At 43.0% G+C, this 115,343-nt stretch carries 105 protein-coding genes, 1 pseudogene and 1 other annotated feature (2 of these 107 cut by a window edge); of the genes and pseudogenes, 28 read left to right on the top strand and 78 right to left on the bottom strand.

What is annotated here, in order from left to right; genetic code table 11:
• Nucleotides 1–138: the beginning of a magnesium transporter CorA family protein gene (locus IQ19_RS09465; RefSeq protein WP_144542184.1), read on the bottom strand. Its footprint begins 801 nt before the window's first position; 138 of the gene's 939 nt are visible here — the first part of the coding sequence; its start codon is at nucleotides 136–138; its stop codon lies beyond the left edge, outside the window.
• A gap of 203 nt (nucleotides 139–341) precedes the next feature.
• Here IQ19_RS09465 and IQ19_RS09460 point away from each other — a divergent pair, with 203 nt between their 5' ends.
• Both IQ19_RS09460 and IQ19_RS09455 read left to right on the top strand, forming a co-directional pair.
• Nucleotides 342–605: a hypothetical protein gene (locus IQ19_RS09460; protein WP_144542183.1), complete on the top strand. Its 264-nt coding sequence runs from the start codon at nucleotides 342–344 to the stop codon at nucleotides 603–605.
• A 58-nt stretch (nucleotides 606–663) separates the two neighbouring features.
• Entirely contained in the window at nucleotides 664–1,338 is a 675-nt protein-coding gene (locus tag IQ19_RS09455; protein ID WP_144542182.1) for a TrkA C-terminal domain-containing protein, read from the top strand.
• A gap of 196 nt (nucleotides 1,339–1,534) precedes the next feature.
• Here the strand turns inward: IQ19_RS09455 and IQ19_RS09450 are convergent.
• The 7 genes and pseudogenes from IQ19_RS09450 to IQ19_RS28075 all read right to left on the bottom strand — a co-directional run.
• Nucleotides 1,535–1,816 (bottom strand): annotated as a pseudogene (locus IQ19_RS09450) (DUF1284 domain-containing protein); the annotation flags it as partial.
• Between the two features lie 50 nt (nucleotides 1,817–1,866).
• Nucleotides 1,867–3,192, bottom strand: a complete 1,326-nt coding sequence (locus IQ19_RS09445; protein ID WP_144542181.1) for a polysaccharide biosynthesis protein — start codon at nucleotides 3,190–3,192, stop codon at nucleotides 1,867–1,869.
• Nucleotides 3,193–3,328: 136 nt separating this feature from the next.
• The gene (locus IQ19_RS09440) at nucleotides 3,329–4,696 is read right to left on the bottom strand and encodes a YjiH family protein (protein ID WP_144542180.1); all 1,368 of its coding nucleotides are present in this window, start codon (nucleotides 4,694–4,696) and stop codon (nucleotides 3,329–3,331) included.
• Between the two features lie 16 nt (nucleotides 4,697–4,712).
• A complete protein-coding gene (locus IQ19_RS09435) occupies nucleotides 4,713–6,029 on the bottom strand; it encodes an aspartate aminotransferase family protein (protein WP_144542179.1) in 1,317 nt (438 codons plus the stop codon).
• Nucleotides 6,030–6,117: 88 nt separating this feature from the next.
• Nucleotides 6,118–7,494 carry a sigma-54 interaction domain-containing protein gene (locus tag IQ19_RS09430; protein ID WP_144542178.1) on the bottom strand — a complete coding sequence of 459 codons (1,377 nt, stop codon included), beginning with the start codon at nucleotides 7,492–7,494 and terminating at the stop codon, nucleotides 6,118–6,120.
• Nucleotides 7,495–7,726: 232 nt separating this feature from the next.
• Complete coding sequence (gene abc-f, locus IQ19_RS09425; protein WP_144542177.1) at nucleotides 7,727–9,607, bottom strand: ribosomal protection-like ABC-F family protein; 1,881 nt, start codon at nucleotides 9,605–9,607, stop codon at nucleotides 7,727–7,729.
• A 250-nt stretch (nucleotides 9,608–9,857) separates the two neighbouring features.
• Entirely contained in the window at nucleotides 9,858–10,007 is a 150-nt protein-coding gene (locus IQ19_RS28075) for an RAxF-45 family protein (protein ID WP_199749437.1), read from the bottom strand.
• Nucleotides 10,008–10,195: 188 nt separating this feature from the next.
• Here IQ19_RS28075 and IQ19_RS09420 point away from each other — a divergent pair, with 188 nt between their 5' ends.
• The gene (locus tag IQ19_RS09420; RefSeq protein WP_415801811.1) at nucleotides 10,196–10,894 is read left to right on the top strand and encodes a TspO/MBR family protein; all 699 of its coding nucleotides are present in this window, start codon (nucleotides 10,196–10,198) and stop codon (nucleotides 10,892–10,894) included.
• A 55-nt stretch (nucleotides 10,895–10,949) separates the two neighbouring features.
• On the opposite strand, the gene IQ19_RS09415 is transcribed toward IQ19_RS09420, so the two are convergent.
• The 6 genes from IQ19_RS09415 to IQ19_RS09390 all read right to left on the bottom strand — a co-directional run bounded on the left by IQ19_RS09415 (nucleotide 10,950) and on the right by IQ19_RS09390 (nucleotide 16,277).
• On the bottom strand, nucleotides 10,950–11,903 hold the full coding sequence (locus IQ19_RS09415; RefSeq protein WP_144542176.1) for a cation diffusion facilitator family transporter: 954 nt from the start codon (nucleotides 11,901–11,903) through the stop codon (nucleotides 10,950–10,952).
• Nucleotides 11,904–12,029: 126 nt separating this feature from the next.
• Nucleotides 12,030–12,662, bottom strand: a complete 633-nt coding sequence (locus IQ19_RS09410) for a response regulator transcription factor (RefSeq protein WP_144542175.1) — start codon at nucleotides 12,660–12,662, stop codon at nucleotides 12,030–12,032.
• 45 nt (nucleotides 12,663–12,707) lie between these two features.
• Nucleotides 12,708–13,730, bottom strand: a complete 1,023-nt coding sequence (locus IQ19_RS09405; RefSeq protein ID WP_144542174.1) for a sensor histidine kinase — start codon at nucleotides 13,728–13,730, stop codon at nucleotides 12,708–12,710.
• On the bottom strand, nucleotides 13,727–14,461 hold the full coding sequence (gene liaF, locus IQ19_RS09400) for a cell wall-active antibiotics response protein LiaF (RefSeq protein ID WP_144542173.1): 735 nt from the start codon (nucleotides 14,459–14,461) through the stop codon (nucleotides 13,727–13,729). Before liaF ends, IQ19_RS09405 begins: the two co-directional genes overlap by 4 nt.
• Nucleotides 14,462–15,259: 798 nt before the next feature.
• The gene (locus tag IQ19_RS09395) at nucleotides 15,260–15,898 is read right to left on the bottom strand and encodes a PspA/IM30 family protein (protein WP_144542172.1); all 639 of its coding nucleotides are present in this window, start codon (nucleotides 15,896–15,898) and stop codon (nucleotides 15,260–15,262) included.
• 31 nt (nucleotides 15,899–15,929) lie between these two features.
• Entirely contained in the window at nucleotides 15,930–16,277 is a 348-nt protein-coding gene (locus IQ19_RS09390; protein ID WP_144542171.1) for a lmo0954 family membrane protein, read from the bottom strand.
• A gap of 245 nt (nucleotides 16,278–16,522) precedes the next feature.
• Here IQ19_RS09390 and IQ19_RS09385 point away from each other — a divergent pair, with 245 nt between their 5' ends.
• From IQ19_RS09385 to IQ19_RS09380, 3 genes are all read left to right on the top strand, one after another.
• Nucleotides 16,523–17,026 (top strand): hypothetical protein, encoded by a 504-nt coding sequence (locus tag IQ19_RS09385; protein WP_144542170.1) that lies wholly within the window; start codon nucleotides 16,523–16,525, stop codon nucleotides 17,024–17,026.
• Between the two features lie 53 nt (nucleotides 17,027–17,079).
• A complete protein-coding gene (locus IQ19_RS28950) occupies nucleotides 17,080–17,232 on the top strand; it encodes a glycerophosphodiester phosphodiesterase family protein (RefSeq protein WP_338422646.1) in 153 nt (50 codons plus the stop codon).
• A gap of 77 nt (nucleotides 17,233–17,309) precedes the next feature.
• Nucleotides 17,310–18,245 (top strand): VanW family protein, encoded by a 936-nt coding sequence (locus IQ19_RS09380; RefSeq protein ID WP_144542169.1) that lies wholly within the window; start codon nucleotides 17,310–17,312, stop codon nucleotides 18,243–18,245.
• A 1-nt stretch (nucleotide 18,246) separates the two neighbouring features.
• On the opposite strand, the gene IQ19_RS09375 is transcribed toward IQ19_RS09380, so the two are convergent.
• Together IQ19_RS09375 and rraA are read right to left on the bottom strand one after the other, a co-directional pair.
• Nucleotides 18,247–18,504, bottom strand: a complete 258-nt coding sequence (locus tag IQ19_RS09375; RefSeq protein ID WP_144542168.1) for a hypothetical protein — start codon at nucleotides 18,502–18,504, stop codon at nucleotides 18,247–18,249.
• Nucleotides 18,505–18,598: 94 nt separating this feature from the next.
• Nucleotides 18,599–19,078 (bottom strand): ribonuclease E activity regulator RraA, encoded by a 480-nt coding sequence (rraA, locus tag IQ19_RS09370; protein ID WP_144542167.1) that lies wholly within the window; start codon nucleotides 19,076–19,078, stop codon nucleotides 18,599–18,601.
• 241 nt (nucleotides 19,079–19,319) lie between these two features.
• On the opposite strand from rraA, the gene IQ19_RS28070 reads away from it, so the two are divergent.
• A complete protein-coding gene (locus IQ19_RS28070; protein WP_199749436.1) occupies nucleotides 19,320–19,463 on the top strand; it encodes a hypothetical protein in 144 nt (47 codons plus the stop codon).
• A gap of 78 nt (nucleotides 19,464–19,541) precedes the next feature.
• Here the strand turns inward: IQ19_RS28070 and IQ19_RS09365 are convergent, their stop codons facing one another.
• The 7 genes from IQ19_RS09365 to desB all read right to left on the bottom strand — a co-directional run bounded on the left by IQ19_RS09365 (nucleotide 19,542) and on the right by desB (nucleotide 27,732).
• Complete coding sequence (locus tag IQ19_RS09365) at nucleotides 19,542–20,351, bottom strand: Fpg/Nei family DNA glycosylase (protein ID WP_144542166.1); 810 nt, start codon at nucleotides 20,349–20,351, stop codon at nucleotides 19,542–19,544.
• 207 nt (nucleotides 20,352–20,558) lie between these two features.
• Nucleotides 20,559–21,695: a trans-sulfuration enzyme family protein gene (locus IQ19_RS09360; RefSeq protein WP_144542165.1), complete on the bottom strand. Its 1,137-nt coding sequence runs from the start codon at nucleotides 21,693–21,695 to the stop codon at nucleotides 20,559–20,561.
• 164 nt (nucleotides 21,696–21,859) lie between these two features.
• On the bottom strand, nucleotides 21,860–23,053 hold the full coding sequence (locus IQ19_RS09355) for a Ger(x)C family spore germination protein (RefSeq protein ID WP_242020947.1): 1,194 nt from the start codon (nucleotides 23,051–23,053) through the stop codon (nucleotides 21,860–21,862).
• Nucleotides 23,050–24,645, bottom strand: coding sequence for a spore germination protein (locus tag IQ19_RS09350; RefSeq protein ID WP_144542164.1), 1,596 nt, complete (start codon nucleotides 24,643–24,645; stop codon nucleotides 23,050–23,052). The genes IQ19_RS09355 and IQ19_RS09350 overlap by 4 nt, the downstream gene beginning before the upstream one ends.
• Entirely contained in the window at nucleotides 24,642–25,763 is a 1,122-nt protein-coding gene (locus IQ19_RS09345; protein WP_144542163.1) for a GerAB/ArcD/ProY family transporter, read from the bottom strand. The genes IQ19_RS09350 and IQ19_RS09345 overlap by 4 nt, the downstream gene beginning before the upstream one ends.
• Nucleotides 25,764–26,323: 560 nt before the next feature.
• Entirely contained in the window at nucleotides 26,324–26,560 is a 237-nt protein-coding gene (locus tag IQ19_RS09340) for a hypothetical protein (RefSeq protein ID WP_144542162.1), read from the bottom strand.
• A gap of 107 nt (nucleotides 26,561–26,667) precedes the next feature.
• Entirely contained in the window at nucleotides 26,668–27,732 is a 1,065-nt protein-coding gene (desB, locus tag IQ19_RS09335) for a Delta(10) desaturase DesB (protein WP_144542161.1), read from the bottom strand.
• A 430-nt stretch (nucleotides 27,733–28,162) separates the two neighbouring features.
• Here desB and IQ19_RS09330 point away from each other — a divergent pair, with 430 nt between their 5' ends.
• Nucleotides 28,163–29,692, top strand: a complete 1,530-nt coding sequence (locus IQ19_RS09330; RefSeq protein ID WP_144542160.1) for an FAD-dependent oxidoreductase — start codon at nucleotides 28,163–28,165, stop codon at nucleotides 29,690–29,692.
• Between the two features lie 106 nt (nucleotides 29,693–29,798).
• Here IQ19_RS09330 and IQ19_RS28945 read toward each other — a convergent pair whose 3' ends face one another.
• The 6 genes from IQ19_RS28945 to IQ19_RS09305 all read right to left on the bottom strand — a co-directional run bounded on the left by IQ19_RS28945 (nucleotide 29,799) and on the right by IQ19_RS09305 (nucleotide 39,583).
• The gene (locus tag IQ19_RS28945; RefSeq protein WP_258309396.1) at nucleotides 29,799–29,933 is read right to left on the bottom strand and encodes a hypothetical protein; all 135 of its coding nucleotides are present in this window, start codon (nucleotides 29,931–29,933) and stop codon (nucleotides 29,799–29,801) included.
• Nucleotides 29,934–30,304: 371 nt separating this feature from the next.
• Nucleotides 30,305–31,789, bottom strand: a complete 1,485-nt coding sequence (locus tag IQ19_RS09325; protein WP_144542159.1) for an amidase — start codon at nucleotides 31,787–31,789, stop codon at nucleotides 30,305–30,307.
• 210 nt (nucleotides 31,790–31,999) lie between these two features.
• Nucleotides 32,000–33,124, bottom strand: coding sequence for a DEAD/DEAH box helicase (locus IQ19_RS09320; protein ID WP_144542158.1), 1,125 nt, complete (start codon nucleotides 33,122–33,124; stop codon nucleotides 32,000–32,002).
• Nucleotides 33,125–33,242: 118 nt separating this feature from the next.
• Complete coding sequence (locus tag IQ19_RS09315) at nucleotides 33,243–36,773, bottom strand: bifunctional 2',3'-cyclic-nucleotide 2'-phosphodiesterase/3'-nucleotidase (RefSeq protein WP_144542157.1); 3,531 nt, start codon at nucleotides 36,771–36,773, stop codon at nucleotides 33,243–33,245.
• Between the two features lie 212 nt (nucleotides 36,774–36,985).
• Complete coding sequence (locus IQ19_RS09310) at nucleotides 36,986–38,221, bottom strand: ATP-binding protein (RefSeq protein ID WP_144542156.1); 1,236 nt, start codon at nucleotides 38,219–38,221, stop codon at nucleotides 36,986–36,988.
• A gap of 228 nt (nucleotides 38,222–38,449) precedes the next feature.
• The gene (locus tag IQ19_RS09305) at nucleotides 38,450–39,583 is read right to left on the bottom strand and encodes a zinc-dependent alcohol dehydrogenase (protein ID WP_144542155.1); all 1,134 of its coding nucleotides are present in this window, start codon (nucleotides 39,581–39,583) and stop codon (nucleotides 38,450–38,452) included.
• A 271-nt stretch (nucleotides 39,584–39,854) separates the two neighbouring features.
• Between IQ19_RS09305 and IQ19_RS09300 the strand changes: the two genes are divergently transcribed.
• Nucleotides 39,855–41,120 carry a S8 family peptidase gene (locus IQ19_RS09300; RefSeq protein ID WP_144542154.1) on the top strand — a complete coding sequence of 422 codons (1,266 nt, stop codon included), beginning with the start codon at nucleotides 39,855–39,857 and terminating at the stop codon, nucleotides 41,118–41,120.
• 264 nt (nucleotides 41,121–41,384) lie between these two features.
• On the opposite strand, the gene tatC is transcribed toward IQ19_RS09300, so the two are convergent.
• From tatC to IQ19_RS09280, 4 genes are all read right to left on the bottom strand, one after another.
• Complete coding sequence (tatC, locus tag IQ19_RS09295) at nucleotides 41,385–42,110, bottom strand: twin-arginine translocase subunit TatC (protein WP_144542153.1); 726 nt, start codon at nucleotides 42,108–42,110, stop codon at nucleotides 41,385–41,387.
• Between the two features lie 56 nt (nucleotides 42,111–42,166).
• Entirely contained in the window at nucleotides 42,167–42,358 is a 192-nt protein-coding gene (locus tag IQ19_RS09290) for a twin-arginine translocase TatA/TatE family subunit (protein ID WP_144542152.1), read from the bottom strand.
• 9 nt (nucleotides 42,359–42,367) lie between these two features.
• Complete coding sequence (locus IQ19_RS09285; protein WP_144542151.1) at nucleotides 42,368–44,008, bottom strand: PhoX family protein; 1,641 nt, start codon at nucleotides 44,006–44,008, stop codon at nucleotides 42,368–42,370.
• 645 nt (nucleotides 44,009–44,653) lie between these two features.
• Nucleotides 44,654–46,111 (bottom strand): alanine/glycine:cation symporter family protein, encoded by a 1,458-nt coding sequence (locus IQ19_RS09280; protein ID WP_144542150.1) that lies wholly within the window; start codon nucleotides 46,109–46,111, stop codon nucleotides 44,654–44,656.
• 275 nt (nucleotides 46,112–46,386) lie between these two features.
• Here IQ19_RS09280 and IQ19_RS09275 point away from each other — a divergent pair, with 275 nt between their 5' ends.
• Entirely contained in the window at nucleotides 46,387–47,595 is a 1,209-nt protein-coding gene (locus IQ19_RS09275; RefSeq protein ID WP_144542149.1) for an MFS transporter, read from the top strand.
• Nucleotides 47,596–47,772: 177 nt separating this feature from the next.
• Here the strand turns inward: IQ19_RS09275 and IQ19_RS09270 are convergent, their stop codons facing one another.
• The 7 genes from IQ19_RS09270 to IQ19_RS09240 all read right to left on the bottom strand — a co-directional run bounded on the left by IQ19_RS09270 (nucleotide 47,773) and on the right by IQ19_RS09240 (nucleotide 56,370).
• Nucleotides 47,773–48,138, bottom strand: coding sequence for a VOC family protein (locus IQ19_RS09270; RefSeq protein ID WP_144542148.1), 366 nt, complete (start codon nucleotides 48,136–48,138; stop codon nucleotides 47,773–47,775).
• Between the two features lie 350 nt (nucleotides 48,139–48,488).
• On the bottom strand, nucleotides 48,489–49,820 hold the full coding sequence (locus tag IQ19_RS09265; RefSeq protein WP_144542147.1) for a CoA-disulfide reductase: 1,332 nt from the start codon (nucleotides 49,818–49,820) through the stop codon (nucleotides 48,489–48,491).
• A gap of 118 nt (nucleotides 49,821–49,938) precedes the next feature.
• Nucleotides 49,939–50,736, bottom strand: coding sequence for a class II aldolase/adducin family protein (locus tag IQ19_RS09260; RefSeq protein WP_144542146.1), 798 nt, complete (start codon nucleotides 50,734–50,736; stop codon nucleotides 49,939–49,941).
• 448 nt (nucleotides 50,737–51,184) lie between these two features.
• Nucleotides 51,185–52,462, bottom strand: coding sequence for a S8 family peptidase (locus IQ19_RS09255; RefSeq protein WP_144542145.1), 1,278 nt, complete (start codon nucleotides 52,460–52,462; stop codon nucleotides 51,185–51,187).
• 385 nt (nucleotides 52,463–52,847) lie between these two features.
• Nucleotides 52,848–53,912: an S-methyl-5-thioribose-1-phosphate isomerase gene (gene mtnA, locus IQ19_RS09250; protein WP_199749441.1), complete on the bottom strand. Its 1,065-nt coding sequence runs from the start codon at nucleotides 53,910–53,912 to the stop codon at nucleotides 52,848–52,850.
• Nucleotides 53,913–53,925: 13 nt separating this feature from the next.
• Nucleotides 53,926–55,149 carry an S-methyl-5-thioribose kinase gene (gene mtnK / locus IQ19_RS09245; protein ID WP_144542143.1) on the bottom strand — a complete coding sequence of 408 codons (1,224 nt, stop codon included), beginning with the start codon at nucleotides 55,147–55,149 and terminating at the stop codon, nucleotides 53,926–53,928.
• Nucleotides 55,150–55,554: 405 nt separating this feature from the next.
• Complete coding sequence (locus IQ19_RS09240) at nucleotides 55,555–56,370, bottom strand: STAS domain-containing protein (RefSeq protein WP_144542142.1); 816 nt, start codon at nucleotides 56,368–56,370, stop codon at nucleotides 55,555–55,557.
• A gap of 150 nt (nucleotides 56,371–56,520) precedes the next feature.
• Between IQ19_RS09240 and IQ19_RS09235 the strand changes: the two genes are divergently transcribed.
• Nucleotides 56,521–56,928 (top strand): GNAT family N-acetyltransferase, encoded by a 408-nt coding sequence (locus tag IQ19_RS09235; RefSeq protein ID WP_144542141.1) that lies wholly within the window; start codon nucleotides 56,521–56,523, stop codon nucleotides 56,926–56,928.
• Here the strand turns inward: IQ19_RS09235 and IQ19_RS09230 are convergent.
• Complete coding sequence (locus IQ19_RS09230; RefSeq protein WP_144542140.1) at nucleotides 56,925–57,692, bottom strand: hypothetical protein; 768 nt, start codon at nucleotides 57,690–57,692, stop codon at nucleotides 56,925–56,927. The two genes, IQ19_RS09235 and IQ19_RS09230, sit on opposite strands and share 4 nt — an antisense overlap.
• Nucleotides 57,693–57,826: 134 nt before the next feature.
• Between IQ19_RS09230 and IQ19_RS09225 the strand changes: the two genes are divergently transcribed.
• Nucleotides 57,827–58,873, top strand: a complete 1,047-nt coding sequence (locus IQ19_RS09225) for a lactonase family protein (protein WP_144542139.1) — start codon at nucleotides 57,827–57,829, stop codon at nucleotides 58,871–58,873.
• Nucleotides 58,874–58,913: 40 nt separating this feature from the next.
• On the opposite strand, the gene IQ19_RS09220 is transcribed toward IQ19_RS09225, so the two are convergent.
• The 6 genes from IQ19_RS09220 to IQ19_RS09195 form a co-directional block, all read right to left on the bottom strand.
• Nucleotides 58,914–59,909 carry a zinc-binding dehydrogenase gene (locus tag IQ19_RS09220; protein WP_144542138.1) on the bottom strand — a complete coding sequence of 332 codons (996 nt, stop codon included), beginning with the start codon at nucleotides 59,907–59,909 and terminating at the stop codon, nucleotides 58,914–58,916.
• 295 nt (nucleotides 59,910–60,204) lie between these two features.
• Nucleotides 60,205–61,461 carry a tyrosine--tRNA ligase gene (gene tyrS / locus IQ19_RS09215; RefSeq protein ID WP_144542137.1) on the bottom strand — a complete coding sequence of 419 codons (1,257 nt, stop codon included), beginning with the start codon at nucleotides 61,459–61,461 and terminating at the stop codon, nucleotides 60,205–60,207.
• A gap of 49 nt (nucleotides 61,462–61,510) precedes the next feature.
• Nucleotides 61,511–61,720, bottom strand: a binding site (T-box leader).
• A gap of 96 nt (nucleotides 61,721–61,816) precedes the next feature.
• Entirely contained in the window at nucleotides 61,817–62,557 is a 741-nt protein-coding gene (map, locus tag IQ19_RS09210) for a type I methionyl aminopeptidase (RefSeq protein ID WP_144542136.1), read from the bottom strand.
• Between the two features lie 110 nt (nucleotides 62,558–62,667).
• Entirely contained in the window at nucleotides 62,668–63,243 is a 576-nt protein-coding gene (locus IQ19_RS09205; protein WP_144542135.1) for a nucleotidyltransferase family protein, read from the bottom strand.
• Nucleotides 63,237–63,866 (bottom strand): NUDIX hydrolase, encoded by a 630-nt coding sequence (locus IQ19_RS09200; protein WP_144542134.1) that lies wholly within the window; start codon nucleotides 63,864–63,866, stop codon nucleotides 63,237–63,239. The genes IQ19_RS09205 and IQ19_RS09200 overlap by 7 nt, the downstream gene beginning before the upstream one ends.
• Nucleotides 63,867–63,884: 18 nt before the next feature.
• Complete coding sequence (locus IQ19_RS09195) at nucleotides 63,885–64,697, bottom strand: DUF2268 domain-containing putative Zn-dependent protease (RefSeq protein WP_144542133.1); 813 nt, start codon at nucleotides 64,695–64,697, stop codon at nucleotides 63,885–63,887.
• An 82-nt stretch (nucleotides 64,698–64,779) separates the two neighbouring features.
• Between IQ19_RS09195 and IQ19_RS09190 the strand changes: the two genes are divergently transcribed.
• The 6 genes from IQ19_RS09190 to IQ19_RS09170 all read left to right on the top strand — a co-directional run bounded on the left by IQ19_RS09190 (nucleotide 64,780) and on the right by IQ19_RS09170 (nucleotide 71,238).
• Nucleotides 64,780–65,394: a hypothetical protein gene (locus IQ19_RS09190; protein ID WP_144542132.1), complete on the top strand. Its 615-nt coding sequence runs from the start codon at nucleotides 64,780–64,782 to the stop codon at nucleotides 65,392–65,394.
• A 264-nt stretch (nucleotides 65,395–65,658) separates the two neighbouring features.
• Nucleotides 65,659–67,428, top strand: coding sequence for a sensor histidine kinase (locus IQ19_RS09185; RefSeq protein WP_144542131.1), 1,770 nt, complete (start codon nucleotides 65,659–65,661; stop codon nucleotides 67,426–67,428).
• Complete coding sequence (locus IQ19_RS09180; RefSeq protein WP_144542341.1) at nucleotides 67,397–68,128, top strand: LytR/AlgR family response regulator transcription factor; 732 nt, start codon at nucleotides 67,397–67,399, stop codon at nucleotides 68,126–68,128. The genes IQ19_RS09185 and IQ19_RS09180 overlap by 32 nt, the downstream gene beginning before the upstream one ends.
• Nucleotides 68,129–68,642: 514 nt before the next feature.
• Entirely contained in the window at nucleotides 68,643–70,094 is a 1,452-nt protein-coding gene (locus IQ19_RS09175; protein WP_144542130.1) for a carbon starvation CstA family protein, read from the top strand.
• Complete coding sequence (locus IQ19_RS28065) at nucleotides 70,094–70,243, top strand: hypothetical protein (RefSeq protein ID WP_199749435.1); 150 nt, start codon at nucleotides 70,094–70,096, stop codon at nucleotides 70,241–70,243. The genes IQ19_RS09175 and IQ19_RS28065 overlap by 1 nt, the downstream gene beginning before the upstream one ends.
• Before the next feature lie 74 nt (nucleotides 70,244–70,317).
• Complete coding sequence (locus IQ19_RS09170) at nucleotides 70,318–71,238, top strand: ketopantoate reductase family protein (RefSeq protein WP_144542129.1); 921 nt, start codon at nucleotides 70,318–70,320, stop codon at nucleotides 71,236–71,238.
• A 302-nt stretch (nucleotides 71,239–71,540) separates the two neighbouring features.
• On the opposite strand, the gene IQ19_RS09165 is transcribed toward IQ19_RS09170, so the two are convergent.
• Nucleotides 71,541–73,376, bottom strand: coding sequence for a M6 family metalloprotease domain-containing protein (locus tag IQ19_RS09165; RefSeq protein WP_242020946.1), 1,836 nt, complete (start codon nucleotides 73,374–73,376; stop codon nucleotides 71,541–71,543).
• Between the two features lie 214 nt (nucleotides 73,377–73,590).
• On the opposite strand from IQ19_RS09165, the gene IQ19_RS09160 reads away from it, so the two are divergent.
• The 3 genes from IQ19_RS09160 (at nucleotide 73,591) to IQ19_RS09150 (ending at nucleotide 75,294) form a co-directional block, all read left to right on the top strand.
• Nucleotides 73,591–73,779 carry a hypothetical protein gene (locus tag IQ19_RS09160; protein ID WP_144542127.1) on the top strand — a complete coding sequence of 63 codons (189 nt, stop codon included), beginning with the start codon at nucleotides 73,591–73,593 and terminating at the stop codon, nucleotides 73,777–73,779.
• Nucleotides 73,779–73,976: a YwbE family protein gene (locus IQ19_RS09155; RefSeq protein ID WP_144542126.1), complete on the top strand. Its 198-nt coding sequence runs from the start codon at nucleotides 73,779–73,781 to the stop codon at nucleotides 73,974–73,976. Before IQ19_RS09160 ends, IQ19_RS09155 begins: the two co-directional genes overlap by 1 nt.
• A 64-nt stretch (nucleotides 73,977–74,040) precedes the next feature.
• Nucleotides 74,041–75,294: an ATP-binding protein gene (locus IQ19_RS09150; RefSeq protein WP_144542125.1), complete on the top strand. Its 1,254-nt coding sequence runs from the start codon at nucleotides 74,041–74,043 to the stop codon at nucleotides 75,292–75,294.
• A 95-nt stretch (nucleotides 75,295–75,389) separates the two neighbouring features.
• On the opposite strand, the gene IQ19_RS09145 is transcribed toward IQ19_RS09150, so the two are convergent.
• Both IQ19_RS09145 and IQ19_RS09140 read right to left on the bottom strand, forming a co-directional pair.
• Complete coding sequence (locus IQ19_RS09145; RefSeq protein WP_144542124.1) at nucleotides 75,390–75,998, bottom strand: exonuclease domain-containing protein; 609 nt, start codon at nucleotides 75,996–75,998, stop codon at nucleotides 75,390–75,392.
• A gap of 71 nt (nucleotides 75,999–76,069) precedes the next feature.
• Nucleotides 76,070–76,294, bottom strand: a complete 225-nt coding sequence (locus IQ19_RS09140; RefSeq protein ID WP_144542123.1) for a hypothetical protein — start codon at nucleotides 76,292–76,294, stop codon at nucleotides 76,070–76,072.
• A gap of 288 nt (nucleotides 76,295–76,582) precedes the next feature.
• Here IQ19_RS09140 and IQ19_RS09135 point away from each other — a divergent pair, with 288 nt between their 5' ends.
• Both IQ19_RS09135 and IQ19_RS09130 read left to right on the top strand, forming a co-directional pair.
• A complete protein-coding gene (locus tag IQ19_RS09135; RefSeq protein WP_144542122.1) occupies nucleotides 76,583–76,840 on the top strand; it encodes a hypothetical protein in 258 nt (85 codons plus the stop codon).
• Nucleotides 76,841–76,910: 70 nt separating this feature from the next.
• Nucleotides 76,911–77,867: a calcium/sodium antiporter gene (locus tag IQ19_RS09130; RefSeq protein WP_144542121.1), complete on the top strand. Its 957-nt coding sequence runs from the start codon at nucleotides 76,911–76,913 to the stop codon at nucleotides 77,865–77,867.
• 90 nt (nucleotides 77,868–77,957) lie between these two features.
• Here IQ19_RS09130 and IQ19_RS09125 read toward each other — a convergent pair whose 3' ends face one another.
• From IQ19_RS09125 to IQ19_RS09110, 4 genes are all read right to left on the bottom strand, one after another.
• Nucleotides 77,958–79,424 (bottom strand): cbb3-type cytochrome c oxidase subunit I, encoded by a 1,467-nt coding sequence (locus IQ19_RS09125; protein WP_144542120.1) that lies wholly within the window; start codon nucleotides 79,422–79,424, stop codon nucleotides 77,958–77,960.
• Nucleotides 79,424–79,969: a cupredoxin domain-containing protein gene (locus IQ19_RS09120; protein ID WP_144542119.1), complete on the bottom strand. Its 546-nt coding sequence runs from the start codon at nucleotides 79,967–79,969 to the stop codon at nucleotides 79,424–79,426. Before IQ19_RS09120 ends, IQ19_RS09125 begins: the two co-directional genes overlap by 1 nt.
• Before the next feature lie 164 nt (nucleotides 79,970–80,133).
• Nucleotides 80,134–80,952: a GNAT family N-acetyltransferase gene (locus tag IQ19_RS09115; RefSeq protein ID WP_144542118.1), complete on the bottom strand. Its 819-nt coding sequence runs from the start codon at nucleotides 80,950–80,952 to the stop codon at nucleotides 80,134–80,136.
• Between the two features lie 17 nt (nucleotides 80,953–80,969).
• Entirely contained in the window at nucleotides 80,970–81,431 is a 462-nt protein-coding gene (locus IQ19_RS09110) for a DinB family protein (protein ID WP_144542117.1), read from the bottom strand.
• A 153-nt stretch (nucleotides 81,432–81,584) separates the two neighbouring features.
• Between IQ19_RS09110 and IQ19_RS09105 the strand changes: the two genes are divergently transcribed.
• Nucleotides 81,585–83,099, top strand: a complete 1,515-nt coding sequence (locus tag IQ19_RS09105; RefSeq protein ID WP_144542116.1) for a glycine betaine uptake BCCT transporter — start codon at nucleotides 81,585–81,587, stop codon at nucleotides 83,097–83,099.
• A 47-nt stretch (nucleotides 83,100–83,146) separates the two neighbouring features.
• On the opposite strand, the gene IQ19_RS09100 is transcribed toward IQ19_RS09105, so the two are convergent.
• The 4 genes from IQ19_RS09100 to IQ19_RS09085 form a co-directional block, all read right to left on the bottom strand.
• A complete protein-coding gene (locus IQ19_RS09100; protein WP_144542115.1) occupies nucleotides 83,147–83,557 on the bottom strand; it encodes a VOC family protein in 411 nt (136 codons plus the stop codon).
• Nucleotides 83,558–83,669: 112 nt separating this feature from the next.
• Nucleotides 83,670–84,533, bottom strand: a complete 864-nt coding sequence (locus IQ19_RS09095; RefSeq protein ID WP_144542114.1) for an AraC family transcriptional regulator — start codon at nucleotides 84,531–84,533, stop codon at nucleotides 83,670–83,672.
• Between the two features lie 475 nt (nucleotides 84,534–85,008).
• On the bottom strand, nucleotides 85,009–87,114 hold the full coding sequence (locus IQ19_RS09090) for a catalase (RefSeq protein ID WP_144542113.1): 2,106 nt from the start codon (nucleotides 87,112–87,114) through the stop codon (nucleotides 85,009–85,011).
• A gap of 186 nt (nucleotides 87,115–87,300) precedes the next feature.
• Nucleotides 87,301–87,501: a hypothetical protein gene (locus IQ19_RS09085; protein WP_144542112.1), complete on the bottom strand. Its 201-nt coding sequence runs from the start codon at nucleotides 87,499–87,501 to the stop codon at nucleotides 87,301–87,303.
• Between the two features lie 264 nt (nucleotides 87,502–87,765).
• On the opposite strand from IQ19_RS09085, the gene IQ19_RS09080 reads away from it, so the two are divergent.
• Nucleotides 87,766–89,013 carry a sensor histidine kinase gene (locus tag IQ19_RS09080; RefSeq protein WP_144542111.1) on the top strand — a complete coding sequence of 416 codons (1,248 nt, stop codon included), beginning with the start codon at nucleotides 87,766–87,768 and terminating at the stop codon, nucleotides 89,011–89,013.
• Between the two features lie 136 nt (nucleotides 89,014–89,149).
• Here the strand turns inward: IQ19_RS09080 and IQ19_RS09075 are convergent, their stop codons facing one another.
• The 4 genes from IQ19_RS09075 to IQ19_RS09060 all read right to left on the bottom strand — a co-directional run bounded on the left by IQ19_RS09075 (nucleotide 89,150) and on the right by IQ19_RS09060 (nucleotide 92,107).
• Nucleotides 89,150–89,740 carry a histidine phosphatase family protein gene (locus IQ19_RS09075; RefSeq protein WP_144542110.1) on the bottom strand — a complete coding sequence of 197 codons (591 nt, stop codon included), beginning with the start codon at nucleotides 89,738–89,740 and terminating at the stop codon, nucleotides 89,150–89,152.
• A gap of 194 nt (nucleotides 89,741–89,934) precedes the next feature.
• Entirely contained in the window at nucleotides 89,935–90,480 is a 546-nt protein-coding gene (locus tag IQ19_RS09070) for a DinB family protein (RefSeq protein WP_144542109.1), read from the bottom strand.
• A gap of 300 nt (nucleotides 90,481–90,780) precedes the next feature.
• Nucleotides 90,781–91,605 carry an MBL fold metallo-hydrolase gene (locus tag IQ19_RS09065; RefSeq protein WP_144542108.1) on the bottom strand — a complete coding sequence of 275 codons (825 nt, stop codon included), beginning with the start codon at nucleotides 91,603–91,605 and terminating at the stop codon, nucleotides 90,781–90,783.
• 109 nt (nucleotides 91,606–91,714) lie between these two features.
• Nucleotides 91,715–92,107, bottom strand: coding sequence for a GNAT family N-acetyltransferase (locus IQ19_RS09060; protein ID WP_144542107.1), 393 nt, complete (start codon nucleotides 92,105–92,107; stop codon nucleotides 91,715–91,717).
• A 399-nt stretch (nucleotides 92,108–92,506) separates the two neighbouring features.
• Between IQ19_RS09060 and IQ19_RS09055 the strand changes: the two genes are divergently transcribed.
• A complete protein-coding gene (locus IQ19_RS09055; protein ID WP_144542106.1) occupies nucleotides 92,507–94,186 on the top strand; it encodes a hypothetical protein in 1,680 nt (559 codons plus the stop codon).
• 75 nt (nucleotides 94,187–94,261) lie between these two features.
• Here the strand turns inward: IQ19_RS09055 and IQ19_RS09050 are convergent, their stop codons facing one another.
• The 6 genes from IQ19_RS09050 to IQ19_RS09025 all read right to left on the bottom strand — a co-directional run bounded on the left by IQ19_RS09050 (nucleotide 94,262) and on the right by IQ19_RS09025 (nucleotide 101,875).
• Nucleotides 94,262–95,107 carry an STAS domain-containing protein gene (locus IQ19_RS09050; RefSeq protein ID WP_144542105.1) on the bottom strand — a complete coding sequence of 282 codons (846 nt, stop codon included), beginning with the start codon at nucleotides 95,105–95,107 and terminating at the stop codon, nucleotides 94,262–94,264.
• An 80-nt stretch (nucleotides 95,108–95,187) separates the two neighbouring features.
• A complete protein-coding gene (locus IQ19_RS09045; RefSeq protein WP_242020945.1) occupies nucleotides 95,188–96,498 on the bottom strand; it encodes an MFS transporter in 1,311 nt (436 codons plus the stop codon).
• A 187-nt stretch (nucleotides 96,499–96,685) separates the two neighbouring features.
• The gene (locus tag IQ19_RS09040) at nucleotides 96,686–97,879 is read right to left on the bottom strand and encodes a class I SAM-dependent rRNA methyltransferase (RefSeq protein WP_144542104.1); all 1,194 of its coding nucleotides are present in this window, start codon (nucleotides 97,877–97,879) and stop codon (nucleotides 96,686–96,688) included.
• Nucleotides 97,880–98,182: 303 nt separating this feature from the next.
• The gene (gene dctP / locus IQ19_RS09035) at nucleotides 98,183–99,481 is read right to left on the bottom strand and encodes a C4-dicarboxylate transporter DctP (protein ID WP_144542103.1); all 1,299 of its coding nucleotides are present in this window, start codon (nucleotides 99,479–99,481) and stop codon (nucleotides 98,183–98,185) included.
• Nucleotides 99,482–99,593: 112 nt separating this feature from the next.
• Nucleotides 99,594–100,283 (bottom strand): response regulator, encoded by a 690-nt coding sequence (locus tag IQ19_RS09030; protein WP_144542102.1) that lies wholly within the window; start codon nucleotides 100,281–100,283, stop codon nucleotides 99,594–99,596.
• Between the two features lie 5 nt (nucleotides 100,284–100,288).
• A complete protein-coding gene (locus IQ19_RS09025; protein ID WP_144542101.1) occupies nucleotides 100,289–101,875 on the bottom strand; it encodes an ATP-binding protein in 1,587 nt (528 codons plus the stop codon).
• 224 nt (nucleotides 101,876–102,099) lie between these two features.
• Here IQ19_RS09025 and IQ19_RS09020 point away from each other — a divergent pair, with 224 nt between their 5' ends.
• Entirely contained in the window at nucleotides 102,100–103,155 is a 1,056-nt protein-coding gene (locus tag IQ19_RS09020; RefSeq protein ID WP_144542100.1) for a TRAP transporter substrate-binding protein, read from the top strand.
• 93 nt (nucleotides 103,156–103,248) lie between these two features.
• On the opposite strand, the gene IQ19_RS09015 is transcribed toward IQ19_RS09020, so the two are convergent.
• Together IQ19_RS09015 and IQ19_RS09010 are read right to left on the bottom strand one after the other, a co-directional pair.
• A complete protein-coding gene (locus tag IQ19_RS09015) occupies nucleotides 103,249–104,781 on the bottom strand; it encodes an acetyl-CoA hydrolase/transferase family protein (protein ID WP_144542099.1) in 1,533 nt (510 codons plus the stop codon).
• 133 nt (nucleotides 104,782–104,914) lie between these two features.
• Entirely contained in the window at nucleotides 104,915–105,559 is a 645-nt protein-coding gene (locus tag IQ19_RS09010) for a LytTR family DNA-binding domain-containing protein (RefSeq protein ID WP_144542098.1), read from the bottom strand.
• 178 nt (nucleotides 105,560–105,737) lie between these two features.
• On the opposite strand from IQ19_RS09010, the gene cbpA reads away from it, so the two are divergent.
• Complete coding sequence (cbpA, locus tag IQ19_RS09005) at nucleotides 105,738–106,382, top strand: cyclic di-AMP binding protein CbpA (protein ID WP_144542097.1); 645 nt, start codon at nucleotides 105,738–105,740, stop codon at nucleotides 106,380–106,382.
• Between the two features lie 42 nt (nucleotides 106,383–106,424).
• On the opposite strand, the gene IQ19_RS09000 is transcribed toward cbpA, so the two are convergent.
• The 8 genes from IQ19_RS09000 to IQ19_RS08965 form a co-directional block, all read right to left on the bottom strand.
• On the bottom strand, nucleotides 106,425–106,880 hold the full coding sequence (locus tag IQ19_RS09000; protein WP_144542096.1) for a hypothetical protein: 456 nt from the start codon (nucleotides 106,878–106,880) through the stop codon (nucleotides 106,425–106,427).
• Nucleotides 106,881–106,962: 82 nt separating this feature from the next.
• Nucleotides 106,963–108,171 carry an L-2-hydroxyglutarate oxidase gene (lhgO, locus tag IQ19_RS08995; protein ID WP_144542095.1) on the bottom strand — a complete coding sequence of 403 codons (1,209 nt, stop codon included), beginning with the start codon at nucleotides 108,169–108,171 and terminating at the stop codon, nucleotides 106,963–106,965.
• A gap of 250 nt (nucleotides 108,172–108,421) precedes the next feature.
• The gene (locus IQ19_RS08990; RefSeq protein ID WP_144542094.1) at nucleotides 108,422–109,687 is read right to left on the bottom strand and encodes a (Fe-S)-binding protein; all 1,266 of its coding nucleotides are present in this window, start codon (nucleotides 109,685–109,687) and stop codon (nucleotides 108,422–108,424) included.
• Entirely contained in the window at nucleotides 109,680–111,095 is a 1,416-nt protein-coding gene (locus tag IQ19_RS08985) for an FAD-binding oxidoreductase (protein ID WP_144542093.1), read from the bottom strand. The genes IQ19_RS08990 and IQ19_RS08985 overlap by 8 nt, the downstream gene beginning before the upstream one ends.
• Nucleotides 111,092–111,811, bottom strand: coding sequence for a FadR/GntR family transcriptional regulator (locus IQ19_RS08980; protein ID WP_144542092.1), 720 nt, complete (start codon nucleotides 111,809–111,811; stop codon nucleotides 111,092–111,094). Before IQ19_RS08980 ends, IQ19_RS08985 begins: the two co-directional genes overlap by 4 nt.
• A gap of 15 nt (nucleotides 111,812–111,826) precedes the next feature.
• On the bottom strand, nucleotides 111,827–113,791 hold the full coding sequence (locus tag IQ19_RS08975) for a TRAP transporter permease (RefSeq protein WP_144542091.1): 1,965 nt from the start codon (nucleotides 113,789–113,791) through the stop codon (nucleotides 111,827–111,829).
• A 13-nt stretch (nucleotides 113,792–113,804) separates the two neighbouring features.
• Nucleotides 113,805–114,821, bottom strand: coding sequence for a TAXI family TRAP transporter solute-binding subunit (locus tag IQ19_RS08970; RefSeq protein ID WP_144542090.1), 1,017 nt, complete (start codon nucleotides 114,819–114,821; stop codon nucleotides 113,805–113,807).
• A gap of 264 nt (nucleotides 114,822–115,085) precedes the next feature.
• Nucleotides 115,086–115,343, bottom strand: partial view of a GNAT family N-acetyltransferase gene (locus IQ19_RS08965; protein ID WP_144542089.1) — the 3' portion only. 237 nt of this gene lie beyond the right edge of the window; 258 of the gene's 495 nt are visible here — the last part of the coding sequence; the start codon falls outside the window, past its right edge; its stop codon occupies nucleotides 115,086–115,088.

Below are 115,343 nucleotides of genomic sequence, written 5' to 3'. Positions count from 1 at the left end.
ATTTGTTTTGCTCTCAGATGTTTTTTCTGCCCACCTCTGTAAAGCATCTTTATAATCAGGATTCAGTTCCCAGTCAATTTCATCAATATGGTCATAGCGATGCCACTTCCAATTATTCTCACTGTACTCTTTTTTCATCTCCATCTTCCTTTCCAGCTGGAGCCTTTCTCTTCCTATTTCATGTTTCCCTTCTCCCCTCCTCATTAAAACCTTACAAAAGGAGTAATTATTTCTTGAGCTGGAAACAATGTTAAAAGAATAAAATGTTTTCATTTTAAAAGGCCGGGTAAATGTAGAGTAAGAAAGACAAATTTTTATATTTAAAGAGGAGGAGCATAATCATGAATTCTCGTCCATTAAATCCATATTTATTAGCCGGTGTCGGAATTACTAGTATTTTATTATTGGCCAGCAAGAACAATAGAAACAAAGTACAATCCCTTGCTGTAAAAATGAAAGGCATGATTCCTGACCGTTTCCTTAATGATACAGTGCCGGCAGAAAAGCTGGGGCACCCTGACCCGCATAATATTGAAGACAACAAAATGGTCGATGAAGGGTCCATGTATTCAGTTCAATACTATAATGAAACAGTACAACAATGACCTAAGGACCAGCTTCCTTAGGTTTTTTACATAATTTTGAATAATCGGAGGATTAGAGATGGGTGTCCTTTTTATCCTGGTTTACTTGGGAATCGTTCTGGCTGTGATTGAAATAAATACGCTTCTTTTTACTTATACAGGGCTGGATAAGCATATTGCCCGGTTTCAGGTTATCTCAATGCTAACGGGCACAGGGTTTACAACAGGAGAGTCGGAGCTCATCATTGATCACCCAATCCGCAGGAGAGTTGGGGCGTTTTTAATATTGTTTGGCGCCTTTTCTCTGGCCGTGATTATTTCAGCCATCAGCAACCTTCTTTCAGATGAATTTTATACAAAAAATATCTCGATTGTGGCTGCTGTCTTAATTATGATTATCTTTATCTTAAAAACGCCTTATGTTAAAAAGCTGCTTTCCAGCAAGCTCGAACATGAGCTCGAGGAGCACTACGATTTTCGCGATTTGCCGATCAGGGATGCCCTGCTCACGGATGAAAGTGATCATATATTAAATTACTTCATAGATCGTTCATCTGATTTTGTCGGCAAAGAGCTTGGGGACGTTATTGAGGAGGATGAAGATATCCTTGTTCTCTACATCCAAAGAGGTGATGTGAAAATCAGGAAAAATCGGCTGGTCACAGAAATCCAAGAAGGAGATCATGTTATCTTATATGGCGATGAAAAAGCAATTGAAAGAAAGTTTGGCCCAAAAAAAGATAGACAGAAATAAAGCACCTTCTGCTAAGTAGAAGATGCTTACTTTTTTTGCTCTTTTGGCCTTCAACTGGAACGAAATGATTTGTGAATAAGACGTTTTCCAGAATAAGTACCTTTACATAATACTAGTAAGTTGCCATGGAAGATTTGCACTTTTGCCTTAGCGCCGCAATGTCTTCCTTGCAAACCCCATAGGATAGCCACGATCACCCGGCACAGATAACATCCAGGTCATCCGGCCTGACTTTTGCAGCAGTATGAGAAACAAGAACCGATTTAGGATAGGCTTCTCCATCCTTCAAACCCAATTGTTCGATTACTTTCCTGTCCATTCTCAAAACATGATCGTTGGAATTCTCGCTCGCTTCACATTTTGATATGCCATTGTTCGGGCATGATTTGCATATTTTCTCCACAAACTCAGGACTGTAGCCCATCCCTTTGAATCCGTGAACACAAAGTAAATGATGTCCCCGCAAAACCATTGCCATCCTTCTCAATCCTTCCATCATAAAAATTTCCCTCTACTTTATCAGATTTTTCAGTTAAACTGTTTGGCAGGGGAAAGGAAAAGAGTCAGTCCGATTTTCCGGCACACGGTTACATAATGCATCATGGCGAGGAGGACAGCACCGGTATTCATACCCATAATAATCCCATCCATCTGAAGGCTGTGCATCGAGCCGAGCAGGAACATCACTGAAAAAGAAACCACCGTGGACCAGAGAGAATGATATATGGTATCCATCATGAGCCCCAAGCCGATTAAATAGGCCTGCATGGGTATAATGAAAAAATGCAGCAGGAAGAATGGCCAGAGCAGCTGCAAATATATGGCTGCATCTGTTGAATGGAAAAATACCTCCGTCAGCGGCCTTGCGAAAATGTAGAATAACCCGACGGATGGCACTCCATATAGGAAAGTCACGAAGAACACCTGCTGCAGAAGGCGCCGAAGTTCCTCCAGATTTTTATCTGCATACTCTTTAGATACAGTCGGAATCAGTATAATTAAAAACGAATGAGCAATGAACGCTGGAAAAAAGCCAATTGTCATCGCCACACCTGCAAGCATCCCAAAATGTTCAGTTGCCACTTCCCCCGGGACGCCTGCTTTTAACAGGGCTCCTTTAATTAAGAACGGCTGAACGGCATGTGTCAGTGCATGAAATACTCTTAACGCTGTAGTAGGAACGGAAACAGATATTAAATTTTGCCGCACGCTTTTTCCGCTAAGAATTTCAGATGGCTCTTTTTTGACACGCTGATACTGAATAATAAACATATGAAGCAAATAAAGGAAGACAACGATCTCGCTCCCTATAAATGTACAAAAAGCGATAAAAACCGCCGTATCCGTATCGAATTGAAAGGCCTGATACAGCACGACCAGCAATAGAAGCTGCACAGATTTCCGCAGGAAATTCGAGGCTGCAATTTTCCCCATTTGATGCTTGCCCATAAAAAAGCCCCGGGCTATCGAGGAAAAAGACACGATCGGAATAAACCCAATGACCATCCACCTTAATAAAGGATGATATTCATCAAAAACAGATACAAATGGAATAATCGCTGCCGCAAGCGGCACCAGTATAGCCGTAAAGATGATGGTCAGCTTAATCACATGGTTAAGCATGCTTTTGTGATATTTTTTATCCTTCTCGGCAATAAATTTCGATATGGATATCGGAAGCTCAAAACTTGCCAAAAGAACGATCAGGAAGATGGTCGGCAATATCGACATATACATGCCGAGCCCCCTCTCTCCCAGTTCCCGGGCGAGGACCATATTCACGACAAACTCTATACACTCGCTGGCGAACGCTGCCAGCGCAAGCAAAACAACTCCCTTGAAGAATTTACTCATTGCGCCTCTCCTTATACATTGCAGATTCTATATAAGATATGAGACATGTCCCTATAATATTAGTTATCTAAGATTAAAAAGTTTTATTCTAAAATAGAAAAAGAGGCCAGCTATGATTGGAGGCCTCCTTTTCCTATTAAAAGACAAAGACATGTGCAATTAATACAATGATTGGTAAAGTAATGATTGTTCTTTGGATAAAAATTATGAATAAATCTGTAAAGGTTAATGGAATATTCGAGCGCAGAATCAATATGCCTATTTCAGACATATATACTAACTGTGTTAAGGAGAGACCTGCCACTACGAATCTCGTTAACTCGCTTTCAATTCCACTGCCTATGACTGCCGGCAAGAACATATCCGCGAAACCAACTAGCATAGTTTGGGCTGCTGCACCTGCTTCAGGCAATTGCATAAACTCCAGGATCGGAATGAGCGGATAAGAAATAAATTGAAAAACAGGTGTATATTCGGCAATGATTAAAGCGGCAGCTCCCAAACTCATCACAAGCGGAATCAGCCCCATCCAAATATCCAAGACCGTTTCAACTCCATTGGATAAAAGCTTCTTTGGCCCTGGAGCATTTTTGGCCTTTTCAACTGCTTGCTGCCAGCCCCATGTTACATGCGACACCCCTTCTGGAATCGTTTCATCGATCTGCTGGCCCACTGGTTCATAGTATGTGTCCGCTTTTCTGGAAAGAGGCGGAATTCTTGGCATGATCAATGCAGCCACGATACAAGCTGCTGATACTGTTAAATAAAACGGAATGAATAAGTGGCCAAGCCCTACCACATTTGCTACCACTAAACTGAAAGCGACAGAGGCAATTGAAAAAGTTGTGGCGATGACAGCTGCTTCTCTTTTTGTATAAAATCCTTCGTCATATTGCTTTGTTGTAACAAGTACTCCAACCGTACCAGCCCCCATCCAGGAAGCAAGACAGTCAATTGAAGATCGGCCGGGCAATGTAAACAGCGGCCGCATAAATTTTTGTACAAGTGCCCCGATGAACTCCATTAAACCAAATTCCACTAACAGCGGGAGAAGAATTCCGGCAAATAAGAACCATGTTAAAAGAACTGGAGCTAAATCGTACAGTACCACTCCTCCTGTATTTCTGGACCAGATAAATTCTGGCCCTGCTTCCAAAATGGTCATCAAACCAACTGCGAAGCCAAGTATTCTCATGATTAAACCGAATTTCCCGGTATCAAATAATCCTTTAAGAAATTTGTTATCCATTATAAACGATGGCTTAAACACTTTCGTAATAATAGAAACACCAGCCGATAGTCCGAGAATAAAAATAATAAATGCAGGCATTTGCTCACTAAAAGCATTGCTTAAAAAGGATGCCAGGATTCCAACACCAATCGTAACATCTCCCTGAAATTTAACCGGAACCAGGAATAATAGCGTTCCGATTAAAGATGGAATAATAAATTTCCAATACTCACCTGTGACTGCTTGCGGTTTAACTCTTGTTTCAGCCTTCATGCTAAGGTCCCCCTTTTTATTTGACAACAACAGATTCATGCTCTGTCAGTGCTTCATCCAAAACTTTTAGACCCTGATCAATTTGCTCTTTTGTCACAATGAGAGGAGGAATCATTCGAATAACTTCACCTGAATTTCCGCATAAATAGAAGAGAACACCTTTATCAAGCGAGGAATTCAGAATTTCCATTACAGCATCCCCATCAGGTTTACCAGTGTGCGGATCAATGATTTCAATGCCAATCATCAGCCCCAAACCTCTGACACTCCCCACAGCAGGGTGCTTTGCTTTCAGCTCATGGAGTTTCTTTAACGCATAATCTCCCATTTGCTTAGTGTTTTCCAAGAGGTTCTCAGTTTTTAAGATTTCAAGAGAGGCCAAGGCTGCAGAGCATGCAATTGGATTTCCGCCGAAGGTTGTTCCATGGGCGCCCAAAGGCCATTTCCCCATCAGCTCTTTAGATGCTGCAGTTGCGCTTAGTGGAAGACCGGCAGCAATTCCCTTAGCAATGGCCATTATATCCGGATTGACGCCAAATGCCTGTGCCGCAAACCATTCACCTGTACGCCCAAAGCCGGTTTGCACTTCGTCAAAAATCAGTAAAATACCATACTGATCACAAATTTCCCTGATTTTCTTCATCCACAATATTGGCGGAATGATATAGCCGCCTTCTCCAAGGACCGGTTCAATAATCATGCAGGCAACCTCTTCAGGATCAACCTGATGCTTAAACAATGTTTCAACGTCCTTTTCCAGTTTGCTTGGGAAGTACTCTTCAGGGTCTTCTCCATACGGGCAATCCTTTTCATTGGCATATGGCAGCTGGTAGGTCAGCCAGGACGGCTGCTGGTACTTTCTATATTTGCTCTTGGATGTGGAAACGCTTAATGCTCCCATTGACCGTCCATGGAAACAGCCGGTGAAGGATACAACATAAGGTCTTTTTGTGACATACTTTGCCAGCTTTATAGCTCCTTCAATTGCCTCGGTACCGCTGTTCGCAAAGAAAAAGCAATCCAGGTTTCCTGGCGTGATTTTTCCTAGTTCTTCTGCGAGGCGAAGGATCGATTCATAGATGATAACACCTGATGGGCCGTGAACGAGATGATCCGCACTGTCTTTGATGGCCTGTACAACTTTGGGGTGGCGATGGCCGACATTTTCAACCGCAATACCTGATGTAAAATCCAAATACTCCCTGCCATCCACTCCGTAGTAATAACAGCCTTCCGCCTTCACCACCGGCAAATTTGGATGATCTTTTGCCATGCTGGGCGCCAATAAATTTGAAATGTTTCCGACAAGATGACTCCAATTTTCTCCGTTCATACTATCCCCTCCTGAATAAATACGCTGATGCAAAAACTCAATGTTTCTCTGTTAATTCTTTAATGCAATATTCATGCCAAAGTATGTATTAACAATCATATTTTTTTAATTTTCTCACTACTGAGGGTTGGCTGATTCCTAAGGCGTTTGCAATTTGAGTCGTTGTTCTATAGCGATTTTTAGCATTGATTAAAACTTTTTTCTCAACCTCCTCCAATATGGAAGGCAGCGATTGTCCATCGAAATGAATTAAATCGTCTACTTTCTCTTGCATATGGTATTCATAAGGCAAATCCTCTTTTGTAATAATCGAACTCGTGCTTGTAACGATTAACCGCTCCATTAGATTCTCAAGTTCTCTTACATTTCCCTTCCACTCAAGCTGCAGCAAGTGATCGACCAAAGCTTTATCCAGCTGACGCTCCCGGTGATGGCGCTTTGAAATCGCCTGGAGAAAATATTGGATTAAAGCAAATAAATCTTCCTGCCTTTCTCTTAATGGCGGTATCTTTAGAGGTACCACATTAAGACGAAAGAATAAGTCTTGCCTGAATTCCTTCGTTTGAACCGCTTTCTCTAGATCCTTATTTGTAGCCGCCAGCAAGCGAAAGTCTGCGTGTACCGGCTTTGTTCCTCCTACTCTATAAAACTTCTTGTCCTGTATAAATTTCAGAAGCTTTGCCTGAAGATGCCCCGACAGCTCGCCAATTTCGTCCAGGAAAAGGGTGCCTCCCTTTGCCATTTCAGCAAACCCCATCTTCCCTTTGTTTTTGGCACCTGTAAAAGCCCCCCCTTCATAGCCAAAAAACTCAGCTTCAAAGATTGACTCCGGAATGGCACTGCAATTGACTTCAATAAAGGGACCGTCCTTCCGGATGCTATTTTGATGGATCCATTTAGCAAGAGCTGACTTTCCGACACCTGACTCCCCTAAGAGCAAGACAGTAACATCCACATCCCTTATCCTTCTAATTGTTTCAGCGACATTTTGCATTGGCAGGCTGTCAGCAATCATTCCATCCATTTTGATGCTCTTTTTGCGCAGAAGATCAAGCTCACTTTTTACCCTGGCCATTTCTTCCTCAACGCTATTTAGGTATTCTTTTATGACGAGGAGTTCTGAAACATCATAGGAATAACTGACAATATGCTCGATGTTCCCAACTTCATTAAAGACGGGAATACCCGTTACTAATATCTTTTTTCTAGACCCGGCCTTCTGGATCAAAATGACTTTCTTTTTCTTCTTTAAAACTTCCGGCGTAATAGCAGGCTTAAAAACTCCTTTTCTCTCAAGCTCGTATACCGATTTCCCCAAAAGAGCTTCCGGTTCAACACCGTAATGGCTGCCGCTTCCTTTACTGACTTTTATAATTATGCCGTCTGAATTGGTCACCATAATATCTTCTTCCAATGAAGAAATGACTTCCTTTTCGTTGTTCCAGTCCATAAAAAAGCTATTCATTCTTTTAGGCCTCCAGAAATTATTCATTTTTGAATAATGCACCTTCATTGAAATTAAGCATTTTGATTGGATAATGCACATTTTTATTCAGATTTAAATAATTATTCAGATTTGTATAACACTATACAACAAATAGATGCTGACGAAAAGATGCAAACTGAAAAAACTTATAAAAATTCATTTTTTTGTATAGAAAAAAGAAGGCTAAACATCTGTTAGCCTTCTTTCATCTTTATAAAATAGCATCCAATTTTCCGTAGAGCCCTTCCCTTTGTTGTTCTAATTTTTCTTTTTCCTTATAAAGTATCTGCAGCTTTTCCAGGTCGGTTTCCGATTCCAGCACCTCTTCTAACTTCAGGAGAGAAGATTCTAGTGCTTCAATTTGATTTTCCAATTCCTCCGGGGACAACTTATTTTTCCTTTCTTTTGGCGGAACAGCCTCAATTTTTGCCTTTTTTATAACAGGAATTTCGTTCGCCGCTTTCCCCTTCTCCTCCATTTTCTTTCTGGCACGGTCATAATTTCCTTCGAAGAAATGGACTTCCTTTTGATCGATCCAGTAGATTTTGCTAAACAATCGGTTAATAAAGTAGCGGTCATGGGAGACAGCCAAAATGGTTCCCTGGAAATCATCCAGTGCCTCTTCCAGTACCTCTCTTGATTCGATATCCAGATGGTTCGTCGGTTCATCGAGAATTAGAAAGTTGATATCCCGGTGCATGAGCTGGGCAAGGCGAAGCCTCATTCTTTCCCCGCCGCTCAAGTGCGAAACGTTGCGGAAAACGGTGTGTCCATAAAAGAGGAAACCTGCAAGAATATGTCGAGCCTCTCCCTCTGTAACAGATAGCCCCTCCCTAAAGGTTTCGATCACTGTTTGATCATTGCTATCTGAAAAAACATGCTGAGAAAGGTAGCCTATTTTCAGATTGCTCCCTCTTCGGACTTCACCAGCATCCGGTTCAAGCTCCTTCATAATCATTTTAACCAGAGTCGATTTCCCTGTACCATTATCCCCCACAATAGCGGTCCGATCCTGGAGCTGAATGTGCATGCTGATATTTTGGAATAACTTTTGGCTGCCAAAGGACTTGCTAACCTCTTTAATCATCACCACATCTTTTCCGCTTCGTTCAGCAGCATCCAGCTCGATATACATTTTTTTTCGGTTTAGTACTGGCCTGTCAAGCTTCTCTATTCGCTGGAGGGCTTTTTCCATGCTGCTTGCCCGTCTATGGAGACCGGCATTAGGCGGAGTGCATTGATTAGCCCACTCTCTTAGCCGCTTGATTGCTTCCTTTATCTTTTTGATTTTTTTCTGCTGCTCTTCGTACTGCTGAAATTCCCTCAACAGCCTTTCTTCTTTCTCTTTTACAAAGCCGGAGTAATTCGTTAGGTAAAGAGTAAGTTCTCCGTCCTCCAAATCAAGTATCTTGCTTGCTGTTTCATCCAAAAAATAACGGTCATGTGAGATAAGGACAACGGTCCCTTCATAATTTTTTATAAAACCAGCCAGCCATTCGACTGCCTTAATATCCAGATGATTTGTCGGCTCATCCAAGAGAAGCAGATTCGGACTCTTCAGGAGCATGCGGCCGAGGCATACCTTCGTTTTTTCGCCTCCGCTTAGACTGCTGAAGTCCTTATCCAGTAAGCTTCCGATATTAAGGCCATTTGAAATTCGGTCAATCTGGCTATCCATTTCGTAACCATTTTCCAGTGCAAACTGGTCCTGTAGCTCTCCATATTCCCCAATAAGTTTATTTAATTGATCCGTACTAGTTTCTTGAGTCATTTGCAGCTCCATTTGCTTCATCTTTTTTTCCATTTCCAGCAGATGGACAAAAGCCATTTTTAACACATCAATCGATTTCATATTTGCAGGATAATCCGGTATCTGCGCCAGATAGCCAATTTCACATCCCTTCCTCCAATGAATCTGGCCTGAATCCGGCGTCTCTGTGCCAGCTAGTAATTTGAACAAAGTCGTTTTGCCGCTTCCGTTCCTTCCCGTCAAACCAATCCGGTCTTTCTCATGTATTTCAAATGACAAATTTTCAAAAACATTATTTCCACCGTACATTTTTCCGATTTGCTGTGCACTGCATGCGATCATATTTATTTCCTCCGATTTTAAAAAAATTTGCACTGATAAGCTTGCCTGTTGATCTGCTCCAGGCACTCGCCTTCCGCTCCAAGCAACAGGATGCCAAATCAACAATGAGCTTTAATATAACCCCAAATTCAAACGCAAAAAGACCATAGGAAAGCATGCTCCTATGGCCTTGGTAAAAGTAAAAGTCCAATTAAAAAGGAGAGCCTGAAGAAGCCCTCCTTTTACCGTTCTTTTCTATATTCTATAGTGGCTAAAGAGATGTTCTCACTGTTTTGTTTTCATTATGAAGTTTGCTAAAAAAGGACAGACGTCTCCCGTTAAAAGCAAAACCATGAAAAATTGCACGGTAAATTGTCAGGAATTCAATCCACTCACCACGTGCCAAAACAGTTCCAATCATCTCTTCTCCACCTCCATTTCTAATAAGTTAGTTTTATTTTAATATTTCTTCTATTCAAAAGCAATGGTTATCTTCCTAAAGTTTCCATCAAATATACTTGTTGAGATTATTACGGTCCAGAAGTGGTATATATTCTATCAAGGGAAAGGGGAAGGATACTATTGTTTCAAATATTAGCCTACATGCTTATGGTTACAGTAAATGTGCTGGCAAGTATTTTGCCATTAAACGGACAGACAACAGGTGAAATTTCCAATAAGCTGGATGTTCTTTTCACTCCTGCAGGCTACGTGTTCAGCATTTGGGGATTGATTTATTTACTGCTCGGGATGTGGATTGTGAGGCAATTCCCTGAAAAACGCAGAAACCTCCCAATCTATAAGAGAACCAGCAAGTTGTTTATTCTGACCTGCATTTTAAATAGCTTATGGATTTTTACCTGGCATTACGAGTATTTTCTGATATCAGTATTCGTTATGATCTCACTGCTTTTTGCTTTAATCAGCTTATATAGGAAAGCAAAAAATTCAGACCCGGACTTTTGGGATATTGTACCGTTTTCCACTTATTTAGGATGGATATCGGTAGCCACCATTGCAAATAGCAGCTATTATCTTGTGTATATAGGCTTGATCGAGACTGGGCCGCCTGAAATATGGTGGACATATATCATGCTTGCTTTCTCAGCCGCTTTGGCTTTAATGTTTCGCATTAAAAATGACGACTGGGTTTATCCCCTGGTATTTGTGTGGGCATTTATCGGGATTGGGATTAACAATTTTTACGATTATCCAAACGTAGCATTTACAGCGTACTTCCTGACGTTCTTTACCGCTGCAGGAATTATGCTGGCGACTAAAATAACAATCCGCTATAAGTTTCGCTGATAATCACTTTCCGCTACAACAAAAAGGAAGCCTTCATCTGCAGGCTTCCTTTTCTTTATTGTTTCCACGTTTGGACTTGGTCTGTTTCCAGTATTCCAATGGTCACATCACTAATATCCGGATCATCGAGCAATTTATTTCTTACTCCTATTTTAATGTCATCAGCAACAGCAAGTGTCAGGCCTTCAACTAGCTCGATATAGCCCTCCACATGGTATCTTCTTCCCTCTTGGATGAGCCTCAGCTGTTTGATATCAACAACATCAGGGTCATCAAGAATAATTTTGGCAATGCGGTCTTCGATATCTTTTGGTGCAGCAACACCGATCAAGCCTAGGGTGTTCTCAAAACCTATTTTGATGGCGATTCCAACCAACAGAAGCCCAATTAAAAGGGTTCCCACGCCATCGAGGAAGTACAAGCCTGTGAAGTGGGCAATGAGAATGGATATAAGGGCAAGGAGTGCACCAAATGTAGCAATGATATCTTCATAAAAAACAAGCCGTGTTGGAGGAGTGGCAAGCCCGACATTTTTAAATGCCACTGGCACTACTCCCAGGCCTTTTGCCGGAGTTCTGGTTTCATGGGCAATTTCCTTCATTGCCTTTACTAAAATAAAGCCATCTACCAGAACCGCCAATATCATAACGCCTACATTAAGCCAGAGATCTGTCGATTCCTTCGGATGCTGAATCAGTTCCCAGCCTTTATGTATCGTTTCGTAGGCCATTATGGAAATGACTATAACCGCTATCAGAACAAATAGGTTAATGACTCTGCCGAATCCGGTAGGAAACCTCTTGGTTGGTTCCTTTTCAGCAAGAGCACTGCCAAAGAAGACAAATCCCTGGTTAAGGGCATCTGCCAGCGAGTGAAGAGTTGTAGCAAGCATAGCCCCGCTTCCGCTAATCATTGCCGCTGCCCCTTTGGCAATAGTTAATGCCGTATTACCGAGAGCGGCCATTCCTGAAGATTTATTCCCTTTTTTTAGTAAAGCTATAACTGACATTTTATCACCGCCATATTATTTGTTTGTTTTATTGTTACCCTTATGTTCTGCATATGAATCATGATTTTTTCCATTGCGGCTATCAGCGCAAAATAAAAAGAGCTAACAGATTAGCTCTTTCAACTGCTATTTAACTAGCGAATGCTTGAAGGCATAAATAACAGCCTGGGTTCTGTCCTGAACCTGCAGCTTGCTTAGGATGTTGCTTACATGTGTTTTGACTGTTTTTAAGGCAATGAAAAGTTCGTCGGCGATTTCCTGGTTCGTTTTGCCTTCTGTCATTAAAAGAAGAATCTCCATCTCACGGCTGGTCAGCTCTTCATGGGGCTGATGCTGGTTTTTCTGCCTCATTTTCACCATCATTTTGCCGGTGACTTCCGGCTCCAGCACGGATTGGCCATGGTAAGTGGAACGGACGGCATCAGCGATTTCACTTGCTTTGGAGGTTTTCAGCATATAGCTTGTCGCCCCTGCTTCAAGTGCCGGATATACCTTTTCATCATCAAGGAAGCTTGTCACAATAATGATCTTTGCTTCCGGCCATTGCTCGATGATATTCCTTGTTGCCTCAATCCCGTCCATTTCCTTCATGACCAAATCCATCAATATAATATCCGGCCGCAATTCAAGTGCCATTTTAATAGCTGTTTTCCCGTTATCCGCTTCTCCTACGACTTCTATATCCGGCTGTGCCGTCAGATAAGAAGATACTCCGATCCGAACCATCTCATGGTCATCGACAAATAAAACGTTAATCATTGGCCTCACCCTCTGCATTTAGTCTTGCCTCATAGCAGACATTTCTTACATAATCGGAACCTTCACCTCAAGGCGTGTTCCTTTGTTTTTCACACTGATGATTTTCATGCTCCCGCCCACTTCAGCTGCCCTTTCGTACATATTTTGCAGCCCGTAGGAACCGGCTTTTGTTTCCTCAACATCAAAGCCGACCCCGTCATCTGCCACACGCAGAATAGCATATTCATCCCTTTGAATAAGCAGCACTTCCAGATTATGCGATTTCGCATGGCGGAGTGTATTGGAAACAGCTTCCTGAAGAATGCGGAACAAGTGGTCCTCCACTCCTTTATCAAGCGGAAAGTTTTCCACTTTCCAATCAATCTCCAGTGCTACTTTTTGAAGCAATTCAACAAGCAATTCTTCAATTCCTTCTTGAAGGGTTTTGCCTTTGAGTGCAGCCGGACGCAAATGCAAAAGCAGGGCGCGCATTTCAAGCTGGGATTGGTGGATCATTTCTTCTACCATTTTCAGCTGCTTGGCCTGCCTGCCTTCCTGGTCCTGCTGGGTTTCATTTATAGCAGACATCATCATAGATGCTGCAAAAAGCTGCTGGCTGACTGAATCGTGAAGCTCACGGGCCAGTCTGTTTCGTTCCTGAGAAATGATTTCCTGCATTCGGCTCTCTATATCTTCGGCTTTTTCATTCGCAAGCTTTTGAGAGATTTTTGCCTGGTCAGCAATGTGCTTTTGTATATTTCCAGCCCTGCTGGCAATAGATTGCAATTCTTTGCTGTTGTTCAGTTCATCCGCATCAAGCTGGCGCCCTTCTTCAATCTGATGAAGAAGGCTATCAACTGTCTGAAGCTTCCGGCGCCAATATAAGCCTGACATGAATCCAATAGTCAGGCCGATTGCCAGGCTGACGCTTGGCACGAATAAAATAAACGGGATATCGAGTACCTCTGTCTCCCATAAATCCCCCCAATCGGGAACGGGAAACATGGTGAAAAAGGAAGCCGTCAGGACAGCAAGAATCAGGAGGGACATGCTGGCTCCCCAAACAATTTGCCGCTGGATGGTACTCATACGCGCTTCACCTCGATATCGCCTACTAACAGTGAGGTAAAAATTTTGATGCGCTGCCCAGATTTTTCATAGCCTGGCGTCTGCAGATGCAGGAATTGGTTAATAAGTTTTGATTCTTCGTATTCAAATATTCTTGCAGCGCCGACAATGGCAGAATGGCTAGCACTTACTTCCACATCGTAAGGAACAAGCACCTTTACATTGCCGATAAAGTTTCGGATGAAGATGACGGTTTCTCCCTTTGGAAGGACGGTATAGCTTAAGTCAATGACTGTATCGCCAATGCCGGTCTGTATATTAATATCATTCCATTCATACACTTGCTCTGGCGTTTTTTGCTGGCCGACAAATATATTGGAAAAAAGAGGATCCTTTTTGATGACCGTTTCTTTTTGAAGATTGACAGTTGGTTCTTTAAACTCCGGCTGGATCTGTTTCGGATCCTTTTTGGATTGTGCAAACTGAATCAGCAGATGAATCAGGATAGCCAGCAGGAAAAATTTTAACGTCATCATGCTAAATACATTGATGAGCAGAAAAATTAACCCAAGCCAGAAAATCCATTTTCCGGAGGTGCGAGGCATCCACTTTCTTCCAATATACACCATTCCAATTGGCACTAGAAGAGAGAAAATCACTCCTCTATTAAAAAAGGCAATTTCCACAAAGAGGACGACAATGCCCACCATTACGATCCAGCTTAAATAATCGCTTTTTATTTTATAATTCATGAGGCATCCCCCCTTCTGCGTGATTGGAATGATCAGAAAAGCGCAAGGCACCCGCTTATGGTGAACGCAGACTAAAAACGCCACGTCCTGTGGCAACGTCTGCATGACCCGCATCCTCCCAAAGCTGCCACTTTTGGTCGTGCGATGAATAGGCTGACGAAGCCTTCTTTATCCTGCGGACCTCAAGCATAAGACAAGCCGGCATGAAGGTTAGTCTTTAACCTTCTTGACGGATTGAAAGAAATGTTGAGGCGACTGCCCAGGGACGACAAGCATAAGACGGTCCCTGTAAGAAGGTGTTTTTTCCTTCTGGAAGGGGACGGCTTATGACCTGGAGTCCCTTGGAGCCGAAACTAGACACGCTTATGACCTCGAGCCGATGGCGCCTCCTCCCAAAAGCTGCCGCTTTTAGTCGTGCGATGATTACGCTGCCGTAGATTTCCTTGTGGAGCTAAACAGTTATCTAAGTTCAGATTTAACTTATAAAAATATGGCCGAAAAGGCGCAGCATCCCTACGCCTTTTTAGAATACCATTTTTTGTTCATAAAATAGAATCAGTTTTTGTCTTTTCCGGGAAAAAAGAGACAGTACGGACTTTAAAATTAGCCGCCCGGTCCTTTTAACTTAAAGCTTTGTTATACAGGCAGGTTTCTAGTTTGGTTTAAGCTTATCTAACAGGTTTTAAAATTATCTAGCATATTTTAGGGTTTATCCAGCAGGTTTCGAATTTTATCTATCGTTATTCTGAATTTATCTAGTCTTTTTAAAATTATCTAACATCTGCACAATTCAACGTATTATAAAACTGGCTTCTTCTCGAGCTCTTTTTCAAGCTGCGCGATGCGGGCATCAATTGTGCTGCGGTGGTATGAGCTTTTTACTTGGTGTTCCAGACGGTCAAGGTATGATTCGATTTCCTTGAATCGGGAGAAAGATTTATCGGAATAGCTGTTGTTATCCAGCACCTTATCCATTTGATGGTTGGCACGCGTTATGTTTTCGCGGCCCATTAGTTCCATGCGGCGGATGTGCATATCCTTGAGCTTATGTTTCATTTCTTCATATTTTCTTTCAAGTTCTCCCATTTGCTGGGTTGCTTGAGTTAATAAATCTTTTAAACGATTGGCGCGCTCTTCATATTGCATTTGTTCTTGAGCTGCAAACTGATAGAGTTCCTCTTCTCCAGCTTGTGCAGCAATTTCAGCCTGGCGTTTGCGTTTCCCTTCTAGTTCCTTTGCCTGCTCGTATTCACGAGTGAACTCTTCCTTTAATGTATATTGGCGTTCCAAAAGCTTACGGACCTTTTCTGTTTCGCGCTCACATTCGCGAAGATACTGATTCAGCAGAGCTATCGGATTCTTTTTTTCCTTTGTATCTAATGCTTCATGCAGGTCAGCCATCACTGTATCTTTAATGCGTGTAAATAAGTTTGCCATAAATATCTCTCCTTTTTGAACTCCCATTTTATTAGTTTTGCTTTAATTCAGCCCACTGCTTTTCAAAGTTGGCAAAAGGGTCCTTTTCTTCTTCTTTTACAATAGAACTTGATTCGTTCCATTTTTTATAGACAAGGTAAAGGACGTATGCAGCTGCAAGGCCAAGAATGGCCGGGAAGTTCGATGCTGTAGCCATAAAGGCGATAAAACCGAGGACCCCGTATCCGACTTTCGCTAAAGTGCTTTCCGCTTTTAAAAATTGTTTAAACACAAAGTATAGAATCGCCGCACTGACTGCCAGCCCTACCATTGGGCCTAAATTCGAAATCAGCACGATTGCTGCAACCCCACCTGCTATCATTAATCCAAGTTTTTTCATTTTCATTTCCTCCTTTCTTGATTTCATCTTACCTGTATTTTGACTTTGCAATAACGAGCCTCAGCTTTATTTTCATATAAGACCTGAGACGTAGCAGCTAGTCGGACTCTTTTGTCCAGGCTGGCAAATATGGAAAAAGAATGTATGTTAGTGTTCAAAAAAGCGGGGTACACAGGGGATATGCAAACAACTAAGGATGCCTAATGCGAAGGTTTTTCTAAAATTAATAGAAATGAGGTCCTCATATGTTTGGCTATGATGATTTTATGAAGTTCATTCAGGCCTTTTTCGTTGTATTTCCAGTGGTCACACTTATTCACTTACTGGGGCACATTTTCTTTGCAGCCATCTTTGGCGGAAAAGGGATTCGCGTTGTCATCGGATCAGGCAAGCTGTTATTTTCCCTGAAGTTTTTAGAGGTTAGGCACTTTTACTTTTGGTATGGAGGGTGTGAGTATATCTCTTTAAAATATAATAATAAACTGACGAAATCACTGATCTTCTTAGGCGGTTCGATTTTCAATGTAGTAAGTATTTTTCTGGTTAATTATTTAATCAGAATTGATATTATTGAAGCTTCCATGCTCTGGTATCAGTTCGTCTATTTCTCATTTTATTATGTGTTCTTCGCCCTGCTGCCGATGGATATGGCAGACGGCACTCTTAGTGATGGAAAAGCGATGTACAAGCTATGGCGGAATAAAAACAAAGATGATTCCTCGGCGGACTGCCGGCGAAAAGTATTTTAATGATAGAGTATTCGGTTATGGAGAAGACAATATTGATTTGACTTCAAAAAAATATTGAAGGAGCATATCGAAGAGGAATTGATGTGCATTATTGGACAATAGATGATAAAAAAACCATGGAGGAGCTGATCATAAAAGGAGCGAATGGCATCATTACCAACCGGCCAGATGTGATGCTTGAGCTTCTTGAAGAAATGAGTTATTAACGCGATCATGTCACTTTTTTTTGGCACATGAAACAAAGCCTTCCTGCCCATACTAAGGTCGGAGGTGTGCCAGTGATATGAAATTTTCATGGATGTTTGGATTAATACTTTTAGTACAATCTCATACCGCCAATCTTCCTGAAAGCTTAACAATTGAAAGTGAAGGAAAATCCATCGCGAGCATAACCAGGGTTGATTATCAGATGCCTTTTCCAGGCATGTCTCTTATTGATCTTGGAAAGTATAATCAGTTCCTTGTCAAATTGGATCGCCAAACCTATATACCCCCGGTGAATGCGTATATAGATGATGCAGGAAAAATTATCTCTGAGCAGGCCGGAAGAAAGCTTCACCGCAAAGCGTTTACAGATATTTTCTATACATATTTTTATCAAAAGGGACCGGCAAGAGCAGAGATTCCGATGCTTGCCATTTATCCGCGAGTTGACCGGGATCTTCTAGCCCATATCCGCGTTAAGCAAATCGGCCAATATGTTACATATTTTAATCCGAATAACGCAACACGCTCCCACAATATAGAACTGGCAGCTGAAGCCATTGATAATCATGTTGTTTTTCCGGGGGAGACGTTTTCCTTTAACCGTGTAGTTGGCAAGAGAACGAAGGAAAAAGGGTATATGCGCGCCCCGGTTATCGTAAGGGGTGAGCTTTCAGAGGATATTGGCGGAGGCATTTGCCAGGTATCTTCCACCCTTTTCAATGCGGTTGACCGGGCGGGCGTCAAGGTTCTGGAGCGTTACTCCCACAGCAAAAAGGTTCCATATGTACCGCCAGGACGGGACGCAACTGTCAGCTGGTATGGCCCTGACTTCACTTTTAAAAACCGGTACAGCTACCCATTGCTTATTCGCGCAAAAGCCATACACGGCCAAATGGTCATCAGAGTGTTTTCCTCTGATGAAATCGATTATGAACCCCGACCGGTGCCGGAAGCTTCCAAAATGCTCCCTGAAGAAGTCAGCACTGAAAGGGAAGCAAACACAGAGGATTAACTTATAAAAATAAGCCGAGAATCATCATAATTAACCCGAAAATAGCGGATCCGCGTTTAACGCTTTTATTTTGCCGAGGTTTTATAAACAAGCTGATTACAAAACCGACAGGAAGAACGAGGCCATTTAAATTAAAAGTAAATGAACCTAAGAAATAATACCCGATTAGTTTTAAAAATAGCAGATCTTCTTCCTCTCCCCTGTTGCGGAAAAGGATATAAAGTCCGGCTGCCCATAATAATAAAATAATAATAAACATACTTGCACCCCCTCTTATATAGGTTATTCCCCCGTTTTAGGGAAAGTGCTTAAAAGAGAAACACCCGCCAAATGATGACGGGTGTTTCTTTCCTTTATAACAGGCTTCTTGAAGCGACAATCACTCCATCTTCGTCTGCATAAACAAAATCACCCGGCTTCCAATCGATACCGCCGAATGTAACAGGAATATCCCGATCCCCTTTACCTTCTTTTTTGCTTTTTAAGGGATTGCTGCCAAGTGCGATAATCCCGGTCTCCAAACCGCCAAGCTCCAAGGTATCCCGGACACAGCCATAAATAATTACACCCGCAAGTTTTCTTGAATGGGCAATTTCGCCGAGCCGGTCGCCCATTAATGCACATCTTTTCGACCCGCCGCCGTCAACGACCAGCACATTCCCTTCTGGAATGGACTCCAATGCCTCTTTTACCAGCACATTATCTTCAAAGACTCTAACGGTTGAAATGGGGCCCGAAAACTTTCTTCTACTTCCATACGATTTAAATTCCTGCTGGCATACAAGAAGCTCTTTGCTGTATTCATCACATAAGTCAGCTGTTTTAAAATCCAAAAGATATCTCCTCCTTTTATTGAATTCCGGGACAGTACCCTTTTTTGAGGCACTGGGCATTACACCAGTCAAACTTAAAAACACTCTCTGCCTTTATTTCTTCGTGATTCATACATCTGTTCCCTTCCTTTTTTCGCATTGGAAAGGGAAAGATTATCGATTTCAGGCATATACCTTAATTAAGGAAGCGCCTTCACATTCCCGTTTACTTCATTTGCTGATGAAAAAGGGAGGTTAAAAGATGGCTTTGATGTGGACCATTACGGCAGGATTTATGATTTCGCTGGGGCTTGCCGGATTTATGCTTGTCTATTTTTTAAAAGGGGCAATGAATACCAAGGATTCCACGTCGGTGGACCCGGTTCAGGAAGATTCAGCAGAGTAAGGAAAAGAGGCTGCTATAGGGCAGCCTCTAAGTATTTAGAGAAATTAGTTGTGAGTACATCAAGGGGAGAACAAGCCCCTATTTTTGGCAATTTCTGCAGTAAAATGTTTTCCGTGACGAAATTTCTTCTTTTACGATGGGGCTGCTGCAGCGAAGGCAGGGTTCGCCTTCCCTGTCATAGACCCTGCACAGTTCATTATATCCCCCAGTTTTTGTATCCCCTCTAAACAGTGGTTCTTCCATATAGCCCCCAAACTGGATGGCTCTCGTTAAAACACCCTTTAAGGACTGGTAGAGAATTTTGATTTCATCCTCATCCAGTTCATCCGCTTTTTTCATGGGAAGCAGGCCGGCCTCAAAACAAATTTCATCACTATAGCAATTGCCGATTCCGGAGAGAAATTGCTGATTGACAAAAGTAGTCTTCAGCATCCCCCTTCTGCTCCCAATCAGCTCCCGGAATACAGGAAAGCTGAATGTTTGATCAATAGGCTCCGGGCCTAAATCCGCTAGCTCCTTCTCCAGTTCAGTATCTGTTAAAAGATGAAGATAGCCCAGTCTTAGTCCGATAAAATATAGTTTTTTGTCCCCAATGGAAATAATAACCTGTTTTGTCCGGTCAGGATTGTCTTCTTCGTTGCCAATATACATCCAGCCGCCAAGCATCAGGTGCAGCAGCAGGTTTTTGCCGGAGCTAAGCTTGAAGATAAGATGCTTGGCCCTCCGTTTTATGTCGGTAATCTGGGCCTTTATTAGCTGGCTTTTAAACTGTCCTGAATTTATGTTGATTGATTTTTCCCGGTTAATCTCCACATCAGTAATGGTTCTGCAAGCCAGCTGTTCAGTTAATAGCCTTCTGTAGGTTTCCATTTCCGGCAGCTCAGGCATAGTGTCAGCTCCTTCCATAAATATTGTTACCTTAGTATTGAATGGAAAGAATATCTTCATCCCTTGGCGCTAAAAAAATTGCTTCTTGATTCTTTTACATAGGTTCATAAATATATATAACATAATTTTCCAATATTTTAATAATAACAGTTTAGCATCTCGGACAAGAAAAAAGATTCCGCAGACGGTGCCGGGAATCTTCTTCGTTTATGCGAGACCTTGATTGGTAGCATGATTAAGCTGGGCAATAATATCTTCTGCATCCTCAATTCCGATTGAAATGCGTACAACATGGCTGGTGATGCCGAGTTCCCTGCAGGTTTCAGACGGAAGTGCCCGGTGCGAGGTTGTCAGCGGATGGGATACAGATGTTTCCACGCCTGCTAGGGTTGGGACAATTTTTACCCAGCCAAGTCCTTTGAAAAACTCATTCACATTTATCCTGTCAGCCAATTCAATTGTCACAATCGCTCCGAAGCCGGCATCCCCGAGCTCAAACGGATAATAGACCGTTTTAATGTCCTGGTTTACCTTCAAAGCCTCAGCCACTCTTTTTGCGTTAGACGATTGCTGCTTCATTCTAAGTGCAAGAGTTTTGGCTCCCCGGCAGGTCAGCCACGCTTCAAACGGACTTAAATTGGCTCCAAGGTTCACGATTTTCCCGCGCGCTTTCCCAATCAATGCTTCATCCCCAGCAAGGACACCCGCAGTTATATCGCTATGCCCGCCAATATATTTGGTTGCACTGTGCACGACTAAATCAATACCCTTAAGATATGGCTGGCAATGGTATGGAGTTGCAAAGGTATTATCAATCAGGGATATGAGGTTATGTTTTTTCGCCAGGCTGGCTACGTCTTCCAAATTTTCCACTCTCAATAATGGATTGGTGATGGATTCGGAATAAAGCAGCTTTGTATTGTCCCGGATTGCTTCCTCAACTTTCTCCATATCGGAAAAAGAAACGACCGTTACTTCAATTCCCAGCTGTGTCAGCTCTTCCTTAATCAAATGAAAGCTGCCGCCATACAGATCATCTGCAGCTACAATATGGTCCCCGCTTTTAACAACAGCCAGCACTCCGGCTAAAATTGCTGACAAACCTGATGATGCGGCTACACCAGCCGGTGCCCCTTCCAGACCGGCAATTAAATCGCCAAGCTCATCCGTATTCGGGTTTCCTACCCGGGAGTATAAATAATTGCCATTTCCTTGATAAAAACCTTCCAACTCATCAAGGTCATTAAAGGCAAAAGCAGAGGTTTGGTAAATAGGCGTTACTTTGCTTTTGATGGTCCGTTCGGTTTTATTTTTCTTATGAAGCACAGCGGTCTCAAAGTTCATCTTTCATTGCCCCTTTAAAAAAGAAATAAGGGCTGGACTATGCCCAGACCTTTAGTTGCAATAAGCCTTCCCACAAAAAATATGCTGAATTGTAAATCAATTCCGATAGAAAAATTATATCAATATCGCTTTTACACGTCAATGAGCGAAAGAATGAATAAATCTTACTTAACTTCATTCAAAAAGCTTTTTGTCCTGATTCCTGTTCTTCTAATTATAACCGTAGTGTCTACCTTCACATCTGCTTCTGCAAATTTTTCATCCCAGCTGTCTTCTATTGGCTTATAATCTTTATAGTCCTGCCTTTGCATCACTTCTCCAAAGCCGAAAATATCCGCTTCGTACTCTTCCTGAACCTTTTTTACCGTCCCTGAAATGAGTTTTTCTAAATGTTTCTCTGCACAGCGATCGCATTCAAAAAAAGTTTTCGCTTTATCAAATTGATTATTGCAATGGGTGCCATCCACGTACGCTTCAGCCCTTATATTAATATCTATTTTTGGCTGGCCGCCTTGAATTTCTCCTTTTATCTTCGTTTTTGTATTATACACCCTTAACCCCATAAAGCGTCCTTCTGCACATTCTACTGTTATGGACGTTTTTATTATTTTATCCTGAATCCATAAATAGTTTCTTGAATCCTCTAAGGAAAGATAGCCCGCTAACTTATCTTCTTTAAATATAGCAAGGGAATCAAGGATAACGAGGGCATCTGGAGTCACTTTTTTCATATTCTCGGAACTGAGGCCCTTCTTTGGATCCCCCAGAATGGTAACTGCCGCCATCACAGGCTCTCGGCCTGAAGAAGTCCAGGCTCTTATGACATCATTCATTCTCACACCGGGGTCGCCCCCCCAATCCTTCATCATGGTATCAAGCTGCGTATGGAGCTTTAGGGAGGGAGACTTTTGGAATTGATAGGTTACCCTTAAAATATCAGCACCTCTCAAACCTCTTGCAACTAAAATATTGAAGTCATCACGAATTTCTCTGTTTCTTTCCAGATAATCGATAAAATCAATGATTCCTTCCTTAGCCAGTTCTTCTCCAATGATTAATGTCCTCATATGTGAATAGATCAAATGTCTCGAAATTCCTTCATTCACTTTGTAGGCCAGTTCTGCAAGTGAGTTGCCTTCCACACCATAAACGATAGAAGGAGCAAATCCGCTTGCAGTCTGTTTATTTAGTTCAGTCGCATTAATGCCCTCTACAGTCAGAACATATTTATCGTTTTCACCCTTGTCTACCGCCATTCCAGTAACAACGGTTATTTCCCCGAGTTCCCTTTGGTCCCAGCATCCTGAAAGCAAGATCATAACTTGAATAAGAATGGCCAAGAAGGCATACCTTTTCAATTTGCCCGCTCCCCTTTCATAGGCGGAGGAGAAGGTGATCCTGTTTTAGGCATTTTCTCAGGGTTCTGTGTTTTTAAGTATGCAGGACGCTGCCGCATGCTCCAGAACGGAAAACGAAAGAAAACATCTTTCTGCTGTTCAATAATAAAAGGCGCAACTGGTGATAAATAAGCAACCCCGAACGATCTAAGTGAGCTTAAATGAGCCACAATGAAAACAAGGACAAGCAAAACACCATAAAGCCCCAAGATAGCCGAGACAATAATCAGCATGAATCGCAATAACCTTGCTGCCGCTGCAAAACTGTAGGTCGGTGATACAAAATTGGCAATGGCTGTAATCGCGACAATAATCACCATGATATTGGAGATTATCCCTGCTTCGGCAGCAGCCTGCCCGATTACAAGCGCCCCTACAATTGAAACCGTTTGTCCAACTGCCCTGGGCATTCGGACACCAGCTTCACGCAAAATCTCAAAGGTCACTTCCATAATAAGGACTTCTATTACTGCCGGAAATGGAACCCCTTCCCGCTGGGCAATGATACCCAACAGGAGCGGAGTTGGCAAAAGCTCATGGTGAAAGGTTAAAATACCGACATATAAAGAAGGAGTAATCAGTGCAATCATAAATGCTAAATACCTGATTATCCTTAGAAAGCTTCCCATCATAAAATTTTGATAATAATCCTCCGCAATAGAAAAAAAATCAACAAGAACAGCCGGTACCAATAACACAAACGGCGTTCCATCAACTAAAATCACAATCTTGCCATCAAGCAGATTTGCTGCCACCGTATCAGGCCTTTCCGTATTCAGTGCCAGCGGAAAGGGGGTGGCCGTTTTATCTGCGATCAGCTCTTCAATATTGCCGGATTCAAATATGGCATGAACCTTTATTTTTCTAAGCCTTTTACGAACCTCTTCCACAATTTTTTTATTCGAAATGCCTTCCATATAGCCTATATATACTGACGTATTCGTCTCGGATCCGATGATAAATTTCTCGAAGCGCAGATTTCTGTTTTTAATTCTTCTCCTTAACAGGCTTACGTTGGTTGAAATAGATTCAACAAACCCATCCTTTGGTCCCCTAATGACGGTCTGGGTGCTTGGCTCTGTTATCGATCGATCTTCACTGCTTGCCATGGAAAGGGATAATGCCTTTTCCAAGTCTTTAAAAACGATAATGATATTTCCGAAGAGCAGGGCAGTAATGATATCATTAAATGTTTCAATGAGCTGATAGCCTGCCCCTCCAAATTTCTCCTTGCATAACGATTTCAGGTCGTCCTCAGTTGTTAACTTAAGCCCATCATGCTTTCCGCTGAGTGATTGCAAGAAGGTTTCTTTTAGCTGCTTTGTATCAACCATGCTTGTAAGATAGACAAGCAGAGCATCCTTGCCTTCTGTTTTCAGGTCATCCATGCTTAAATCTATGGTGCTTCCAAACTCATCCTTTATTTTTTCCTTCAGCTGCTCCAAACTCAGCGTTTTGAGGTCTGCTCCAGCATCTGCATCTGGAGGTTCTTCGATTTGGATAGGAAGCTCTTTCTTCTTGCGCATCTTTAAAAGTGATTTAAGAATACTCAAAACTTCATCTCCTTCGTGCTGGATTTAGACTTTTTCTTTCTTAGCTTTAAGATTAAAACGAATAACAGAAGCGACGGAAAACCGAATTGCATCGGCAGGTGCAGATAGTATGGAACCAGCTCAAGGCCCTCCTGCCAATGGTCACCAAAGTTCACGGAAATCAAAATGGAAAACACGGTTACGATCATCGCCACCGGCAGTGAAAAATACCGGTATGGAAGCCGGAAGGTATATTCAAGGCCTTTTAACGCCGCAAACATAAAAACAGAGCCTTTTATCAAAATGCCCAGCATCATGATAAAAACGACCAGTGCATCAATTCTCTCAATAAAGTTCCCGATGGAGACTTCCCGTGCGGAACTCAGCATTGGAAAATTGGAACGGAGCAAGACATCCACTCCCAGTGTGACAATCATCAAAAACATAGCAAATAAGAGGAGAATTCCTGCGATTCCTACTCCCAATAATGAAACACGCATACAGTATTTAAAGTTTGTTACAACCGGAAGAATCAGTGTAAACGCAATCAGCTCACCAAAGGGAAACACAATAAGCGTTGGGAATAATGCTTTAAATACAGGCTGAAATCCATCCCCCAGGACTGGCTGGAGTTCGTACAAGTTCACGTTCCCGCTGGCAAATAAAAGGATCGTGAGAAGAAAAAGAAATCCGAATAAATACGGGGTGAAAATCTCCGAGGTTCTCCCCAGCACTTCAAGCCCTAGATATAAAATATAGGCCATCAGCATGCATATCGTCAGTGAAATGATTTCGATTGGCGTTGACGGGAGAATGGCAGAAGCAATCAATTCGCCAAAGTCACGGACCACCCGGCAGGCAAGATACAGAAAATAGATGATATATAAAATAGAAAGCATAATAGCAATGGGCCTTTTAAAGCAAAACTCCATAATTTCAAACAGATTCTTCCCTGGCATCCGGCTAATTATAAAATAATAAAACAGCATCACGCCAAGCCCGATGAGAACCGCAATCGCGATGGCGATCCACGCATCTTTTTTTGCATCCCCGCCAACGCCAACAACAATTGCACTGCCTAAAAGGAAATTGATCAATAAAGTCAGCAGCTGGCTAAGAGAAATATTCTCCTTTAACATCTAATCACCATTCCCTTTTAATAAGAAAAGCGTAAGGCGCCCGCCTATAAGAACGCAGACTAAAACCGCCACGTCCTGTGGCAACGTCTGCATGACCCGCATCCTGCGGGCCTCAAGCATAAGACGAGCCGGCTAAAAGGTTGTTCTTTAACCTTTTGGACGGATTGTTAGAAATGTGTAGGCGACTGCCCAGGGACGACAAGCATAAGACGAGCCCTGTAAGAAGGTGTTCTTCCCTTCTGAAAGGGATTGGCTTATGTCTCGTGTCCCTAGGAGCCGAAACTAGACAAGCTTATGACCTCGAGCCGATGGCGCCTGGAGCTAGACAATTATCGATGTAGAAAGATATAAATTCTGATTCTATAAAAAAACAGCCTTGGCGTCTGCACATACAGGATCACAACCTAAAAGCGCACGATGATCCAATAGAGTTTTTCGTTCATGGAATAATGTTTCCGAAGTTTCCCTTTTGCTGGGCACCATTCTAATCCGGCACTCTCCAAAAGCTCGGATTTTCTTTTTTGTTTAATCCCTCGAACCAAAAGCACATATGCTAAAGTTTAAGATCGCGAGGAGCCTGCTTGTTTTCGCGCTTTAAAAATACGAAAATCAGTTACAACGCTGGACACCAATCCAACGGCAACCGTGACAAGTATAATCATTCTTCCCGTGGCAACCTCTGAAAACAGCAAATTCCTTAAAGCTTCCCAAAAGGTAAAATCAAAAATTTTCATATCAAATACTGTGGCTAATAAAGTCATTAGTGTAAAAATTGTCAGATAGCTAAACGTAACCATTGCAGATACCCCATTAACATTCGATACTGTTTATCATTTCTCACACTGCATTTTTTATCCAAAAACACAATAAAAAACCCCTCCCCCGGCAGGAGAAGGGCTTCTATTCAATGCTTGTTTTCCATGTTAATTTTCCGGGGCTTAATATTTGCTGCATCCAGACCATTCCCCAATGATCCAAAGGCTTTGCCGGCATATGGGTCCACCAGGTCCGATTGTTTAAAATAGACCCTGGGCGTTTTCCATAATGCAGCCAGCGCTCGTGTTAACGGCATCTCATGATATCGCTCAGGCCACATTGATTTAATATGCTTTTTTACCAGAGGATAATATTTAGGGCTCATCCCCGGGAAAAGATGGTGCTCAGTGTGATAGGAAAAATTAAAATGCAGCACATCCACCCATTTTGGAACTGTTACCGTCAAACTATTTACTAGCGGATCATTCACAGGTGTCAAGGGATTTAAACGATGATTGGTGGCAATGTAGCTCATGACGATAAAGTTGGCAATCAGCAGCGGCAGCAGAAAGGCAAAAAACCACTTTACCGGGCCAATGATGAACAGCAGCATGATCCAGGTTGCCCAAGGCAGAATAAGCTGTGTCCATACCGCCGGCCGCTTTGCCGGTTTAAATTCCTTTATGTAAAGCCTAAACATTTTTAGCCCATGCATAGTGAATTGGAAGGCTAAAGACAAAAATCCAATAGATGCCCGAAAAGAAAAAGGCAATTTATAGACCCATTTTAAAAAAGGTTTCTGTGCAATTTTTTCAAAAGTCGGCCAGGCATCAGGATCTTTCTCCTCATCCTGCGTATGTACGTGATGTGTGAGGTTATGCCACTTCCTCCATAGGGCTGGGCCAGTACTTAACGGCCAAAACGCAATCGCGCCAAGCAAGTCTCTCAGCCACGCTTTCCTGACTACAGTACCATGGAGAATCTCATGTCCAAGGAAACCCATAGCTGCAAAACTTGAGCCGAGGACAATTGCAATCAGGAAACTTAATAAAGGATGCAGCTCAAATAACGAAATCGCCAAAAACCCGCCTATCACAATCAGCAAATAAGCAAGCCCTCCCCATAATCGTGATGGAACAGGCTTGAATGCCTTTTTTGGCATCAATGGCGCAATTCTCGCCGCATACCATCCAAAGCTGTGAAGCTCTTTCATGAAACGAAATACTCCTTTCTAAGTTGGTAATTCGATTAAATATTTCCCAGCAAGAGGGCTTTTTAATCTTAAAATAGGTGAATTTTTTTGGTTGATTAATAGAGTTTTTTAGGATTGAAAATGGAGTATACGCTGGCGAAATAGTTTTTGCGGTGTTGGGTCGAGTTTTTGCGTCGTTCGGGCTGCTTTTTGCGTAAATTTTTAAAGAATATCCGCCAGCTTGAATGGGAGTTGCGTCGTTATCGCTTTTAAGCCCGGCAGGTTGATTTACGTCCACTCCGGAATCATAGCCAGTTTTCAAAACGAATAAGTACCTTTATCCTGATTAGCCGCGAGCTGAGTGGGTATGGTTAGATAAAGACTGGAATTTGTATACAAATAGGATTTAAAGGAAAAATTATGAATGAATATGACGTACAGGAGGACAGGTATGACAACATCCAACCACAAAATGCCCCAGTATCCGGAGCCTTATTGGAGAGAAGAAGAGCTTCCGGCTTTCGACCGGCTAAGAGAAGATGCCCAAACGGAAATTGCAATTGTAGGAGGCGGCATAACGGGAATCACCGCTGGTTACCTCCTTGCAAAAGAAGGATTTAAAGTAGCTATTTTAGAAGCCGGAAATATTTTAAAAGGAACAACTGGCCATACGACAGCAAAGGTTACAGCACAGCACGGGTTAATCTATGATGAATTTATCAGCCATTTTGGCGAGGAGAAGACCAAATTGTACTATCAAGCTTCTACTGACGCCATAGAGTTTATCCGTAATACTGTTTCGGATAAACAAATTGACTGTGACTTTAGCAATGAAGAAGGCATAATTTATGCTGTCTCTGATGAGTACGCAAAAAAAGTAGAAAATGAGTGGCAGGCATACGAAAAGCTTGGCATTACAGGCGGGATGAAAGATAGCATTCCTTTTAATATCAAAACGACAGCCGTTCTGGCCATGCACAGCCAGGCGCAGTTCCACCCGCTTAAATACTTAAAAGTACTGCTTAAAGAGTTTGTTGATATGGGAGGAACGGTTTACGAGAATACTACCGCTGTAAACGTGGAGGAAGGCGATTTGCCCGATGTTGTTACACGTGAAGGAAACCGCCTGAAGTGCAAATATGCTATTTCTGCTTCCCACTTCCCTTTCGCAGACATGAAGGGCTTTTATTTTGCCAGACTTTCTCCAGAACGATCCTATGTTCTTGGGGTAAGAACGAAAACAGACTTTCCTGGAGGCATGTACTACAGCGCAGATTCGCCTACCCGTTCGTTAAGGTATACGCCCTATAATGGGGATAAACTAATTCTGGTCAGCGGCGACAGCCACAAAACAGGCCACGGGCCGGATACGATGAAACACTATCAAGCTCTGGAAAGCTTTGCGGAAGATGTGCTTGGCATTACCGATTATCCTTACCGCTGGTCTGCCCAAGATTTATACACATTGGATAAAGTGCCTTATATTGGGCCGATTACTGCCAAGCAAAAGAATATTTTTATCGCAACAGGCTACCGGAAATGGGGAATGACCAACAGTACCGCGGCTGCGCTGCTTATTAAAGATCTGATTATGGAAAAAGAAAATCCATATGCAGAACTGTTCAGTCCATCAAGATTCCAGGCAGATCCAAGCATTAAGAAATTCATCGCTACAAACACGGATGTAGCCGGACAGCTGATTAAGGGCAAGCTTGAATTTGTGCCAAAGGAAACAACTGATTTGGAGAATGACGAAGGCGGAGTCGTGATGATCAAAGGCCAGCGTACAGGAGCCTATAAAGATCCTGACGGCCAATTGCATCTTGTTGATACAACCTGCACCCATATGGGCTGCGAATGTGAATGGAACCACGGCGACCGCACCTGGGACTGCCCATGCCACGGCTCCCGTTTCTCCTACGACGGATCAGTCGTTGAAGGCCCTGCAGAAAAGCCGCTAAAAAAAGTTGATGCAGATTAATGTAAGAGTACCAGGCACCTATACCAGTTGGACGAACTGGTATAGGTGCCTGTCATCAAAGATAAAGCAAAAAATCCTCCTTCCGCTGAAAGAGGATTTTTTATCTTTAGTCTTGTACGTTGTTTTCTTTCTTTTCTTTGCTTCCAGTTGTGAATTCGACGAGTTCTTCACTTGTCCTTTGCGGTCTGTGTTTATTGTTGTTGCGCTGTGCGTTTCCATTTCCTTTTTTGGTTCTGCCCATTTTCTCACCTGCTCCTTTTTTCTTTTTCAAAAGTAGTATGAGTATTAAGGCAGGCTGTTATTCTTTTTCGCTCTTTTCTCATAGATTGTTGTTTCCGTTTATGAATTCTGCCCGTTGATTTCCGCTACGGGCACTCAGCGAACCCGCGGGGAGGGTTGCGAGCCTCCTCGGCTTCGCCTGTGGGGTCCCGCACTTCCCTCTCTTCCCGCAGGACATTGTCTAAACTTCCCTGAATTAACACCTCGTCGTAAGAAATTTGCGGATGCATTTTCGAGGAGTCAAGTGCCCTCCGCTACAATCAACTTAGTGGGTAAAATAAGTTTACCTTAAAAAGCAACAAACTTTACGAAAACAGCCTTCTTTTTTAATGCTTACGACAAACCGCCGAGCTCCGGGGCTTTTCTTTTCTTTGTCGCCTGCTCATAAGCATAAGCAAGTTTCACAAGCGTAGGTTCACTATAGGCAAGTCCTATAAAGGTAATTCCCACAGGCTCACCTTCTGGTGTGTATCCGGCTGGAACCGTAATGGATGGATAGCCTGCTTTTGCAGGAATACCTGCTCCAAAATTATTTGGGAATACAATTGCATCCAGATTATGCTCTTTCATGACATGGTCGATGCCTTGTTCCGTTGATAAATAGATGTCCTTCTCCAATGAGGAGATATAAGCTTTTTCAGTAAGATTGCCGCTAGTTTCTTCCGATTCCTTCAAAATGGTTTGGCCATATTTTAAGGTTTTTTCACTGTTCTCTTCATTAAAATCAATGACATCGGCCAGTGATCGGATATTTAAATGCGGTGCGACAGTACGCAGATAGGCATTCAAATCCGCCTTAAATTCGTATGTCAGCACCTCATAGCTCCATTCCGCTTTTGTGGAAGGAATCACTACTTCCTCCACTACCTCTGCTCCAAGCTCTTTCAATTGGGCTACCGCCTCGTTCATGACGGAGAGCTTCTCTGGGCTCAAATACTCAAAATAAGTCTCCCTCGCAATTCCGATCCGGGCTCCTTTCAAGCCATCTTGATCAAGATATTCTGTAAAATCCCTGTTATGCAAATCCAGATTCGTTAACGTTATTGGGTCATTCCCATCAGATACTGCCAGCACACTCAATAAAATAGCTGCATCTTTAACTGTTCTTGCCATTGGCCCAGCTGTGTCCTGGCTATGGGCGATCGGGATAATGCCCGTCCGGCTAACAAGCCCAACAGTCGGCTTAATGCCCACAAGGGAGTTCTGGCTTGCCGGGCTTAGAATGGAACCTGATGTCTCGGTTCCAATTGCTGCCGCAGCAAAATTGGCTGCCACAGCTGCGCCAGAGCCTGCGCTCGAACCGCCGACATCAAACTTGCCGGGACCATAGGGGTTAAGGGTTTGGCCGCCTCTTGAGCTATATCCGCTTGGCATGCCCTCTGTCATAAAATTGGCCCATTCCGTCATATTCGTTTTTCCCAGAATAACGGCACCTGCTTTCCTTAAGTAAGCTGCCACAAATGAATCTTTTTGTGCACAGTGATCCTTCAATGCAAGAGAACCTGCACTCGTATGCATTTTATCTCCAGTATCAATATTATCCTTTAGTAAAACAGGAATTCCATGAAGAGCGCCTCTCGGACCTTTCTTCTTTCTCTCTCCATCAAGTGCAGCCGCTATATGCAAAGCATCCGGATTTATTTCTAAAACGGAATTGATCGCAGACCCCAGCCTATCCATCTGCCCGATCCTCTCCATATATAACAGAACGAGTTCCTTGGAAGTAACCTCCCCGCTCTCCATCCTTTCCTGCAATTCATCTATCGTAGCTTCAAGCAATACTTCATCATGAAACATTTTCAGCCTTTGATTCTCCATCTTGTGTAACCCCTCAATCTTTTGTGAAGTAAAGTCTCTATTTTTAAATATTCGGCACACTAAACAGATTTTCCTTTTATAAAAAGCTGTAAAACTTCGGTGTTGATTTCCGCTGCAGGCACTCAGCGAACCGCGGGCTTCCGGGAGCATATAAAAAGAGTACCAGGTATCCAGTTGGACGGACTGGTATAGGTACCTGGTACTGTGGTTTTAAACGATTTCTCCGCCGCGCATAACCTTTTTCTCTGCGGTTTGGCCGAGTTCTTTGGTAAATTTTTTGAGTTCTCTTTCTTCTCTTTCGGTGACGAGGGAGATGACCGTTCCGCTAGCGCCGAACCGGCCTGTTCTGCCTGAACGGTGGACGTATTGGTTAATATCTTTCGGAAAATCAAAATGGACAACATGCGTGACTCCCTTGATATCCAATCCTCTTGCTGCCACATCAGTTGCAATCAGCATATTGGTTTTTCCGGTCCGGAAATTTTTGATCGCTTTTTGCCGGTCAAATTTGCTTAAATCGCTATGAAGGGTGCTGGAGGCAATATTTTTAAAATCAAGCTTCTCCGCCATCACGGTCAGGTTTCCGATATCCTTTACAAACACCAAAGCCTTAATATCCTCCAGCCTGGAGATCTTTTCAAGCATTTTAATTTTGTCCCTGGCTTCGGCCACAAAATAAATATGGTCGACAGCTGCAGCATCGATCGTTTCATCTTTTTCAACACGGATCACTTTAGCATCTGCTATTAATTCTTTGGCAAGCTTTTCAATAACCGGCGGAAGTGTAGCTGAGAACAGCATGGTCTGGCGTTCTTTCAGCGTTGACTTAACAATATTTTGGACTGTCTGTGCATGTTCGGGCACTAATAGCTGGTCCCCTTCATCAAGAACAACCGTTTTTACTTCATGCATTTTCAGCTTTTTCTGCTTTATTAGCTCAAGGACTCTTCCCGGTGTACCCAAAGCGATTTGCGGATGCTTCTTTAATTTTTCAAGCTGCCTTTTTACATTGGCTCCGCCGATAAAAGAAGCCGCTTTAATGCCGCTTCCCTCCGCCCATTTTTGGACCTCCTGAAGAATTTGCATCACAAGCTCCTGGGAAGATGCTAAAATAACTGCTTGTACTGCCTGTTTATCAGGATCAATTTTTTCAAGTACCGGCAGCAAGTAAGCAAGTGTCTTGCCTGTTCCGGTTGGGGATTCTGCAATAATATCCTTTCCTTCCAAGGCCGCCGGGATCGCTTCTGTCTGAATTGTCGTAGGCTGAGCAAATGCGGACTTTTTCCATGCCTCCTGAATAAATGGCTTCATATTTTCAATAAGAGATTGTGTCATAGGTAACTCCTTTTATTGTGTAAAATGATCTTTGTCATCTGCAAATGTTTTCTAGCCTATAGTATAGCCGATTCTGAAAGAAAAGAGTACCAGCATATACAGCCGGTACTCTAACAGATTATTTATTTAATTTTGTAATTCTGCCTTCAACTGCAGGATTTATCTCTTCACGGGCTTTAATATAGTTGATTAAAGCATCTAGGTCAACAATATCAACTGTACGGTTTTTGCCGTTTAGGAGTACGCTATAGCCGTCCCCGCCATCAGCCATATAATTGTTAACTGTTACTGTATATTCCTTATTAGGATCAATATCAGTACCATCACTTTTAACTAAAGAAACTATACGGTCGCCCGCTTCTTTTGAAGAATCATACGTCACCTTTAAGCCAGAAACGTGCATGATTCTTTCTTTTGAACCCCACTGCTGTTCAAAAAGCTCTTTAATTTGGGCACCGGTCAATGTCAATGTTACCAAGTCATTGCCAAATGGCTGTACAGTAAAGGCTTCCTTCCAAGTAATCTCACCTGCATCGATGCTTGCACGGACTCCGCCTGAGTTCATAAAGGCAAAATCTGTACCGGTTTGCTCAATCATGGAATCCGCAATCAAGTTACCCATTGGCGATTCTCCATCAGCATTTGTATCTCTGCTGATTCCTGTTGAAGTATAGCCAATCACTTCATTTAAAATAGGGGCAACATCAGCAATATATGTGTCAAGCATTTGTTTAATTTCAACATCAGGTTCAATATCACGTGTTGTATTCACAATTTCAGCTTTTTTAGCCACAATATCTTTCGTAACTGGATCAATGGTTAAATCAACATCAGAAAATGCTGTTCCGTAGGAATAGGATTGTACAAGTAACTTGCCGTCAACCACTGTATTTGTATATTGGTGATTATGGCCGCCGAACAAAACATCTACTTCATCATCAACCGCATTTGCAATATCAACCAGTTCCTCTTGAGGGTTAGACCCATCCAAAGCAGATTTTGCAGGATTATGAGTAACGACTACAATGGATTTGATACCTTGCTTTTTTAGCTCTGCAGTGTACTTATTAATCGCTTCCGCTTCATCTGTGAACTCTACCCCTGCTGTCCCGCTTGGAGTAACGATAGAAGGAGTATCGGAATATGCAATACCGATAAAAGCGATTGGAACACCGTTTACTTCTTTGATTTCATATGGGGCAAGGATCGGTTCCTTTGTCACTGAGTCCACTACGTTGGCAGCGACATAAGGAAAGTTTGCACCCTTAAACTCACCATATTTTTCTACGGTATTAGGATGGCTTCCACCATTAATTAAGCGAAGCATCTCCTCAACACCTTCGTCAAACTCGTGATTGCCAACTGTCCCCAAATCAAAACCAATTTCATTTAACATTTTAATTGTTGGCTCATCCTGAAGAAGAGCTGAAACAGGAGAACTCGCGCCTACTGCATCACCAGCATGGAGCATAAATGTATTAGGGTTTGTTGCTTCCCGCTGCTTTAAGTGTGCAGCTAAATACTCTACGCCGCCTGCATTTAAGCTTGAACTAAATGTATCAAGCTGTCCATGAAAGTCGTTAATGCCTAACAGCTGGACATCGAATGGTTCATTATTTTCATCTGCAACAGGAAACTGAAGAGAGTATTTTCCGAAACCATTGCTTGCTTCACCTACATAATTGATTCCGCTGTTTTCAGCAATTGCATCTTTTGCCTCTGGAGAAGATTCAAATGTTACGTTTACTTCTCCAGTTACCGGTGCAAATGACCAGTTCGAATCAGCAGAAGGATCAATGGTTTGTTCTTCACGGATATAATCAATGATTGCCTGGCGATTTTCATCCGGATAGAGCTCTACTGCCGTATTATTTCTGACGCCAGGGAAGTTTCCGCTTGCACGATAGTTGTTTGTAACAACAATAAATTCCTGATCGAGATCAATTGGAGCTCCATTATATTGCAGGTTTTTAATTCTGCTTGCATCAGGATTGACCAGCTTGCCATCTTTATCGTATTTGGCTGGTTCTGTAACGTCGATTTCATATGTTACACCATCAATTACATCATAGTTATAGGTAGGGAAGTCATTATTAATAAGTGACTGCTCTCCTGCTTCATTTTCATTAACCTGATTGAACTGGCCTGCAGACATTTCAAGCCATTCTTTTACGTCGGATCCTTTAATTTTTACAGTTGCCACTGTATTTGGGTACAAGTAAAGGTCGGCTACGTTTTTAATGGCAATGGTCCCTTCAGGGATATAAGTATAGTAGCTGGCGCCATTCCGTCCGCCTGCTTTAAACGGTGCTCCCGCAGAAAGCACTGGCGTACTTTCGTCTGCTGTGCCTTTTAATTGCTTTTCGATATACCATTTCTGGGCATTCGTTACAATTTGAATAGATGGATCATCTTTTACAAGCGCAAAGTAGCTGTGAATATCAGCAGTAGTTTCGCCTACAGGCTGGCGAACGTAATTGACTGTGCCCTCATGTTCTTCCTTTACGGCTTCTAAAATGGCTGGATCAGCATCAGCAAGGCTTTCCTTAACCGTTGCTCCGGCCTCATTTTTGTAGCTTTTAAAAATAGCTCTTAATGTTGAATCGGAATCCTTAACCTTCCACTTGCCCTTTTCCTTTACAACCGTCAGATCCATAACTCCAAGCTGGTTGCCCCAGTTGCCTGGCATAATAAACGGAACTCCGTTTACTGTTCCCTTTTCAGGGTTAACTCCAGGCAGATCGGTAAAATCACCCGGGAAGGTTTTATGGTTGTGACCCGAAATAACAGCATCAATACCATCTACCTTTGTTAAGTCATAAGCGGCGTTTTCTTCCATCTCCGTATAAGCAGCATCACCCATTCCGGAGTGTGCAAGCGCGATAATAAGGTCCGCGCCTTCTTCCTTCATCTTAGGGATATTGGATTCTACTGATTTAACGATGTCTTTTGTTATGACTTTCCCGTCAAGATTGGCTTTATCCCATTGGGTAATTTGCGGCGTAACTGCACCAATTACCCCAACCTTGATCACTTGGGTTCTGCCTCTTTCATCTTCCACTTTTTTATTGATAATTTTATATGGTTTAAAGTAGTTTTCATCATTTGTCGGATCATTATCTTGATCGTCCTTATAGACGTTTGCATTTACATAAGGAAATGGGGAATCATCAAGAACTTCATCAAGATAGTCCAGCCCGTAGTTAAATTCATGGTTTCCTACTGTTGCAGCATCATAGTCTAAAAGCTTCATTGCTTTAAAGACCGGATGAACTTCCCCGTCCTCAAGCTTGTCCACTTTCGCTTTGTAATCACCTAGTGGATTTCCTTGAATTAAGTCACCATTATCAAATAACAGAGAGTTCTTTACTTCCTCTCTGGCTTGTTTAATCAAAGTAGCAGTTTTGGCAAGTCCAAATTCAACGGTTTCCACATCTTTGTAATAGTCATAGTTATATAGATGCGTATGGATGTCTGTCGTACCTAAAATACGAAGTTTTACTTCATGGCTGTATTTTTGCTCTTGTTTTCCGGCATGGTCGGGCTTAGCAGCCATGACAGAGTTATATGAAATAGGAGAAGCTAAAACAGATAAGGCCATGGTAGTGGCCAAAACCGTTTTGCCAAATTTGCGCATACGCTTTTTCAAAAAAATACATCTCCTTGCAATTTAGTAGAATTGGATTATATCCATTTTCAATTTTATCTATTTTTCGACTTATTTGAGAATGAGTAAATAGTGGTGATTATTCTGAACGATTTATGATTATTTTGTAAAAAGCAAGGCCTATATTCCCTATTAGGCAAAACGTCAATAAAGGATGTACATTAAAATGCACATCCCCTATTCATTCGGTTTTATTAACTTTTTTGGCTTAAAGGAATAATAACGTTAACAGCCGTCCCTTTCCCTATTTCGCTGTCAAAATCTATACTTCCGTCATGTTCCTCAATGATCTGATTCGTAACCATCAGTCCCAAACCGGTTCCATCTGACTTGGTCGTATAAAATGGATCGCCGATTCGTTCGATGTTTTCAGCTATAATACCGCAGCCTTCATCTTTCACGCGAATTAATACTTGCTGGCCATGGAGCATTCTTGCCGAGATCGAAATGGCTCCCCCATCAGGCATCGATTCGATGGCGTTCTTAACGAGATTAATAAACACCTGCTTCATTAGCTTCTCATCACATTCGACTTTCGGAATATTTGCCAGGACTTCTGTTTCAAATTTAATATTCTGATTGGAAGCCTGCTCCTTCATAATGGAAATGACGTAACTAATCAGGCTGTTTAAATCTACTTTTTCAAACACAGGATGTCTTGGCTTGCTCAGGAACATAAGGTCATCAGCAATCAGATTGATGCGGTCTATTTCCTCTATCATAATTTGATAGCGGTCGCGGTCTTCCGGATGTCTTTCCATCTGCAGCTGTGTAAAGCCTTTTAAAGCGGAAAGCGGATTTCTTACTTCATGGCCTACTACTGATGCCATCTTTCCGACAGCAGCCAGTTTTTCGGTTTCCCGGAGCTCCTGGAAAACGTTTGTCAGGGATTGAATATAGGAGTAGAAACGATTCAGAAGCACATAAGATACACTTGAAAAAATGATCAGCAGCACGATGGGCACCATTACCGTTTGGCTGCCCAGCAAAAGGCCTACAACAAGATATTTACTCACCATTCCCCCTGCGATAATCCCAAAATAACGCTTATTGACAAAGAGCGGAGCGAATAGGATAAAAAATAGCTCCACAGCGTTACCTGTCTGAAACTCCTTAGATTCACCAAAGTAAATCATCATGCTATTGGTAAAATCAATCAGGATAAAGCCGAAAAAATATAAGTATTTTATCTTAAAGGGACTGCCTGTTTTGAAGAAGTATACCGCTGCCGGCAAAAGGCCGATAATGGCCAAATAGTAACCGAAGCCGAGTCCGCCTTGCGGAAGCCCTGGTGTGCCCCCTGTATTGAGAGGAAGGAGATAATAATAAAATAAATCATATAGTGTAAAAATAAGATAAAACAGCCACATAAAAAGCCTGACTGCTTTTGTTTCTTCATTTATCAATGTCAGTTGACTAAAACCCTTCATAAAAAAGCTCCTTGGTTAACTCTATTAAAATGATTCCAATAGCACTATTATAAACGGTGAAGCCCAGCCGTGTACATTGTCTTTCATTATAAGGTGTTTTTTGGCCACATAATCAGATTAAAAAACCAGCCCGCTAATGCGAACCGGCTGATATGGATCATTCAATTATTAGCACATTCTGACTGAGCTAAATGATCAAAAGTCGAACAAAACCGCGGAACCGATATATTACGGCTTTAAAATAACCTTTATACAGTCATCTTCATGGTCATTAAATATTTTATATGCGCGATCAGCTTCTTCCAATGGAATCTGGTGTGTGATAATCGATTTCGGATCGAACTCCTTATTGGTGATTTTTTCGAACAGTTCTGGCATGTAATGCACTACCGGAGCCTGTCCCATTTTTATGGTGATGTTTCTTGAGAAAAACTCTTCAAGCGGGAACATATTATAAGATAATCCATATACGCCTGTCAGCTGGACGGTTCCAAACTTTCTGACCGCTTTCATGGCAATTTGAATAGGGCCAAGCGTTCCGCCCTGCAGCTTCAGCTTTTGCTCAACCTTTTCCACAGCGGATTTTTTGCCATCCATTCCGACGCAATCAATGACCACATCTGCACCGCCCTGGGTAATTTCTTTTATATAAGCACCCATATCATCATATTTCGTAAAGTCATAAACCTCCACATCATTCATTAGCTTAGCATGGTTCAGCCGATAATCCAGGTGATCAACGGCAATTACACGTTTGGCTCCTTTCATCCAGGCGAACTTTTGGGTCATCAATCCGATGGGCCCGCAGCCTAGGACTACGACTGTATCTCCCTTTTTCACACCAGAATGCTCCACGCTCCAATAAGCTGTTGGCAGTACGTCTGATAAAAAGAGAAGTGATTCATCCTCCAGCTCGCAGGATTCCGGTACAACAAAAGGCATGAAATTGCCAAAAGGCACCTTTAAGTATTCAGCCTGGCCGCCCGGGTGGTTTCCGTATTTTTCTGTGTAACCGAAGTACCCTCCTGCGTCTTTATGGGGGTTGGAATTATCGCACTGGCTTTCCATTTCGTTCTGGCAGTAAAAGCAGTGCCCGCATGAAACATTAAAGGGAATCACGACCCGATCGCCTTTTTTCACCCTCGTCACATCAGGTCCTGTTTCTTCGACAATCCCCATTGGTTCATGCCCAATAATATAGCCGGGGCGCAGTGGCATATTTCCTTGATATAAGTGCAGATCTGAACCGCAAATGGCGGTTGAAGTAATCCTGACAAGGATATCATCCCGTTTCTCAATCCTTGGATCCTCTACATTTTTCACTTGAATATCTTTAGCTCCCTGATAGGTTACAGCTCTCATCTTTCACACTCCTTCAGCAATTTACTAGGCTATACCCTGCCGGAAGGAAGGTTAACTCCATTAATATCCAAATCCCATTTGAAATATTTACCTATAATTAAAAGAATATTTTTTGATAGATTAAAAGAAAGGTTCCTCTTTTCTCTCATTAATAGTCTAAAATGCCCAAATACGGGCAAAATAGGATAGTTTAACTATTTTGAATTTTGTAAATATAATGAAAGTACAGCTTGATGCTGTGACAAATACATAGTTTGAGAGGAGATTTTGGATGAAGAAAAAAAGAGTAATTGGGTCAGCAGTACTAAGTGTAGCAATGGGACTTTCTGTATTTGCGTCAGGGGCGTTCGGCCAGCAAGTTGAGAGCAATGAAACCTACCGGGTCATGATTCAGGGGCCAAGCGCCGAACAAGCGAAGGCTAAAGCAAACTATGGTGTGCGCTGGGATTTTGGCCAGAATGGATTTACTACAACGGTAAACGCGAAACAGTATCAAGCATTATTGAAAAATAAAAATTTGGAGATTGATAGAGTCGCCCAGGTTAGTCTATCTCCTCTCAGCAAGGAATCTGCTGCCAAGCCGGGAGCAGAGGCTGCAGCTGTTCCAACAGACAGAACTCCCTGGGGAATTGAGGCTATTTATAATGACAGCGCCGTGCAAAGCACTTCAGGCGGGACAGGCGTTAAAGTTGCTGTTCTAGATACAGGGGTATTTACATCTCATAACGACCTGACTGGACAGGCAGAGCAATGTAAAGACTTCACTCAATTTAAAACTCCTTTAGTGGACGGAAGCTGCAACGATAAAAACGGACACGGTACACATGTAGCCGGTACAGTACTTGCACATGGCGGCGCTAATGGACAAGGTATTTACGGGGTAGCACCGGAGGCTGATTTATGGGCATATAAAGTATTAAATGACAGGGGTTCAGGCTACTCCGATGATATTGCCGGAGCCATACAGCATGCGGCAGATCAAGCAGCCAGCATTGGTTCAAAAGTTATTATCTCCATGTCTTTGGGTTCAAGTTCTAAGAGCTCATTGATCGCTGATGCGGTTGATTATGCATATGGAAAAGGTGTTTTAGTTGTGGCAGCAGCTGGAAACTCAGGCCCTGCTGATAACACAATCGGCTATCCAGGAGCTCTAGTCAATGCAGTTGCAGTTGCTGCTTTGGAAAATGTCCAGGAGAATGGATCTTACCGTGTAGCTGACTTCTCTTCCCGCGGTAACCCTGCTACTGACGGCGACTATGTCATCCAGGAGCGCGATGTTGAGGTATCAGCGCCGGGAAGAGCGATTGAATCCACTTGGCCGGATGGTTCATACAACACAATCAGCGGTACTTCCATGGCTACTCCGCACGTATCCGGATTGGCCGCAAAGATTTGGGCTGAAAACCCTTCTTTAACTCACACTGGCCTTCGCGCAGAGCTTCAAACCCGTTCCAAGCAATATGACATCCTTGGCGGAACAGGAGCTGCAGCTGGTGATGATTACGCGTCAGGATTCGGTTTCCCTCGCGTGAAATAATAGAGTAATAGAGAAAGCTTGGACCCTATTCGGTCCAAGCTTTTTTAGTGAGTTGATGAACCTTCCCGGCAAGCGAAAAAAGTGCCAGTTGCTAATATAATTGAAAAGTTGCAAATAAATCACTCCGAGTTGCTAATAAACCGAAAAAGTTGCTAATAAAATGGCCAAAGTTGCTAATAAAAGGTATGAGCACGAACAAAACCATAGTGATTTTCACTTGCAGCTTTAGTTTTTTAGTCGTTTTTACTATAAAACTTACATTTTTTACTGCAAAGCTTCCTGTTTTTTCATTTTCCGGCTATAAATAATCTTTGATAAGCTGACACTTGCTTCATACAGCAGCAATAGAGGCAGTGTGACCAGAATATCTGATATGAAATCCGGCGGTGTGACCAAAATCGCAACAACAATCAGCACAAAGTAAGCATACTTTCTTATTTTCTGCAGTGAATATGGATTGATGATGCCCAGACTGGTCAGGAACATGATCACGACTGGAAGCTCAAATAAAAAGCCGAACGGCAATGTTAAATGAAGCACGAATTTAAAATACTTTTCCGTTGTAAAAAAGGCTGTAAACATTTCACCCGATAAGGCCATCAGAAAATTCAGGACGAGCGGCAGCAGGACGAAATAGCCAAATGATATCCCTGTTAAAAACAAGAAAAATAGAGACGGAATATAGGATAATGTTACTTTTCTTTCTGCTTTTGTCAGTGCTGGGCTGACGAACAGCCAAATTTGGTGGGCGGCAACCGGGATGGCCCCTGCTATTGCGACCACGGATGCAAGCATAAAATAGACCCAGAGAATTTCAGAAGGTCCCAGAACAGCCAGCTTAAAATCCAAATCTTTTACAAGCCATTCGTAAATATCCTTCACAAATATAAATGAGAGCGCTAAAAAAACAATAAAGGTTACAGCAATAATAATCAGCCTTTTGCGAAGCTCCTCAAAATGCTGAATGACGTTGACTGCCTGATCATTCATGTTCAAACACCTCAATAGCAAAAGGAAGGAAGAAACGCTCTTCCTCCCTCTTATTTTTATAGTAATTCTTTCTTCTTTTTCTCTTCAGATGGCTGGTCATCGGAGACAAGTTCGCGTGTTGATTTCTTAAATTCTTTCAAGGTTGTTCCGAATGCCCGTCCGATTTCCGGCAGCTTTGATGGGCCGAAAATGATTAGCGCCAATACCAATACTAAAATTAATCCTGGAATTCCTATATTTGATAGCATGTTAACCTCCTAGTATTTAAAGCCTGTGATTGCCACAACACCCGGACGCGGCATAGTATCTCCCTTGCGGTGAGGCCATCTGCTTGTCAGATTGTTCAAGTCTGCGGTTTCTTCTCCCGGATGCTGGATGGACAGGAATAATGTTGTTTCATTTGGAGTAAAAGACGGTCCTGTTAATTCAGCTTCAACAGGTGCTGATGCGAACTGGAATGCTTCTCCTGCATTTTTTCCGATTGTCGGGATAACGAACATGCCATTATTGGCAAAGTGTGTGTAGATGCCGCTATTCAGCTTGCTTGATGATATATCGGTAACAGTCCAAAGATTGCCAAGGCTATCAAATGTTAAATTATCAGGGGCACTGAATCCGCTCTGCTTTCCGCCGGCCGCGAAAATCTCAAAATCGAATGTTAATGCACCCAGATCATCGCCTTCTTCTATAAATCTAGTAATATGCCCGTGGAAGTTTCCGTGTCTGTCATTGTTCGTATGGGCGATAAAGACAGTTTTATCAAATGGGCTGATTTCCACATCTTCCGGACGGTCTGTTGGCGTTCCGCCTACCAGAAGTGCTGCTTCATGGCAGTTCACCACAACATCAGCCTGAGTCTGAAACATTTCTAATAACTCTGGCTTGTTCTTGGCAGCATTACGTACATTTTCAATCGTTAGAGGCACCCATTTTCCGCTGCCCATATTAGCTACATATAGAGTTCCTTCTTCAAGAAGATCGGCATTTGACTTGCCGCGTGATTCTACATATTTATTTTTGCTGATAAATTTATAGACACAGGCATCCTTTTTGTCATCGCCCATGTACACAACAACACGGTTGTCATTTGTCAGGCCAACTGCTGCATTTTCATGGTTGAAACGACCAAGGCCAGTATGTTTGCGCGGTTTAAAGTTGGGATCAAATGGGTCAATTTCCACAATCCAGCCGTAATGTGTATCATTCAATCCTGCATCTTTTGCTGTGTTTTCAAAGTTTTCTTCTGCTGATAAAACCGTGCCCCATAAAGTCATACCGCCCGAGCAGTTAGCAAAGGTTCCTTGTACATTTGTAGCACCCGCTACTGCTTTAGAACCTCTTGCAGGTCCTGTGAGCTGAAATGAAGTAAGGCCTGTAATGCGGCGCGCATATTTTGATTTTGTGTCCATTTTCCAGGTACCTTCTTTATCGCGGTACACTTCAATGATGGATCCGCCCTGGTTGTAGAGCATTTTTTGAATCTGTGCAACTGTATATTTGCCGCTTGCCGGCTTTGCTCCATGGACAAACATATCACTAGAGTATTCGTGGTTCACCCATAATAAACCGCGCTTGTCTCCATCAATGGGAAAATATAATGTAAAGTCATTGTTAAAACCAAATGTATCCCCTTTTTGGTTGATGACATCTCCATATGCTGCCACAACATCATACTTATACCCGCGCGGAAGAACCAGGTCATCCTTATCCGTAGGATCAAGTGGCTTAAAGTTCAAACCAGAGATTTTCTTTTGGAATCCGAATAGATGGGAAGCCGCTTCTGCACCTTTTGCTTCTGCCTTTGGCACCATTGTGCCTAATCCAGTGGAAGCGACTGTTAAAGCTCCCACTCCAGTACCTACATACGTTAAAAATTTGCGGCGATTCAATTCAGTCACCTTTAGCACCTCATCTTCTTAATTAATAATTTTTCAGCTTATTTATGTATCAATCCCAACTACAATAGTAGAGAACTAATATTAAGAGAATGCTAAGGAATAACCAAGAAATTGTAAAAATAGATTAAAGATTGTAAAAATCAGAAAAGCGGAGGGGTCGCAGATAGATAGTTATGAAAGTTCGGATTAAACTTCCTAAGAAAAGCGTAAGGAGCCCGCCTATAAGAACGCAGACTAAAACCGCCACGTCCTGTGGCAACGTCTGCATGACCCGCATCTTCCCAAAAGCTGCCACTTTTGGTCGTGGGATGAATAGGCTGACGAAGCCTTCCTTATCCTGCGACCTCAAGCATAAGACGAGCCGGCATGAAGGTTGTTCTTTAACCTTCTTGACGGATTGAAAGAAATGTTGAGGCGACTGCCCAGGGACGACAAGCATAAGACGGTCCCTGTAAGAAGGTGTTTTTTCCTTCTGGAAGGGGACGGCTTATGACCTCGAGTCCCTTGGAGCCGAAACTAGACACGCTTATGACCTCGAGCCGATGGCGCCTGGAGCTAGACAATTATCGATGTACAAAGATATAAATTCTGATTCTATAATAAAAAGATGCCCAGCATCAGCCGGACATCCCCTTAACTTTTCTATTAAGATACTTTTTCTTCCTGATGCTTGTATTCTTCTTCCCAATACTCTGCATTTTTAATGCCAAGCTTTTTGGAATTGAATACAGGATCAAGTCCTTGCTTCTTTTGGGCTTCATAGTCTCTCAATGCGATTAAGGCTGGTTTCGCAAGGATTAGAATTGCGATTACGTTAAGCCAAACCATTAATCCCAGACCGACATCTCCAAGCGCCCACGCAAGCCCTGCTGTCTTTACTGCACCATAGAAAGTGGCACCAAGTAAAACTATTTTAAGAACAAACATGGCAATTTTGCTATTTTTACCGCTTACTAAGTAAGCTACGTTTGTTTCAGCCATATAGTAGTAAGCCATGATTGTTGTAAATGCGAAGAAGAATAGTGATACAGCAACAAAGCCTGCACCGAATCCTGGAAGTACTGATTCAACAGCTGCCTGCGTATAACCAGGGCCAGCCTCAACACCAGGAAGATTTTCTACTATAGGAGTAGTTCCATCTGCTCCGACAGTGTTGAACATTCCAGTAAATAGAATCATGAACGCAGTTGCGGAACATACAAACAATGTATCGATATATACTGAGAATGCCTGCACAAGACCTTGTTTGGCAGGATGGGAAACCTCGGCTGCAGCTGCAGCGTGCGGTCCAGTACCCTGTCCGGCTTCATTGGAATAGATACCGCGCTTTACGCCCCAGGCGATTGCGCTTCCGATGATGCCTCCAAACATGGAATCAGCGCCGAATGCACTGCTGAAAATTAAAGAAATAACGCCAGGCAATTCGCCTAAATTCATGCCAATAATAATTAAAGCAACAAGAATATAGCCAACTGCCATGAATGGCACAGTATACTGCGCAACAGTCGCAATACGCTTTACCCCGCCAAAAATGATAAGAGCCAGCAAGCCGACAATAACTAGGCCCGTTACAGCTTTATTAATGCCAAATGCATTTTCCATTCCCAAGGCAATTGAATTTGACTGGATTCCTGGCATTAACAGGGCCATCGCCAACAGTGTCGAAATCGCAAAGAGAACAGCGAACCATTTAATTCCAATCCCTTTTTCAATGTAATAAGCAGGTCCGCCTCGGTAGACACCGTCTTTTTTCACTTTGTAAATCTGGGCTAAAGTGGACTCAACGAATGCGCTGCCTGCTCCGATAAAAGCAATTGTCCACATCCAGAAAACGGCGCCCGGACCGCCCATTGCAATAGCAGTAGCAGTACCTGCAATGTTACCAGTTCCTACGCGGCCTGAAAGAGCAATAGATAAGGCCTGAAAAGATGAAACGCCCGCTGCGGAACTTTTTCCTCTGAACATAAGCAAGACCATGTCCTTAATATGCCGGACCTGTAAAAACCGGGTTAGAATAGAAAACAGCAACCCTACACCAAGCAAAATGTAAATAACCGGTGTACTCCATAAGATACCATTAAGCTGATTAACGAAAGCTTCCAAACAACTTCCCCCTTTTATTATATATTCTGAATCTTTTTCCTATTAAGAATTATAGTTTATAGACTGTTATATTACAATGATTTTTTAACGGACATACGTAATAATGTCATAGTACTTTTTGGCTTGCTTTACTTTTTCCGGAACCTGACTCCATTTTGTTAAGTGATAATGGGTTAAATAGAATGATAGAGAACATTAACCTTTCTATTTTCGGAAATTTCCGCTATTATATATTTAGGGAAACGAAATGTTGACCGGAAAGAAGTGTTTCAAGCATGAATAAACAAACAAAACGGAATTTATTGATCATGTGGTTCGCTAATTTCTTTGTGGCCGGCAGCATGACAATGGTACTTCCATTTATCTCATTATATATAGAAACGTTTGGAAATCATTCCGCGACCTATGTTCAGAATTGGGCGGGCTGGACGTTTGCGATTACATTCGTTACCGCATTTCTTTTTTCTCCGGTTTGGGGAAGAGTCGGAGACCTTTTTGGACGCAAAAAAATACTGATTCTGTCCGGAATTGGAATGGGCATATCGATATTCATGATGGGTTATGTGACCAATGTATGGCAGTTGTTTTTCCTAAGGTTGTTTATGGGGATTTTTACAGGCTTCATCGGGATGTCACAAGCGTTTATTTCTACACAGACGCCTAAGGAAATGGCCGGAAGAGTGATGGGCACCCTGCAGACGGGAAGCATCACAGGTTCCCTGATGGGCCCGCTTCTTGGCGGAGTTTTGGCTGATTTTTTCGGATTTGCAGAAACGTTTAAATGGACCTCTGTTGCCATCTTTGTCTCCGCTCTCCTCGTATTTTTCACGAAGGAATATAAAGTTGAGACCCAAAAGGGAGAAAAGAACCGCTATTCAAGCAAAGCCGTTATCCAGCATATTATCCGCAACCCGATCCTGCTGACAGTTATGCTGATTTCAACGCTTGTGCAAATGGCACACTTTAGCATTCAGCCTATTCTTTCTTTATATGTCAGTGAATTGCACGGACCGGAAAATCTGGCCTTTTTTGCCGGAATTGCATTTTCTGCGGCGGGTGTCGGAAATTTATTAATGGCAAGGCAATGGGGAAAAATCGGGGACCAGCATGGATATATAAAGACTTTGGTCGTTCTTCTGCTCCTCGCTGGCGTATTTTACTTGCCGGGCGGCTTCGTCACTAACATGTGGCAGCTTGTCCTTGTACGCTTTGCGCTTGGCGTGACAATCGGAGGCATTATTCCTGTCCGAATCGCGTATATCCGCCATGAAGCGCCAGTTGCCATGCAGGGTGAAGTGCTTGGCTACAATACAAGCCTCCGCTTCTTCGGAAACATTATCGGACCTGTCATGGGCGGTTTAATCTCCGCATACTTTGGCTTTTCAGCTGTGTTCATTATCACCAGTTCACTGCTGATCTTAAGCGGACTGATTTTGCTGGGTGCGATGAACCGCCATCCGAAGCTGGCGAGGGATTCCTATTAGCGGAAGCCGTTTTGAAGAGTTGGAAGATTTATGCCCGAATACGGTTATCAGCTTTAAATTTTTTCGGTGAAAAATCTATTTTATCAGCGAAATTCCAACTAGTTCAGCTCAAACATGATTTTAATTATTGATCTAACCTAAAAAGCTGCTCCCTGTTTTCACGGGGCAGCTTTCAGTTTATTCGCTAAAATGGCAGACTCCAAGTTTATTTCCATCAAGGTCTTCGAACTCAAACCACTTAACAGTCCCATCATCCTGGATCTGCTCTGCTTTAACCTTGTGCTGGAGCAAATGGCGGCGGGCTTTTTCAATATCATCAACAAAGAAGTTAAAAGAGATATGTGAATCTTTCCTTTCCTTGACCTCTTTGGATGACCGGACCAGTGTTAAAGGTGTCTCTCCGATCTCCAGGGCTGCATATCCGCTCAGACCATCCTTCCATCTCACGGGAAAATCCAGTACTGTGCTGTACCAATCAATGGCTTTTTCAAAATCACCAACCTGCAGGAAGACCGTGTCAATTCTTTTAAAAATACCAGACATATAAAACCTCCATAAAATTGTATTAATATGGAATATTCAACATCCTTATTCAATCCCCTTTTTAAAATGCAAGAATCTGTTAAACTTGCCTGTTGATTTCCACTCAGGAAACTCAGCGAACCGCAGGCGGTCCGACGCTCCTCAAGCAATAACCCTGCGGGGTCTCCCTTTAACTCGCTTCTCCCGCAGGACTTTGAATAAGCTTCCTTGATTTTACACCGCACGAAGGAAATGCGAATGCATTTTCGAGGATCTCGCTCCTTCCGCTCCAATCAACAGGGTGAAAATATCAAAATTGAGCTTTAACAGAGCCAAAAGCAAAAAAGCCAGCGTTTCAGCTGGCTTTGCTATTACTTAGCTGCGTTGCTGGCAATATGGATTGCGTCCCAAACCCCGGCAAATGGCGGTGCATAGCATAGGTCAACCATGCCAAGTTCATAAGCAGGCATGTTATTATGGATGGCCACCGCAAACACGTCAATTCTCAGAACGACGCCTTTGTTTCCGATTGCATGGGCGCCAAGTATTCGGTTCGACTCTTTTTCACAAATGAGCTTTATCCAAATGGGTGTTGGATTCGGATAATAGCTCGGGTGGTCTGCAGCCTTCACAAATTCGGTTGAATAGTCGATGCCCATCTTTTTCACATCTTCCTCGGAAAGCCCTGTTCTGCCAAGCTCCATATCAAAAATTTTAATTGCGGCACTTCCCAGTGTTCCCACATACTTTTCATGGTTTCCGGCTATATTGGCTCCTGCAAGGCGGCCGCATTTATTGGCATTGGTTCCGAGAGGGATATAATCGTTTTCTTCAAGCACTTTATGATAGACTTGCGCACAGTCTCCTGCAGCATATACATCCTTAATATTCGTGCGCATTTCGCGATCGATCATGATGGCGCCATTTTCCGCTAATTTAATGCCCGATCCGTCCAGGAATTTCGTCGCAGGCCTTACGCCAACTGCAACCAGCACCAAATCAGCTTTATAGGTGCCTTTATCCGTTTTTACGCTTTCCACTTTTTTGTCCCCGCTGAAGCTTTCTACCCTTTCACCCAGGTTCAGTTCAACGCCATTTTCCAGGATTTCTTTTTCAGCAATGTCTGTTATTTCTTTATCAAAAGGCGCAAGAATCCGCTCTCCCATTTCAATGACTCTGACGTTTTTGCCGATCGTTTTCATTGCTTCGACTACTTCGATTCCAATGTAGCCGCCGCCAACAATAACAACATCCTTCACTTCAGAATTATGGGCAATTTCTTTTAATACTATCCCGTCTTCTAGCGTTTTCAGCATATGGATGTTCTCAAGGTCTGCACCTGGAAAAGACGGCATGATTGGAAACGTACCTGTACCTATCATTAATTTATCGTATGTATCAGTAAAAGTTTTATTGGTCGCAAGATCTTTAACCGTTACTTCTTTCGTGCTTGTATCCACTTTAACCACTTCATGCCGGAGAAAGGTTTTGATGCCCCTCTCAGAAAATTGCTCTTGTGTCCTGGCAATCATTTTTCGGTAATCATCATTTTCGCCTGAAACATAATAGGGAAGTCCGCAGGCTCCATAGGATAAAAATTTTCCTTTTTCATATACCACGATCTCGGCTTTATCATCCATTCTCCTAAGCTTTGAAGCGGCTGACATGCTCGCTGCCACTCCGCCAATCACTAGTAGTTTCATAGGGATCTCTCCGTCTCATTCAATGATCGCTTTTCATTAAGCGTTTTCAGCATAGCTTTAGTTAATTGAAAAAAATTATGCATTAATGTAAAAACAGCTCTATACCCTTATAGCTATCCTAATTTGACCATTTTGAAACGTTTCTCAGGACTTCTTCTGTTACTTTTCTGACAATGATGCCGATCACGTCTTCAGACAGACCCAACGTTGTATCAGTTTTCCGTTCGCTGCTTGGAGCTGGGATCCCACCTGTTTGGATGCCCATTTTTTTGCGGATAGTGATAAGCTCAGCAATTTGCCCGGTGGTTAATTCATTTGATTTTTGAATAATATGGTTGGAATACAGCAGCATGAGCGCATAATGCTCAAGCGATTCCATTCTGAAGTATGCTTCTGTAATGTTTCGGCCCCAGGTTAATGCACCGTGGTTGGCGAGAAGGACTGCATTGTAGTCCTTGCAATATGGCGCAATGGAATCGGGGACCTCCTGTGTTCCTGGGGTCGCATACGGCGCAACCGGAACTTTGCCAAGCAAAACAATGGCTTCTGGTGAAACGGGCTTATCAAGGGCTATCCCGGCAATAGCAAACGACGTCGCCACAGGAGGATGGGCATGGACAACCGCTGTTGATTCCGGATTTTCCTGATACACTCTTAGATGCATTTTCACTTCGGAAGAAGGCTTATTTGTTCCTTCCAAAACATTGCCGGAGAGATCCATTTTGACCATCATGTCAGGCTCCATAAAGCCTTTGCTTACTCCTGTTGGTGTCGTCCAAATTTCATTATCGCCTGTTCTAATAGAAATGTTTCCATCATTAGCCGCTACAAAATTTTTATTGTACACTCTCCTGCCGATTTCACAGATGAGTTCCTTTGCTTCTTTATCGCTTATATATGTATATGGCTCAGCCATGGGTGCCATCTCCTTTCCTTCATATCCTCTTCTATTGTATATTCAAAATCGGTTTGCTTCAGCAATTTTTAAAACTTTAACTCTTATAAGTTTGTCTTTAATTTCCAATCCAGATGCTCAGCGAACCGTGGGCGTTCCTGAAGCCTCCTCAAGCAATAAGCCTGCGGGGTCTCCCTTTGACTCGCCTTTCCCGCTGGACATTGATTATGCATCCGTAAATAGACGCCGCACGAAGGAAATGCGCTAGCATTTTCGAGAAGTTCACCCCTTCCGCTCCAGTCAAAAGAGTGACACTATCATCAATGCAATTTAAAATACCTAAAATTTTTAACCTTTCGATAAAATCTGATCATTTCCGCGGAAATATATTCAATTTCGCCGATCCATGACATTTTCCAAAAAAACCGCCTGGTCATCAGACCAGACGGTTTCGAGGGGGTAATATTCATTATCTTACGCGAGGGTATCCGAAGCCTGATGCGTAGTCGTCACCCGTTGCTGCTCCGTAACCGCCGTTAATGTCATACTGCTTTGCACGGTTTCGAAGTTCTGTGCGAAGCTGGGTATGGCTCATATAAGGATTGGAGGACCAGATTTTAGCCGCAAGTCCTGCTACATGAGGTGTAGCCATGGATGTTCCGCTGATTGTGTTGTAGCCGCCGTTATACCAAGTGGACTCGATGCTGCTTCCTGGAGCGGATACTTCCACATCACGTTCTTGGATATAATAGTCGCCATCCGTGTTCGGGTTGCCACGGGATGAGAAGTTGGCTACACGGTATGTACCGTTTTGCTGAACATTTTCAAGGGCTGCGACGGCAACTGCATTCACTAAAGCACCAGGGTAGCCGATTGTATTGGCGCTGTAGCCCGAGTTTCCTGCTGCAGCAACAATGAGAACGCCTTTGCTGTAAGCATAATCAACAGCGCTGGCAATTAATGAGTCTTTCCCGCTGGAACCCAGTGACATATTAATAACTACTTTTGAACCAGTCCTGACTGCTTCGTCTGCAACATGGCGGATTGCTCCAGCGATATCATCAGAATATCCTGAACCGTTATCGCCTAAAACCTTGTACGCCCAAAGCTTAGCCTGCGGGGCTACACCATAAATGCCAAGCCCATCATAGCCGCCATGCGCCAAAACTGTACCTGCTACATGTGTTCCGTGACCCTGGCGGTCTGTACAGGAACCATTAACCATGGAAGAATAGTATTGGGTAAAATCTTTACACTGCTCAGCAGAGCCTGCTAAGTCAATATGATTGGTATAAACGCCAGTATCAAGAACAGCCACTTTAATTCCGCTTCCGCCTGAGGTACTGCTGATGCTGCTGTTATTATAAATGGATTCAATTCCCCATGGAGTCTGGTCGCTTGGATATCCTGCCGCTTCCAAAGAAATTGCGTCTTTCTTGGATGAAGATGCTTCCGTTCTGGCAGTTTCAAGGGTAACCTCGCTTACCTTTGCGATCGCGATGTTCTTGTTCTTTAAAAGTGCCTCGTACTGTTTCGCATTAACCTCTGCAGTCAGGCCATCCTTTCCAAAATCCCAGCGTTCCTCGATTTGTGCTTTTACATTTGCCCGCTCAGCCGCAGGTCCCTGAATAAGAACCCTGTACGATTCATTTGCCTCTGGCCCTTTTGCAAATGCTCCTGCCGTGAAAACGGATAAACCCATGGTCATACTGAGAAGTACCGCTCCTAATGCCCTTTTTTTCTTCATCCTTTTTCTCCTTCCAATTCTTTATTTTTTCTGTCGGTTCATGTTGCTTTTTAAGTATATTTAAAACATTCTGACTCTTACAATGTGCTGAAATATGCAATTTACAATCTTTGGAATCAGGCATAGATTCATAGCTTCTGAAAAAGTATCAGGTCTTTCGATGGATTTACAAATACTTTCCACTATTTCTATATTATTTAATACATAATTTTTACATTTATATTGAGTTTTACACACAATAATAGTTCTAAAGTCTTCGAAGAAGAGTCAAATTACACTCTAGCTTTTTACAGTTTTCGGGGATATTTTCCTAGTTGAACGCTTTAAAGACAAAAAGAATAATAGAAATATAAAAAACCTCCGCAGCTGGCACGGAGGTTATAGATTATTTTTTAAACATTTTAGGCAGGTTTTCACTAAACGGCGCGTACGCTATGCCGTTTTCTGTAATAATGCCTGTAATCAGTTCATTGTCTGTTACATCAAAAGCAGGGTTATATGTTTGTACATCCTCTGGCGCCATCGGCTTTTCATACCATTTTGAGGTAATTTCTTCTGACGGTCTTAGTTCTATATGGATATCATCCCCTGTTTTACAAGCCAGGTCAACCGTTGATAGCGGCGCACAAACATAGAATGGGATATTATAATGCTTTGCTAGAATCGCGACACCGGATGTGCCAATTTTATTGGCTGCATCTCCATTTGCCGCGACCCGGTCACAGCCAACAAGCACAGCCTGGATTTTACCTTCTTTCATCACAATGCTCGCCATATTGTCACAAATAAGTGTGACATCGACGCCGGCTTCTTTCAGCTCCCAGGCAGTCAGGCGGGCGCCCTGCAGAAGCGGGCGCGTCTCGTCTGCATATACTTTAAAATCATAGCCTTTTTCCTGACCAAGATAAATCGGTGCCAGAGCGGTACCGTATTTTGCGGTCGCAATCGTTCCTGCATTGCAGTGAGTCAGGATGCCCCAGCCAGATTTAAGCAAAGAAAGCGCATGCTGGCCTATTGACTCGCACACCTCTTCATCCTCGGCCCGAATTTTTTCAGCTTCTTCTTTTAGGGCGGATATTACTTCTTTAACACTTTTATCTTCTTCCTTTTGAAAGCGGGCTTCCATGCGGTCGAGCGCCCAAAATAGATTAACGGCAGTCGGCCTTGAAGAAGCCAAAAATTCTTTTGCTTTTTTAAAATCGTTATATAGGTCGTCGTAAGTTTCAGCATTTGATTGCTTCGTACCCAAATAGACTCCATATGCAGCGGCAATTCCGATAGCCGGCGCACCGCGAACCTTTAAATGATAGATTGCATCCCATATATCCTTTAATTCTTTTAAATGTAAAAAGTTCTTTTCATTTGGAAGAACGGTTTGATCTAAAAGAATAAGAGTGTCATTTTCATCGTCCAATCTGACTGACTGAATTACATCCACAGGTTTTCCCATCATGCTGCCTCCTCTAGAATCTTTTTTCACAGTCCTTCAGAGCGCTGACAAAGTCTGCTCCTGTTTTGAAAGATTCCCTATCCATAATAAACATTTTTCCGGCAGACAGACAAATCTTTTCTGCCGCAGCTCTGCTGTTTGGGTCTTCAATGGATGTGACATCTTTAACAGATGCCAATCCGATAATTCTTCTGGACAGTTCGAGCCCAGTTACAGCCGCAGTGTCACGAAGGACAGTATCAAGGTAGTATTCTTTAAAGCCTTCATAGCGGGCGGCTTGTTCGGTTGCCTTTTCATCCCATGCCTTTAAAAATTTATCCTTGAAAAGGTCCACAATGTCTTCAATGGTGTTTTCAAGGTATTCCATCTGGTCAGTTCGTGCTTCACCTTCAGCCATCGTATATTTCGCGTTTACATAGGCGAAAATCAGGTTGGCAATAACGTTTCCAACATCATAGCCAGCAGGCCCGTAGAAGGCAAACTCCGGATCGATGATTTTAGTAGAATCTTTTTTTATAAAAATAGAGCCTGTATGCAGGTCGCCATGCAGCAAGGACTGAGTATTGGTCATAAACTCAAACTTGAGCTTGGCTGTCTCAAGCTGAAGCTTCGAATCCCCCCAAATTTCTTCTTGAGCAAACTCTCTTGTTCCCTCAAAAACTTCATTCCTTGGACAATGGTAAAAAGGCTCTGTGAACACAAGGTCCTCAGAAATTTCGCACAATTCAGGGTTGGTGAATTTTTGAACTAGCCCTTTCTTTTCCTTATGCTCCATCACCACGTCTGAAGTAAGGAGTAAAGTATTCACCATGAATGTGGTAATATGGTCGGAAAACAGCGGAAACTTTTCATGCTGCATTAATGCGGTTCTCATGATGGTATGATCGGACAAATCCTCCATTGCCGTACAGTTCATGATTGGATCATAGTTATACACCTTTGGCACGAACCCTTGCGCCAGCTTGTTTTGCAGCTCCAAAATCTCGAATTCAATACGGTTGCGATCTGGAGAAAGTTTAAATTCATCTGATATTCTTGCAACAGGCCCGGCCTGTTTAATGATAAGGGACTTATTATTTTTTTGGTCAGTCAGCTTGAATACATAGTTTAAATTGCCATCCCCAATTTCCTTGCATTCCAATTCAGCATCAGGAGCAAAGTAATCCAACCTTGTTTTTGCATACTCAATAGCTTCCTGTTCATTCATGGTAAAATAGGCAGATGTGAAAACCGTCATGTTAAAGGCCTCCTAATTCATATACGAAACTTTTAAAAAGAATCTATGATTTCATGTTTTTTATATATTTTAAAATATCTAAATACTATCACGGGATGGTGGCTTCGACAACATTTTTTTAATAGAAAGCTGCCACTCTTGTCTGCTGATTTCCGCTCCAGGCACTCAAGCTGTCGCTGCCGGTCCGACGCTCCTCGGCGCTTTACATCTGCGGGGTCTCCTATGACCCGCACTTCCGCAGGACATTGAATAAGCCTCCTTGAATAAACACCGCACCAAGGAAATGCGGCAGTTTTTCCGAGGCGCTCGTGCCCTTCCGCTCCAATCAACAGGACCCCAAAATTAATAATGAGCTTTTTAACCTAATAAAAAAGGAGCTGCCACGAGCAGCCCCAAACGGTTTACCTATTTTATGCTTTTGATCGCCTGCTGGACAGTCGAGTAAACCTCAAGGGAAGACAAATCTATTCCGAGAGTGACTGCTTTTTTGGCCAAGTCGGGGCGCACGCCTGTTGCAATCGTGTTAACACCTGTCAGAAGAAGGATATTCCGAATATCAAAAATATGCTTGGCAATTTCGATATCAATATTGACCGTCCCTGAGAAATCAATGATCAGGTTCTCAATTCCTAATTGATTTACTTTGGGAACCGCTTTTTCAATAATGATTTGGGCACGCTCATAATCGATGCTGCCGATTAATGGCAAAATCGCAATGCTGTCCTGAATCGGCACGATAGTAGCAGATAGTTCATTCACTTGAGTCTGGGTTTCTTTAATTAATTTTTGGGTGTGCCGCTCAAAAGCAAACACCGTTTCATTGACGCTTATATCCAGCATATAGTTAACCTTTTTTACAATCGTAATAACCTCATCTGCCGTTAACCCATGCTCTTTCCCGATATTTCTTAATCTATCTGTAAAAACAATGCGGGTGTCCGGATAGCGGGTGACAATATCCGAAATCTTCCCGCCCATGGCAGCTGCCTGTTCTCCGTTCCCTTTGCTCCATTCGACCAAACCTTCAGGAACTTGATCCTCGCTGCTGGCAATCATCGTTCCCAGGAATTTCATAAATTCGATATACATCGAAACGGCTGCGTCAAACTCCTGTTTAGGAATCTCAAAACCAAATCTGCTTACGATTTCTGCCACGATCTCTTCAGATAATGTTTCTGCATTTTGAGTAAGATACGCTGAAACTTTTTGAATAGGCTCCATATGTAAGAATATCTCCTCTCTTATGTCTTGCTTCGATTATAACGTACTATATATTGAAAATGACAAATCGGGAAATAAATAGGAAAATTTTCCTTGAAAAGGATTAGCGCTTCTAGCACGAATATTTTTTTTAGAAAAGGAGGCTGAGCAATGATTTACCAAACTGGCCCATTGTCTGTCAGGCTTTTAAAACGCTCAGATAATCTCTTATTGCAAAAATGGCTATCCGATCCAGCTGTTTTGGAATTTTACGAAGGACGTGATCGGCCTTTTGATTTGAAATCGGTTAATCAAAAGTTTTTTGACCGTGATGATGGTGTCAAACGGTGCCTGGTTGAGTATGAAGGAGCTGGCATAGGTTATATCCAATTCTACGAGCTGGATGAAGAAACCCGTGAACTATACGGATACAGTGATTTTATTGGAACCGTATACGGCACGGACCAGTTCATCAGCGAAACCGAATATTGGAACAAAGGCATAGGCACTTTGCTTGTAAAGGCTATGGCTGATTACTTGCTCCATAAGAAGCAAGCCGGCAATGCTGATTATACCTAGGTGCCGGCTGCTAGTTTTTTATAAATGCCCAGTGCTTCTATTAAATACTGCTGGTCATAACCTGTTTTTTCATGGATTCGAAATGCCCATTCCTCAAGGGATCCCGCATGTTTTTCGTGATACAGACCTTCAGTGCTGCTTAGGAAGCTTTCCCAATTGTAGAACTCCCAGTGGGCGGTTTCGTTTTTAAAAGGTACTCTCTGCTCAAGCAATGGTTTCGGATTGATGGTATTTTGTGACTTTTCGGCAGCTTCGAGGAAAGTATTCATGTCTATTGGTAAAGTGTCATACTTTTGCCGTGAAATTTTCCCGCCCTGGCGATGGTAGGCAATCTCCAGCTGGCTCCCTCCTGCTGCCACCTGAACATCTGCTGCCGGGAAGAACCCTCTTAATTTTTCAACAGAAAAATCCCCGCTATCCGCATCGATTAAAATCGGCTGCAGCCATTGGTCCCCGAGGTCGCATAAATAGCGGCGTCCTTTTTCATCAACCGCGACTACGGCGGCATGTGCTGAGGGGGTTTTCATGCGATGGCCGACCGGGTAGGCTTCGATTCCCGCCTGTTTCAATTCATAAAGAAGCCAGATGGCCAAATCAAAGCAATTTCCGCTAATGCCATATTTAGCATAATGTTCCTTCATTAAGGAAACATCCCGCTGTTTCTTTCTCCCGGCTTTATGGTAAAACCAGGCTTTTGTTAAGGTCTCCATTGGAAAACGGTCAAACCTTTTCCAAATGGACAGTATAGATTCAGGTGCGATCATATGAATCATCCTCTCCCAATTAAAAAAGCCTCCCTATATATTCTTTTTCGGTAGAAAAACTCCTCTTCCTTTTGATTGATGCAAAAATTATGATAGAGTATTTTTCAGAAGAAATAACATAGAGGAGGCTTCTTATGGCCAAATACATTGGATACATAGGTACATACACAAAGGGTGAAAGTGAAGGGATTTATTCCTTTGTTCTGGATCCAGCAGCAGGCAAGATTTCTGACGTAAAAGTGGCAGCGAAACTGGATAATCCGACTTATTTAACAATTAGCAAGGATAATCAATATTTATACTCTGTTGTTAAAAAAGGCGACTCTGGCGGTGTGGCTGCATATCGCTTGGACAGCGGAAGCGGCTCACTGGAAGCATTCAACAGCCAGGTATCCGCCGGCTCTCCCCCATGCCATGTCAGCGTTGATTCATCAGCTGGAAATGTGTTCAGTGCCAACTATCATAAAGGAACAGTTGAGTCCTATTTAACAAATTCAGACGGTTCTATTGGCCCTGCCGTTTCTGTAATGGAGCATAACGGATCTGGTCCGGACAGCAGGCAGGAAAAGCCTCACACGCACTATGCGGGACTAACGCCTGATGAAAAATATGTAATTGCAGTTGATCTTGGAATCGACCAGGTGATTTCGTATGAAGTAAATGAAGGAGTTTTGAATAAAAAAAGCACACTGTCTGTTAAGGCAGGCAGCGGTCCAAGACATCTCGTTTTCCATCCGAATGGAAAGTATGCATATGTCATGACTGAGTTCAGCTCTGAAGTTCTTTTGCTGCAATATCAGGAGGATGGCAGCTTTACACAGCTGCAAGCGATTTCTACACTCCCAGAGGATTTTAAGGAAAATAATCAGGGAAGCGCCATCCATATTTCTTCTGACGGCCGTTTTGTTTACGCCGGCAATCGCGGACATAACAGCATTGCGGTTTTCTCGGTAAATCAGGATAATGGCGAGCTTTTGTTTGTGGAACACACGTCAACAGAAGGAAACTGGCCGCGCGACTTTGTGCTGGATCCTACAGAAAAATTTGTAGTCGCATCCAACCAGAATTCCAGCAATCTTATTTTGTATTCCAGGGATGAAAATACCGGTAAATTGACATTGCTGCAATCTGATGTGGCGGTACCGGATCCGGTTTGTGTGAAATTTTTACATGTATTATGAAAAGGGTGAGATACTGCTTTTGCAGTTTCTCACCCTTTTTTCACTCGCTGATCTTGAAGGCAATTTTGCCCCATTGAGCTGCGTTTTCAATTTTATCAAATGCCTGCTCAAATTGTTCGAGCGGGATGGCTTGATCAAGAACCGGCTTGATCTGATGCTTTTCAATAAACTGAAGCATTTGATGATATTCCTCTGCGCTTCCCATTGTTGAGCCAAGCAGGTTCTGCTGAGCATAAAACAGGCTGCGGAGATTGAGTTCAAGCTGGTCGCCTGAAGAAGATCCAAACGTAACGATGGTACCGCCGTTACGGAGGATTCCGAGTGATTTATTAAAGGTGGCAGGGCCAACTGATTCGATGACAAGGTCAACCTTTTCTCCGCCAAGCGATTCATTCCAGTCGTCATTGCTGTTTATAGCTTTATCGGCACCTAGTTCAAAAGCCTTCTGGCATTTTTCCTCCGAACGGGAAGCCACATAGACGGCTGCACCTGCTGCCTTTGCGAATTGCATCAGAAATGTGGCAACACCCCCGCCAACTCCAGGGACAAACACTTTCATGCCAGCCTGCAATTTTCCTCTCGTGAATAGAGCTCTGTACGCGGTGAGCGCAGCGAGTGAAAGGACCCCAGCTTCTTCCCAGGTCAAATGTGCTGGCTTGGGCGCAGCATTTTCAGCAGGGATCACGATATATTCGGCAAACGTGCCGTGGAACGGCAACCCGACGATTTCGAAGCCTGCTGGCGGGGCATCGCTGTTTTCTTTCCAGCCTAGGCCAGGATTGATGACAACTTCATCGCCTGACTTTACGTTTGTAACACCCTCACCGACTGCATCGATGATACCCGCCCCGTCTGAACCGATTACGAGCGCAGGATCTTCCGGCTGATGGCGGTTTACTACGAACAAATCACGGTGGTTTAACCCGGCCGTTTTTAATTTTACTCTTACCTCGCCAGCAGCCGGCTCCGGCTTGGCAATTTCTCCGTAGGATAAACCGGCGCGGCCGGTTTTCCCTTCATGAATGATGGCTTTCATATAAGTGCACCTGCTTTTCTTTAAAAATTTAGTCTATTTCTATAATATCTTGAAAAAGGCTGATGGAAAAAGCAATATGCCTTGGATTTTGTCAGTTATCAGCATAACATTTTTGTTGCTTTCGGATTTTATGACCCAATTTCAGACTTTTGCGTGCAACTTTTTATTTTTACGAACCACTTTTGATGATTTACGTGCAACTTTCAGATTTTATGAACCACTTTTGATGATTTACGTGCAACTTTCTGGATTTATGAACCACTTTTGGACTTTTGCGTGCAACTTCCCGGTCTGATCATGTTTGCGGGCTACGCTTTAGTTTTACAAAATTTCTTTTCCCTGCTTGAAGGACTAAACCGTCTGTGATCTCCACTGTTAATTTGACGTCGTTCACTTTTTCGCCGTTTATTCGTATGCCGCTGTTAGCAATCATTTTTCTTGCTTCGGTTTTGGAGGAAAGCAGCCCAAGTTCTGCAATTAGATCTATGATTGGCACTTCATCGGCACCGCTCCATGCAATCTCCGGAATATCTTCCGGCATGGCGCCTTTTTGAAAAATGGTTTTGAAATGCTGTTCGGCTTTTTCAGCTGCTTCAGCGCCATGGTACATGCGGACGATTGTTTTTCCTAAAAGCATTTTGGCGTCTCGCGGATGAAAACTGCCGCTTTCAATTTGCTCGGCCATTCTTTCTTTTTCAGATACCGGCAAATCTGTTACAAGATTAAAGTATTTCGCAGTAAGTTCATCCGGAATGGACATCGTTTTGCCATACATATGATTCGGATCCTCATCCACGCCGATGTAATTGTTTTTCGATTTGGACATCTTCTCTTTGCCGTCCAGGCCTTCGAGTAGCGGCAGCAGCATGACTACCTGTTTTTCTTTTTCAAAATGTTCCTGAAGATGGCGGCCCATCAAGACATTGAAATGCTGATCGTTGCCGCCAAGCTCGATATCACTTTCAAGTACAACTGAATCGTAGCCCTGCATCAGCGGGTAGAAAAACTCATGCAATGAAATCGGCTTGCCTGCTGATAGCCGCTCGGAAAAATCATTCCGTTCAAGCAAGCGGGCAACTGTTATGCTGGCTGACAGGCGGATCACATCTTCAAGGTTCAGATCTGCGAGCCACTTTGAATTGTAGTGAAGATCCACTTTTTCCATATCCAGCACTTTGCTGAACTGCTCGAAGTATGTTTTGGCATTATGTTTAACCTCTTCTGCAGTCAGCTGTTTGCGTGCTGCAGATTTGCCAGTCGGGTCGCCAATTTTTCCTGTAAAATCACCAATGATCAGCTGTATGATGTGGCCGTTTTCCTGGAACTGCTTCAATTTATTTAATACAACCGTATGGCCAATATGGACATCGGGGGCAGAAGGATCCAGCCCTAGTTTAATTTTCAAAGGCTTATTTAGAAAAATAGATTTGGCAATTTTATTTTTCAATTCCGCTACGGGAAGGATTTCCTGGGCACCATTGCGATAAATCTCCAGCTGCCTCTTCACTTCCTGTTTCTGTTCAGCTGTCAGCTTTTCAATATAATTCTCCATGCCCCTCATCCTTTCTTTCTATTTGAATACAAAAAACCACGCCCCTAATGAAAGGGACGTGGTTTACGCGGTACCACCCTTTTTGAAGATTGCTCTTCCACTCAGCGGAATAACGGTCCGTGCCGTTTCTTGCTACTGCTGTTCACAAGAAAAGTTCCAGGAGGTAATTCACTCTTATCTTTGTGCTGATTTTCACCGGACATCAGCTCTCTAGAAACAGGGAGATAAGCAGCTACTGAATTCCTGTCATTACTTTACATTTGAAATTATTTTCATTATTTTAGCGGATTGGGGAGTAATGTTCAAGTAGTTTTTTCTAGATGAAGCCTATGCAGATGCCCCCTGTTCCTTACTTCTATCTTGTTAAAATAATCGGACCTTCTTTTGTGACGATAACCGTGTGTTCGCATTGGGCGACGTGGCTTTTGTTCGGTGTGACGAAGGTCCAGCCATCGCTCATTTCTCTTACTTCTTCGTCCCCGCTTGAGATAAACGGTTCGAACGCGACGACCATGCCTTCTCTTAACAGCTGCTTATCCCATGGATCAAAATAGTTTAGGATGTGATCGGGCTTTTCATGAAGAGAGCGGCCGATTCCGTGTCCGGTCAGGTTCATGATGACAGAGTAACCGTTGTTTCTTGCGACTTTTTGAACAGTTTTTCCAATCAGGCTTAGCTTGCCGCCGGGCTTTATTTTTTTCAGTCCTTCTTCAAATGCTTCCTTGGCTGTGTCACAAAGCTTCTGAAGATTTTCGTCCTCGCCGACTACGAAAGATAGGCCTGTGTCTGCAAAATAGCCATCCTTGGATCCCGAAACATCGATATTTACAAGGTCGCCTTCTTTAATGACACGGCTTCCTGGTATGCCATGCGCGACTTCTTCATTGACACTTATGCAAGTAAAGCCCGGAAAATCATATTCTCCCTTAGGGCCTGAGATGGCTCCATGCTTTTCAAAAAGCTCGCCTGCAAAATCATCAAGCTCCTTGGTTGTTACGCCAGGCTTTGTTTTTTCAATCATTGCATCGCGTATCTCTGCGACAATTTTGCCGATTTCTTTAAGTTTTGCCAGTTCTTCCTCATTTTTTACAATCATTTTGAGTCCTGCCTTTTCATAAGTTGTTATTTCTCTATTATAGTCTAAATGGAGTGCGCTTAATAAGATTTCGCATTCTCCCTTGCTAAAAAACTCCCCGGACTTTTCAATCAAACGTTTGATTGAATGGCCTCAACCCCTGGCCAGATCGACTTCCAGCTCTTTTTTTGGATCCGTTCTTTGTATACTTTAGCGAGCTTCTCATTTTCTGCAAAATAAGGTGTAGGCTTAATTTTCAAAGCAAGCAAATCCTCAATTCCGCATGGTGCGGTTAAAATGACCTCGTTGTGCTCATTAAGCTTTAGCCCAAGGGCGGTGGCGGTTTCCGGGAATTTTGAGATAGCATCTGCAGATGACTCATAAGACGGAATATTATTGACGAGGTGCATCCTTGCTTCATTTTTAACAGACCAGGGCACTCCTGGCATATGATATTGCAGCTTGGACTCAAGACCTTTTTCCGTCTCTTCGCTGAGATCACTTTTATCAAAGTATATGACATCCACATCCGGCAAGTGAGTTCTTTTAGTGAATCCATGAAGTACATCCCAAACCTTTGCCCTGATGAAGCCGGCGCAGACCCACCAATCGGGTAAGTTTAATGAATGCGCAGCATAAAGAATATCCATCATCCATTCGTCTTCCCTTACCAGATTCGCGATATCTTTTTCCGTCTTTATTAGCATTTTTCTGTCTCCAGTTCACGGATTGAATGCAGTATACGCCTGTAATAGTAATCCTCATGGGGAACGAAATCCTCTTTGGTTACCTGTCTGCGAACTTGGATTCTTTTTCCATTGATGATTTCAAACCCTTCTGACTCAATAGATTCTCTACCGTTAAACCATAGCTCGTAGAAATCCTCCTTAGCGATCCGGACAACTCCAGATACCTCTTCAAGCTGTGGATTGAATTCATTTAGCTGATGATGGCTGGGATATAGAAAAACATGTGCCAATTCTTTGTCTATAAAATTTTCTTTCTCCGCACAATAATCAATGACACCAAGGGGAACAAGCTCTTCAAAGGCGACCTTAATCCCCAGCTCTTCTTCTACTTCCCTGATGCCATCCATGACAGATTCATGGCTTAAAATATGGCCCGCAGCTGTTATGTCCAAAAGATCCGGATAATCCTTTTTGTCCTTGCTTCGATTCTGAAAATAAATAAAATCTCTATTATCTTCCTTGCTGATAAACCAGCAGTGAAAGGTTTCATGCCAGTGCCCTTTTGTATGTACTTCTGCTCGTGATGCCACGCCAATTTGTTTTCTGTCATCATCAAAAATGTTGAGAAGTTCTGTTTCCATTGAAGATGTCCTCCTCTTCTATTTCGTGATATAAGTATTAAAGATGTCGAGCGGATTTGCTTTATATAAGTCCCGATAATTACGGACGTTCTGCTGTTCAGCATACTGCCGGACCATTTTATAAGCAAAAGAATAGCCCGCAAATACAGGGATCCCCATATCCTGATTGCCAAAACAAATTTTGCTTTTTAGGCGATCGTCTGTCGTTCCTATATTTTTTTGCGCTATTTCCTGATAGGCCTGCTCGGCTTCCTCTGTAAAATGATCCTTCCACCACCGCTTATCATCATAAAGCGAAAGGCTGAAGTATTCTGCACCTCCCTCCATTTTATACCAATCTGCTAGTGTAAAGGTATCTAACGTCAAATTGAAGATTGGATTTTCCGGGGAAGCATGATGCATCTCGTGGGCGAGCATATACCTTAGAAAAACGGGATCGGGATCAGGCGGGATGGCCAGAACGATGGTAGCCGCTCCCACGGTATAGCCATTTGTCCAGAGGGATTGATCGTATTTTTGAAACCATGGAAAAGGAAGTGCCGGTACAATGGTGATGTTCAGGTGCTGGAAGTGAAGATATTTTTCGACATTTTCTATTGTCTCATGAATGATTGATGAAACTTGTTCTTGATTCCAGCTATAAGAATGAATCTCCGGCTCTGATAATACTTCAAATTTTAGTAATTGAAATCTCCTGGCAAGCTGGTCCCAGTCCTGCATCCATGACCTTTTGCTAAGTAAAGGGCTGAGCTGGGATTGGAGGTAGCTTTTCAGGTTATGCCGGTTTTCTATTAATTTGACAGGCGTGATTTGATTAAGAGTATAGGCCATGGCGCTTGGCTCCTTTAATTGGTCTAATTATCCATATTTAGGCACACTTGAGGAAAATAAGTATTCTTGGAGGTTTTCTGATATGGGCTGGGCTGAGTTTGGAAGAGTGAAAAATGTATATAATGAAACATTTAAAGAAATCGATGAAAAGCTGCTGCATCTGCTTCAGGAAAGAAAAGCCAATACAAAGGGAAAGCGATTTTTTCCGCCTATGGAACTGATGGAAGAATGGGCAAAGAAATATGATATGGAAGTTCCGGAAATTGGCTGGTTCTTTAACAGTCTGGATGACCGCAGCTACCCGTTTATTCCGGATGAGCCTGGTGAAATCCTCAATGTACTGCCGATCATGAAAAAGTCTACCGTTGATGATTTTGATTATGTGCTGACCCATGCCATGCAACACGATAATTGCAGTGTCATTACCCTTGAAATCAGTTATAAAGATAAGGATGAAAATATTGGCCATTTGATCCCCCGCTTAATGCTGGAGATTGACGGTGCAGCTGATTATCACGTTAAAAGGCATCGGTCACGCGGGGGCGGCGGGAATACTCAAATGTCGTTTCTTGTCTCTCCGGCTTTACCGGAAGACTTAGACAAAATCAGCTTCGCGCTGGTTCCTTATTTTATGCCGATGGAAAACCCTACCAAAGAGGTTATCCTGGATAAAGAGGTCCTTTTCCCAAAAAGCTGATTGGTAGAAACGATACTCTTACTATGAGTATCCTCTATTATTTTCCTGATTGGTTTTGGTAGTTCCTCAAAACCATGCCCGTTGAAAAATAGAACAGCATCCAAATTGCCTCCTATCCGTTTTATGGGTTATCCTTTCGACACAAACACTTGAAAAGCCTGTTTACAGTAATGGGTTTTGAAAAATTCTAAACCGCCAATTTTTAATTTTTTCTTTAATCTATTAAAATAAACTGTAACGAACTTGGTTAAAGGGGCCATGCCTATGTTGGAGTTGCTGATTACAATGCTGGAACGGCTAGGAATTATTGTCACGATTGCGCTGATCCTGACAAGGTTCCGCTTTTTCAGGGATATGGTATATGGTGAAAGATTAAAGCGGCAGCAGCAGTATAAGGCTATCCTTTTTTTCGGTTTTTTTGGCATTATCGGAACTTATACTGGGCTTGCCTTCAATACCGATACCCTGCAGTTTAACCGCTGGGCATCCGAGCTTGCCTCAGACGAAGCGATTGCTAATTCGAGAGTAATTGGTGTTGTTCTTGCCGGACTGCTTGGGGGTTACAAGGTCGGAATTGGCGCCGGCATCATTGCAGGCTTTCACCGTTTTACGCTTGGAGGCTTTACGGCGCTTGCCTGCGGTTTGGCTTCTATCGTTGCGGGAATACTTGCGGGCTTTTTTCATAAGAAAAATGAGCATGTGAAGCTTTCTTCCGCTTTTTTCATTGGAGCCACTGCAGAAGCAGTGCAAATGCTGATTATAATTGGGATTTCACGGCCTCTTGAGAAAGCGGTAGCGCTTGTGGAGATGATTGGCATCCCGATGATTATTGCGAATGGCCTTGGCAGCGCACTTTTTCTCCTTATTATAAAAAATGTCATAAACGAAGAAGAAAAAGCAGGCGCTTTTCATGCACAGAAAACACTGCGGATTGCGGACCAGACGCTTGCATACCTTCGTAAGGGCATCAATCATGAATCAGCTTTGGCAGTCTGCAAAATCTTACATAAAGAACTGCAGGCGAAAGCCGTTGCCATCACTAACCATACGGAAATCCTCGCCCATGTTGGACTTGGCGATGACCATCACCGTTCCGGAAGCCCGATCCAGACGCAAATTACCCGGGATGTGATTCAGCACGGGGAACTGGTTGTGGCCAATGACCGGACCATTCACTGCCGGGAAGAAAGATGTCCGCTTGGGGCGGCTATCATAGCTCCGTTAAAACTTCGCTGTGAGACAATTGGAACGCTGAAATTCTATTTTAGCTCCGAAAAAGAAATTAATAATCTTGTAATGGAACTAATATCAGGGCTAAGTGTCCTGCTCAGCAATCAGCTGGAAATCGCGGAGGCTGACAAAGCGTATCAACTGGCAAAAGAAGCCGAGATCAAAGCATTGCAGGCACAAATATCGCCGCATTTTTTATTTAATTCATTGAACACCATTGTATCCCTTGTCCGGATTGAACCTGCCAAAGCACGAAAGCTGCTCGTATCCCTCTCTCATTTTTTGAGGCAAAATCTGACTGCCACTACGGTCAGCGTTACGACACTTGAACAGGAATTAAGGCATGTCAAGGCCTACCTGTCAATTGAAGAAACGCGTTTTATCGATCGGCTGGAGGTTATCTATGACATTGATGAAGACGCCCTTTTGGAAAAAATTCCTCCGCTTACGCTGCAGCCGATTGTTGAAAATGCCGTTAAGCATGGGATTAAGAACAAGGAGCAGGATTGTCTGATTACAATTACCATTCAGAAACGGGATGCAATGACGATGGTAAAGGTAGAAGATAATGGCCAGGGGATGAGCAAGGAAAGAGCCGAGCAGATCGGCAAAGAAACATTGCAGTCGGAAACTGGGTCGGGACTTGCACTTTATAATGTAAACCGCCGGCTGTCGATGATGTTTGGCGAAGAAGCTTCTTTGAACATAAACAGCACCCCGGGTGTCGGCACAAATATTCATTTTTCCATTCCACAAACGGAGGAAGTTGATGATGGACAGAACAATCAGAACATTAATAGCTGATGATGAACGATACAGCAGGGATGAATTAAAGCACTTACTGGAGGACTTTCCTTCAATTCAGCTGGTTGGCGAGGCCGAATCCGGCGAGGCCGCGGTCATGAAGGCCATCCAGCTTCAGCCAGACGTGGTATTCCTAGACGTGGAAATGCCAAAGATGAATGGAATGGAAGCGGCTAAATCGCTAAAAGAGCTTAAAAAAGTTCCGCTCATCATCTTTGCCACCGCCTATCCGCAGTTCGCTGCCGAAGCCTTCCGTTATGAAGCAATTGATTATTTGCTGAAGCCTTATGACGAAGAACAGCTCGAACAAACAGTCAGGCGGATTGAAAAGCTGATTGCACCAGGGAAAGAAACGGAAATCAGCAAACCGCCCGGCAAACTGGCTGTCGAAGAAGACGGGGAAATTCTTTACTTGGAGCCAAAAGATATTTTGTATATCTACAGAGATGAAAAAGTATCGCGAATCATCACCAAAAGCAGAGAATATGAGACAAAAACCCCGCTAAAGGATTTGGAAAGCCGGCTGCTACCCTTCTCTTTTTTCAGGATTCATAAGAGCTATCTAGTGAATCTCGATTATGTGACGCGGCTGACCCCATGGTTTAATGGTGCTTACCAGCTCGAAATGGAAGGCCGGGAGGAAATGCTGTCTGTGAGCAGAAATTATGTGAAGGCGTTAAGAGTTAGATTGGAGTTATGAGAAAAAGCATCGGGAACGGTGCTTTTTTTATTTTTGGGAGATTGGGGATGTGGTGTGGATTGTGATTGAGTCTTGCTGTGGGAGGCTTGGGTGGTAATGACTCGTTTGCGTAGATGTGAGTTTATTGCGTCGTCCACCGGGCTATTGAGTCTTGGCGGAAACGGTTTGCGTTGTCGTAAATTAAGTACTTGCTTACATCAAGCGAAAATTAAAAACAATCTGCTCTAAAATTTGTGGATATCCTCCTTCCTTAGCAAATTCTGTCTGTGGAAAACTAGTTTTTTCATTGCTAAACACAGAAAATGTGGACATCTCAGTGGATAACTGTTCTAATTGCTAGAAAATGATGAATTTTGTCGGAATTCTAAAACTCTTCTTTGCATCTTAATCCTCCATATTTGCATTTTAATCTCCGTTTTTTACATCTTGGACACAAAATGTTCAAAATCTCTTTTTCTCTTTTATAATCTATGTAAACGCATTCATTCAATTTTTTAATAAAGGGGGATTTACTATGTTTACATTTCTAGCCGGTATTGCGCTTTTAATTCTCGGATATTTTACGTACGGAAAATTTGTTGAAAGAGTATTCGGTGTTCAGGAAGAGAGATCGACTCCTGCCTATACGCATCAGGACGGGGTTGACTATCTGCCGATGAGCACGAAGAAGAACTCGCTGATTCAGCTTTTGAATATTGCGGGTACGGGTCCTATTTTCGGACCGATTCTGGGGGCTCTATACGGTCCTGTAGCATTCATCTGGATTGTGATTGGCGCGATTTTCGCTGGTGCTGTCCACGATTATTTAACCGGGATGATTTCCATCCGCAACCGCGGTGCCCACTTGCCGGAGCTTGCAAGCAAGTTCCTTGGTAAAGTGATGAAGCATGTTGTGAACGCTTTCGCTGTGCTTCTTCTGCTATTGGTTGGTACGGTGTTCGTTTCAACGCCTGCAAGCTTGCTTCATGTTTTAATGGACGGCAAGGTTACACTTGGCATTATTGTCGCTTTGATTTTCGCTTACTATATCCTGGCTACTTTAATGCCGGTCGATAAGATTATCGGACGCCTTTACCCTTATTTCGGTGCTTTGCTTGTCATCAGTGCCCTTGGAGTAGGAATCGGATTACTTGTTAAGGGAGCACCAATCCCTGAGTTATCCCTAAGCAACTTCCATCCTGATAACTTGCCTATTTTTCCATTAATCTTCTTCACGATTACATGTGGGGCACTTTCAGGATTCCATGCGACACAGACACCGATTATTTCTCGTACGACTCAACGTGAAAAACAAGGACGCAAAATTTTCTACGGCATGATGATTGCAGAAGGTGTTATCGCTATGATTTGGGCAGCTGCAGCCATGAGCTTATTTAACGGTCCTACTGGATTGAATGAATTATTGGCAGCTGGCGGTCCTGGAGCAGTTGTGAGTGAAGTATCTACTATGATGCTTGGTGCAGTTGGCGGTACGCTTGCCGTTCTTGGTGTAGTTGTTCTACCAATCACATCCGGAGATACTGCTTTCCGCAGCGCGCGTATGATTATTGCTGAATACCTAAACATTGCCCAAAAGAAAATGTCCAGCCGTTTGTGGATTGCTACTCCTCTTTTCGTAGTATCTTTCGTTCTTACGAAAATTGACTTTAACCTATTGTGGAGATACTTCAGCTGGGCTAACCAAGCGACAGCCGTAATTGCTCTCTTTGTAGCAGCGATGTATCTGTACATCGCCAAGAAGAACTACTGGATTGCCCTACTACCAGGAACATTTATGCTGGTAATGGTGATCACCTACATCTTAAACGCGAAGATTGGTTTCGGTCTTCCAATGAATATATCCTGGATTGGCGCAGCAATCGGATCGGCAGCACTTGTCGCCCTATTCTTTAAAGCAGCAAAAAAGGCACGAAGAAACAACTTCCCTCTTGATGAAGACGTTTCCAGCTGGAAGGGTGCAGCCTAATGGGCTGCTGCAGTCCTAACTTTCGGGAAACCGTCAAGGAACAAGAGGAAAAGGTAAATAAAAAAGGCAGTGAAAAGATTCCCTTGCTTGCTAAGATGGCTATGTTCATCATTACCGCAGGAGGATTGCTGACAGCCTATCTTTTATAGCCAAAAAGTGCACGTCCAAAGCGTGCACTTTTTCCTATATAATTGAATTAGAGTCATATAAGGAGGGAAAGCAAATGAGAATTTTAACTGTAGGAGCTGGCGCCATTGGCGGCTATTTTGGCGGAAGGCTATTGGAAAAAGGCGAGGATGTTACCTTTCTGGTGAGAGAAAAAAGAAAGCAGCAGCTGGTGCAGGATGGACTGTCTGTCGAGAGTATCCACGGGAACATGAAGATTGCAAACCCCAAAACCGTTACAGCTGGAGAAAAAGCAGAGGAATTTGATGTGATCCTGCTTTCCACAAAAGCTTACCATCTGCAGGGAGCGATTGAAGATATTCGTACATATGTAAGTGAAAAGACAGTGATTCTCCCCCTTTTAAACGGAATTGCCCACATGGATGCACTGACAGAAGCTTTTGGAGAAGAGAAAGTACTTGGCGGACTCTGTTTTATTGAAACGACCCTTGATGAAAACGGAAAAGTGATTCAAACAAGCCCGGTTCATGACTTCGTATTTGGCGAACGTTCAGGTGAAAAAACAGAGCGGATCCTAAAACTGCAACAAGCTTTTTCGGGTACAAAAGCGAACTTCCGCCTTTCAGATCATATTGAGCAGGAGATGTGGCATAAGTATCTGTTTATTTCTACACTTTCGGGCGTTACATCCCTTTTCCGCTCTCCCATTGGGCCCATCCGCGAACAGGGATACGGGTTAGCCACCGTAAAAGAGGTGCTGAAAGAAGCTTCAGCAGTTATGAGAAGCATTGGTGCTCCGCTCGCTGAGGGCATTGAAGAAGCACAGGTGCAAAAGGTAAACGAAATTGGCTATGAGATGAAATCTTCCCTGCAGCGGGATATGGAAAAACAGCAGCCGATCGAAGCGGACCATTTCTTTGGGTATTTATTAGAGAAGGCTAAGGATCTAAGCTTGGAAGCACCTGTAATAGCTGCGGTGTATTCGAACTTGAAGGTTTATGAGAAAAATAGTTTGTAAGGTTGATGCACCTGTTGAAGCAGGTGCTTTTTTTATTAGAGATTTTGTGATTAAAAAACATTGATAAATAATGTTGGTTGATTGGAGCGTAAGGTGCGAGACTCCAGCGGGAGGAGTGGGACAGGTGAGACCCCAGGCTCTGCGCGCCGAGGATGCTCACCGCCCGTCCCGCGTTCGCTGAGCATCCTGGAGCGGAAATCAACCACTCCTCACTACTTTTTAAAAAGCAACAAAATTTGCGAAAACAGCCTTTTATAAAAAAACCCGAGCAGGATTTCTCCGCTCGGGCTTTCTGTTCATTATTATTTTTGGCTGCTGTTGAAGTTGTAGAAGAATTTAGCTGTGATTGAGCCGTCTTTGTTTTCCTTAATGTCTGTTACATGAATTCCGGAGTCAGCTGGTACATCGCTGAAGCCTTTCCAGAAGTAGTAAGATCCAGAGTGAACGTTTCCGGATACCGGAGTAATCTTGCTTCCTGTTTTGAAGAAGTCGCCTGCGTTACCGCGGTTCAAGTTTTTCTCAAGTTCATATAGACCGTCTGCCTGAAGAACTGATAATCCGTAGTGTGTTACTTCAGTGCCATCACTTGCTGTTTGAGACTGGTTGTACTGGAAACGCTTGTTCATCCAGTTTTCCACATTGTTTGGACGGAATCCGGCAGTTTGGTAAAGATTGATGATGTTTTCATCCACATGCCATGCTACTAAGCCATGAGAATCTGCACCTTGGCGGATTAAGCCCTGGTTAAAGCCTTTCTGCTGAACGTTTTCGAATAAGAAGTATTCAGTTCCGTTTGAGCCTGGTACTTCCATTTTTACGATGCCGTTATCAGCATTTGCTTCGTTGATAGGAGGCAAAGTAATAGTTTTTGGCTTATCTGCAGGCTTCACTTCAATTGGATTTACCCAGCCCAAGAAAATCTTAGAGAATGGGTCAAAGTGTGTCGGAGAGTTTCCGCCGTAAACGGCAGCGTCCGGATAGCGCATCCAGGAACCGCCCGCCATCATAGAATAGTTACCAACACCTTCAGATGTATAAACAGTATCGTAGAAATCAGGTAATCCTAAAGCATGTCCAAATTCATGGGCATAAACCCCTGTTTGGGCTGGGAATGGACCTGTCTTTTTAGATTCATCGTAAGAATTAGTAGCCGCATCAAAACCTGCAACGTTACCGCCGATACCCGGCTGGATGTTGTAGTTGTTAACGATAACTCCATCATAAGTCATTTCTTCTGCTACTGTTTTATTAATCCAGGCGCCTTGTGTCATACCTGCATGTACATCTGCTGGTTTGCCAGTTTCATAGTATTTACCATAATATAAAGCACTGAGGAGGCTCCACTTGTGAGACCAGAATTGAGCAGGGTCACGGCTGAATTCTGCCCCTGTTCCTTCATGAATAACGAATATGTTTGGAACTTCTCCATTTTCAGCATACTGGGAGAAGTCAACTTGTTCGTCTGCCGCTTTCAGCAAGTCGCGGATGAATTCACCTGTATGCGCGTCACCATTAACATTTCCAAGTACATATTTGCCGTTTTCAGCATACTTGCCTTCTTGATCTAAGTAGTATGAAGCACCTTTAGGCATCTCTACCCAGACAAATTCTGTATTTTCCTTACGGACCAAGTTTACTTTTCCATAACTGGATTCTTTATAAGCATTTTGCATCGTGCGGTCTTTTGGAACATCTGGACCATCGTACTTCTTGAATTGCTCTAACTCATAAGGATTATATTCTGTTCCAAAAATTAGATCTTCATAGTAATGGGCTGGTACTTGCCCAGGCATATCGCCAACTGGCTCGTCTCCATCCTTATACTTAGCTAAGAGAACAAGAACGGGTACATCTCCAGTCGCCTTTTTATATGCCACATGATTATCGCCAGGCTCCTGGAACTTAGCACCATTCTGTGCTGCTTTCTCGGCTGGGTCCACCTTCGATAAATCGATACCCAATTCCTTAGCTTTTTCGCCAAGCTCTGGTGTAACTCCGACATGGTCTGCTAGGCTGATCTGATATTTACTTTCCTGCTTAGCTTGTGTATCTGCCGGTCCCACTCCAGCAAAAACGGCACTTCCAGCTAAAGCCAGGGATAACGCTGATGTTGATAGAACTTTTAACAAGTGACTCACTCCCCTATTACTATTTATTTCTATACTCTAAATAGTACAAAAGATTCAGTATTTTCAAAATAGGAATATAGGATGGTTTAGTAGAATACTCCGTGGTCCGAAAGACTTATTTTTCAGAAAAGTTACAGGTGAAAAAATCATTTCCAAAGGAAAATTTCTTTTATCGGGTTATTGATTTATAATAGAGGGATATGTAAATAAAGGAGATTTTAACATGACTCATATAGACGAAAACGAAAGAAAAAAGATTAGCCTTAAAGAAGCGATGAAGCAGCAGCTTGAGAGCAAAAAGCAAAACCAATCTGGGGGCAAATTTAATAATAGCCCTGTGAAATCGGCTAAAACACTGAAGAGCCAGCAAACGAAAAAAACGAATAATCAGCGGAAACGGACGGGTGTGTAATGAATGGACAAAATCGGGCAAACATTACCCCTGGAAACAAAGTAAAGATTGTATTAAAAAAGGATCAGCGAACGGGAACTCTGACTGAAGGAATAGTAAAAGATATTTTAACGAAATCGCCTACCCACCCTCATGGAATCAAGGTGAGGCTAGAGGACGGACAGGTCGGCCGGGTGAAGGAAATTTTACGCGATTAAGGACAATCTTCTTTTGGAAAGATGAATCCCTTGGCATCTAGATCTTTTTACTTGGAGGGAAGCCTTGGTTACACTGATCAAACCTTTACTGGTTAATATAACGATACTATTTTCTTTTACGTTTAACGGGAATTTATTTTTTCCTTTTCAAACAAAAACCCCTCTTACATTGAAACAAAAATTAATTTATGGACTTCTCGGCTCATTTGGAGCCCTTTTGTGCATGTTATATCCGATTGAAACTTTGGGTGAAACCCACTTTGATTTAAGAATGGTCGCCATCATGATTGTCACTCTATATGCAGGCTGGCTGCCTGGATCGATCGTGCTTGCGAGTGTTGTCATTACCCGCTATTTGGTTGGCGGGCAGTTTATCCAAATCGGTATTTTGGTTTCTGTATTAGCCTTTGTTGTTACCTTTGCCTTAAGAAGGATCTTCCTGGATTCTAAACACAAGGTCCTCTCAGGGACTATGATTGCACTCTTATATTTCTTTATTTATATTTCCATCCTCGCTTCTGCGGTTATTTTTTTGGATACTTTCTTTTACTTGGTTTATTTCATGGCGTTTTATATTACATTTATCGCGCTGATTTTTGTCATCGAAAATCTGTTCAGGATTAATAAGCAAGTCAATGAGATGATGTATGTTGATAAGCTTACTATGGTTGGCCAGCTTGCAGCTTCCATGGCACATGAAATCCGAAATCCCTTATCAACTGTCAGGGGTTTCATCCAATTTCTGAGTCAGGATACTTCTGATGAAAACTTAAAAAAGTACTCGCCGCTTATTTTAGAGGAGCTGGATCGGACAAACAGCATTATTACGAATTATCTCAAAGTCTCTAAACCTGAACAATTTCAGCTTTCTCATCTACCCTTGCATGAGGTTATTCAGGATTGTGTTCTTCTTATGAGGCCGCTTGCTTCTTACTCCAATGTAGTGATTGATTATGAGGACACCGGTCCTTTTTATGTGCAAGGGGATGAGCACTATTTGAAACAAGCAATCATGAATGTCGTTAAAAATGCAATTGAATCGATTCCAGAACAGGGAATTGTAAAAATCCTCACCCATGCAGACTATTATCAAAACACGGTTGAAGTAAATATTGAGGACAATGGACGGGGGATGACATCCGAACAATTGCAGCAAATCGGACTGCCTTTTTATACAACAAAAACGAAAGGCACTGGCCTTGGAAGCATGGTTACGAATAAAATTATCCGCGAAATGGAAGGTTCTATTGAATATGAAAGCACAGTCGGCAAAGGAACAACGGTTAAAATCGTGCTGCCCTTATTAAAGAGCGAATAGTGAAAAGAGTGCCAGCTCGAATGAGCTGCACTCTTTTTGTTGTATATATATATCAAGCATGGAGAGCAATTCAATCAAACGTTTGATTGAATATTTTATCCTAGCCTGTCCTGTGCTGCAGGCTGATATTTTCTCATTGGACCTTTGGTAAGGACATCACGCATATACAGATGCCCGTTTGGATTTGTTTTTTTCAGCAGTTCCAGCAGGTATGTAATATCATCCATCGCCCGGTGCGTTTGACTGTCCGCAATCTGGTGGGACTGAAGAAGAGTCAGCAGCTTACTGTTTGTAAAACCGTAGTCCTTCCACGGGACGCTTCTCATCGTGCAATACCACTTTAATTCATTAACATCTTCGGGATACATCCGGTACAAAAAGCTTCTGTCAAAGGAAGCATTATGCGCAAATGCGGCATCTGCATGATAGAAGTATTTTTTTATTTTAATATCATCAAAGCTTTTCCCGCTGACGGCTTCATAGGGAATCCCATGAACTCTGAAAGCGCGGCTGTAATTGTTTTTCGCAGATTTGCTGATTGGTTCTCTTAAAAAAGAGTCCTTGTCCTTGATATCAAGGATCTCTCCTGTATCAGCACGATAAGAAAAAAGCTTCAAAGCCAATTCTATGATTTCATCGGAATTCGGCCCAAGTCCCGTCGTCTCCACATCCAGCAGCAATCCCATTTTTTCCTGGTTTCTCATGGCCAGCCTCCTCTATTTGTTTTTATTAAGCATATAATAGAGAAGTGCTGAATGCCAGCAGGATATTTCTGTTATATTTTTTTATTATTTTTTAAGCGGTCAACATAATCGGCATGATAATTTTGGTGCATATATTCCCGGTTTTTCATGGAATAAAAATAGCCTGTCGCTAGAGAAAGAAAGGCAAATATAAAGCCAACTGTAAAACCGAAAGTATGATAGCCCAGCACAATGCTGATGACAGTAGTAAGCAGTAACGCTAGCAAGATGTAAAATAGAATATTTTTATTTTTCAATGTGTCAAACCTCCTTTTATAGGATATAGAACCTTATTGAGTCACTTTTCTGGAATATATGAATTACTTTCGGAAATTTGTGTTCAACTTTTCGAGTTTTGGGTTCAATCTTCTGGATTTCGCGTGCAACTTTTCGCTTTGATGAACCACTTTCCCTGCAGTTTCTTATTTTTATGCCTTATTCGGCTAAGACAAAAATATAATACCTTATTATTATATCAAAAAATGGATCTAAACCGCGCTGTTTCATTCGTAAGGATAGTAATAGCATGTTAGGAGGTTTTTTCCATGATGGGGCTTGTGATTACACAGATCATTGTGATCGTTCTGTTCCTAATACTCGGATGGGCATTATGCTTCAAAAAGGCTTATTGTCTGATATCAGGACTTTCCTTCCGCCAGGAGTTTGTGAATAGCAAGGATGGCGGGGAGAATTGGGAGTGGTTTGAGGAGTTGAGCAAGGAAACCAACCAAATAAAAGATGACTGTCCGCCGTCAAAACCATGGCGGCCATTATTCAGAATGAAACATTATCAAAAAAGCTAAAACTTGAATGACAGTGAAAATCCATCCATAATAGGATAATCATAGTAAAAAATGGAGGTGCCTTAAAACCTTGACATACATTCTTTTAATCATAGGATTTGCCCTCCTGATTGCAGGGGCGAACTTCTTTGTAGAGGGAGCTTCGAAAATTGCCGGTTTCTTGAAGATTTCTCCGCTTTTGATTGGTTTGACCATTGTGGCGTTTGGTACGAGTTCGCCGGAAGCGACGGTCAGTATTTTGGCGGCGCTGAATGGCAATGCGGACGTGGCACTTGGCAATGTAATTGGGAGCAATATTTTTAATATTACGCTCGTGGTTGGGATTACAGCGATAATCAATCCTCTGCAGGTGGAAAGCGAGACGATCCGAAAAGAGATTCCTTTTACCTTGCTGGCGAGCACAGCTTTGATGATTTTTATCAGTGACAGAGTATTGGAGGATGTTAGCAAAGACATTGTGACGCGCGGTGATGGGCTGATTCTGCTCTTGATTTTTACCGTATTCATGTATTATTTGTTTGAAGTGGCGAGAAAAAGCAGAACCAATACGCCAGATGAGGAAGTAAAAACGAGTGGCTCCATATGGACGAAGCAAATTCTGATTACGCTGGCCGGCCTGGCAGCGATCATTTTTGGCGGAGATTTGGTGGTCAGAAGCAGCACCGAGATTGCAGTTTCGTTGGGAATGAGCGAAACACTCGTTGGCTTGACGATTGTGGCAGTGGGTACCTCCCTTCCCGAATTGGTCACCTCCATTACAGCAGCGATTAAAAAGCAAAGTGAGATTGCACTCGGGAACATTGTTGGAAGCAATATATTTAATATTCTCTTTGTACTTGGTGCGGCAGCAACGATTACTCCGCTGGGCGTTGATCCGAAAATTGTAGTGGATATAACGATCATGATTCTGCTGACAATTGTGCTGCTGGCTTTCTCTAGAACCCACTATGCAGTAGGAAAATATGAAGGCAGCTTCCTTGCAGCAGCTTATATCATTTACTTGATTTATATTATTATGCGAAACTAAAGTTAGAGCCGGGCCTCCACAGGTCCGGCTCTATTTTATAGTGCAGATGTCTCCAAAAAATACTGCTGTTTCCCCGGCAGACGCCTTTAATCAGCTAGCCGCCGATTTTTTATTATAATGAACCTTGGATCTGACACTTCTTAAGCCAGCGAAAAACCTTGCGGTGAAGATAATCGCAGCCAGCACAATAAAAATTCCACTGACAGCCCCCACCTGGTCAGATAATACCCATTGCGGCAAGTGCTCGGCCCATCTCCTCGGCGCACCGATTCCACCTGCATACAAAAATGAACCGACGAGACCTGCAAAAAAGGAAAAGTATAGAGCGATGCTAAACGTATCGATGCTCGTATGCTTTTGATTGCCTTCGGTTTTATTAAAGTAATACATAAAACCGATGATCATCGCGATCAAGCCCATTCCCATATACGTATGAAAATGGCCGGGAACCCATTTTGTATTATGCATCACATGATTGACAACAATGGTCGCATCGATGATCGCGGGGATTGCTCCTGCCACCCAGCCAAACATCGAAAGAAAGAACAGGCTTGAGGCAAAATCCCATTTCATTCGCGATCGATAGACAATCATCAATGCTCCATAGGCGGTAACGACCATAACGGGCAGGCCGTTGGCATAGGAAAAGACTTGCCCGATGATGAGCATCCATTTGGGTACCGCAAAGTCCATCAACAGATGATGGGTATAAATCATTAAGGTAAAAAGAGTGGAGCAGTTCCAGGCAATCAAAAAGATCTTATTCGATTTCCATGGCCGTCTTGTATATTCAGAGAGGACTTCATAAACGGCAATAACAGCCATATATATCGTGCAGTTGGCGAAGATATGGCCAAATGCGTAAGTTAAGTGCTTTGCAAGCATCGGGTCCATTGTAATTGCCGGGTTTATAATATTCAGAAGTGAGGCGACGAGCACCGTTGCCCCTGCCAGAAGAGCCGTCGAGTTGGTGATGATGACCATGGCTGTTGCCACTACGGCTGCGGGCGGTCCATTGCCTTCTTTCCCTCTGAAGATGATATCCCATCCGAGCGCCTTGCCAAGTCCTCCATAAACCTTTGTCAGCCTTGCAGCCAAATACATATAGAGAATTAAAAAGCCAATGCCCAGGATCAGCATGCCTGATAAGAAGAATAACGCCCCTGCTGCCCCATAAAGTTTGGCCGATTGGGAAGGAAGCGGATATAAAAACGTCCAGCCATCTGAAAAATGAAAGACGAATATAGCAATCAGAACCATGGCAACCCCAATGAAGAAAAGAGCAAAGTTTAATATCAGAATGGCAGGATTCAGTTTGACGTATCTGGACAGGAAATACCACAATATAGCTGTACCGCCCAATGCAGAAATCCCAACCATCCCTGTTCCGTGTGCAGTCATTATTTTATAAAACCACTGGGGGGTTATGCTGATCATATTCCCCTGATTCATAAGCATGATGACACCAAAAACCATCATCAGGATTAAAACCAGTGATGCTGCGGCCAAATACCATACAATCGTTTTCTTAGCCAAAGGGTGGATGCTCTCATTCATCAAAGGCTTCCCCCTTCCGGTTCAACAACAATCTCTTTCACCATTACATGATGGCCAGTTGAACAATATTCAAGACAGAGTATTTGATAAGTCCCAGGTTCTTCAAAGGTATAATAGACGGTATTTGTATACTCCGGCATAGCCTGCGTTTGGGCGACAAGCTCCATTTTTTCATTATACAAGCCAAATCCATGAGTAACATCGTCTGCCGTCACTTTAAATTGAACTTGGTCGCCTACCTGGAATTGATCCTCGCTCATCTCCCAGGCGTATTGGATTCCAGTAACCTCTACGGTTTTTATTTCATTTAGCCCGGTCGCTTCCGCCTGATGTCGGTCATATGGCAATCTTCCAAGCGTCATAACACTGGCAAAGCCCATAATCGCAATAAGGCCGAGAAAGTAGAACTTCCTGATTTTATACCCCTTTTTCTGTATGGGACCATAATCCGCACTGCGCTTTGATTCACCGTAGACAAAGGCAAAAGCCAGCGCCAGCAGAAACACAAAAAAAACAGTCGCATACATGGCAATCTGTTGGTACATCCATACCCCTCCCATAAAATGTTTGATAGTGAAACAAGGCATCCCCAATCCCCTGTTCAGTTTCGTAACCAATTTTATGGTATTTCCATATAAAATTCGGTGATTTATGTCCTATTTAACAAACTTTTTGAAGTATTTGCATATGAAAAAAAGATACCCTAATCTCAGGACATCACTTTAGCTTCCATCTTTTCAAACGTATACATCATCCAGCATCCGATATCTTCAAAGCCGATCCGCTTATAAATAGCACCGGCTTCAGGGTTATCGTAAAAGAGGCATAACTCCTTGTTATCCTCGAGAAGCTGCCTGCAAAGTTTGACCATGCATTGTGTGGCATAGCCTTTTTTCTTGTAGCTTTCTAGTGTAGCTACACCGACAACCATTGCTGAAAGTGAATTTTCAGCGGTTGTCGAAGAAGTACTGACCATCTTTCCACCTTCATTAATAAAATAGGAACGGGATGAGCCATCCTTCAGGCCGCGCCTCTTCCTCTCAACCCTAATCGTTGAATCGCTGAATTCCGGAATGCTGTTCAGTAGCTCTACCAGGTTTTCGGCATCTTCGGGGCCGGCCTGGATAACGGCAGACGTATCAACATCATCTGCAATAGCATTTAATTTTGTGCACTTTGCATAGTATGTTTCCCGTTTTCTTTTCAAAAGGCCGCTGACAAATGGCTCGATTTTGCCGGTAACACCCTTCAGCCCGGACATCATTCCAAAATTGTCATCATCCAGCATAATGTTCGCAAAGCCCTTGGCATCAAAGTCTCCTGTGGAAAATGGTATGTAATTTTCCTCATATTTTAATAATACAGCCTTGAGATCTCCTTTTTCATTAAATTCTCCCCAAACCTTTTGAAAATCCTTTTCATAGCCGTATGCCTCAATATCCCCAATAATAAACAGGTTCTCGGCCGGCTGCTGCTTCAAAAAGCTGAAGCAAGTTTCATGGTCATGTTCAGTAAGCCTTCTAATCATTCTTCCATTCCCCTTAATCAGTATAGTTCCCGGCCTAACAGATTGGCTGATACCGGTTCAAGATTCAGCTCCCTTGCCCAGACAGACAGCTGGCCGATATGATGGATTTCATGGACAAGAACATGATGCAATACTTCTTCTTTATAAAATTCACCTTCCATCCACCAGGGAGTGACCTTTTTATTATCAAGTACTGGCCATTCCTCCTGAAAAAATTTCTCCAATTCATCGCGGTATTCATCAGACAGCGCCTTTGTTTTTTGCAAAGTCTGATAATCTGAAAATAGCGGGTCTTTTACTTGTTTTCCTTGTACTGCACAAATCCAGCTATATTCTACATCCACAATGTGAAAAAGTGTTCTTAAAATGCTGCGTATCCCCCCTGTTCGTTCTGCATTTAGCTCTTCAATGGAAAGCTGGCTGCACCATTCAAACCACTCGTCGCGCACTTGCCAGTTATAGCGGAATAATGTTAACAATCTCTTTAACCTCCTTGCCTGGTCGTCTTTTAGGAAAGTTCTGCAGTTTTGGAAAATTTCCTTCTAAAAGATTAATTTTCTTTTTCATTCGCATAAATCCATCAAATGTATTCAATGCTAAAAGAAGCGGTCTATGCAGAAAGGGGATTCAATGTGAAGAAAAACTTAGTTGTTTTTTACATATCAGTGGGAATTTTATTATTGCTTGTCTTATTTGGCGTTTTTGTTCCGGAGGCACTGGAGCGTGTAACATCCAATGTACAAACCTTTATTACCAACAGTTTCGGATGGTATTATCTGCTGCTTGTGTCTTTTATCGTGATCGTGTGCTTATATTTTTTGATAAGCCCATTAGGAAAAATCAAGCTTGGCAAACAGGATGATAAGCCTGAATTTTCCCGCCCTACCTGGTTCGCCATGCTTTTCAGTGCAGGGATGGGAATCGGACTCGTTTTCTGGGGCGCGGCTGAACCCATTTACCATTATGCTGTGGGCTCGCCTACCGGCAGAGAAGTAGGTACCGACCAGGCAATCCGGGATGCAATGCGGTACACGTATTTCCACTGGGGAGTTCACGCCTGGGCCATTTACGGCATTGTGGCGCTTGTACTAGCCTATTTTAACTTCCGCCATGGCGAGCCAGGCTTAATTAGCGCTACACTTAAACCGATTTTGGGAGATCGCACACAGGGCACCGTGGGAAAAGTTGTTGATGTCATCGCTGTTGTCGCCACTGTAGTGGGTGTTGCCACTACTCTGGGATTTGGGGCCATGCAAATAAACGGTGGGCTCTCCTACCTTTTCGGCATTCCGGTCAGTTTTCCGGTCCAGGTTATCATTGTCCTGATTGTAACCGTCTTATTTATGATTTCAGCTTGGACAGGGTTGGGCAAAGGCATTAAAATTCTCAGTAATTTGAATATGCTTTTGGCGGTTCTCTTATTCTTACTGACATTTTTTCTCGGACCGACATTATTCATTTTGAATTTATTTACAAATACACTTGGTACATATCTGCAAAATCTGCCGAGCATGAGTTTCCGGATTGCCCCGTTAAATGATGATGTAAGGGCATGGATTAACGGCTGGACGATTTTTTACTGGGCGTGGTGGATTGCCTGGGCGCCATTTGTCGGCATCTTTATCGCACGCGTTTCAAAAGGAAGAAGCATCCGGGAGTTTGTCTTTGGGGTATTGCTTGTGCCGTCCCTGATCGGATTTTTATGGTTTGCCACTTTTGGCGGTTCAGCGATCATGCAGGAGCACAATGGGGTGGCGAAGATTTCTGAGCTGGCTACTGAGGAAGCGCTGTTTGGCGTATTCGCCAATTTCCCATTAGGAACGCTCCTTTCCATTATTGCGATCATCTTGATATGTACCTTTTTCATTACATCTGCCGATTCGGGCACTTATGTACTGGGAATGATGACAACTAATGGCTCACATCATCCAGGGAATAGAATAAAGTTCATCTGGGGAATCATGCTTTCCGCTATTTCACTCGTACTCCTATACTCAGGCGGACTGCAGGCATTGCAAAATACGATGATTGCAGCTGCTCTTCCTTTTTCCGTCATCATGGCTTTAATGACCTTCAGCCTGATCAAGGCACTGCAAAAAGAAGCACGGGAATTGGGGATTGGCAAGATTCCAAAAAGAAAAGTTTAGTACGTAAAAACCTGCAGGAATTGTTTCTGCAGGTTTTTTGTATGTATTTATTTTGTTGTGTAGTTAAGATCCCAAATAACACCAAACGGATCTTTCACTTTCGCGTATTTCGCACCCCAAAAGGTATCCTGAAGCTCCATTAATACTGTGCCTTTATTGGTAATCGCATTATAAATGGATTGGATTTCTTCTTCACTTTCAAACTCAAGCACTAAAGAGATATGATTCCCAACTGTCACACCCTGGCCAGGGAATGCATCTGAGACCATAATGAGAAGGTTATCTTTCTCCAGCTTTGCATGAATAATAAAATCGTCAGCATTAGGCGGAGTAGGAAAATCCGCTTCCCCATATGTTTGGAGTTCCGTTACCTCCCATTGAAAAACTTCCCGGTAAAATTCCAAAGCGTCCTTTGCATTTCCTTCAAACATTAAATAAGGTGTTGCTTGATTTTTCATCCTGAGCAGCTCCTTCTGAATCAGAATCGAACATATGTTCATATTTTAACATATCATTTTTTTGGATGTATAGAAAAAGATTGCTTATCCAGCAATCTTTTAAAAACAGGCACTATTTTACCGGAATCCAAATCTCTGAATAGTAGTCTGGACTAAACGGATTTCCAGCAGAATAAACTTCCAGTTCAGGTGCCGCAGCATGTTCATAGCCGCTGGATGGAAACCATTCCGAGAAGATTTTTTTCCAGGCATTCTGAATGGAATTCGGCATGGCTCCATGCACTTCAAATACAGCCCACTTCGCTGCAGGGATTTCCAGGGTTTCAAGTCCATCAGGCTTATCGCCTTTATAACTGGATGCAATCCAATAGTCCATGCTGTCAGGCTTTGTGCTTCGTTTATCCACACAGACGCCGAGAACTCCTTTAACTTCGCCATTGTTCAGCTGGAACAGCCTGTCACCGGTTCCGTCACTGTTCACTTCATCCCACATTTTAGGAATGCCGGCCAGATTCTCTTTATTGCATAAAGAAAACTCCCTTTTGACTCCCGCTACTTTAAAAGCTTCTTTTTCCACGATTGAATATTGCATTGGTTCTGCTCCTTTCAGACTCACCTGAATCACCAGGCGGTTATATGATTTGAGCTTTCCGGAAAAATTCCTTGCTTCTGTCGGCGTTATGCCATGCTGCCTGCGGAAAGCTTTCGTAAAAGCTTCGGGAGTGTCATATCCGTATTTGTAGGCAAGATCAATGATTTTGCACCCGGTATGAGTCAGCTCCTGCGCAACGATAGTCAATCTTCTGCCTCTGATATATTCTCCAACCGGCATATCCGTGAGAATGGCAAAGGTGCGCTGAAAATGAAAAGCAGAAGAATTCGCTTCTTCGGCAGCCCTCTGGATGGAGAGGTCCTCATCCAGCAAATGCTCCTCAATATAATCAATGGCCTTTTGCAGCGATTCAATCCAAGACATTCTTGATCACTCCCTTGATTACATCCTAACGATTTCGTGAATTGGCTTCCTGTCATTTTGTGCTTTGTTGTGGCAGGTTTATGCTTAGAAATTCTTATTTTTGTGGAAAATACCTGCTGAAGTTGACAGATTACCCGTAAAAAATTAATATTTTGAGCTTGTACAGCAGCTCTATAGCTATTTACCGGCCACTTTTGGTAAAATACCGGCCAAAATTGTATATTTACCGGCCAATTATAGGTAAATACCGGCCGAACTGCATGATTTACCGGCCAACAACTATTAATCGAGTTTCAGATCCTTGCAGCGGTCAGTATATTATTTTTTATAGGTCACTTTTTCAATATATCGGTCACTTCCTATTCTATCAAGGGTTCTCGTCCCCTAATTTGGCAATGCCTTTTTCCCATTAAATAAAGCGCAAAAAAAGCCAGCAGCTCTTGTACAAGAGTTCAACTGGCTTTAGTTCAAATTTTTATATTACTCGTTCCCAGTGGCGGTGCTGGGCAATGGTGTTGATTAGGTTTTCGCTGAAGGAGCTGCTGTCATCCTCACTTCTGCTTGCCACGATTCCCATTTTAGAGAAAGTTTTCGATTGAGCGCCTTCTTCTCCCAATGATTTCATTGCATCTGCAGGCAGCAGTTCCGCTCCTTCTCCGCCAACCGCGATGGTTTTAAAATGCTTGAACGCTTCGCTGACAAATTCCTTAGCTTGCGGCACCTTTTTTAGTGCCTCTATACTCTCTTTCCCGCCTGGTACATAGACTGCGTCATACATAACTGAATGGCTGGTAAGGAACGTTTTCTTTACTTCCAATTCTCCGCCGTCTCCTTTGATCATGCCAAGGTTTTTGCTGACAATTTCAGGCGTAATGCCTGCTGCCTTCAAAGCTTCCATCACTTTGTTGACTTCAGCATAGTTAAAGCCATTGTCAGCGAGAATGGCGATTTTTCTGGTCTTAGGGGATTTAGCTGTATTCATTTGGCTTAATGCAGGAGACGATAGCGTCACTTGGGATTCGTTAGCAGCATCCGGCACTTTTGCACCAACCCCAAGGGCAATTTGCTCAGCAAGGAAAGCATCTACATTGCTGAACATATCGACAACCTGCTGCTGGACATCTTTGTTTTGCACCTTGCCAACTTCAAAGCGGAATGCCTCAATCATATGCTGTTTTTCCACTTCGGACATACTGTTCCAGAACATTTTTGCCTGGCTGTAATGGTCCTTGAAGCTGTCACTGCGCTGGCGCACCTTGCGTCCTTCAACCTTTTCCTGAAAATGGACATAGCCGCCTTCTTCTTCAGTAGCAGGGCTTGGATCATTATTCTGCAGCGAGTTCTTATGATAGGCAACAGGGCCAGTATTGATCGTCATCCGATTATAGCCATCATACTGATTATTATGGAACGGACATACCGGACGGTTGATCGGCAGCTCATGGAAGTTTGGCCCTCCAAGGCGGATCAGCTGGGTATCCGTATATGAAAATAAGCGCCCTTGCAGCAGCGGGTCATTCGAAAAATCAATGCCCGGCACGACATGGCCTGGATGGAAAGCTGCTTGCTCCGTCTCGGCAAACACATTATCCTGGTTTCGATTCAGCGTCATTTTTCCAATAATCTTAACAGGTACCATTTCTTCCGGCCATAGCTTTGTCGGATCGAGGATATCGAAGTCAAATGAGAATTCATCTTCTTCATCAATCATCTGGACACCCAGTTCAAACTCCGGATAATCGCCCATTTCAATGGCTTCCCAGAGATCGCGTCGATGAAAGTCCGGATCCTTTCCGGCAAGTTTTTGCGCTTCATCAAAGACAAGAGAATGGGTACCAAGAACTGGCTTCCAATGGAATTTTACAAAACGGGATTTGCCCTGCTCATTCACAAAACGGAAAGTATGGACACCAAACCCTTCCATCATGCGGAAGCTGCGTGGAATCGCGCGGTCTGACATGGTCCACATAATCATATGGGCACTTTCGGTATTGTTGGCAGCGAAATCCCAAAACGTGTCATGAGCCGTTGAAGCCTGTGGCATTTCATTATGCGGCTCTGGCTTGAAGGAGTGAACCAAATCAGGGAACTTTATGGCATCCTGTATGAAAAAGACCGGGATATTATTGCCGACAAGGTCATAGTTGCCTTCTTCCGTGTAAAACTTCGTTGCAAAGCCGCGGGCATCACGGACAGAATCGGCTGAACCGCGAGAGCCGGCAACAGTTGAAAACCTTACAAAAACTGGCGTCTTCACCGATGGATCCTGCAGAAACTTCGCTCTTGTATACTCTTCCATTGATTCGTACACTTGGAAATAACCATGGGCACCAAATCCTCGAGCATGAACAACTCGCTCCGGAATGCGCTCATGATCAAAGTGCGTCATTTTTTCCCGAAAGTGAAAATCCTCCATCAAGGTTGGGCCGCGGGAACCTGCTTTTAAAGAATGCTCATCCTCTGAAACCTTCACTCCCTGATTCGTTGTAAGCTTCTTGCCGGAATTGTCCAAACGAAACTCATCCAGCTGCTTGTCCTTACTGTGCTCATTGACACCTTTGTTTTGCGGATCTTGTTTCAAGTGTTCATTCCTCCCTTTATTTAAAAGGAGCAGCTGCTCCCGTTTACCAATGTTTACTATGTGCCCACTTATGAAGTACCCCAGGACTTACCGGTTAAACGGGTGTCATGAAAAAAATTACTTTTTGACCAGTTAGGAAGGCTCATAGTAAAAAGCAGTCTGCGGAAGACTGCTTTCTCGGAGGGTTCAGACTGGCGCAGTCACCTTGCCCGCTGGCTGGTCAGCTTCGCGGAATAGCTGGATGAGGGTTCTTTTTCGGATAGGAAAGAGAATACGGATTCCGCAAAGCCCAGTCAAAATCCAGACAGTCATTTTTTCAAGCAAAAAACCAAGTGCAATAAAGCCTAATGGAGTCATTGCACTTTCCACGGTATTTGCTGCAGTCATACATACCGCTCGAAATAACCATTTCCGGACCTCCCCAATGGATAGTGAAGAATTCTTTCCTTTATCTATTGGGATAACATCTGTATGGAATAATTTTCATCTTTTTCCCATGAAAAATGATTCTGCAAGCATAACATGACCATACTATTGATATTTTCTGACATTTTTCATGAAAATGTGCTAAATTTGCAAATCAGTTATTGTCAATAATAGTAAAACAATATAGAATTTTCGTATAACGTCTTATGGCAGGCAGGTGAAACGGTGGAAATTACGAAGCATTTTTTCTTTAATTTATCGCTCTTAATTATCATCTTATTTTTTGTACTAGTATGGGCGGAAAAAAGCTCTAAATTCCGTTTTTCAAAAGGCTGCTCCCTTTTTTGGTTATTGTTTATGATGTGGATTTGTTTTCAGTTTTCTTATCAGCCAAGTCCTCATTATTTCTTTGATTTAAGAATGATTATCGTAATTATTGGCGGATTATATGTGGGGGTCGGGCCGGCACTGGCCTTATCTATTATGATCATGAGAGGTTTCTACGGAATAGAACCTGGCTTTTATTCTAATATCTTTTTATATTTGCCTCTGGGAATCATCCTTTGGAAACTCTATCCATGGTTTTGGAAGCAGGTTCCAAAGAAACGGATTCGGGTAGCGGTTACCATGGCCATGATTATAAGCGTCCTTACCGTCATAATAATGGAAATTTACATACCGCCTGCAAACCGGTTTGACGCCTGGTTTGCCTATCTGGTGATCCCTCCATTGGGTGTTGGCATGATTTCATATGTAATTGAGTTTGCCAAGAGAAATTTGGATATCCGTGAAAATTTGGTCCGAACGGAAAAACTTGAGGCTGTGGAGCAAATGGGCGCAGCAATCTCACATGAAATCAGGAATCCTTTAACTGCGGCTATTGGATTTGTACAATTACTTCAGGAACAAAAACTGCCGCCCCGCAAACGTTTGGAATACCTTACGATTGTTAAGGCAGAGCTTGAATCGGCCGAGCAGGTCATCCAGAACTATTTGACCTTTTCCAAGCCCGCTTTAGATAAGATAGAAGAAATAAATGTTAAGAAAGAGCTTATCCAAGTTATTAATATATTAAAACCCACCGCCAATCAGAATTCAGTAGAGATTAATTCGAATTTCGCGCTTCTGGGTTCCATTGAAGGGGATCGCCAGAAATTTCACCAATGCTTCTTAAACGTAATAAAAAATGCTATCGAAGCGATGCCGCGCGGCGGACAATTATACATAGAAACGCAATATAGCAGTACCCACATTACAATAGAAATAAAGGACACAGGTGTCGGAATGACGCCCGAACAGCTGCAGCGCCTTGGTGAACCCTATTATTCAACAAAGGGGTCAAAAGGAACCGGGCTTGGTATGATGGTAGTCTTCAGCATTGTCAGAGCAATGGAAGGCAGTGTCCAGGTGAAAAGTGAAATAGGGATAGGAACTGTTTTCCGGTTTTCTTTTCCCGCTCATAAGCCGGATTAAAAAAAGAATGATGGTAAACAAAAACAGCAGCGAAAACCCTGCTGTTTATTGTTTACTCGCTTTTCTCCAATGAAAATTCTTCAATAAGCTGGCCTCCGTGATCCGAGTGCCTTTTCGGCAAGTTTGATTTTCATCATTATTTCAATTGCTTCTTCTTCAGGTGATTCGTGCAGTTATACAGCTCACAGCCCCACTGGCTTTCTTTTATAAAAAGCTTCGTAATAGAGGTGTTCTTCAGATGGTCGGACATGTCTATGTGTGGAACCAATTCCTTTAGAAGATGGCGGATAAAGGATCCGTGGCTTACAACAAGTACATTTTCGCCAGGATGCTTAGCTGCAATTTCCTGAATGAATGCCATCCCTCTATAGATGACACTTTCTGCCGGCTCGAACCCTAGATCCAATTCACGCCAGCCGCTGCCCCATTTTTCTAAACGCTCCGCTTCCGTAGTGCCTTCAATTAGCCCACCGCCGACTTCCCTGATTCGGGGATCAAGCTGGAGGGGAATATGGCTGATTTTCTCTTTAATGACTTCAGCTGTCTGCAGGGCCCTTAACAGATTGCTGGAGTAAATCACATCCCAGTTTTCAGCACTAAGCCGTTCAGCCAAAAGGCCTGCTTCAGCCAATCCTTCTTCATGCAAGGGAATATCTGAACTTCCCTGTGCCCTGCCCTCTTTATTCCAGGCTGTAATCCCATGCCTGACCAAACCGATTTTTGTCATATGTACACGTCCTTTCAAATTTACTTCATTGATATTCTATTAAAATAAGAGTTTTCCTTCTGAAAAAATGGCGGCAAATGTGAATGATGCAAATAGAATCCATCCCGGCCAAAAAAGAGCAAGTTCTAATGGGCCCCTTTCACTTTTTAAAATATGCAAAAAGAGCAGTACTCAAAACCGTACCGCTCTTTTCCTTACTTTATCATTTCTTCCGGGAATGAATCTGAACTCATATACCTGTCTTTAATCAAATTGCGGTGGTGGAGCTCATGCCCCGCAATGATAAAAGCGATTGCCCGGGCCGTGACTTCGGTTCCGTTCGCATTTCCGCGCTGCAGCAGGGTTTCATCATCAAGGCTTTTCAAAAGAGTGACTGTGTTTTGACGGACAATGGCCAGCTGCTCCAAAAGCTCTTGGATCGAGAAACGATTGAAGTTGCCTTTTTTCACATATACATTGTCATCGTACCCTGGCAGCATCACCTTTTCCCCTCTGCTGATGCAAAGCAGGCGGTAACCCATTATGCGCTCGGTATCGGTGATATGGCCGATGACCTCTTTGATGGTCCACTTTTCCGGAGCATAGCAAAAATGGGCCTGTTCACTGCTCAGGTCTTTTAATAGACTAGCCGTTTCCTTTACTTGCTGTTCAAGAATCTGCTGCAAATCTCCCTCAGGCACTGAATTTACATACCCCTTATAATATGGTGCATATTCGTTTAGGTCTGGTTTTGTTAGCACAGCTTCACCCCTTTTCTTTTACCTAATTCTACTAAAGAAGAGCCTATCTCGTCATCTTTCAATTAATAATTCTCATAAATTAACTGTGCGTGATTTCTTGTGTGTATCCACTACCTAAATAATTATAAGCAGCCCCGCCCGGGCAGTCTGGTTTGTTATACAGAAAGACTCCGACAATTATGTTCAGGATGGAATATCGTTTGGCTCTATTTTTGTATGGGATTTCATGGGATTTTTTCATAATCGGTTCTGTCCTTTTTGGATATTTGCCTTATATTTTAACATGAATCCCCATGCTTGTTATGTCTGAAAGAGTTCGCCCCTGATTGCCTTTACGTATCTTTCTGCAGAGCGCTGGACGGCCAGGTCTGCCTCTTTTTCTATTACTCTGTGAAATGCGTTGTACATTCGGTCAAAGGATAGCGGCTTTACTTTGCCGGCCATTCTTTCAACCGTTTCAGCCGGAAGCGGAATGAGGTTCGGATAGCTGTACATAAAGCTGACCCATTGACGGTCAGCGACGACCTGAATGATATCGCCTGTCAGCAAAACACCGTTTCCACTATTCCCCTTTTGCCAATGCAGGACAGCGCCGCCTTTAAAATGGCCCCCGAGGCGATGGATTTCAAGTCCATCATGAAGCTTCATTGTTTCTCCGCTCCAAAAAACAATATGCTCGCTGCCTCTCATCACCCATTGCCTGTCATCTTCATGAATGTAAATGGGAACGTTGAACGTTTCTGCCCATTCAACCTGTGTGGAGTAATAGTGTGGGTGGGAGAGTGCGATAGCATCGATTCCGCAAAGTTCCTTTATCTGTTTAATCGTTTCGGCATCAAGGTAGGAAATGCAATCCCACAATACAGTAAAGCCTTTATTTTGAACCAGGTAAGCCGTCTGGCCAATCGCGAATTCTGGAACTGTATTTATACTGTAAAGGTTTGTTTCTTCCTGAGATATTTCATTTTTATAAAAATGGCTTTCCTGCATGTCATTCAATGTCGTCCATTCCTGGCCGCTCTGTCCCACATATTGCCGTTCTTCCTGGCAAATCGGGCAGCTTTCAGGCTGATGATCGGATAGCGGAAATTGTGTTCCGCAGGTTTTGCATATATATTTTTCCATAAAGGTTTGCCCCCATTTCATTAGCTGGTTACAATATCCATTTTATAGATGAATGCTTCTGGCTAAATCACCGGATTGGCTGAAACTGGCTACACCTTTAGTCTTAGATTTAAGATGTATACTTTAATCCCAATGTAAATACTTCAAATCCTAGCTGTTCATAATAAGGTGCTTTCTCTTCCTCAGCCAGCAGCTGAAGATGCAAATGTGCCTGAGTACAGCGCTCTGCCAGCCTGCCCACCATTTCCCTTCCAATCCCTTTGCTGCGATACGCAGGTTCTACGATTAATCCGCAAAGATACGCATTGATGATGCCATCAGAAATAATTCGCCCAGTGCCAATCAGGCGCTCTCCATCATAGGCGTTGATCACAAGCCAGCTCTGCTCCATCGCTTTATAGAGCGTTTCTTTCGGCAGTTTTAAAAAATCATTCCAGCTGTCATTTTCATACAAGCGATATAATTGTTCCATATCCGGAACTGCTTCTTCATATCTGATCACGTGCATTCTCCTTTAAAATAGATTGGTAATTCTATTCGATTTAAAGATTTGAAATCCCTTTTCTGGGAGAGCTGACGATAGATCCGGAAAGTTGATGATCTATTGGGCTAGTTGGTGATATATCAGTGTAGTTGACGATAAAAGTTTGGTTAATTGATGATCTATGGCTATTTAAAACGATAGGATGCAAGGATAAATGGAATAAATCGGGGCAAAAATGGTTCAAATTTTTAAAAATAGCAATGTTTTCACAGAAAAACAACTCAATTTAACGATTTTTATCATTTTATCCGTAAAATTTATTAGGGTATTTTCAGATCAATCCCTTCTTTACGAAACTTTTTTTGCATTCATTCGTAGATAAGCATATTGAACTTGAACTTATTAGGGGAGATAACGATGGGAAGTATGTTTATTTTTTCACTCTTAGCCGGTCTTGCTATTTCAGTCCTTCTAATTCCTTTTAGCCATACAGTAAAGTCTGAAAAGGAAGGAAAAAAAATGGGGACGGGCATCATGGCCGGGACAATTATCATAACCGTGCTGCTTGTTTTTGCCTTTTATTATTTAAGCCATCTTGATCGGAACTTGACCAGCTTATGGCCGATAGCGATTATCGCTTCTCTTGGCGGAGCCGTTCTTGCAGCCGGGAAGGAAAGAATGATTAAAGCAGTCCTGTTTCTAGGGAGCCTTATTGTCGGCATATTCTTTTTAACTGCTTTTCTTTTTAATGCTGATGAAAAATATGAGAGTGCCAAAATGAAGGAAAAAACGGAAATTGAGACTTTTGACGAAACGGAAACGCCTGCGAGTGTTCCGCCTCAATTTGCCCGCAATAAGATGAAAAAGGCCTTTGGGCAGGTTCCAAATACGAGCTATTATGAACTCGGCAGCCTGCAGATCCAGAAAATCAATGGAGAGTATGTCTACATTGCGCCGGTTGAGTTTTCAGGTTTTTTCAAGTGGTGGAATGGAAACAAAACGCCTGGTTATTTTACAATCAGTTCGACTGATTCCTCTGCCAATCCAAAATTTATTAAATCCGATATGGTTTACACGCCATCCTCTTATTTTAATAAGAATATTGAGCGCCATATGCGCATGCAATATCCGCAGCAGGTCTTTTATGGGGATGTCCAATTAGAGGTCGATGATAAAGGAAAGCCTTATTATATCCGTTCTTTCGGCGAGTTTATATCTGCCCGGAATGGTTTTGATGTTCAAGGAATAGTTATGGTGGATCCGATGAGTGGGAAGACGAAAGCCTACAAGTTAGCTGATGTGCCAGCCTTTATTGATGGCGCCGTTTCACCGGAGGCTGTCAGCCTGCAAAACAGCTACTATGGCAATTATATTCACGGCTTCTGGAACAGCAAGTTTGGCAAGACTGATGTGAGGCTTCCTTCAGATGAAGGGACAGAAGCAAATGTTAGCCCGATTTTCGATGAAAATGGAGACATGTATTATTTTACCGATTTTACAAGCCCCAAAGAAGGCGTTGATTCCATGCTAGGGTACTCACTGACCAATTCAAGGACGGGTGAGGCCACCTTCTTTACCGGCAATCTTGAAGAGTCCTATATGGATTCACAGGGAGCCCTGCAAATCATCGAGAAGAAGTTTATTGAAAAGAAATGGAGCGGCGAAATGCCTGTTCTTTATAACTTCTACGGAGAAGCAAGCTGGCTGACCCCTGTTCTCGATGCAAACGGGTTTCTGCAAAATTACTTTATTGTATCTGCAGCCAATCCGGAAATCTCTGTATATGGCTCGACGCCGAATGATGCCTTGAGGCTTTATAAAACCGCGCTTCAAAGAGGTGGAGGCACAGTGGATGGAAGCTCAAAAGCAGAGGAAAAACAGACAAGCGGAACCGTGTTGCGTGTGTACAAGGAAAAGTCCGGTGATTTTACAGTTGTCTCGTTTTTACTCGACAACCGCCAGAGCTATGTTGTTTCATCTGAAACCGTACCAATGGCCATTTATTTGCAGGAGGACGATTTGGTGAATGTGAACTATCTGGATACAGGTGAGGCATTTCTGTCTGTGAAGGAAATGGCCATTAAAGGGTTGGAATAAGAAAAGTGCGGGTCCCCTCGTTAAGGTGCCCTTACTGAAAAAACACGATGAAGGCGGCCTTCATCGTGTTTTTTATTAATTTGGTATAAGGTTGGCCGATTTAATTGCACTGGAAAGCGTGGATTTGATGCTAATGTGGTCAAATGATAGTCCTAGCTGGACTGCGGTCTGGGCGATTTCCGGCCTTAGTCCGGAGATGGTTGTTTTCACCCCGATCAGGCTTAGTGCTTCAATCAATTGGAACAGCTGATGGGCAACCATTGTATCAATCATAACCACTCCGGATAAATCTAGGAACAGCTGGTTTACACCCAACTTATTGCACTGCTGAAGCGTATTTTCAAGCATGCTCTTTGCCCGGGCTGTATCGATATCCCCAACAAGCGGCAGAAGTGCGATGTCTTTAGTTAAAGAAATGACGGGGGAGCTTAGCTCACGAATTAAATCCTGCTGGGCCTCCAGCCTTTTTTGAGAATGGTTATTATACTCTTCCGTGAACCAAGTAACCACTTCATTAAAGCACTTCAGCATGATTCGGCGCCAGGAATCTATTTGACGGGTATCATACTGGTCTTTATTGGTTTCAGCAAATTCATCTATTAAGTTCAAATACTGCTCCTGAGTATTAAAAAACTCACGGAGGATCATTTGCAATGGCGTACAAAGATGTCCTTCATCCTGGGCCACTTTTACAATCCATTTTTCTAACTCATTGAAGAATGATTCTTCATCTTTATTAAAGACTTCACAAAACTGCTGATGAAATTCATAGTTTTGCTTTTTGACAGTTTCAATAATGGCCGGATCATCCGAGGAATAGATTCCGGCACTCTCGCTTTTATCGAGATTTTCATACCATTCTTCTGTTAATTGCCGCGTTTTTTCCAGCAAAAATTGATATAGATCCTTATTACGATGCATCCCTGACTCCCCTTACCGTTCAAATTAGTCTATAAATATTTTAACTTATGAGGAAAAAAGTGTCGATTTTAAACCATTCATTAACTATTCCTTACAATGACTTGGCCACCCGAATGGTGATAGTTCACACCTGTTTTAGGCAGCATCATGCATAAAGCGGAAGCGCCAATAAGCAGAATGATGGATGCAATAAAGGACATAGCATAGCTTCCTGTTAAATCAAATAAAACACCCGGGACGAAGGAACCCAGCGCAGATCCGAGCTGGTGGCTGAGATAAATCCAGCCGATCACTGCACCGACTGACAAATGTTTGAAGTATTCAGTTGCCAGTTTCATGGTTGGAGCGACCGTTGCAAAATTCACGACACCAAAGCTGATTGCAAATAGGATCAGCAGATGCGATTGAGAGATGAAAAAGCCAAACAAGGAAGCGTCATTGACAATGATCAATAATAGAACAATGGTTAGAGCTCTTACCCCGTATAGAAAAGCCAATATCATTCTGCAATTCCACCGGTCTGCCAGGAAACCGGAAACGACTGTTCCTAAAATGTTAAAGCCAGCCAGCAAACTGACGGCAGCTCCTGTAATGCCAGGCGTGAATCCGCAATACTGGGCAAAAGGAATAAGGTGGGTATCCATCAGGCCTGTTGTCGTGACACCGCAAACGAAAAATGGAAGCATGAGAAACAGGAATTCCCTGCGCCGCAAAAGCTGGAAGATAGATAGAGTTGCTTTGGGAGCTTCCTTTGTGCCACTCTGGCTAGTTGCAGCATCTTCCTTTGCTCCATAGGCTTTTATATGAATGTCAGATGGACTGGAGCGAATAAACAGAAGAAGCAGCGGAAACACGATTAAGATTAGGAAACAGCCTAATACGATGACTGTCGTTTTCCAGCCGAGCTGGTCAATGAGAAACAGTGAAAGCGGGACAAGGACGAGCTGCCCGGCTGCTGTTCCAGCGGACATTAGCCCCATCGCCATGCCCTTTTTATCAGCAAACCAGGTCGCAACAGCGATCGTTCCCGCCACATTGGACGCACCCCCAAAGCCGACTGAAGCAATCACACCATAAATGATCATCAGCTGGACTGGATCGGTTGTGAAGAAGGTGAGTATTGTTGAAAAGCCGATCAGCAAAATGCTGAAGGAAAGGATGTAGCGGATCCCGTACTTGTCTATCAGCCTGCCGACATAAGGCTGTGAAATGGCGAAAACAATATAGCTGATAAACGCCACCAGTGAAATGACGCTGCGATTCGTGGAGAATTCACTCTCCCACGGCGTCATAAACGCCCCAAACGACAGCCTCACCCCTTGTGCGGCCAGCAAAGCAACAAACGTCAAAACCAAAATCACCCACGCATAATGAACCCTAAAACGCTGCACAATGTAAACCTTCTTTCTCATAATGATGGTGACAGGCACCTTTTTCAACCATAATCATACCATAAAATATTTATACTTTTCGGAATTTTAGTGATGGATTTGTCTTCACGTTTTTGTCCGATACATATAGAAGGTGCCAGGTACCTATACCACGCAGCGGAAGTGGTATAGGTACCTGGCACTCATTTTATAGCTTTTGTATAAACGCAACCTTGAGGTAGTCTCCCTCTTTGAATTCCTTGATGGTTCTAAAGTCTTCCGGGAGGGTGAATTCTTCAAGGATTTTATAGCTGCCTCCTGTTTGCTGGAAGGCCTTTTGGATGAAACCTTTGAATTTTTTCATATTGAAGGTGCTGCAGTTGGATGATGCAACGATGATGCCGTTCTTTCCTGTGATTTGAATAGCCTGTGCGAGCAGTTCCGGATAATCTTTTCTGGCACTGAACGTATGCTTTTTGGACCGGGCAAAGCTTGGCGGATCCAAAATGACCATATCAAACTTCAGTTGCTTGCGGACCGCATATTTGAAATAGTTGAACACATCTTCAACAATAATATCCTGCGCCTCATAATAGATGCCATTGACGCTGAACATCTCGATTGTTTTGCTTTTGCTGCGGTTTGCCAGGTCAACACTTGTTGTTTTCGATGCCCCGCCCAAAGCGGCAGCAACCGAAAAAGCCCCTGTATAGGAGAAGGTGTTTAAGACGGTTTTGCCTTCCGCATATTTATCCCTGATCGTCTTCCTTACATGCCTTTGGTCAAGGAAGACGCCTACCATGGCACCTTCATTCAGATAGATTGGATAGTTGATACCGTTCTCCTTCACCATCAGCGGGAAGGATGCCCGTTCCCCTGCTACAAAGTCATCATCCTCAATATAGGTGCCTTTGACAGCAAAGCGTTTCTTCTCATAGAGGCCTTTCACATCTGCTGTCTTCATTAACGCCTGAACAACTGTATCCTTAAAGGTGTAAACCCCTTCACTATACCAGCTTACCACATAAAAGCCATCATAGTAATCAATCGTAATGCCTCCAATCCCATCGCCTTCCCCATTGAAAACCCGAAAAGCGGTTGTATCGGGATCATTGAAAAGATCTTCACGCCTTTTCAAAGCTGCTTTAAACTTTTTAGCAAAAAACGGTTCGTCAATCTCTTCATGCTGATTATTCGTCAGCACCCAGCCTCTGCCTTTATTTTGCTTTCCATAATACCCTTTGCCAATGAAACGGTTATTCTCATCAACAAGGTCAATAATTGCACCCTCTTCAATCCCCTTCGGAAGCCTCTGAACAGACTCCTCTGTCACCAGCGGATACCCAGATTGAAAATGTCTCTTATATTTAGAAGCCACATTTAATCTAATTGCTTTACTCATACGTTCACCCAATCATATTATAATGTACTGTTATTGTAGTATTTTAACATTAAAAGTGCCAGGCACCTATACCATCTGGCTGAGCTAGTATAGGTATCTGGCACCAACAAAGCGCCATTTTTCGCCGCCATTCAGCATTTGCCTTTTCAATCAAACGTTTGATTGAAATAGCCGCTGACCTTTTTCACACCTGATTTTTTCCCGGGAAATGAATGAGAAGATTGTCGAGGGTATAGGGAGTCATATCGACAAATTTCATCTCATCGCAAAAGGCCATCCCCCATATAGAGAATGGCCTCACGATTATACAGCTTGTTTTGTCTGGTTATCCTGCTTCAACAGCTTCATTTCATTGATCGCTCTTTTGCTCTTATTTTCATCAAATTCATTTTCACTCTTGGCTACAATGATTGTAGCAATCCCATTACCGATCAGGTTAACAATGGCTCTTCCTTCACTCATGAAGCGGTCAACACCAAGCAGCAATGCCAATCCTTCCAGAGGGATAACCTGAAGGGCAGCCATAGTAGAAGCCAGGACAATAAATCCGCTTCCTGTAACACCAGCAGCACCTTTGGAAGTTAACATTAACACTAATAGAATCGTAATCTGCTGGCCCATTGTCAAGTCAACACCGAATACCTGCGCAAGGAATACAACGGCCATCGATAGATAAATGGATGTACCATCCAGGTTAAAGGAATATCCAGTTGGAATAACAAGTCCTACTACTGACTTGGAGCAGCCGATGCGCTCCATTTTATCCATCATTCTTGGAAGCACTGATTCTGAAGAACTTGTACCTAGTACAATCAAAATCTCGTCTTTGATAAACTTCAAGTAGTTCCACAAGCTGAATCCATACATTTTACAAATAATATTTAAAACGACAAAGATAAACAGTGCCATTGTAATATACACAGACATCATTAACTTACCCAGCGGCACCAATGAAGCTAGGCCAAAGTTTCCAATTGTGTAAGCCATAGCACCAAATGCGCCAATTGGAGCTGCCTTCATAACGTAGCCAATGATTTTGAAGAATACAAGTGATAGCTTATCCAAAAATTCGGTAACGATTTTCCCCTTTTCACCAAGAGCCGCCAAACCAACCCCAAATAGGATCGAGAAGAATAATACTTGCAGAATATCGCCTTTTGCAAATGCATCCACCATATTGTGAGGGACGATATGAGTGACAAACTCAATCCAGTTAATGCCCTCTCCGCCATTTTGCGTATACTGGGATACATCTCCTTTTTCCAACTCATTAAAATTAAGGCCAGCACCAGGTTTAACGACATTTACAACGATAAGACCGATCATTAAAGCAAGTGTTGTCACAATCTCAAAGTAAATGAAGGCTTTGCCGCCAACTTTGCCGACTTTTTTCATATCTCCCATTTTTGCAATTCCAAGGACGATGGTTAAGAAAATAATCGGGGCAATGACCATTTTTACTGCGTTAATAAATGTATCGCCTACCGGCTTCATCTCTTTTCCGACTTCAGGCCAAATTAACCCGACCATTACACCGATAAAAATAGCAGTTAACACTTGAAAGGTTAAATTCTTATAAATCCGCTGCTTTTTCAACTTCATCTCATCTCCTTTTTTCTAACAATTCTTTCTATTAAGAATGATAGCGTTTTCAGGTAAAAGAGAGAAGTTTATGGTCATAACGGATGTTTTGTTCATTTTGGTCTCGGAATTTTCACTTATTCAGAACATAGCGGTTTACCGGTCTGCCGACTCCCCCATACTGCACATCAAGCCTGATTGCGCCTCTTTTTTCAAGGTAGTCCAAATAGCGGCGTGCGGTCACTCTTGCAATTCCGATAGAGTTTGCGACTTCTTCGGCAGAACGCGGTTCATCCTGCTTCTGCATAAAAGCGGTAATTTCGCTCAATGTGAATTCATTCAGCCCTTTCGGCAAATCATTTTCCGATTTATTTGCCTGTCTGGCATAAATAAGTGCATCGAGCTGTTCCTGGGAGATCGTCCCCGATTCCTTCAGGCCTTCTCTGTAGTGGCGGTATTTTTCAAGCGCCTGCTGGATTCGATTAAGCTTAAAAGGTTTGATAATATAATCCCTGGCACCGTTTTGAAGCATCAGCTTAATGGTTTCCTTTTCTTTTGCAGCAGAAACGACGATCACATCAGAATCAAGCTTTTGCTTTCTAAATTCCTGAAGTGTCTGGATTCCGTCCTTTTTAGGCATAAAAATATCTAAAATAACAAGATCCGGGTTCAATTTTTTTACAAGGGATATGCCTTCCTCTCCATTCCCAGCCACTGCGATAATCTTAAAACCCTCTACACTTGTGATAAACTCTTTATTAACCTCCTGGACCATCGGATCATCTTCAATCAGCAGCACTCGAATTTCCTCTTTATTCGCCATTTGCTTCAACCCCCCGCTTCCATTGGAAAAGTAATGGTGAAAGCAGTCCCTTCACCTATCTTTGATTCAACCACTATGCTGCCTTCCCCTTTTTCTACTATTTGTTTAATTAGATATAATCCGTAGCCTGTTCCGCCTGATTTATTTGCTGTAAATCCTTTTTCATAAAGCTTCGGTAAAAAGGCTTTATCTATGCCACTTCCGTTATCTTCAACAAGCAAAGCACAGATATCTTCTGTCTGTTCGAGGCTAATCTCGACTCTTCTATCTTCATGCTCTGTATGCTCAAAAGAGCCAAATGCATTCTCGATGAGATTTCCTACTAACAGAACAAAGTCATGATGATCCAGCCGGTTTGGAAATTCTTCAAGATTGCTATTTTCATCGATGACCACATTAATGCCCAGTTCCTTGCCGCGCCTCACTTTACTCAATAAAAGGCCGGCGACAGCATCATTCCTTATTTTAGCGCTTAGGAAGCTAGAAAGGTTTTCCTGCTCTTCTGATGCGTCAAAAGCAAGCTTTAATGCTTTATCCGCTTTTCCCAGCTGTATCAATCCTGCTATCGTGTGAAGCTTATTCATATGTTCATGGTTCTGCACCCTGAGTGCTTCAACAAAGCTCTTCACCCCGGTCAGCTCTTCCGCAAGCTTCGCCACCTCTGTGCGGTCCTGGAAAAGGGCTACAGCGCCAATCGTTTCATTGTCTTTCCGGATCGGGATCCTAGTGCTTAAAATGACCTTCCCGCTCACAATAATTTGTTCATTATAAACAGGGCGATTCGTCTCTACGATTTCGGGGAGTCTGGTATCCTTTAAAATGGTTCTAATACTTTTACCCGCAGCATTTCCTGTCACGTTAAATATTTTCTTTGCTTTTTCATTAAAAACCGTAATATTTTCTTGATTGTCGATAGCAATAACGCCTTCATTAATCGAATGGAAGGTTGCAGTTCTTTCCTCAAGCATTCTTTTAATTTCATAGGGCTCGAGCTGGAACATCTGCTTTTTAATATGGTTCGCAAGCATTAAAGAGCCGATTAGCCCAAATATTAGCGTAAGCATGACAATAATGGTTATGTCATCGATTAATTCATCTATAATCTCGGTAAAAGTAGGCACCTTATTGCCCACAACCACAACACCAATTTGATTCAGGCTGTTATCTTTAATAGGGATGAAAGCCCGAATAAAGGTTCCGGCCTCCCCTTGTGCCTTGGAAAAATAAATATGTTCAGCAAAGGCTGGTTTTTCATCCTCGCCCTGAGAAGGCTGGCCAATCAATTCTTTTACCGGGTGAGAATACCTGATACGTTCCATATTCATGATAACAATATAGTCTGTCTCATTTATAATCCGGATTTCCTCTGCTACTTTATTGACTGTCTTCCAGCCTTGTGGCTGCAGAATTCCTTTTTTAACGTCTGACAGCTCAGCCACAGTTCTGGCTGTGTTCATGGATCGTATTCTGAGTTCCTTTTCTTCCTTTTCCTGTATATTTGTAATGACAACCATTCCGCCAATCAAAAGGGAAAAAATAACGACGGCATAAGATAGAATGGTAATTTTCCAGCGGATAGGCATTTGTTTCATTTGAGGGAACCTCCCTTCTATCACTAGCATCTTTACGGATACGTTTCTTCTAAGTATGATAACATTAAAGTGAATCTTCCATGAGTGTGGTTTTTTTCACACTCATGGTTAGATGAACCAATCGGGCTTTTACGGGCAGTTTGTACCCCAGCTTTCCTTCAAATTTTGAAGGGGGCCTACTGCCCGTTAATGCGGGGTAATGGTTTTTAAAAAGGAGGCTTCAGATGAAAAGCACATTAGGCTTCATTCTCCTTGGAGGCACGGTTATGATCATGGCAGCTATCTTCGGTTATCAAAGCCTATTCCCGCGTGAAGAGATTCCCTATGACGATGACCAGGAAGGGCTAAAGGAACAAATCGTTTTTAAATTCAGCCATGTCGTCGCTGAGAATACTCCCAAGGGCCTTGCTGCGCAAAAGTTTGCAGAGCTTGTTTCTGAAAAATCAAATGGCCATATTAAAATAGAGGTTTTTCCAAATGGCAGCCTCTATTCCGATATAGAAGAAATTAATGCGCTAAAGGATGGACAAGTCCACTTTATCGCACCTTCCACATCCAAGCTGGGCATGCTTTCTCCTCAATGGGGCGTGCTGGATTTGCCTTTTGCTTTTCCAACCCGCGAAGCCGCTTTGGAAGGTTTAAACGGGGACATTGGCAGGCAGCTTCTGCAATCCTTGCAGAGTGACGGGATTAAAGGGCTTGCACACTGGCCAAATGGATTTAAGCAAATTACCTCAAATAAAGGACCGATTCAGAATCCTGAGGACATGGAAGGACAATCCTTCCGAATCATGCAAAGTAACGTGATCGAAGCCCAATTTAACCGGTTAAATGCTGATGCCCTTCAGGATTCCTTCAATTCCACTTTCCAGCTTCTTGAAGAAGGCAAGGTGGACGGTGAAGAAAACACGATTTCAAACATATACTCTAAAAAATTCTATAACTTGCAAAAGCATTTGACAATCAGCAATCATGGTTATCTGGGCTATGCAGTGATGATGAGCGAGAAAGTCTGGGACGAGCAGACAGAAGAAACGAAGGAAATTTTGCTGGAGTCAATGCAAGAAACATCTGCCTGGAATAACCGGCGGGCCTTTGCAATGAACGAAGAACAGCTCATGACAATTAAGCAAAACTCCTCCATTCAAATTCACGAGCTGACAGACGAGCAAAAACAGGAATGGAAGACTGCCCTTGATCCTGTATATGAAGAATTCTCACAAGAAATCGGCAGCAAATTAGTAGAGGAAATAAAAGAATTGCGTGCTAAATATGAATAAAAAAGGACCAGGCACCTATACCAATTGGCTTAAGTGGTATAGGTGCCTGGTACCAAAAAACTCTGGGCAAAAGCAGCCCAGAGTTTTTGTTCTTTAGCAAAAGCTCCATTGCGGGGAAGCAGATGCCGTTTCTTTCAGCATGGTTCCATTATTGGCAAAATCCGTATGCCAGGAGAGCGCCTTTTCCAGTACATGTGGAGTTTGGCCTCCTCTTGAGAGAGCCTCTTGGTAGTATTCGCGAAGCTGCTCGCGATAAAGCGGGTGTGCACAATTTTCGATGATCAGTTCCACTCGCTGTCTTGGAGCAAGGCCGCGCAAATCGGCATACCCCTGTTCCGTGACAATGACATCCACATCATGCTCGGTGTGGTCAATATGTGACGCGAACGGCACAATGCTTGAGATCTTGCCGTCTTTGGCGATTGATTTTGTGACAAAGATAGCCAGACGGGCATTTCTCGCAAAGTCGCCTGACCCGCCGATGCCGTTCATCATTTTCGTTCCAAGTACATGTGTGGAGTTGACGTTACCATAGATATCAAGCTCCAGCGCTGTGTTGATCGAAATCAGGCCGAGGCGGCGGATGATTTCAGGGTGGTTTGAAACCTCCTGCGGACGCATGATTAAGCGGTCTCTATACCGGTCAAAATTCGAGAATACCTCATTCATTTTTTCATCAGACAATGTAATCGAACAGCAAGAAGCGAAGTTCACTTTGCCGGCATCCATTAAATCGAATACGGCGTCCTGCAGCACTTCTGAATAAACTTCCAGATTCTCAAACTCTGAATCAAGCATTCCGTGCAGCACGGCATTGGCCACTGAACCGATTCCGGATTGAAGTGGAGCCAGGCTATTTGTCAGCCTGCCTGCTACAATTTCCTTGCGGAGAAACTGAATCAGGTGCTTGGCCATGATGACAGTTTCTTCATCAGGAGGCACGATCGTCGAAGGTGAATCCTGCTGGTTCGTTAACACTATTCCTTTTACTTTATCCAAATCCACCTTGATTCCAGTCGTTCCAATGCGGTCGTCCGCTTTAGTCAGTGGAATCGGATTACGTTCCCCCTGTTTGCCCGGATCATATAAATCATGCAGGCCTTCCAGCTGGGTGGATTGCGCAAGATTGATTTCGATAATAATAGATTTCGCATTTTCCGCAAAAGACAGCGAGTTTCCGATTGATGTAGAAGGAATGATCATTCCATCCTCAGTAACCGAAACCGCTTCCAAAATAGCGAAATCAATAGGATCCATGACATTAGCACGCACAAGCTCGGCTGTATGGGACAAATGCTGGTCCACAAACAAAAAGTCTCCCTGGTTGATTCCTTTTCTCATCGTTGGATCCGCCTGGAATGGAAGCCGTTTCCCCAAAATGCCTGCTTCGGCGAAAAGCTTATCAACATCTGATCCCAGAGAAGCCCCTGTGTAAACATTCACTTTAAAACGTTCATTTTTCGCACGGTCAACTAAAGCAAATGGCACCGCTTTCACATCACCCGCACGTGTAAAGCCGCTTAACCCCAAAGTCATTCCGTCCTGAATCCAGGATGCTGCTTCCTCCGGTGTGACAACCCTGTCGTGCAAACGCGTATCTTTAATCCGGTCTAAACTTTTCTCCATGGTGCTCATCCCCTCTATCATGGTATATATAATTATTTTACCCACCTAAAGAGAGAGGACCTGAGTTTTTGGATTAAATTACGGAAAATTCCGACAAAACAGCAAATTCACAGACTAAAACAGCATGAAGTTTCTAAAAACCAAGCAATTTTCGAAAATAACTGGAATACGACTGGCTGACAGGCACCCGATCGCCATTTTTCATGGCAAGCAAAAAGGTTGAATGGGTGTCAGGAAAAATTTCCTTTATATGATTGACATTCACAATGAACGAGCGATGGCAGCGGATGAAACTGTCCTTCGGGAGCGAATATTCAAAGTCCTGAAGGGAGTATTTATGGGTCCCAGAATTATCTTCTGTATGTACATAAGTCTTCTTATCCTTTGCTTCGAGATAGACGACATCGGAAAAAGGAATCGGGATCCAGCCATCATTCGTTTTCATTGTTACAACAGATTTTCCGTCTGTGAGTGCCGGAAAAATGGCGGTCACACAGCCTTCGAGCTTGCCTTCATGCAAAAACGGCACAGCCATTCCGTGATAAGGAACCCCAAACACATCCCGATCAATAAACTCGGAAACTCTTTGCTGTGTACGCAATGCTTTATGGGCGATGGTTCCTTCTTTCACAATGTCACCCGGCCTGATTTTCAAATCAATTCGTTTGCTGGGCCGGTAATAGATATATTCATTCGTATTGGAAACCGCAATGGAAATCTCATCGGAAAACAGCTCTCCAATAACGTCCAGCAGCGAAACAACTGTAATGCTTTCCACGTTCCTTCAGCACCTTTCATGATGATTGCCTTCTTCTATTTTACAAGTTTTTGCAGAGGGATTCTATGAATGAGTTTTAATAAAAATCTTATCATTCACAAGCTCTCTCCAGCATAGAATAGAGGATTATAACCCATTAGAGACCATATAAGGGTTAGGGGTAAAGGAGGATGCTGGTATGCTAATTCGCCATCAAATGGTGGAGAAAAGAGACGTCCGTTACTGTGATGAAACCTTTAATTTGGAAAAGGCGCTGCAGTTTTTAAATGAAACAGGTTATCGCTGTGTCCCGATTCTGGACAAAACACATACAAAGTTTATCGGCAATATTTACAAGGTTGATATTTTAGAATATAAAGAGAATCATTCGCTGAATGAACCCATTACTGCCCTCGCGACTGACCAGGAGACAGTGATTGGCGAAAATGATTCTTTTATGAAGGCCTTTTTCACGCTGAAAAGATACCCTTATTTGCCTGTTGTTAATAGAAATGAACAGTTTGTCGGCCTGCTGACGCATGCGGCAGTACTCGAGCTGCTGGAGGAAGCATGGGGATTGAACCGCGGCAGCTACACCCTTACAGTGGGGAGCTATGGAACCCAGGGAACGCTGAAAAAGATGACCAGCATCATCAGCAAATACAGCGATATTCAAGGCGTTATCTCACTGGATTCCTCTAATTTCCACGTTAGTCTCATTCGCCGGGTGCTATTCACTTTACCGAAGGATACAACAAAAGCAACCTTGGATAAAATAAAAAAAGAAATGGATCAGAACGGCTTCCGGGTCATCGGAGTCGAATGCCATGATGGGAAATGCTAGGTCAAAAACAAAAAGCCGGTCCAAATGGATCGGCTTTTTCACTTAACGATTATTGCGGTGCACAAACTCCTGGTACCCATATATAATCCAGGCATAAGAAGTGAAAAACAAGAAAATATGTATGGGCTTAAATTTAACCAGCCTATATAAATTAAATCTTTGATATAAATAATTGAGCGGATAGGCAAACAATAAATCCATCACTGCGTTAACCGCGAGGTAGCGTTTAAAGTTTCCAAAGGTAAAATGAAAGATCCACAATGTCCCTATAAAGAAAGGGCCGAGGATAAAAGTGAGGTCATTACCGAGTTTGTGTCTGTTTCCTCCTTCTACCGTCCACCACTTAAAGGGTATGGCCAGAGTGCTCATGGCGAATACCAATATCCCTGCAAAAGCAGAAACCGTAGAAAATTTATTAAAAGATTTTTTAGGCAGAAAGAATATGGTCAGCCAGGGTATGACCAGATGCAAAATCCTAATGGCTGTTGTCACTTTCATAACGAATTCCCCTTTCTGCCATATTATTCTACAAGGGATTTAGAAATATTCGCCATTTTTTCCAAAAATCCTGATGGATTCGTTACACTGCCGAATCCAATCTAAATGTCCCTTCCATTTTCGTCACAATTTCTTTCCCGATTTCAATTGACGCAGTTGCTGCTGGAGACGGTGCATTTAATACATGAATGGAACGTTTGCCCGGGATGATGAAAAAGTCATCTACAAGGGACCCATCGTCCTTCAAAGCTTGGGCTCTCACACCTGCAGGCCCGGGAACAATATCTTCTTTTTGGATTTCCGGCATTAGTTTTTGGACGTTTTTCATAAATAGCTCTTTTGAAGCAGAGCGGATCATTTCATCCATTCCCTCTTTCATATACTTGCCTGCGAGCTTCCAAAAGCCTTTATATGAAATAACTTCCATGAGGTCAGCCAAATTGATGTCCGTCTTTTTGTAGCCTTCCCGTTTAAAGCTTAGGACCGCATTTGGGCCAACATCGATCGATCCATTAATCATTCGTGTAAAATGAACGCCCAGAAATGGAAAATTAGGATTTGGCACAGGGTAAATTAAGTTTTTAACCAGGCTGCTTTTCTCTGGTTTCAGCATATAATACTCGCCTCTGAAAGGAACAATTTTCACATCGGTTTTTAATTGGGCAAGCTTTGCAATGCGATCGGAATGCAGGCCGCCGCAGTTAATATAGTAAGATCCTCTTATTTCGCCCTTCCTCGTTTCAACAATGACTTCCTGCTCCGTTTCATCAATCGATAATACCTTATGGTTGAGCAGAATGTCGCCGCCTTTTTCCTTAATAACCTCAGCCATCTTTTCTGAAACCTGCTTATAATTCACAATACCTGCCATTGGAACATGAATGGCTTTCATTCCATTGACGTGCGGTTCGATTTCATTCAGTTCGCTTTTACCAATCATCCGGATTCCCAAGCCGTTTTCAAGCCCTCGCTGATACAAGTTTTCCAAAAGGGGCAGCTCGAAATCCTCGCTTGCCACAATCACTTTCCCGCAAATATCGACTTCAAGCTCATGATCCCGGCAAAATTTTGTCATCGATTCACTGCCCTTTTTAGCCAGCCTTGCTTTATAGCTTCCAGGCTTATAATAGATACCCGAATGGATGACCCCGCTGTTATGGCCTGTTTGATGGGCTGCGACGTGGCTTTCCTTTTCCAGGATCGCTACTTTAGCTGCCGGAAACCGGTTTAACAGCTCCATCCCTGTTGAAAGGCCGACAATTCCCCCGCCAATAATGATGTAATCATACATGATCGTCCACCCTTTCTTTTTCTTTTATGCTCTTTTCTTTTAAATAGTTACTTTTAAATTCAGCCCGTTGATTTCCGCTGCGGGCACTTGCTTTCCGAGGGGAGGAATGAGAGCCTCCTCGGCTTCGCCTGTGGGGTCTCCCACTTCCCTCACTTCCCACTGGAGTCAAGTGCCCTCCGCTACAATCAACTCAGTTGTTTAAACTTAATTTGCAGTTTAAAAGCAACAAAATTACGAAAACAGCCTTCATTTATTTATGATCTATCCCGCAAGCTTCTGCCAATAATTCGACGATATGGACCACACGCACCCTATCTTCAAGACCCTCTCGTTTGACTCCAAGGCACATTTGCAAATGGCAGCCGGGGTTGGAAGTGACAATCGTATCTGGTGAGACTTTTTGGACATGCTCCATTTTTGCATCGAGGATTTCCATGGATTCTTCATAGTGGACAATATTATAAATTCCGGCCGAACCACAGCACATATCCCCTTTCGGAAGAGGAACATACGTGATTCCTGGTATGGATTCCAATAGCTGCACTGGATCGCCTGATACTTTCTGTACGTTCAATAGATGGCAGGATGGCTGGTATGTCACAACGCCTGCCATTTCTTTTTGAAAATCAAGTCCGAGTTTGTTTAATATTACACTTACATCTTTATTCTTTTGTACAAACACCTTCGCGCGCTCAGCCCATTCCGGCTCATCTGCGAGCAGGTGGTCATATTCAACGAGCATGGCTCCGCACCCGCCGATACTGTTTACGACAAAATCGAAATTTCCTTTTTCAAAAGCAGCGATATTTTCTTTCGCCAGCTTTTTGGAGGTATTTGTATCCCCGCTATGGTTCTGCAGGGCGCCACAGCAGGTTTGCTCTTTTATGACAGTGACTTCGCAGCCTGCATGCTTCAGCAATTTAATGCTAAGGTCATTTATTTTTGCAAAAAACACATCCATAATGCACCCTGTAAAAAAGGCAACACGCGCTTGGGGGTCACGTTCAGGAGTCTGAGTAGTTCTCCTCAGATGTTTATTGGGCATTTCGATTGCCGGGGTTATTTCCTCAAAAGCACGAAGCTGCTCGGGAAGAATGCCAAGCATCCTGCTTTTGCGTGCGAACGTATCGAGTCTTGTTTTTTGATAAGCCCGAAGTGATGCTCTCATTGTCCCCATCAGCTTTTTATTGGGCAATGCTCTTTGCAATGCCCTTTTTTCCATTAATGGCACCCCTGTGGCGGCGGACTTTACTTCCTTAAATGATTCGAGGATTTTTCCGTATTGCACATTGGTTGGACACGCGGTTTCACAAGCACGGCAGCCGAGGCAAAGCTCCATCGATTCTGTAATTTCCTCAATTGATATTTTTCCTTCAGCAACCATTTGCACAAGATTAATCCGCCCGCGGGGGGAATGTCTTTCTTTTCCCATTGTTGCGTAGGTTGGACAGGCCGGGAGACAATAACCGCATTGGACACAATCAAACGTTTCTCTGTATGCGAGCTGACTAGTCATTGACTAACACAAGCTTTTGCCCTTTTTTCTCGGGAAAAATTTTCCCCGGATTCATAATGTTATTGGGATCCCACGCTTTTTTCATTCTTTTCATCATGTCCAACCCTGCTTCCCCAAGCTCCATTTCCATAAATGGCGCCTTCATTGTCCCGATTCCATGCTCCCCTGAGAGCGTTCCTCCCAGTTCAATGGCTACTGTAAAAATCTCCTCAACCGCTTTTTCTACACGCTTCATCTCTTCTTTATCCTGTTTATCTGTAATAATATTCGGATGCAGATTTCCGTCACCCGCATGGCCGAAAACAACTAGATCTATTTCATACTTTGCTTTAATTTCCTGCAAACGCCGGAACATTTCTGGTATCTTGCTTCTTGGAATGGTGGCATCCTCTGAAATTTTGGTCGGCTTTTTCCTGACGATCGCAGGGGAAACGAGCTTTCTTGCTTTCCAGAGCCTTTCAGCAGACTCCTCATCCCTGGCAATGATCGCTTCTCTTGCCCCCACTCCGAGACAAACCTGTTTGACCTGCTCACTTTCGTCCCTGATGGCAATCGGATGGCCATCAAGCTCAATAAGGATAATCGCATCCACATCTACCGGCAGCCCGATCGGCTGAAATTCTTCAACTGCCCGAATCGAAGACTGATCCATGATTTCCATTTTGGAAGGAAGAATGCCAGACGTAAGTACAGCTGATATAGCTTTTCCTGCATCAATAATATCATCAAATATGACCATCATCGTCTGGGTTGCCTGCGGCCTTGGGATAAGCTGAAGAGTAGCTTCTGTTATAATGCCTAAAGTCCCTTCCGATCCAACAATCAATTTTGTTAAGTCATAGCCCGTGACGTTTTTGACCGTCCGTCCGCCTGTCCGGATGATTTCCCCTTCTGGCGTTACAATCTCCAGCCCCAATACATAATCCTTTGTCACCCCATACTTTAAGCCGCGCGGGCCTCCAGCATTCTCTGCCAGGTTCCCCCCGATTGTTGAAACATGGGAGCTGCTAGGGTCAGGCGGATACATAAGTCCGTGCTGTTTGGCTTCACGGTCAATATCTGCGGTTATGACCCCTGGTGATACAATTGCCACCGTATCCTCCGGGTCGATCACCAATGTCTGGGTCCATCTCGAAAAGTCCAAAACAATTCCTCCATGGACAGGGAGCGGTCCTCCGCTTAAGCTCGTTCCTCTTCCTCTTGGATAAACCGGAATTTTCATTTCATTCGCAAGCTTCACAGCGCCCGCTACTTCCTCCGTTGAGATGGGCTGCAAAATGATCTCAGGAAGATAAGCACCAAAAGACCCATCATATGAATAAGAAACCAAATCTGCTTTTTCCATGAGAATTCGCTTCTCTGATCCCATTATGCTTTTAAGCCGGTCAACAACCTGTTCCGTGATCACATCGGCACCTTCTTTCCTTCCTCTTCGTTTGCTTTCAATTTCTTTCTGACATTTTCGAGATGAATCTTCATAGCATCTGCAGCCGTTGTTTCATCCCGTTCTTTGATGGCTGAGAAAATACTTATATGTTCCTGAAAAACCTGTTCACGCTTCTCCGGCAGTCCTACGTTTTTCTGAAGTGAAAAAGCAATTGCTTTTCGGTATAAATCATCTATGTTTTCCATTACTTGTATCATGAATCTGTTTTTTGTGGCACCTATCAGATGTTTGTGAAAATTAACGTCAGCCTGGTCGCCTACTGCTTCCGGGTTCGTCAGCGTAATCTCGAATTGATCGAGCGCCTGTTTCATTTTTTCCAAATCGGCCTCATCACGACGTAAGGCAGCAATAGCTGCTGCCTGTGTCTCCATAATGATCCGCATTTCCAGAAGCTCAAAAACCTGCTCCACCGGAATTAATTCAATCGCTAAAGAACCAAGCATTTCTGCCATATTGACCTCTTTGACAAAGCTGCGGCCGCCTTGCCTGGATTCAATAATTCCGCTGGCAGATAGAACACTCAATGCTTCTCGAACAGGCGCACGGCTGACGCCAAACAGTTTTGCGAGTTCATTTTCAGATGGCATAGGCTCGTTTTGCGGGAATTTGCCATCCTTAATCATATCTTTTAACTGATCCAACACTTGGGCCGAGATTTTTTTTCGTTCGATTTTCATTGGCTGGTAAGCTCCTTATACAGTGATTTCTACTGAACTGCTTTTCTTCACTCTTATTATATGGAAAAGAATCGCAAACACACAAAGCCCAAGCCCTGCAATATCTGTCATCAAGCCCGGTTTAATTAGCATTAAAGCTCCTGCGAACATAAGAACTCTTTCAACAATTGTGAGTTTTGCGTTCAAATAGTTTCCTAGTGCACTGGCAAGAGCATAGATTCCAAGTGTGCTCGTGATTAAAACAAGAGCGACAGAAACAACAGATAAGGTTTCCCCTTCAGCAGGCTGAAGCAGAATATTTGGGTTATACGCAATCATAAATGGGATAATAAAGCCCGGAAGTGAGATTCTAAGAGCTTCCCATGATGTTTTCATTGCATTAGCACCGGCCAGCCCGGCTGCAGTATAGGATGCCAAGGCTACCGGAGGTGTTATATTGGATAATGCCCCAAACCAGAATACAAAGAAGTGTGCAGCAATCGGATTCACTCCAGCTTCAACAAGGGCTGGCGCAGCTGTAACAGCAACCACGATGTAAAGGGCTGTTGATGGAAGGCCCATACTCAGGACAATACAAGTGATCATGACAACGATCAAAATAAGCCAGAGATTTCCGCCTGTTAGTTCAACAATATTATAGGCTAGTGTGGAACCAATGCCGGTCATTGTCACGACACAAATGATGATTCCAATGGCGGCACAGGCAATCCCTACTTGAATGGTCCCTTTTCCGCCTTCTACAAAGGCTTCAATGGCTTTAGAAAAAGTAATTCTTGAAGATTTATCTTTTGCAAGCCAGCTGGCGATAATAACAGATCCGATTCCCGCAAACCCGGCAAATAGAGCTGTTTTCCCCATCAATAAGGTTGTAATGACAACGATAATCGGGATAAGCAAAACGCCGCGTTCCTTCAGGATTTGTACGACATTCGGTATGTTCTCCTTGCTGATTCCCTTTAAGCCCTGTTTTTTCGCTTCAATATCAATCGCAAAAATAAGCGCGATATAATAGAGGAAACTTGGAATAATAGCTGCCAGGATAACGGTCGTATACGAGATTCCCAGAAAACCGGCCATGATAAAGGCAGCAGCACCCATGATCGGCGGCATAATCATACCGCCAGTAGAGGCAGCCGCTTCTACTGCACCGGCAAACTTCGGCTTCAGCCCAATGGATTTCATCAACGGAATCGTGAAGGCACCAGTTGTCGCTACATTGGCTACCGCACTTCCGCTCAATGAACCTGTCAGTGCACTTGATAAAACTGCAACCTGTGCAGGGCCTCCGCGTTTTTTCCCTGCAATGGCCAATGCCAAATCATTAAATAACTGTGTTGCACCGCTGACCGACAGGAAGGCTCCAAATAGAACGAACATAACGATGAAGGTGGAGGCTGTTGAGAGTGTGAGCCCCAAAACCCCTTCTGTTGTCATATAAAGACGATATAATAGGCGCTCCAATGAAAAGCCGGCATGTCCGAAAATCCATGGAAAATAGGTTCCGAATAAGGCATATACGATCGCTCCGCCGCAAAGAATCGGAATGAAAATCCCCACTGCCCGTCTTGATGCTTCCAATAACACAATAATCGTGATAGCGCCAAATACGTAGTCGATCATAATTGGCTGTGAACCTCTGTCCACGTGAATGGCTGTATAATTCAAAAGCAGATAGCCGAGACCTGCAACCGAAAGAGCTGCAAATAGATAGTCAGGTACTGTAAACCTTTTTTGATTTGAAGACTTTCCTGCAGGATACAGGAAAAAAGTCATGACCAGCAGGAAACCTAGAAAGATTAGATTTCTATAAATCTCTTGAATATTGGATAATCCATTGGAATAGATCGCAAAAATAGAAAACATGACAGCGATAACGGCAGCTGCTTTTTTATACGGCCCCTCCAGCAAGCGCATGCCGCCGCCTGCTTCCTTATCCAAGTCAGTTGGTTTCATTGCTTGTTCACTAGTTGGTTTTGTCATATTGTGCCCTCCTTTATTTCGCTTCCGGCGGTATTAGGTTTTCCGGTATATCAAGCCCGGCTTCTTTAAAATACTTATACGCTCCTGCATGCAATGGAACCGATACTCCATCCAATGCTGTTTCCAATGTCATTTCTTTGGCTGAGCTGTGCACTTCATACATTTCATCAAGGTTTTCATAAAGTGTTTTTGTAAGAATATAGATGGTTTCTTCATCCATTTCCTTCGTAGTCGATAATAGGTTCGGCTGAGCAATTGTATTGATATCTGTCTCAACCCGCGGGTACGTCCCTGCTGGAATCACAAAGCGGTACCAGGTGTCCGAAACAGCATTGATGGCATCCAATTGATCATCTGTCACTTCTAAAACTGATGCTTTAACATTACTCGCATACATATCTGTTACAGCTGAAATCGGAATGCCGGCAGGAAGCGATCCTCCATCCAATCTCCCATCTCTCATAGCTGAAACCGTATCACTATAGCCGAGATATTCTGGCGAAATATCTTTTTTCGTTAGTCCAAGGCCTTCCATCATAACGACAGTCGATTGTTCCGTACCGCTTGCCTGTGGTCCTACAGAAAAGCCTGTTCCTTTAATATCATCAATCGTTCCTGTTTTCACTTTGTCATTCATTAGGACAAAATGCTCCACGTTCGGCCAGAGCATTGAAATCGTGCGAAGATCCTCATAACGTTTTCCTTCAAACGAGCCATTTCCGGCATACGCTTGGGAAGAAATCAATCCTTGTAAAATAGCTAACTGTGCTTCCCCTTCACGAAGGAGCTCAATGTTTTCAATGGAACCGGCAGATGACTGACCGCTCGCTTGGATTTTCTCGCCCTTTAGGTGACTGCTCCATACATTGGCCATTCCGACTCCAATTGGATAATATGTACCTCCAGTTGATGCCGTAGCGACTGAAACAAATTTTTTGTCTTTGTTTTCAGCAGCAGTCTGCACGCCAACAATCGTGATAAACACGAGTGTGAAAATGGATATAACAATCTTCCACTTTTTTTGAATCATATATTTCCACCCCTTTGGTAAAATGTAAGCGCTTTTTATAACTTGTATTACAAGTATACAAGAATACGCAATTATAATTCAATGAAAATTCTAATTTTTTGTTTTATTATGTAAAATCAGATGCTAAATTCCTTGGTATATCGGGCTTTTTCAACATTAAATAGTACATATTACCTATTTTACTTAGTAGAGTCTTCTAAATAAGAACCAGGGTATTGAACAAAAAAAAGGCCAGTTTCCTAAATTAAGAAAATGGCCTTTTACTTATAGTAGCTTCCCCATATAATACTCATCGACAAACTCGCCGTTTATTAGCAATGAGTGTTTTTTAGTACCTTCGATTCCAAATCCGGCTTTTTTGTACAGTGCCACTCCCGCTTTGTTTTTTATAACCGTTTTGAGCTCAAGCCGGTGGATGCTGTGCTCCCCGGCCCATGCTTCCAATTCCTCAAAAAGCTTGGTGCCAATTCCCTGGCCCCTATGCCCGCGGTCTATCCCAACAACCAAATAGGCAGAGTGTTT

This window comes from Cytobacillus oceanisediminis (assembly GCF_007830235.1).
GTDB lineage: Bacteria > Bacillota > Bacilli > Bacillales > Cytobacillaceae > Cytobacillus > Cytobacillus oceanisediminis.
Note: the sequence above shows the minus strand (reverse complement) of the source record. Positions and strands in the feature narration are given on the sequence as shown.

Coding starts and splice junctions, on each gene's coding strand:
- IQ19_RS09325 (WP_144542159.1), bottom strand. CDS start 31,789: ATGGAGAATCAAAGGCTGAAAATGTTTCATGATGAAGTATTGCTTGAA.
- IQ19_RS09115 (WP_144542118.1), bottom strand. CDS start 80,952: ATGATTAGAAGGCTTACTGAACATGACCATGAAACTTGCTTCAGCTTT.
- IQ19_RS09330 (WP_144542160.1), top strand. CDS start 28,163: ATGACAACATCCAACCACAAAATGCCCCAGTATCCGGAGCCTTATTGG.
- IQ19_RS09240 (WP_144542142.1), bottom strand. CDS start 56,370: ATGGAGCCTATTCAAAAAGTTTCAGCGTATCTTACTCAAAATGCAGAA.
- IQ19_RS09190 (WP_144542132.1), top strand. CDS start 64,780: ATGGGCTGGGCTGAGTTTGGAAGAGTGAAAAATGTATATAATGAAACA.
- IQ19_RS09000 (WP_144542096.1), bottom strand. CDS start 106,880: ATGAAAGTGACAACAGCCATTAGGATTTTGCATCTGGTCATACCCTGG.
- IQ19_RS09270 (WP_144542148.1), bottom strand. CDS start 48,138: ATGTCTGGTATTTTTAAAAGAATTGACACGGTCTTCCTGCAGGTTGGT.
- IQ19_RS09415 (WP_144542176.1), bottom strand. CDS start 11,903: ATGTCAGTTATAGCTTTACTAAAAAAAGGGAATAAATCTTCAGGAATG.
- IQ19_RS08980 (WP_144542092.1), bottom strand. CDS start 111,811: ATGAAAATCGAACGAAAAAAAATCTCGGCCCAAGTGTTGGATCAGTTA.
- IQ19_RS09185 (WP_144542131.1), top strand. CDS start 65,659: ATGTTGGAGTTGCTGATTACAATGCTGGAACGGCTAGGAATTATTGTC.
- IQ19_RS09310 (WP_144542156.1), bottom strand. CDS start 38,221: ATGAAGGGTTTTAGTCAACTGACATTGATAAATGAAGAAACAAAAGCA.
- IQ19_RS09025 (WP_144542101.1), bottom strand. CDS start 101,875: ATGAAACAAATGCCTATCCGCTGGAAAATTACCATTCTATCTTATGCC.
- dctP (WP_144542103.1), bottom strand. CDS start 99,481: ATGAAGTTGAAAAAGCAGCGGATTTATAAGAATTTAACCTTTCAAGTG.
- IQ19_RS09320 (WP_144542158.1), bottom strand. CDS start 33,124: ATGACACAATCTCTTATTGAAAATATGAAGCCATTTATTCAGGAGGCA.
- IQ19_RS09435 (WP_144542179.1), bottom strand. CDS start 6,029: ATGAACGGAGAAAATTGGAGTCATCTTGTCGGAAACATTTCAAATTTA.
- IQ19_RS09360 (WP_144542165.1), bottom strand. CDS start 21,695: ATGAACTTTGAGACCGCTGTGCTTCATAAGAAAAATAAAACCGAACGG.
- IQ19_RS09395 (WP_144542172.1), bottom strand. CDS start 15,898: ATGGCAAACTTATTTACACGCATTAAAGATACAGTGATGGCTGACCTG.
- IQ19_RS09180 (WP_144542341.1), top strand. CDS start 67,397: ATGGACAGAACAATCAGAACATTAATAGCTGATGATGAACGATACAGC.
- desB (WP_144542161.1), bottom strand. CDS start 27,732: ATGAAAGAGCTTCACAGCTTTGGATGGTATGCGGCGAGAATTGCGCCA.
- IQ19_RS09455 (WP_144542182.1), top strand. CDS start 664: ATGGGTGTCCTTTTTATCCTGGTTTACTTGGGAATCGTTCTGGCTGTG.
- IQ19_RS09265 (WP_144542147.1), bottom strand. CDS start 49,820: ATGAAACTACTAGTGATTGGCGGAGTGGCAGCGAGCATGTCAGCCGCT.
- IQ19_RS09095 (WP_144542114.1), bottom strand. CDS start 84,533: ATGTCTTGGATTGAATCGCTGCAAAAGGCCATTGATTATATTGAGGAG.
- IQ19_RS09050 (WP_144542105.1), bottom strand. CDS start 95,107: ATGCATCGTAATAAGGATCTATATCAATTTTTGCTGGAAAAAACGCGG.
- IQ19_RS09300 (WP_144542154.1), top strand. CDS start 39,855: ATGAAGAAAAAAAGAGTAATTGGGTCAGCAGTACTAAGTGTAGCAATG.
- IQ19_RS09440 (WP_144542180.1), bottom strand. CDS start 4,696: ATGAAGGCTGAAACAAGAGTTAAACCGCAAGCAGTCACAGGTGAGTAT.
- IQ19_RS09225 (WP_144542139.1), top strand. CDS start 57,827: ATGGCCAAATACATTGGATACATAGGTACATACACAAAGGGTGAAAGT.
- IQ19_RS09255 (WP_144542145.1), bottom strand. CDS start 52,462: ATGAAGAAAAAAAGGGCATTAGGAGCGGTACTTCTCAGTATGACCATG.
- IQ19_RS09085 (WP_144542112.1), bottom strand. CDS start 87,501: ATGACTGCAGCAAATACCGTGGAAAGTGCAATGACTCCATTAGGCTTT.
- IQ19_RS09175 (WP_144542130.1), top strand. CDS start 68,643: ATGTTTACATTTCTAGCCGGTATTGCGCTTTTAATTCTCGGATATTTT.
- IQ19_RS09235 (WP_144542141.1), top strand. CDS start 56,521: ATGATTTACCAAACTGGCCCATTGTCTGTCAGGCTTTTAAAACGCTCA.
- IQ19_RS09220 (WP_144542138.1), bottom strand. CDS start 59,909: ATGAAAGCCATCATTCATGAAGGGAAAACCGGCCGCGCCGGTTTATCC.
- IQ19_RS09375 (WP_144542168.1), bottom strand. CDS start 18,504: ATGTTTATTATTATTTTATTATTATGGGCAGCCGGACTTTATATCCTT.
- IQ19_RS09430 (WP_144542178.1), bottom strand. CDS start 7,494: ATGAATAGCTTTTTTATGGACTGGAACAACGAAAAGGAAGTCATTTCT.
- IQ19_RS09420 (WP_415801811.1), top strand. CDS start 10,196: ATGGTTACAGTAAATGTGCTGGCAAGTATTTTGCCATTAAACGGACAG.
- IQ19_RS09345 (WP_144542163.1), bottom strand. CDS start 25,763: ATGTTAAAGGAGAATATTTCTCTTAGCCAGCTGCTGACTTTATTGATC.
- IQ19_RS09135 (WP_144542122.1), top strand. CDS start 76,583: ATGATGGGGCTTGTGATTACACAGATCATTGTGATCGTTCTGTTCCTA.
- IQ19_RS09275 (WP_144542149.1), top strand. CDS start 46,387: ATGAATAAACAAACAAAACGGAATTTATTGATCATGTGGTTCGCTAAT.
- IQ19_RS09380 (WP_144542169.1), top strand. CDS start 17,310: ATGAAATTTTCATGGATGTTTGGATTAATACTTTTAGTACAATCTCAT.
- IQ19_RS08990 (WP_144542094.1), bottom strand. CDS start 109,687: ATGACTAGTCAGCTCGCATACAGAGAAACGTTTGATTGTGTCCAATGC.
- IQ19_RS09445 (WP_144542181.1), bottom strand. CDS start 3,192: ATGAGTAAATTCTTCAAGGGAGTTGTTTTGCTTGCGCTGGCAGCGTTC.
- IQ19_RS09145 (WP_144542124.1), bottom strand. CDS start 75,998: ATGAGAAACCAGGAAAAAATGGGATTGCTGCTGGATGTGGAGACGACG.
- abc-f (WP_144542177.1), bottom strand. CDS start 9,607: ATGATCGCATGCAGTGCACAGCAAATCGGAAAAATGTACGGTGGAAAT.
- IQ19_RS09120 (WP_144542119.1), bottom strand. CDS start 79,969: ATGTACCAACAGATTGCCATGTATGCGACTGTTTTTTTTGTGTTTCTG.
- IQ19_RS09075 (WP_144542110.1), bottom strand. CDS start 89,740: ATGACAAAAATCGGTTTGGTCAGGCATGGGATTACAGCCTGGAATAAA.
- IQ19_RS28070 (WP_199749436.1), top strand. CDS start 19,320: ATGGCTTTGATGTGGACCATTACGGCAGGATTTATGATTTCGCTGGGG.
- IQ19_RS09365 (WP_144542166.1), bottom strand. CDS start 20,351: ATGCCTGAGCTGCCGGAAATGGAAACCTACAGAAGGCTATTAACTGAA.
- IQ19_RS09170 (WP_144542129.1), top strand. CDS start 70,318: ATGAGAATTTTAACTGTAGGAGCTGGCGCCATTGGCGGCTATTTTGGC.
- IQ19_RS28945 (WP_258309396.1), bottom strand. CDS start 29,933: ATGGGCAGAACCAAAAAAGGAAATGGAAACGCACAGCGCAACAACAAT.
- IQ19_RS09290 (WP_144542152.1), bottom strand. CDS start 42,358: ATGCTATCAAATATAGGAATTCCAGGATTAATTTTAGTATTGGTATTG.
- tyrS (WP_144542137.1), bottom strand. CDS start 61,461: ATGGAGAATTATATTGAAAAGCTGACAGCTGAACAGAAACAGGAAGTG.
- IQ19_RS09015 (WP_144542099.1), bottom strand. CDS start 104,781: ATGGAGAAAAGTTTAGACCGGATTAAAGATACGCGTTTGCACGACAGG.
- IQ19_RS09100 (WP_144542115.1), bottom strand. CDS start 83,557: ATGAAAAATCAAGCAACACCTTATTTAATGTTTGAAGGAAATGCAAAG.
- IQ19_RS09200 (WP_144542134.1), bottom strand. CDS start 63,866: ATGGAAACAGAACTTCTCAACATTTTTGATGATGACAGAAAACAAATT.
- IQ19_RS09305 (WP_144542155.1), bottom strand. CDS start 39,583: ATGAGAGCTGTAACCTATCAGGGAGCTAAAGATATTCAAGTGAAAAAT.
- IQ19_RS09065 (WP_144542108.1), bottom strand. CDS start 91,605: ATGGAAAAATATATATGCAAAACCTGCGGAACACAATTTCCGCTATCC.
- IQ19_RS28075 (WP_199749437.1), bottom strand. CDS start 10,007: ATGATTGGAACTGTTTTGGCACGTGGTGAGTGGATTGAATTCCTGACA.
- IQ19_RS09390 (WP_144542171.1), bottom strand. CDS start 16,277: ATGAAAAAACTTGGATTAATGATAGCAGGTGGGGTTGCAGCAATCGTG.
- IQ19_RS09155 (WP_144542126.1), top strand. CDS start 73,779: ATGAATGGACAAAATCGGGCAAACATTACCCCTGGAAACAAAGTAAAG.
- IQ19_RS08975 (WP_144542091.1), bottom strand. CDS start 113,791: ATGACAAAACCAACTAGTGAACAAGCAATGAAACCAACTGACTTGGAT.
- IQ19_RS09205 (WP_144542135.1), bottom strand. CDS start 63,243: ATGCTAATAAAGACGGAAAAAGATATCGCGAATCTGGTAAGGGAAGAC.
- IQ19_RS09030 (WP_144542102.1), bottom strand. CDS start 100,283: ATGGCGAATAAAGAGGAAATTCGAGTGCTGCTGATTGAAGATGATCCG.
- liaF (WP_144542173.1), bottom strand. CDS start 14,461: ATGAATTATAAAATAAAAAGCGATTATTTAAGCTGGATCGTAATGGTG.
- IQ19_RS09125 (WP_144542120.1), bottom strand. CDS start 79,424: ATGAATGAGAGCATCCACCCTTTGGCTAAGAAAACGATTGTATGGTAT.
- IQ19_RS09460 (WP_144542183.1), top strand. CDS start 342: ATGAATTCTCGTCCATTAAATCCATATTTATTAGCCGGTGTCGGAATT.
- IQ19_RS09385 (WP_144542170.1), top strand. CDS start 16,523: ATGTTTGGCTATGATGATTTTATGAAGTTCATTCAGGCCTTTTTCGTT.
- mtnK (WP_144542143.1), bottom strand. CDS start 55,149: ATGACGGTTTTCACATCTGCCTATTTTACCATGAATGAACAGGAAGCT.
- tatC (WP_144542153.1), bottom strand. CDS start 42,110: ATGAATGATCAGGCAGTCAACGTCATTCAGCATTTTGAGGAGCTTCGC.
- IQ19_RS09260 (WP_144542146.1), bottom strand. CDS start 50,736: ATGGCTGAGCCATATACATATATAAGCGATAAAGAAGCAAAGGAACTC.
- IQ19_RS09230 (WP_144542140.1), bottom strand. CDS start 57,692: ATGATCGCACCTGAATCTATACTGTCCATTTGGAAAAGGTTTGACCGT.
- IQ19_RS09055 (WP_144542106.1), top strand. CDS start 92,507: ATGGGAAGTATGTTTATTTTTTCACTCTTAGCCGGTCTTGCTATTTCA.
- IQ19_RS09195 (WP_144542133.1), bottom strand. CDS start 64,697: ATGGCCTATACTCTTAATCAAATCACGCCTGTCAAATTAATAGAAAAC.
- IQ19_RS09410 (WP_144542175.1), bottom strand. CDS start 12,662: ATGATTAACGTTTTATTTGTCGATGACCATGAGATGGTTCGGATCGGA.
- mtnA (WP_199749441.1), bottom strand. CDS start 53,912: ATGGGAAAACCTGTGGATGTAATTCAGTCAGTCAGATTGGACGATGAA.
- map (WP_144542136.1), bottom strand. CDS start 62,557: ATGATTGTAAAAAATGAGGAAGAACTGGCAAAACTTAAAGAAATCGGC.
- lhgO (WP_144542095.1), bottom strand. CDS start 108,171: ATGTATGATTACATCATTATTGGCGGGGGAATTGTCGGCCTTTCAACA.
- cbpA (WP_144542097.1), top strand. CDS start 105,738: ATGCTAATTCGCCATCAAATGGTGGAGAAAAGAGACGTCCGTTACTGT.
- IQ19_RS09160 (WP_144542127.1), top strand. CDS start 73,591: ATGACTCATATAGACGAAAACGAAAGAAAAAAGATTAGCCTTAAAGAA.
- IQ19_RS08970 (WP_144542090.1), bottom strand. CDS start 114,821: ATGATTCAAAAAAAGTGGAAGATTGTTATATCCATTTTCACACTCGTG.
- IQ19_RS09340 (WP_144542162.1), bottom strand. CDS start 26,560: ATGGTTACGTTTAGCTATCTGACAATTTTTACACTAATGACTTTATTA.
- IQ19_RS28065 (WP_199749435.1), top strand. CDS start 70,094: ATGGGCTGCTGCAGTCCTAACTTTCGGGAAACCGTCAAGGAACAAGAG.
- IQ19_RS09405 (WP_144542174.1), bottom strand. CDS start 13,730: ATGAGTACCATCCAGCGGCAAATTGTTTGGGGAGCCAGCATGTCCCTC.
- IQ19_RS09040 (WP_144542104.1), bottom strand. CDS start 97,879: ATGAGTAAAGCAATTAGATTAAATGTGGCTTCTAAATATAAGAGACAT.
- IQ19_RS09020 (WP_144542100.1), top strand. CDS start 102,100: ATGAAAAGCACATTAGGCTTCATTCTCCTTGGAGGCACGGTTATGATC.